Genomic DNA, 81,825 nt, shown 5'->3' with positions numbered 1-81,825 from the left:
CGGGAGGGGACGGGCCGGTGGGGCCGGTTGTGTGGACGTAAAGCGTCAGCAGTCCACACAACCGGCCCCGGAGGTCCGTCACCGCACCCGACACCCACCCAGCCCGCCGCAGGCGCAACGGCGAGACCACCCGCGGCGCAGCAGACAGCTACGTGCGCGGCGCCGCAAAGCGCACCCGCGAGCAAGCCCCGCGGCGGGAAAGACAGCCACGTACGGTGCGCCGCAAAGCGCGAAACGGCGGGATGCCCCGCGGGGGGACAGACTGGTACGTACGGGGGCGCCGCAAAGCGCACCCGCGAGCAAGCCCCGCGGCGGGAAAGCCAGGTACGTGCGGGGGCGCCGCAAAGCGCACCCGCGAGCAGGCCCCGCGGCGGGAAAGCCAGGTACGTACGGGGCGCCGCAAACCGCGCAACGCCGCGCGCAACGCCGAGAAACCACCACGGCGGGACAGCCGAGTACGTGGGGAGGCCGGCCATGGCCGACACCGGTGCCCCCGCCGCACCGCGCGCCCTGGTCACCGGCGCCACCGGCTATCTCGGTGGCCGCCTGGTGCCCGAGCTGCTCGCCGCCGGATACGCCGTCCGGGCGCTGGCCAGGACACCCGAGAAGCTGCGCGACCACCCCTGGGCGGGGGCGGCGGAGATCGTCCGCGGCGACGTCACCGACGCCGGCTCGATGCGCCGTGCGCTGGCCGGCGTCGACGTCGCGTACTACCTCGTGCACGCCCTCGGCACCGGCCGGCGGTTCGAGGAGACCGACCGGCGGGCCGCGCGGATCTTCGCCGAGGAGGCCCGCGCCGCCGGCGTGCACCGCATCGTCTACCTCGGCGGACTCACCCCGCGCGGCATCCCCGAGCGGGACCTCTCACCCCACCTGCGCTCCCGGGCCGAGGTCGCCGACATCCTGCTGGCCTCCGGCGTGCCCACCGCCGTGCTGCGCGCCGCGGTCATCATCGGCTCCGGATCCGCCTCCTTCGAGATGCTGCGCTACCTCACCGAACGGCTGCCGCTCATGATCACGCCGAGCTGGGTGCGCACCCGCATCCAGCCCATCGCCGTCCGTGACGTGCTGCGGTACCTGGTCGGTTGTGCCCGGCTCCCCGCCGACGTCAGCCGCACCTTCGACATCGGCGGCCCGGACGTCCTCACCTACCGCGACATGATGCAGCGCTACGCGCGGGCCTCCGGGCTGCCGGAACGGCTCATCCTGCCCGTCCCGGTGCTCACCCCCGGCCTGTCGAGCCTCTGGATCGGCCTGGTCACCCCCGTCCCGCCGGGCATCGCCCGGCCGCTGGCCGAGTCGCTGCGCCACGAGGTCGTCTGCCACGAAAACGACATCGCCCGCTACGTCCCCGACCCGGACCCGCCGGGCCACCCGCTGCCCTTCGACGAGGCGGTGGACCTTGCGCTGCGCCGGGTGCGGGACGCCCAGGTCGTCACCCGCTGGTCCGGCGCCGCCGTACCGGGCGCGCCCAGCGACCCGCTGCCCACCGACCCCGACTGGGCCGGCGGCAGCCTCTACACCGACCGGCGGGAGGTCACCGTCAACGCCCCGCCGGAGACGCTCTGGCAGGTCGTGGAGGGCATCGGCGGGGAACACGGCTGGTACTCCTTCCCGCTCGCCTGGGCGGTGCGCGGCTGGCTGGACCGGCTGGCCGGCGGGGTGGGACTGCGCCGCGGCAGGCGGGACGCCGGCCGCCTCCGGGTCGGCGACTCGCTCGACTTCTGGCGCGTCGAGGCGGCCGAGCCGGGGCGGCTGCTGCGGCTGCGCGCCGAGATGCGGCTCCCCGGCCTCGCCTGGCTGGAGATGACGGTCGCCCGCGACGCCGAGGGCCGCACCTGTTACGCCCAGCGGGCGCTGTTCCATCCGCACGGGCTGACCGGCCATGCGTACTGGTGGTGCGTCGCGCCCTTCCACGCCGTGGTGTTCGGCGGTATGGCCCGCAACATCGCGGCCGCCGCCGAGGCCGCGGCCGCCACCCGACCGGCGTGAACTCCGCACCCCCGCACGCCGCTTCCGCGTACGCCTTGGCATGCTGACGGGATGACGAAACGGGTGGGACGGGAACGAGACACGGCGGTCGTGGTGGGCGCCGGACCGAACGGGCTGGCCGCGGCGGTCACGCTGGCCCAGGCCGGCCTGAAGGTGACGGTCTTCGAGGCCGCCGACGAGATCGGCGGCGGCGTCCGCAGCGGTGAGCTGTTCGCCCCCGGCCTGCTGTTCGACCACTGCTCCTCGACGCATGTGATGGGCGCCGGCTCGCCCTACCTGAGCACGCTGGACGTCGCGGCGCACGGGCTGGAGTGGTGCCGGCCGGAGATCGACCTCGCCCATCCGGTCGACTCCGGCGGCGCGGGCGCACTGTACCGGTCCCTGGCGCGGACGGCGGACGGGCTCGGCGCCGACGGCCCGGCGTGGCGGCGGCTGTTCGGCCCGCCGGCCGCCGACGCCGAGGTGCTCACCGACGCCGTCATGAAGCCCCTCCTGCGGGTGCCCCGGCATCCGGTCCGGCTCGCCCGCTTCGGGCTGCGGGCCCTGCAGCCCGCCACCGCGCTCGCCGGCCGCTTCCGCACGGAGGAGGCGCGCGGCCTCTACGGCGGGGTGGCGGCGCATCTCTTCGGACCGCTGAACGGGCCCGCCGCCGCATCCGTCGGACTCATGATCATCGCGGCCGGTCACCGGTTCGGCTGGCCGGTCGCGAAGGGCGGCTCCGCCGCCATCGCCCGCGCGCTGGCCGGACTCCTCACCGCCGCCGGCGGCCGGATCGAGACCGGCGTGACCATTCGCTCGCTCGCACAACTCCCGCCTGCCGCAACGGTGTTGCTCGACCTGGCCCCGGCCGCCGCGGCATCCGTGATCGGCGACCGGCTGCCGCCCCGGGTCCGCCGCGCCTACACCCGCTACCGGCACGGCCCCGGCGCCTTCAAGCTCGATCTGGCGGTCGAGGGCGGGGTGCCCTGGCGCGCCGACGCCTGCCGGCGGGCCGGCACCGTCCACCTCGGCGGCAGCTTCGCGCAGATCGCGGACGCCGAGCGGCAGGTCCACCGCGGGCGGATGCCCGAGCGCCCGTTCCTCCTGGTCTCCCAGCAGTACCTCGCCGACCCCGGCCGCTCCGCCGGCGACGTCCACCCGGTCTCCGCGTACGCCCATGTGCCGCACGGCTACCGCGGTGACGCCACCGCCGCGATGCTGGCGCAGTTCGAGCGGTTCGCCCCCGGCACCCGCGAGCGGATCGTCGGCCTCACCGCCACCTCGACCGCCGACCTGGAGCGCGGCAACGCCAACTTCGTGGGCGGCGACATCATCGGCGGCGCCAACACCCCGCTGACCCTGACGATGCGTCCGCGGATCGCGCTGGACCCGTACGCGACGGGTGTGCCGGGGGTGTACCTCTGCTCGGCGTCGACCCCGCCGGGCGCCGGCGCCCACGGGATGTGCGGCCACAACGCGGCACGCTCGGCGCTGCGGGCGCTGGGCATGGGCTGACGGCGGCCGCCGGGCGGGCTGCCGGGACCGCCGTCGGCCGCCGCGCGGTCAGCGGTGGGTGACCACGCCGGGCGCCATCCGGCCGCAGTTGGAGCCCGAAACGCTGACGCTCACCGTCTCGATCGCGCCGCCCCAGTCCACGCACCGGCCCTTTGCCGGGAGATACACCGGACCGGCGTAGGTGGTGTATTGGCCGCTGTCGTAAACCCACTCGGAACTGCCGTCGGTGGCCGTGAGATACGTGTAGACGTACACCGGCTTTCCGGGGCTGTTCCGCACCGTCACGACACAGTTCTTTCCGGTCTTCGCGCTGTACGTCAGGTACACGGTCCCCTTTCCGGTGACCGGTACGGAATTCACCACACGGTAGCCGCTGCCGCAGGCCCCGTTGTACGCGGCGGCGGTCGGTGCGGCGGTTGCGGTGGTCGCCGTGGCCATCGTGGCGAGTCCTGCCACGGCGAGTACGGCGGATCCTGCGATGGCACGTGAACGCTTCATGGGAATACCCCCGTCGGGTGGGTGCGTCGCGTGGTCATTTCGCAGTGTTGGACCCGGATCGGCACGGAAAGGTTGTAGCGCCACGGGAATTGCCCGTTGTTCGAATCGAGTTGTCGATACCCGGTGCCGGTGCCGGTGCCGGTGCCGGTGCCGGTGCGGCGGTGCGTGCCAGGCAGGGCGCCGGACGGCGAGACGGCCGGTCCCCGGCGCCCGATGACGGGGCGCCGGGGACCGGCCGGAAGCGGAGCGGTGGGTGGGCCGCCGGTCAGTCGTCGTCGTCCTCGCCGTACGCGAGGACCTTCAGCCGGCTGTAGCTGCCGTTGAAGCGGTTGCGGTCACCGACCGGGTGGCCGTGGGAGGTGTGCTGCCAGATGCTGTGGTATCGCCAGCCGCCCGGCAGCGCGCCGACGGACGAGCCGTAGCGCGGGATCCACAGCGGATTGTTGCGGCCGAACTTCCCGGAGTTTCCGGTGCACCGCTTCCACCAGTTCGTGGACGTGTAGATGACCGGGTCGCGCCCGGCCTCCTCCCGGTAGGTGCGCACGAAGTCGTGGATCCAGCTGATCATCCCCTTGGCGCTCTTGCCGTAGCAGGTCGCGCCGTAGGGGTTGTACTCCATGTCGAGCGCGCCGGGCAGCGTCCTGCCGTCCCGGGACCAGTCGCCGCCGTGGTTGGCGAAGAAGCGCGCCTGGGTGGCGCCGCTGGAGTGGTCGGGCAGCGCGAAGTGGTAGGCGCCGTGGATCATTCCGGCGTTGTACGAGCCCCGGTACTGCTGGGTGAAGTACGGGTTGGTGTAGTTGGTCCCCTCGGTGGCCTTGACGTACGCGAAGCGCACCCCCGACCTGCGCAGTGACCACCAGCCGACCTTGTGGTTGTGGCTGGAGACGTCGACCCCGGCCACCCCCCTCCTGCCGTACGAAGCCCGCGGCTCGATGCCGCCGGCCCGGTCGACGCCCTCGTGGAGCGCGATGGTGGAACCCATCCAGTCCGCGTCGGGGTGGGCGGGTCTCTTCGCCGCGTCGGTCGCCGTGGCCGATCCGGGCAGTGCGAGGGGCAGAGCGAGCACGGAGAGGAGAGAAACGAGCGTTCCGGCCGTGGCGACTTTACGGCGGGCCGGACCGGATCTGCGCAAGGGCATCGCATGCCTCCGAGGCCTTCGGTTGAGTCAGGTACGGCAGGATTTGAGCAGAATTCTGCCGATAAGAGACTTATACGCAGAGCTGCCTGACTCTATGACCCAACAGGCCGTCGGTCCGCCGACCGGCCCCGCATCTCACCCGTCCGGCGGGCAGGGACGGTCACCCCCCGTCGGCCGGGCCGGCCCCCGGACCGAACAGAGCGGGCCCCGGCTGTGCCGGGGCCCGCTCCGCGCGCAGCGGCGAACGCGCCATTCCGCCGCTTCGCAAGCTGCTCCTCATGGCGGGCCGGTCGGGCCCGCGTTTGTGATCCGTCTCTCCCGTGACCTGGTGGTCCGGTGACGCCGGCGGGATCGCCGGCGACGGCTCCTCGCCGTCGGCTCAGTAGGCCGAGTTGACGTTGTCGATCGAGCCGTAGCGGTCGGCCGCGTAGTTGGCGGCGGCGGTGATGTTGGCCACCGGGTCGGTCAGCTTGTTGGCCGTGCCGGAGACGTGGTAGCGGTCGAAGGTGGGCTGGATCACCTGCAGGAGGCCCTTGGACGGGATGCCGTTGATGGCGTTGATGTCCCAGTCGTTGACGGCGTTGGGGTTGCCGCTGGACTCGCGCATGATGTTGCGGTGCAGGCCCTCGTAGCTGCCCGGGATGCCCTTGGCGTGCATGATGTCGAGCGCCTCGCGGATCCAGCCGTCGAGGTTGTTCGGGTAGTTCTTCACGGCCTTGCGCTCGGCGGAGCGGTTGGCGGCCTGCTGGGCGGTGTGCTGCTTGGCGACCGCGGTCACCTTGATGTGGTCGGCGACCGAGGCGGTCACCGGGCGGCCGGTCTGGGCGTCGTCGGCCTTCTTGGCCGGCAGGCCGTTGGCGCTGACGGGCTTGACCGCGGCCGGAGCGTGCTCAGACGCAGCCTGTGCGGTGTCCGGGGCGGAGGTGAGCGCCAGACCCGAGGTGGCACCCGCGGCGGCCAGAACGGCCACGGCGACCTTGTGGGTACGGGTGATGCGGGTCATACGGACAGCGCGGGGCAGGGTGAAGCTGGGCATGCAGAGGGACCTCTTCCAGGTACGGGATCGGGGAGCGGCCTTTGGCGGCGCGTTGCGTACCGGAGGTCTTTGCCGCGTTCGCCCTTGGGGCGTTCACCGCGACTCGCTCTCGGCGCGTCGGAATCCATGTTTAGCGACGGTCCGGAATCGAGGCAATGGTGCTCTGTACTACCCATCTTCGTGAGAAAACCCGCTCCCTGAAGTAATGAGCGTTTCCCACCGCGTTGACCTGGAAAAGCGGCGGCTTCCATCGACTAGGCGTGGTCGTAAGTGACGTACATCGCGTGCCGCGGGTCACCTGGAAGCGGCCGGAAAGCCCGCGTTATCGGGGTGCTTAAGTTGCCTGGCTCACACCGCAATTACCGCCCGGCCGCACCGTTTCATGCACCGGCCGCGGCCGATTCATCCGCCCGGCTGCCCGTTGTGGGCCAGCAGGATTCGATAAATGTGGTGCGGGGCACTGATGCTGAGCCCAAAAGGGCGGCATTTGTGCGCCAATTCACGTGCGGCAAGACCGCTGTGCCTTTCCGGCCGGTGCGCCCTGGGGCACGGCGCGGGCTCGGCCGTTGGGGACGCCGCCGCTACGGCAATACGGCGGTGCTGCTGGTCCGTTCGCAGCAGCGCCCCGGACTGTCGCATGACGGCGCGGCCCCGACTCCCTGACAGTGACACCCACACAGTCGTCACTCACCGTAGGGAAGTGCTCATGCTCCGTCGTATTGGGGTTGTTGTCACCGGTCTTCTCGTGACCGGCGTCCTTGCCGCGGGGTCCGCGGCCGCGGCGCCCGTCGACGACCACCACCACCTCTCTCCCAGGGAAGAGGCGGGACTTCGCTTCGCCGGCGACGTGCTCGACGCGCTCTTCGGTGGTGGCCCGGCCCGGCACGGCCGCTACTGACGGCCCGCCCGAAGGCCGGAGAACGGCAGTGGCCCCACCCGCGCGATGCGGGCAGGGCCACTGGACGTGGAGGTGCTACTGGCGGCTCAGTAGGCCGAGTTGACGTTGTCGATCGAGCCGTAGCGGTGCGCCGCGTAGTTGGCGGCGGCGGTGATGTTGGCCACCGGGTCGACCAGGTTGTTGGCCGTGCCGGAGACGTGGTAGCGGTCGAACGTGGGCTGGATCACCTGGAGCAGGCCCTTGGACGGGATGCCGTTGATGGCGTTGATGTCCCAGTCGTTGACGGCGTTGGGGTTGCCGCTGGACTCACGCATGATGTTGCGGTGCAGGCCCTCGTAGGAGCCCGGTATGCCCTTGGCGTGCATGATGTCGAGCGACTGGCGGATCCAGCCGTCGAGGTTGTTCGCGTAGCGCTTGGGAGCGGCCTTCGGCTTGGCCTTGGGGGCGGCCTTCGGTGCCTGGGTCAGCGCCTTGCGCTCGACGGAACGGCTGGCGGCGTCCTTGGCCGTGCGGCCCTGCTTCTCGACGGCGGTGACCTTCAGGCCGTCGGCGACGGACGACGCCACGACCCGGTCCTTCTTGCCGTCGTCGGCACGGTCCTTGGCGGTCAGCGGCATGCCGTCGGCGCTGACCGGCTTGACCGCGGCCGGTGCGTGCGCGGACGGCGTCGCGGCATCGCTCGGCGCGGCGGTGAACGCCAGCGCGGCGGCGCAGCTCGCGGTGGCCACCAGGGCCGCGGAGGCCTTGTGGGCGCGGGTGATGCGGACGTTCCGGGCGGCGCGGGGCAGGGCGAAGCGGGGCATGCGGATGTGACCTCTTCCAGAGCTTGGTGGCGGGGGAGGCGGCCTTCGGTTGGCGCGTGAGGACCGAGGGTCGTTTCCGCGCTCGCCGCTCCGGCGGAGTTCGCAGACGTTCTCGGTGCTACCCGGAACATGGTTAGCGCCCGCCCTGGAGGGTGGCAAAGAGGTGTTGTACTACCTCTCTTCGTGACTTGAGGAGAGATGTCCGATATAAATTCCTGATTTTCCCCGAAATGCAGGCGTCACTTCCCTGCGGCCCTCGACTAGGAATGGCCGTACGTGACGTACGTCGCGTGCCCGGCATCACCCGGAACCGCCCCCGCGCCCCGCTCGGGACCCCCGCCGGAGTTACCCCGCTCACACCCCGCGGCCCGGCCCGCAGGCCCCGCGCGCAAAGGAAAAGCGGCCCCTGCGAAGTCCGCAGGGGCCGCTTTCCTCTAATCGCCGGGGACAAACCCGGGGAATCTCGCGGTCTCGGTCCGGGCCTACCCCACCGCAACGGAAGGAAGCTCCGGGAAAGCGCCGCCACGAGCCGGTGGCGGCGTCGGGCGCGGCACCGGGGCCAGCGCGGGGGCGCACTCCAGCGGTCCGTCGTGAAGAACCGCGCCGCCAACTCCGCGACGTCCTCGGCCCGTTCGAGCACCACCCGGTGCTCCGTGTCGGGGACGGTCAGCAAGCGGCTGCCGGGAATCCGCGCGGCGAAGGCCCGCTGCCGCTCCGCGGACGTCATCGTGTCGTGCTCACCGCTGAAGACCAGCGTGTGCACCTCGGGCGGCACACCGGAGAAGTCCGGGCGGTCGGTGAGCGCGCGGCCCAGCGCATCCGCCGCATGGGGCGAATGCCGTGCCGCGTGCAGCAGCGTCCGCCGGACGCACCGCCGCGCCGGCGCCCGCCGGGTGACGTACCGGTCCTCGTCGAGGCGCATCAGGGCTTCGGTGACCCTCGTCGCGAAGGTGCCGGCATCACCGTGCGCGAGGTGGCCGGCGGCCCCGCCGCCACAGCGCCGGCTGCCCGCCGGTCAGGGGCGCGGGCATACCGCCGAGGGCCGGCCGCGCGATCCGCCCGGGCACCCGCCGGGCGCACCCGTACGCGAGGCCCGCCCCGTAGGAGAAGCCGAAGAGGTTGATCCGCGGCATGTCCAGGTCGTCGATGATCCGCTCCAGGGCGGCGCACAGCAGACCGTGGGCCGGCCCCGGCGGCAGCGGATCGGCGGTTCCCATTCCGGGCAGATCGGCGGTCACCACGTCCGGCACCGGGCCCAGCCGGTCCTCCATCTGCCGCCGGCCGAACATGCCCCGCAGCGCGCCGCCCAGCACCACGACCGGTTCGGTGACCGGCGCCGGGGCGCGCAGCGGCCGGTTGGCGAAGCCCGCCCCGTGCACCGACAGTGACCGGGCCGTCTCGTCGTGCAGGGCCGCCGCCTAGCGGGTCAGCACGAGGGCGGCGTTGTGCCCGCCGAAGCCGAGCGACGTCTTGACCGCACAGTCGAAGGACGCCCGCCGCGGCTGCTGCCGCACGATCTCCAGCGGCAGCTGCGGATCGGGCACGTCGAGGTTCGCGGTCGGCGGCACCAGCTGCTCCTCCAGCGCCAGCACGGTGAGCGCGGTCTCGATGCCGCCGGCCGCGCCCAGCGTGTGGCCGGTCATCGCCTTCGTGGACGTGACCAGCGGATGCTCGCCGATCACCCGCCGCAGCATGGTGGCCTCGATCAGGTCGTTGACCACCGTCGACGTGCCGTGCGCATTGACGTGTCCGACGTCGCCGGGCCGCACCCCGGCGTCGGCCATCGCGGTGCGCAGCGCCTGCTCGATGCCCTTGCCCTCGGGATCCGGGGCGACCGCGGCATAGGCGTCGCTGGAGGCCCCGTAACCGCTGACGTGCGCCCGGACCGGCGCCCGGCGGGCCGCCGCGTGCTCGGGTCGCTCCAGTACGAGCAGACCGGCGCCCTCACCGACCACGAAACCGTCCCGGGCGGCGTCGAACGGCCGGCAGGCCGCGGCCGGGTCCTCCCGCCGGGTGGAGACCGCCTTCATCCGGCAGGCGCTGGCGATCAGCAGCCGGGAGATCGGCGACTCGGCACCGCCGGCGATGGCGATGTCGCAGGCCCCGGTGCGCAGCAGCTGGTGGGCGGTGCCCAGGGCGACGGTCCCGGAGGAGCAGGCCGTCGCCACGCCCAGGCTGGGGCCGCGTACCCCGAGGTCCATGCAGACGCTGCTGGCGGCGCCGTTGACGACGGTCAGCGGGGCGAGCTTGGGGGAGACCCGGCGGGCGCCGCGCTCGGCCATCGCCGTGCTCTGCTGGTCGTAGAAGGGCAGCCCGCCGTGTGCGGAGCCGATGACCACCGCGACCCGGGAGCCGTCCCAGGTCTCCGGGTCCAGGCGGGCGTCCGCGATCGCCTCGCGGGCCGCGATCACCGCGAGCTGCGAGAAGCGGTCCATCAGCCGCTGGGCCGCCACACCGAGCTGCTCGGTGGTGTCCAGGTCGGAGGTGTACATGAAGTCACAGGGCAGATCGGCGAGTTCGGGGTGCGGACGCACCCCGCCGGGCCGGGTGTCCTGGGTGACCGAGTGCCAGGTGGCCTTGGCGGTGGCGCCCGCCGCGGTCACCATGCCCAGTCCCGTCACCGCCGCGGAGAACGGCTGCCGGCGGGCCGTCACGCCGTGACCGGAAATCGCTGGGCGGGGCATTCCTGGACCGGCGGGGCGTGGACAACTTCTGCCGCATTCACGTGGCGTTCCTCCGCTTGTTGGCGTGCCGCCCACCGCGTCATGGACGGGTCTCGCCGGTGGCCCGGCGGTTTGGCCACTCTTTATACGCCTTCGTCCTGTTGAGCCCCCAACCGTGGTAACTCAATGGGGTGATGGGGGCGGCGGGAAGCCGGGCACGCCATCCGGCCGGCCGTGGCGCGCGGGGGTCTCAGGACGCGTCGAGGGCGCCGGTCACCCGCCCCAACAGGCCCCGCAGCGTGCGCAGTTCCTCAAGGGTCAGGCCGGTGGCGGCCAGGATCCGGCGGGGGACCGGCAGGGCCGCCTCGCGCAGCCCGTCGCCCGCCGGGGTCAGGTGGACGGTGACCGACCGCTCGTCCTCGGTGCTGCGCTCGCGGTGCACCAGGCCGGCCGTCTCCAGGCGCTTGAGCAGCGGGGAGAGGGTGCCGGAGTCCAGCCGGAGCCGCTCGCCGATGGCCTTGACCGGCTGGGCGCCGTGCTCCCACAGGACCAGCATGACCAGGTACTGGGGGTAGGTGAGGCCCAGGTCCTTCAGGGCGTCCCGGTAGACGCCGCCGAACGCCCGGGAGGCGGCGTGCAGGGAGAAGCAGACCTGGTGGTCGAGGCGGAGCAGTTCGGCGTCCGGCGGAAGCGTGGTCATGGCTCCAGGTTAGCCGGGCAGGCATTTAAGTTGTGCACAATCTAGTTGCGCGCAATGTAAATCTCTGCGACAGTGGGACCCGTCGGGCGGCCGGGAAGCGGCCGCCCCACAGGTGAAGGGACACACCATGGACGCGCTGTACACCGCCGCCGCCACCGCCAACGGCCGCGAGGGCCGGGCCGTCAGCTCCGACGGCACGATCGACCTCGCCCTGGCCCTGCCGCCCGAGCTCGGCGGCAACGGCGCCGGCACCAACCCGGAGCAGCTCTTCGCCGCCGGCTACGCGGCCTGCTTCGCCAGCGCGATGAGCAACGTCGCCCGCCGCATGAAGCTCGACACCAAGGACGTGTCGGTCACCGCCGAGGTCTCCCTCGGCAAGGACGGCGAGGGCTTCGGCCTCGGCGTCGTCATGCGGGTGGAGCTGCCGGACACCCTGGCGGGCGAGACCGGCCGCCGGCTGGTCGAGGCCACCCACGAGTTCTGCCCCTACTCCAAGGCCACCCGCGGCAACATCCCGGTCGAGCTGGTCATCGAGTAGGACGGTGCCGGCGGATCAGCCCCGCGTAGTGCCGTCCGCCGGCCTTCAGGGTGCGGGCCCGGGGCGCGTGGCCGACGTGCAACAGGCCGAACCGCTTGCCGTGGCCGTGGGCCCACCCGAAGGTGTCGATCAGGGACCAGGCGAAGTGCCCGGCGAGCGGCGCACCCCGCCGGGCCGCCCGGCGCAGGCCCTCGACCGCCCCTCGATCCGATGGGCCGACGTGGCCACGCCCCGGACGAAGCCGTCCGGCAGGGCGGCGACATCGATCCGTCCGGTCACGGCGTTCCTCTCCGCCAAGCGCCTCTCGGCACACGTCATTTGACGGCACCGGCGGTCAGCCCGGCGACCAGAAAGCGCTGCAACAGCAGGAAACCGGCCACCACCGGCACGCTGACCACCAGGGACGCGGCCATGACCTGGTTCCAGTACACGTCGTTCTGCGTGGCGTAACCCTGCAGCCCGACCGACAGCGTGCGGGTGGTGTCATTGGTCATCACCGAGGCGAACAGCACCTCGCCCCACGCCGTCATGAACGCGTACACCGCGACCGCCACGATCCCCGGCAGCGCGGCCGGCACCACCACCCGGAGCAGCGCCCCCGGCGCCCCGCAGCCGTCCACGTACGCCGCCTCGTCCAGCTCCCGCGGCACCGACGCGAAGTACCCGGTCAGCATCCAGATCGAGAACGGCAGCGAGAACGTCAGATACGTCAGCACCAGACCGCCCCGGGAACCGTAGAGCGCCACACCGGTGGCGTTCCCGATGTTGACGTAGAGCAGGAACAACGGCAGCAGGAAGAGGATGCCCGGAAACATCTGCGTGGACAGCACCGTCACCGTGAACACCCGCCGGCCGCGGAACCGGTACCGGCTGACCGCGTACGCCGCGCACACCGCGATCACCACCGAACAGACCGTCGCCGACCCCGCCACGATCAGCGAATTCACGAAGTAGTGCGCCAGCGGCACGGTCCGCCAGATGTCGAGGTACGGCCGGACGGTCAGCTCGCTCGGCAGCCACCGGAACCCGCCCGAGACGTCCCGCAGCGGCTTCAGCGAACTGCTCAGCATGACGTACACCGGCAGCAGCACGAAGCCGGTCAGCGCGGTCAGGAAGATCCGGCGCGCCCAGCGGAACGACCGGGACGGCGCGGTGGGCGAGGCCCCGCGCCGGGCCCGGGGGCATCCGCGGACCGGCGGGCGCGGCGCACGGACAGCCGGGCGGGCAGCGGTGTCAGCCATCGGCGTGCTTCCTTCCGCGGGACGTCACCAGCAGGTAGCCGGCCGTCACCACCAGCAGGAACAGCAGCAACAGCACGGACATCGCCGACCCGGTGCCGAAGTTCCAGGTGGCGAACGACGCCTGGTAGATGTGGACGGACAGCAGATCGGCGGACTTCGGCGCGGCCTTCCCGAACAGCACGTACGGCGTGTTGAAGTCGTTGAACGTCCACAGGAACAGCACCAGCACCAGCACCTGGTTAACCGGCCGCAGCGACGGCAGCGTGATCCGCCACAGCTGCCGCAGCATCCCCGCCCCGTCCAGCGCCGCCGCCTCGTACAGCTCCTTCGGGATGCTCTGCAACGCGGCCATCACCACCAGGAACGCGAACGGCCAGGTCTTCCACACGGCCACCACCAGCAGCGCCACGAAGCTGTTGTCGCCCAGCAGCCAGAACGGCCGGCCGCCGGTCAGGTGCAACTGGTCGTGCAGCACATGATCGACCAGCCCGCCGTCCCGCTGGAACATGAACGCCCAGGTGATCACCGCGGCATAGACCGGCAGCGCGTACGGGACGAGGAACACCGCCCGCAGCAGACCCCGGCCGCGGAAACCCTCCTGCAGGAAGACCGCCGCCGCCGTACCGAGCAGCCAGCACAGCCCGACCACCAGCACACTGAACACACACGTCACCCAGAACGAGTGCAGCAACGCGGCACCCACCGGAGCGTCCACGCCCACGACCACCCGGTAGTTGCCCAGCCCCTTCCAGGGCGCCGCACCCCAGTTGCCGAGGAAGAACTGGGTCAGCCCCCGGAAACTCATCACGACGCCGATCACCATCGGCACGAGATGGACCAGCACCTCCACGACCAGCGCCGGCAGCAACAGCACATACGGCAGGCCGGCACGACGCAGCCGGGCGAAACGCACCACAGCGGACCCGCTCACTTCGCCATCTGCTGCTCGGCCTCGGCCAGCCGGGCCCGCACCGACGCCGTGGTCACCGGATGCCCGGCCGCCGCATCGGCGAACAGGTCCTTGATCGCAGTGCCCACCGACGTCTCGAACTGCGCCTCATCGGGGATCTGCGGCAGCGGCGCGGCACTCCTGGTGAGCGTCTCCCGCAGCACCCTGGTGTCCTTCCGGTCGAACGCCGGGTCCCGCTGGGCGGCCTTGACCGGCGGTATCGAACCGTACGTCCTGTTCAGCAGCCGCTGCTCGGCGTCGCCCGTCAGGAACTTCACGAACTTCCGGGCGCCGTCGAGGTTGTGGGTGTTCTTGAAGACCGCGACGTTGATGCCGGCGAGCATCGAGTTGGTCCGCCGGCCGGCTCCCGGGCGGCCGGACGGCACCGGCACCGGCACGACGCCCCAGTCCGACGGCTTCATCCCGTCCGCCGCGAACGTCGTCGCAGCGGCCTGCCACAGCACCATCGCGGTCCGGCCGGTCGCGAAGTCCCGCAACGACTGGTTCTGGCCGTACTCGGCGTTCCCCGGCGCGATGATCTTGTCCTTGGCCATGAAATCGACGTACTGCTCGACCGCCGCGACCACCCCGTCCGAGGTGAACGCCGGCTTGCCGGCCGCGTCGAAGAAGTTGGCACCGTGCTGCTTGCCGAGCACGAACGCCTGATGGACGTTGTTGGCCAGCTGCCCGCCCTCGGCCCCCAGCCCCCACCTGCCGCCCTTCGCCACCTTCTTGCCCGCCGCGACCAACTCGCCCCAGGTCGCCGGGGGTTTGCCGATCCCGGCCTCCTTGAACATTCGCTTGTTGTAGTAGAGCGCGTACGTCAGCGAATACAGCGGCACCGCGGCCGGGTCCTTGCCCGCCGCCCCCGTCGCGGCCAACGCCGGCGCCGCGAACCGGTCCCGCCCGCCGATCGCCGCGAAGTTCTCCTTGTCCCACGGCAGCAGCGCGCCGGTGGCCTGCAACGACGCCGACCAGGTGTTGCCGATGTTGAGCACGTCCGGGCCCTGGCCCGACGTGGTGGCCGCCAGGACCCGGTTCAGCAGATCGGGCCAGGGAATGACCTCCAGCTTCACCTTGATCCCCGTCCGCCGCTCGAACTTCTTCAACTCGGGGCCCAGGAGCTTCTTGTCCGCCTCGACGTTCGGCCCCTGATTGGACGCCCAGTACGTCAACGTCCTTGGGGAATCGTTACTGCCCCCGCCCACTGGGCTCGTCCCGCCACCGCAGCCCGACGCCGCCGCGGCGAGCGCGGCGACGAGGGCGGAGACGGTCGCGACTCGGAGTATGCGCATGACGGATACGCCTCTCTCTGAGGAGTCCGAGGGCCGGCCATGTTCAGGTCCTGAACGGCCTCAAGGCTTAACTTCCGGTGTGAGTTAAAGCCTGAGAGGCGGAGGCGTCAAGGGAACGCACGGCGGGGAGGGGTGGGCCGGCTGCTGTCAATCTGCTCCCGCCGACGGTGAGTTGACGGCGGACACCGCGCCGCAGGTACTACGAGGACCGGCCGGTGCGCTCCCGCTCCGCCTCCACCGGCGCCGGCGGAACGCCCACGGCCCCGGCGGGCAACGGACCGAACCACCGCCCCCGTACGAACAGCAGGGCCACCGCACACGCCACCGGCCCCGCCCCGCAGCTCAGCCCGAACGCGGCCCGGTACCCGTACGCCTCGGCCAGCGGACCGGCCACCACCGCCGCCACGCACTGCCCGATGATCAGCCCGGCCCCCAACAGGCCCATCGCCTCGCCCATCCGCGCGGCCGGCGCGATGCGCTCCCCGAGCCCGAACACCGCGATCAGATGCGGCGCCACCGCCACCCCGATACCCGCGATCACCAGCGACGCCCCGACGAACCCGTCCACCGCCGGCAGCGGCAACACCAGCAGCGTCTGCGCCACGATCGCCCACCGCAGCCGGACCGTCAGATCCCGCTTCACCGGCAACGCCGTCGTCACCAGCCCGGCCAGCGTACTGGTCACCGCCATCCCGCCCCACACGAACCCGGCCATCCCCGCATCCCCCAATTCCTTGCTCAGCGCGCTGACACCGGCGTTCGCGCCACCCCAAATCACCCCCTGCCCCAACGCCATCACCCACAGCACGATCAGCCCGGGCGACACCAGCGGGACCCCGGCGGCCGCCACCCGTCCGGTCCGCACCGGTCCCGGCGCCGTCGGATGCACCGCGAACAGCACCCCGCACACGGCACCGAGCACGGCTGCCAGCAGGAGGCCGGCCGCGGGGTGGCACAGGACCACGACGGTGGCCGCCAGCGCCGGCCCCACCATGAAACTGATCTCGTCGATCGTCGTATCCAGGGACAGCGCACGCCCGGTCAACTCCTTCCCGTCGGGGCCTGTCGGAAGGACGGAGGCGAGCTCAGGGCCATCAAAACCTTCGGCCGGGGCCGAGGCGGGCTCGTGGCGCTCGGGGCCGTCCGCCGGGGCCGAGGCGGGCCCTCGCCGTCCGGGGCCCTCCGCACGGGACGCGGTCAGCACGCTCCACCGCGTCCGGGACAACGGCCCCACCTGCGGCATCGTCGCCCCGGTCAGCCCCGCCAGCACGGCCTGCACCGCCGCCGGCAGACCGACGAGCACCGCCCCTACCAGCGCCACGATCACGCCCGCGTTGACGAGCGAGGCCACCAGGATCACCGGCCGGTGCCCCCGCCGGTCGGCCAGCCGCCCGACCGGCGCCCCGCCCACCGCCTGCCCGAGCCACAGCATCCCCGCCACGACGCCGGCCCGGCCGATCCCGTCCACCTCGGTGAGCAGCAACAGCGTGCCGATCGGACACAGCGCGGCAGGCAACCGCGCCAGGAACGAGAGCACCGGCAGGCCCACCCCGGCGATCCCCACCACCGCCCGCACCCCGGCCCACGCCGACCGGGACCGCGTGGCCTTCACGCCGTCCCCGCCCGTGCCACGCCGGACCGTGCCGGCCCCGCACCCCTGCCCATCTCTCCCCCGTCCGCAGACCTCCCTCAGTAGACCGGAGGCCGACCATCCGGAACCATCCGCACGTCCTCCGAAACCACGCCCGGGAAAGCGGCGCGGGTGTGGAGGAACGCCCAAGTGCGAGGCGGGGGAGGAGAGGAGACCCCGTTGCCTCAGGCGTCGTCGGCCGCGTACACCCGCTGCCCCCCGACGAACGTCTGCAGCACCCGGGTCGCGGCGATCTCCTCCGGCGCTCCGTCGAACGGGTCCCGGTCCAGGACGACCAGGTCGGCCAGCTTGCCCGGCTGGATGCTGCCGGTCTCGTCGAGGTGGTTGGCGTAGGCACTGCCGGCCGTGTAGGCGGCCAGCGCCGACCCCAGGTCGAGCCGCTGCTCCGGCAGGAAGACCGGCACCGAGGGCGACGCCTCCGGGACGCGGCGGTTGACCGCGACGTGCAGCGCGGCCAGCGGATCGGGCGAGCTGACCGGCCAGTCGCTGCCCGCCGCGAGCGTGGCCCCCGACCGCAGCAGATCACCGAACGGGTACTGCCAGGAAGCCCGTTGGCTCCCCAGGAACGGAATCGTCAGCTCGTCCATCTGCGGCTCGTGCGCCGCCCACAGCGCCTGGATGTTCGCCGTCGCCCCGAGCCGACGGAAACGCGGCACGTCATCGGGGTGAACGACCTGGAGATGCGCGAGATGCGGCCGGGTGTCGCGCCACCCGTTCGTCCGCCGGGCCGCCTCGACCGCATCGAGCGCCTCCCGCACGGCCCGGTCGCCCAGGGCATGGAAGTGCACCTGGAACCCTTCCGCATCCAGCAGCGTGACGTACGTCCGCAGCTCCTCGGGGTCGATGAACGAGATCCCGCTGTTGTCGGAGGCACAGCCGCACGCGGTGAGGTAGGGGCCGAGCATGGCCGCCGTGTGATTCTCCGCGATCCCGTCCTGCATGATCTTCACGCTCGTGGCCCGCAACCGCCCGCCGGTCAACTCCTCGCGCTTGGCGATGAGTTCGGGAATCTGCTCCGCGCCCCGCGCCCGGTCCCACCACAGCGCCCCGGTCACCCGCGCGGTCAGCCGGCCCTCGCTCCGGGCGGCCACATAAGCGGGGACGGCGTCGGCGATGCCCGGGGCGCGGCCCAGCATCGCGTCCTGCCAGGCGGTCACGCCGTAACTGTGCAGCAGACGCTGCGCCCTCAGCAGTCCGGCGGTCCGCTCGGCGATCGTCGGCTCCGGGACCAGGTCGGCCACCAGCCGCATCGCCCCCTCCTGCAGCATGCCGGACGGATGACCGTCGGCCTCCCGCTCGATCCGCCCGTCGGACGGGTCCGGCGTACCGGCGGTGACCCCGGCCCGTTCCAGGGCACGGGAGTTGGCCCAGCCACCGTGGTGATCGCGGTTGACGAGGAACACCGGCCGGTCCGGTACGAGGGCGTCCAGGAACTGGCGGGTGGGCATCCCGCCCGGGAAGGCCTCCAGGGACCAGCCACCGCCGGTGATCCACGGCGCCTGTGGATGTGCGGCCGCGTACGAGCCGATCAGCTCCCGGTACGCGTCCGCGGTCTCCGCAGCGCTCAGATCGCACTGCGCCAACTCCATACCGCCGCCCACCGGATGCACGTGCGCGTCCTGGAATCCGGGGATCAGCAGCTTGCCGCGGAGGTCGACGACCTCCGTGCCCGGCCCGATCAACTCCCGTACGTCCGCGTCGTGCCCGACGGCGACGATCCGCTCCCCGCGCACCGCCACCGCCCCGGCCCGGCTGCGCGCGGCGTCAACGGTGTGCACGGGACCGGAGAGAAAGACGAGATCGGCGGGGGAGGCGGAAGCCGTGGTGGTGGAAGAGGTGGGGGAGGTGGGGGAGGTGGGGGCAGGAGTGCGGGGGGCCATCTTGCGGGTGCTCCAGGGGTGTTGGTGGTGGAGGTGGTGTTGGAGTTGTTGGTGATGGTTGTGCTGGTGACCGTGCTGGTTGCTGGTGGCGGCTTACCGCTCACCGCTCACCGCTCACCGCTTACGGCTCACGGCTTGCCGGTTTCGGGCGGCGGGTTGCTGATCATTCTTGTCGCTTCGGCCGTCAGCCGTCCGAAGGTGAGGGCAAGGGGGGAGGCGGCGAGGCCAGGGCGATGGCCCCGCCTCCGTCCCCGTCCATCGGCAAGGTGAGCGCATCCGCGTCCGTCCCCTGCCCGGTACGGAAGTACGGTGCGTGCCGTACCCACTTGGCCCAGGCCGCGGCCGCCAGCCCCAGCAGGATGAAGACGGCCGGCAGCGCCAGCATGAACCAGCCGTTGTCCGGGCTCATCGCGAAGTGGTCGCTCATCGTCGCGTAGTCCCAGACGAGGTAGCCGCCGAGCCCGAACAGCACCAGCGCGCTCGCCGCGGGCACGACCACGTCCCGCAGTGCGCGGACCGCACCCTGGCGCAGGCTGTCGCGGAAGCGCACCGCGCAGGCGAGCGCGGTGAGCCCGTAGTAGAGGGCCACCGTGAGACCGATCGAGTTCACCGCGGTGAGGATCATGTCGTTGAGCTGGGGGATGCCGACGGCGAGGACGGCGATCAGCGCGGCGATCGCCATGATGACCAGCGTGCCGACGGCCGGGGAGCCGTAGCGCGGGTGCAACCGCTGCCACACCGGGCCGAGCGTCCGGTCGCGCGCCATCGCCAGCGCACCGCGGGCGGTGGGGATCACGCTCGACTGCAGCGAGGCGAAGGCGGAACACATCAGCGCCGCCAACGGCAGCGAGGCCCAGGGCTCCGGGGCCAGTTTGGCGCCGAGGAAGGTGAGCGCCTGTGGCCCGTTGTGGACGAGTTCGCCGGTGCTCATCACCCGTTGGAAGGCGACCGCGCCGACGAGGAACAGGCCCGCCATCACCACCAGGGCGATCAGCCCGCCACGGGCCGCGTCCGAGGCGTTACGGGTCTCCTCGTTGACGCTGAACGCCGCGTCCCAGCCCCAGTAGATGAACACCGCGAGCACCATCCCCTGCGCCAGCGCCTGGGGTGAGCCGATGTCGAACGGGTTCAGCCAGGACAGCGAGAACGGCTGGTCCCCGACGACCAGGGCGTAGCCGCAGAAGACCAGCAGCACCGCGTACTCGAAGACCAGCAGCCACCACTGCAGCCGGGTCGCGGCACGTACGCCCGTGATGGCGGTCACCGTGACGGCGACCAGCGCGACGAGTCCCACGGCGGTGCTGATGCCGGTCGATCCCGGATCCAGCCGCAGTCCCCACACGCTGTGCAGGCCCGCCTTGTTGAGGAACTGCAGCACCACCGACCCGGTCACCGCGCCCGTGTACGCCATGAAGACCACATTGCCGACCAGCACCACCCACCCGGTGATGAACCCTGGCCAGGGGCCGATCGTCCGGCCGACCCAGGTGTAGCCGCTGCCGCAGTTCGGCTCGGTCCGGTTGAGCCGGGCGTACGAGAGCGCGATGCCGAGGATGGGCAGACACGCCAGCAGCAACAGCGCGGGCGTCTGCCGCCCCGCGTACGCGGCCAACGAGCCCATCCCGATGCCGATGCTGGTGGTGGCCGCGGTACTGGACGCGGCGATCGCCACCCCGTCCTTCACCCCCAGCGCGCGGCGCATACCCACGCGGTTCTCGGGTTCCTGTGGCAGTGCGGAGGACATGGCATCGACTCCTTGGAGGGGGAGGGACGAGGCGGGGGGAGGGGGCGAGGCGGGGTGCGTCCGAGGGAGGGGAGGGGAGGGGCTGCGCCCCAAGGGAGGTGAGGGGCGGCTGTGGGGCGACTTGAGGCGGTGGTGTGGCGAGGTGAGGCGCCAAGGAGGCGGTGGTGGGGCGACAGTCAGGCAGCGGTGAGGCGGTGGTGTGGCGACAGTGAGGCGGCAATGAGGCGGCTCTGCCGGTACGGGTCGCCGGTAGCGGGCCGCGGGGGCGCTGATGTCCGCCGATGAAACAGCCCCCGCAAGCTTGTGTCAACGGTGTTGACGTAACCTGGTGGAGAGCTGGTGATTAACTGGGCCCTGGCCGCCCTGGCCGCCCTGGCCGAGGCGGGACGGCCTTCCATGGGGCACCCTGCTGCGGCCCCAACTGCGGGGCCCGATCAGGGCCTGGACGAGACCACGGAGCCGGACAAGGCACCGACAAGGCACCGGACACTTGGACCTGGACAAGGGCAAGGAGCTTGCCGGCGCAAGGGGTTGAGAATGCGCCGGTAGGGCAGGCATCGGGCGGTAGCGGGGGTGGTGGAGGGTGGCGGGCCGGGCCGAGACCCGGCGACAGATCCCGAGGGGAACAGCGTGTCCCCAGCGGAGCACAGAAAGAGGTTCGGCGTGCCAGACAGTGACCGCGTCCGCGATCGAGGGCAGACCGACCGCGCGCCGACCGACCGCGTCCAGGCCGAGCGGGTCCAGGCCGAGCGGGTCCCGACCGACCGGGTCCCGACTGACCGGGTCCCGACCGACCGGGCCCCCACCGACCGTGTCCCGGCCGAGCGCAAACGGCGCCGGCCGACCAGCTCAGGCGTGGTGCTGTCGGCCGACCTCATCGTCGACACCGCCTGCCGACTGATCGACGCCCACGGTGCGCAGGCGTTCACGGTACGCAAACTGGGCGCCGCACTCGGCGCCGATCCCTCCGCCGTCTACCGCTACTTCCGCAACACCGAGGACCTGCTGCTCGCCCTGGCCGACCGGCTCATCGGCGAATCCATGACGGGCTTCACGCCCAGCGGGGACTGGGCCGCCGACCTGCGCGACTTCGGCCTGCGTGCCTACCGCTCCGCACTGCGCCATCCGCAGATCGCGGTCTTCAGTACCCTCCGCGTCACCGGCCGGCCACATGAGCAACGGGCCGTCGACACCGGCATCGGCCTGCTGCTCCAGGCCGGCTTCGACGAGGCGAGCGCGGTCCGGCACTACCACGCCCTCGTCGACACCGTCCTCGGCCATGCCGCGCTGGACGCCGGCGTACTGCTGCTGGCCCCCGCCCAGCGTGCGGCGGACGAACGGGCCTGGCACGCCGCCTACGGCACCCTGCCCGTCGACGAGGTCCCCAGCCTGCACCGCGTACGCGACCACCTCCCCCTCATGGCCGGCTCCGCCGTCGAACCCGCCCTCGACCTCCTCCTCAAGGCCCTCCGCCACGAAGCGCCCAACAGCACCTCCTGAGTCGCCTCCGCCCCTCCCTCTGCGACTCCGATCTCAACCTCCGATCTCCGATCTTGGCTCTTAGCTCTCCGGTCTTCTGGCCAGGCGATCCGATCCACCCCCAGAGGAAGGCCCGGAGGAACCCCGGGGAACCCCCAGGGGAACTCCCAAAGGAACCCCCAGTGGAACCCTCCGAGGAACGTGATCACGCATATAGGGACAACCCGGGCATTCCTCTCACGTCAGTGCAAACATGAGGCATGTCCTCTAGACGGCTGACGCTCCTCCGGGGACGACGGGAACTGCGTCATCTGCTGGTGCTGCTCCCGATCGGCCTCGTCGCGGCCGTCTGCACGATCGACCTTCTCTCGCCGCCCCATATCCACCTCGGGCCCCTCCTGGTTGCGGCCCCCGCAATCACCGCGGCCTTCGCCGGCCCCTGGCTGACGGCTGCGATCGGGGCGCTCGCGGTCGCCGCCCAGGTGTTCATCGGCGTGGCGCGCCACGTCCTCTCCACGGAGAACCTAGAGGCGCAGATCGCCGCGCTGGTGGTGGTCTCCGCGCTGGTCGTCCTCTTCGCCGTCATCCGGGACCGCAATGAGCGCCGCCTGATCAAGAGCCGTTCGGTCGCCGCGGTGGCGCAGCAGGTCCTGCTGCGCCCGCTGCCCGGACGCAGCGGCCCTCTGGAGATCGCGTCGCTGTACCTGCCGGCCGAGGAGGAGGCGGAAATGGGCGGCGACCTCTTCGCCGCGGCCCGCACCCTCTCCAGCACCCGGCTGATCATCGGCGACGTCCGCGGCAAGGGCCTGCCTGCATACGGCCACGCCGCCCTCCTCCTCGGCGCCTTTCGCGCAGCCGCCCACCGCCAGGCCACCCTGCCCAACCTCGCCCGCCACCTGGACGGAGCCGTCCGCTGGGACAGCAGCCAGTGGTCCACCACCCCCACAGCCGGCCCCCAGGGAGCAGAACGACCGGCCGCCGCCCCGCGAGGCGCGAAACGGCTAGCCGATCCCGAACAGGCGCAACGCACGGCCAGCTCCCAAGGAACGGAACCGGTAGCCGATCCGGGGGGCACGCAACGTGCGGCCGGCTTCCATGGCGCGGAACGGGCAGCCGATCCCGAGGGGGCGCAACGTGCCGCCGGTCCCCAAGGGTCGGAACTGGTAACCGATTCCAAGGGACCGCAACGGGCGGCTGGCCCTCCAGGGGCCGAACGGGTAGCCGATCCCGACGAGGGGCCGCAACGCGCGGCTGGCCCCCAGGGAACGGAACGGGTAGCCGATCCCGAGGGGGCGCAACGCGCGGCTGGTCCCCAAGGATCGGAACAGCTAGCTGATTCCGAGGGACCACAACGGGCGGCAGATCCCCAAGGGGCGGAACGGATGACGGCCAGCCTCCGAGGGGCGGAACGTGCGGCTGGCCCGCAAGGGCCGGCGCAGACGGCCGGCTCACCCCGCCCCCGACAGGCCCCCACACCAGGCACCGACCCTGCCCCTGACTCGACCCCGCCCCCTGCCCCTGCACCGACTCCGACCCCTGCCCCGAGCCCCGCCCCTGCCTCAAGCCCCGCCCCTACCCCTGGCCCGACCCCGACCTCTGCTCCGACACCTACCCCGACCCCCACCCCCGCCCCGAGCCCCACCGCCGCCCCACCCCGGACCCCCACCCCTGCGCCTGATCCCGCCTCTGCAGCGCCGCTCGCCCCCACGCCGATGTCGGAGCTCTCCGCCAGCCCCATCCCCGACTTCGCGCCCGCCGACGCTCCCGGTCCCGACCCGGGCCGGGGCCTCCCCGAGCCCGAAGAGACGTTCGCCACCGTCGCACTGCTGGACATCCCCGACCGCGCGCCCGTACTCCACACCATCACCTGCGGCCATCCCCCCGCCCTGCTCCTACGCGACGGGGCGGCCCTCACCCTCCACCCCGAGCGGCCGGCGCTGCCCATCGGTCTGGGCGGCTTGCCGGGCGCCCCCGCCTACGAGGTCGAGACGTTCCCGTTCGAGCCGGGTGATCTCCTGCTCCTCTACACGGACGGCGTGACAGAGGCCCGGGACGCCCAGGGCGCCTTCTACCCCCTCGCCGAGCGCGCCGGTGCCTGGAGCGGCTGCGGCCCGCACCAGCTTCTACGGCACCTGCGAGCGGATCTCCTGGCGCACACCCGCGGCAAGCTGGGCGACGACGCCGCAGTCGTCGCCGTACGACGTCTCCCCGCACCCCCGCCGGCCGCCCCATGACACCGCCCCACGCCCGCGCCCCCATCGACGGCCGAACGGCACCCATCAGCCCCGAACAGCCCCCGTCCCGGACGCCACGTAACTCCCGTGCCATCTCATCGACGCCCCAACCGGCCCCCCACTCCCGCTTACCCACCCAACCGATACCCCTTCCCACGCCCACCGACCGCCCGCACGCAGGGCCGAAATATGCCCCAAACCACCCCATAAGCACCTACCCCTCCCCCTGACGCTTCCTCAGCGCCGCCCCACTTGATAGACACGTCCGAATCATCCGCAAGTGGTATGGACGCGCACCATGAACGACCGCAACACCCCGGACGACCACATAGCCGAGCCGCCCGAGATCTTCGAGTTCGACCTCACCGCCCACGAAGCCCGACGGAGGGCCGAAGTCGTCGCCGCGCTGGGCGACACCTGGGACCCCCTCACGGTGATGGAGGACGAGGCGGCCGCCCACCGGCTCCTCTACTCGGACCTGGACGCCGACCAGCAGGCCACCTACGACATGCTGGTCGCCGCCAACGTGCTGCCGCCGTCCGAGCAGGGCTGAGCATGCTGCCGCTCGACCCCACCGCCGACATCGGGCGACGCGCCTGGATCCCGTGCCCCCGCTGCGAGGACCACCAGGACTGCGGAACCTGCCTCGACGGCCGCACCTGCACGACCCACTGGCGCTACCTCCTCTCCAACAAGGGCAGCGTGCTCCACCTGCAATGCCCCAACTGCACCCACCTATGGACCTGGCAATCCGGCTTCGGCGCAGCCGGCCACCCCACGCCCTGACACCGGGCCCACCACGGCCGACCGCAGCTCCCTCCAAGCCCCACGAGCCGGATCGCCCGCCCGGCCCCACCCCGCCCCTCCTCTGCGCACCCCCTCCTCCGCGCACCTCCTCTCCGCGCACCTCCTCCAGCTCCCAGCTCTTCAGGATTCCTCCTCCTGCTCCCGCCCCTCCAAGCTCCCCTCCTGCTCCCTCCCAGATACGCCACCCCCCCCCGCGGAGCCCCCCCGCCTAGCCTCCCCATAGGCCGTAGGCCGCGCCGAGCGCCTTCTCCGCCGCAACGGCACGACTCGCCTGCACCCACAACGGCGCGACCCGCTGCGACTTGCCTGCACCCACAACCGCACGACCCCGCTGCGCCCCGCCCCTCTCCATTGGTGCCCGTCACGGCATTGATCGTCCGGGCCGTCGGAACAATCACGGCACCGACCACCACGGCCCGCGCCAGGGCCTGCAGCGTGTACGCCACGTCCTCGCCGCCCAAGAACGTCCTCGCGCCGGCCAGCACGTACACCCGCCGGCCGAGGTAGCGAGGCGCGCGCAGATGCGCCGCGCATTGCCCGCAAGCTGCTCGAAGCGACGGACGCCCTGATTCTCGGCCCGCATCAGCGTGAGAAATACCGCCCGCCCGCATCGTCGTCCCCGGCTCCAGGGGCCAGGGCTCGTCCTGCCGGAGCAGCCGCAGACATTCGGCAGGGCACACCTCCTGCGCCGAGACTCCCTCCTGCACTCGTCGATCTCCTACGGACCTGGAAAGGACCCGTCGGGCGGCCCACGTGTGGCGACGGGCGGCCGAGATCTGTGCGACATGCCCGGCCCACCCGGGGGCGCCCAACGCCACACATCACACGCCCCCACCTGGCACGCCGCCCCCTTATATACGCCCCTACAGCGCACGCCCCACAGTGCGCGCCCACACGCTGCGCCGGATCCCCCGCGGCGGTACCGTGCGAGGCATGGAGCTGCATGCGCGATCGCTTTGGCTGGTGACCGAGCCCCTGCACGCGGTCTGCTATTTCGACGAGAAGTGCCGCGCCCTGGGCAAGGACCTCGGCCTCAGGGGCTTCTGGATGGGCTATTTCGCCTCCCGTACCGCTCCGCTGGGTGCCGTGGAACCCGCCGCCGCCACGGCCGTACTGGGTGTCTTCGCGCCCGGAATGGTGGCCCGGGCGTTGCCCGCCGCCTGGAGCGTGGCCGGTCCGGCGCACATCCTCGACGAACGCGGCAGCCGCGCCGCTCAGGCCCTGCGCAGGATCGACCCCGAGCTGGAACGCCACACCACCGACCTCCTGCCCCCACTCCAGACACTGGTCGACGAGGCACCGGCCACCGCGCGCCCCCTCTTCGCCGCCAACCGTGCCCTCTGTGACCACGCCGATCCCGTCGAGCGGCTCTGGCAACTGGTCACCGCCCTGCGCGAGTTCCGCGGCGACGCCCATCTCGCCGTACTCGCCGACGAGGGACTCGACGGCTGCGAAGCCCTCGTCCTGGCCGCTGCCTCCGGCCGTGTCCCCAAGGACACCATCCAGGAGGACCGAGGCTGGAGCGAGGAGGAATGGGCGGCCGCCTCGGACCGCCTCCGTTCCCGAGACCTCGTCGACGCAGACGGCCACGCCACCGAACACGGCCTGCAAGAACGCGAACGCATCGAGAACGCCACCGACCGGCTGGCCGGCCGCATGCTGCACGCGCTGCCCGAAGCGGAGACCGAAGCGCTGCTGCACGCCCTGGACGCCGTCGCCCGCCGCGTCCTCGCCGCGGACGTGCTGCCCTTCCCCAACCCGATCGGGCTGCCCCACCTCGACGAACCTCTGCCGCACGCCGTGGAAGGCCCCACTGGCCCAGCCGCCGCCCCTCCTGCTCCCTGAGCCCCCGCAGCGTCTGCTCCACACTCTCCGCTTCAGCGGCAGGCGGCGCCTAAGCAGCGACCGGCTGGTTGCACCCGAAAAAGCGTATGGCCACGTCCAGCGACCCCCGGTCCGCCTGGCCACGCTGACGGAGCTTCACCATGCGACCAACGGCCCCGACCCACGCGTCGAGATGCAGAATGCGCACCTCCAACTGCCGAAACCGGTCAACCACCTTCCCGCGACGATCGCCTTTCAGCGCACCCGGCCGCATATCGACGGTCAACGCACCCTGCCGCGCATCAACGGCTCGCACAGCCTTCGAGCGCCTCATCGAGGACCTCTTCGAGTACCTCAGCGAACAACGACTCCTCATGTGTCCCCCTTGAATAGATCACCGCGAGCAACGCACTACACAGAGCAACGCGCTACACGCAGCAACGCACTGCACAGAGCAACGCCTTGCGGGGAACAACGCACCATGCGGCCGCGCCGCCCGCGATGAAAATCTCACTGATCACGACACTAGACCAAGCCACTGACAATCCACGCTGCCCGCGAACTCAACCGCGTGGCCAGGCATTACGCCATCCGGTGCTTTCGCGGGCTCCCCGCCCGGCCCCCTGCAGGGTGATTTTCATCTGGTGGTTCGATGGGTGCTTTGGGGTGCTTTGCTACGGCAGGTCGGGACACCTCTGCCCAAGATGCGTTGAACGGGTATGGATCCTAGAGAGTTGTGGGACCGCAACGCCGTGCTGGCAGAGGCGTTTTGCCTGGGAGACGAACGCGTGCGGGAGGCGCAGGCCCGACTTGACGAGGCCCAGGCCGACCGGTCACGAGTTCTGGCGGCATTCGCGGTCACAGTGGGCAGCACCGGCGCCGTGGCCGGACTTTTCGGACTGAACGAGCGGGAAGTGCGCATCGCCCGGCGGACGGTGGGCAAGGACGACGCACGGGCCGTCGCCGAGGAACTGCTCGCCGCAGCCGTCTCCACCGCGCCACCCCGCGAACCGGAAGAGAGCCCACCGGCCCCAGATAACTCTGCTGAATACTCCCATCACAACCCAACCGCCGCGCCCCGCACCACCGGCCCCACCCGCGAAGCGGGCACCGGTACCGGCAGCGCGTCGGGCCCATCCGACCAGAATTGGTCCCCGGCCATGGACGCGGTCCTCATCGGCAGCTGGCAGACCGGCGTCGACCTCCGCGAACTCGCCGCCGAATTCGGCCTCGACCTCACCCGCCTGGTTACCCGTGCCCAACAGCTCTCCGCCCAGGGGCGGTTCTATCCGGGCCCGACGGAGACCCACGCGGGCCGCCACCGCCGCGGCCCCGGCGACGTCCACGAAAGCGAATACACCATCCCCGCCCAGCAAACGGCCGCCTGGAACGCCACACCTCACGCGCACCCCATGGCCACCGCCTGGCAAACCGGCACGATGCCATCGGCGGAATCCGTCCCCGACGTCACCGCCGCCCTCTCTACCGACTGGGACAACGCCCTCGCCCCCTGGGGCACCCTCGCCCCCACCCACGAGGACCCCACGCAAGCGCCACAGCCCTGGACCCAATACCACCTGAGTTCTTGACCAGTTACGACCAGTTACGACCAGTTATCGTCACCGGCCCATTCCGCCTACAGGCACCACCACCGGCCACGGCCGGCCCGACTGGTTCCCCGCCCTCCCGACGTTGTTTCCGTACGACGACCCCAACCCTGCGATACCGCCGGCCCCCGCCGCCCGCCCGGGCCGGCACTTGTCCCACCGCCACTCCACCCCCCCCACACATCACCCCCACACCACTCCCACCACTCCCCGCCCTCGCCCGTCACCAGCCCCTCAACAGACCACCTCTGACCGCCACTCCCGACCGGGCACTCGCGAACGGGCACTCCTGACCGGGAGACGCCGGGAAGCAGCGCCACGGCCTGACAGGCGCCGTACAAAAGTCCGTCTCGGACACAAAGATCGATGAGCGCCACACACAAACGGTGCTCACCCACACACAAGCGGTGCTCACCCACACAAACGGTGCTCGCCCCACCGCCCTCAGCGCCCGCGCAACGCCTCCCGCTTGCGCCACGCCACCACCAGCGCCCCCAAAGCACTGAGTGCGAGAAAAGCCATCGCCAACAGGAACACAGGCGACGACGGGGTCGCCGCCCGCGCACCGGCCACGGCGTAGGCCGCCGTATTCGGAAGGCTGCCGAGTGCCGTGGCCAGAAGAAAAGGGCACCAGCCCATACGAGAAACCGCAGCACAGTAGTTGGCCGCAGAGAACGGCAGCCCGGGGAACAGCCGGACCGCCAGCATCGAGCGGAAGCCGTGCTCACTCAACTGCCGGTCGGCCGCCGTCAGCCAGCGCGCCCGCAACAACGGCCGCAAGGCCCTCTGGCCCAGCAGGCGGCCCAGTCCGAACGCCAGCCCGGCCCCCAGCACCGTACCGGCGAGCGCCGCAGCCAGCCCCGCCACACTGCCGAACAGCGCTCCCGCAGCAAGATTCAGGACCGGACGCGGAACAAAAACCGTGGTGCACAGGCCGTACGCCACCGCGAACACCACCATCGCGGTCGCCCCGGACAACTGCGCCGGCCAGCCACCCGGCAAAAGACGCTGCGGCTCCCAGCGCAGCATCGCCACCGCACCACCGACCAACAGGACGAACAACAACGCCAGCCGCAACCACGGAGAACACAACACCCGCGCACATCGGGCGGCAAAACCATGGCCAGAAGTGGCAGGGGCGAACATCCGGGGAGCGTAACCGACCGGCAGCTGATAAATCGTTCGACGTCACGGCAACCGCCCGGCACCATATGACGCATGTCCCGGTACGCCTTCCTGTCGCGCACGTCCGCAGTCGCGGACGCGCTGAAGGCTGCCGCCCACTTCCTCGCCGCAGCACCCACCCGGGCCGCTGCACCGATGCCCACCGAGGCCATCGCCGCAGCAACCGCCCTGGCCACCGCTGCCGCCTTCGACGGCGCACGAAGCTGACCCTCTCCGGATCGTCCGGCGGACCCCGCAGGGGGAGGGTCGGCCCGGCCCAGGGGTCCCCACGGCGCCAAGTCGCCGTTCTCACCGCATCCTTGCGAGGAAGAAAACCATGCCGAAGACGGCATACGTGCGCACCAAGCCGCACCTGAACATCGGCACCATGGGCCACGTCGACCACGGCAAGACCACCCTCACCGCGGCCATCACCAAGGTCCTCAGCGACCGCGGCACCGGCACCTTCGTGCCGTTCGACCGGATCGACCGCGCTCCGGAAGAGGCCGCCCGCGGCATCACCATCAACATCTCGCACGTCGAGTACGAGACCGGCACCCGCCACTACGCCCACGTCGACATGCCCGGCCACGCCGACTTCATCAAAAACATGGTCACCGGCGCGGCCCAACTCGACGGCGCCATCCTCGTCGTCTCCGCCATCGACGGCATCATGCCGCAAACCGCCGAGCACCTACTCCTCGCCAAACAGGTCGGTGTGCGCCACATCGTCGTCGCCCTCAACAAGGCCGACGGCGGCGACCCGGAACTCACCGACCTGGTGGAGCTGGAGGCCCGCGAGCTGCTGAGCGCGCACGGCTACGACGGCGAGCACGTACCCGTCGTGCGCGTCTCCGGCCTGCGCGCCCTCGAAGGCGACCCGCGCTGGACGCAGACCATCGAGGCGCTGCTCGACGCCGTCGACACCTACGTGCCGACGCCGGAACGCTATGTCGACGCGCCGTTCCTGCTGCCGGTGGAGAACGTCCTCACCATCACCGGGCGCGGCACGGTCGTCACGGGAGCCATCGAGCGCGGCAGCGTACGGGTCGGCGACCGGGTCACCGTGCTCGGCGCGGACACCGAGACCACGGTCACCGGCCTGGAGACCTTCGGCAAGCCGATGGAATCCGCCGAGGCCGGGGACAATGTCGCGCTGCTGCTCCGCGGGATGCACCGCGACCAGGTACGCCGCGGCCACGTGGTCGCCGCGCCCGGCAGTGTCACACCGCGGCGCCGTTTCACCGCCGAGGTGTACGTGCTCTCCACCGAGGAAGGCGGCCGCCGTACGCCGATCTCCACCGGCTACCGCCCGCAGTTCTACATCCGCACCGCGGACGTGGTCGGCAACCTCGACCTCGGTGAGCGCGGCATCGCGCGCCCGGGGGAGACGGTGACGGTCACGGTCGAACTCGGCCGCGACGTCCCCCTGGAGCCCGGCCTCGGCTTCGCCCTCCGCGAGGGCGGCCGCACCATCGGCGCCGGCACGGTCCGCACCCTCACCCCCTAACCCCCGCCACCCACAGCCGCGCCCCGTACTCCCGACAACCCCACGAGTACGGGGCGCGGCACCCCCACGAACACGGAACACGACCACCCACCCCGGCCACGACCACCCAGCCCGGCCACGACGACCAAGCCGGCACGGCCACCCCAGGCAAATCAAGCCAAACCAGGGCATATCAAGACAAAGCGATCAAGAGCGAGCATGGGGACCCCACCAGCCCAAGCGGCCGTCACAAACCCCCGGCCGTCAGCCCAGCCACCTACCCGCCCGGCACCAACCACTGGCCAGCACACCCACCAGGCACCAGCCGAACACCAGCCGCCGGCCCGGCACAATAGGACGGTGGACGAAGCACCCGAGCCGATACCCGTCACCCGGTCCGTGGATCACGGAACCGCCAAGTTGCTGCCGGACGTGGACCGGCCGCGCGCCTGGCTGCTGACTGTGGACGGCGCCCCGCAGTCGTACGTCGACCTCGACGCGCCCACGCACCTGGAATTCGAGTACGTGCGTCGCCTCGCCCACGTCCTGGACGAGCTCGCCGCCCCCGGGGAGCCGCTCGATGTGCTGCACCTCGGAGGCGGGGCCATGACCTTGCCCCGCTACCTGGCCGCCACCCGTCCGCGCTCCCGCCAAAACGTGATCGAAGCCGACCGAGGCTTGCTCGCCCTGGTGACCGAAGCCCTACCGCTCCCCGATGACAGCGGTGTCGGTGGCGGTATCACGGTACGAGCGCAGGACGCTCGTACGGTGCTGGAGGAGGCCCCCGAAGCGAGCGTCGATGTGATCGTGGCCGATGTCTTCGGCGGCTCGCGGGTGCCGGCGCATCTCACCTCGGTCGAGTACGCACGGGCCGCCGACCGGGTGCTGCGGACTGACGGCCGCTACGTCGCGAACCTCGCCGACAGTGCACCCTTCGACTTTCTCCGCGGTCAACTCGCCAACTTCTCCACGGTCTTCGAGCATCTGACGCTCATCGCTGAGCCCTCAGTGCTCCGAGGTCGCCGGTTCGGCAACGTCGTCCTGGTCGCCTCGCATGCGGAGCTTCCGATTGCGCAGCTGGCCCGGCGCGCGGCCGCGGACGCCTTCCCGGCGCGGGTCGAGCATGGTGCAGCGCTTCGGCGACTGATCGGGGATGCGCCACCGGTACGGGATGCCGAGGCGGTGGCGTCTCCGCTCCCGCCCGCTGGCGCCTTCAGCGTCGGCTAACCGCGGTCCCCCGGCGTCGGCTAACCGCGGTCCTCCGGCGTCGGCTTACCGCGGTCCTTCGGTGTCGGCTTACCGCGGTGGGGCGGGGCATGGCTTTGTTGTGAGTGGGGCAACTGTGGCCTCGGGCGGCGGTGGCCTCGGTGTGCTCTGGGCTCGTTGCGTGGCGCCATTGTGTTGGTTCGGTTGGCGCCTCGATTGCACCTCGCCTTCGGTGGTTGTTCGGTGAGTGGGGCTGGCTGGGGGCTTGGGCTGGGATGGGTGGGGCGTGCGTCTGTGCCTTTCGCCTTGGGGCTGGGCCGTGTGTGCCTCCTCTATCTCCGGCAACGATTACGGAGCGTTGTTAGTTCCCGTGATTTTATCACTTTCAGTGATGGGCGGGGGAGGGATTGGGGAAGGGGCAGGCGTCAGGGGTGGGGTGTTGCGGCGGGTGAGGTGGCGGATGTCGGGGACGCAGAGGACGGCGGCGGTGAGGAGGGCGATCAGGGCTGAGCAGGACCAGAGGGCGGCGGTGCGGCCTATGAGGTTCTGGACAGGGCCGGCCAGGGCGGTGGCGAGGGGGATCAGGGAGACCGAGCCCAGCCAGTCGTAGGAAGAGACTCGGGAGAACTTCTCCTCGGGGATCTCCTGGTGCAGGGCCATCATCCATGTCACCGAGAAGACCTCGATCGCGATGCCGGTGCCGAACATGAGGGCGGTGAGGCCGGCGGCCGGCAGGGGGATGGCGAGTGCGGCGGACGGGAGGGCGAGCGGGAAGACGCACAGTGCGCCGGTCAGGAGGAGGTGGCGCGGTTTGATGCGGGTCATGAGGAGGGCGCCGATCGCGGTGCCCGCGCCGAAGGCGGCCAGTGCCAGGCCCCACGGGCCCGGGCCGCCCAGATGCTCTTCGGCGACCAGTGGTCCGTAGACCGCCTCGGCTGCCGACACCACCGCGTTGACGATGGAGAACTGCACCACCACCGCCCACAACCACGGTCGCGAGGCCACCTCGCGCCAGCCGTCCCGCAGATGTGGAGGATTCCGGCGCCCGCGGCCCGTTCGGGGATGCCGCGGACGTCGAGGAAGGCGCGTAGCGCCCCGGCCAGGGCGAACGCGGCGGAGTCGACGGCCAGTACCCAGCCGGGGCCCGCCGCGGCGACCAGCGCGCCTCCGAGTGCCGCGCCGCCGATGTTCGCGCCGCTCATGCCCATGCGGAACACCGCGAACGCGCGGCCCGCCTGCTCCCCTGAGACGCTGGCGAGCAGCATGCCCTCGGAGGCCGGGGCGAAGAAGGCCTGTCCGGTGCCGCCGAGCGCGGCCAATACGGCCATCTGCCACAGGCGTGGCTGTCCGGTCAGGACGAGCAACGCGAACAGGCCCTGCGAGATGCAGCTGAGGGCGTTCGCGGCGACCATGACGTGATGGCGGGGGAGTCGGTCGGCGACCGCGCCGCCGATCAGCAGGAAGAGGACGAGGGGAATCGTGCGGGCGGCGGCGACCAGTCCCACGTCGGTGGCGGAGCCGCCGGCGGCGAGGACCGCGAAGGCGGTGGCGATCAGCGCGCCCGAGCTGCCGAGGTTCGCGATCACTGTGGCTCCGGTAAGGAGCAGATAGTTACGTCCCGCCCAGCTGGAGCGCGTCCTCGCGTTGTGTAGTTGTCCTGGCCGCATGGGTGTCGACGATATGGGGGCAGGGGGTGGGAGGGGGCGGAATGGCGGTGGATGCGGGCTCTTGCCGGTGCGTGGGGGCGGGCTTGATCGGGGCCTTCACAACTAAGCTACCGCTAGGTAACATTGCTGCATGTCCTCTGAGACCCTGCCGTCGATCGGCGAAATGATGGCGGCCTCCGTGCCGATGGTCCGTACGCTGAACCTTGAGTTCACCGAGACCAGCGCCGAGCGCGCCGTGGTCCGCATGCCCGACCAGTCCGACTTCCACAACCACGTGGGCGGGCCGCACGCCGGAGCGATGTTCACCCTCGCCGAGTCCGCAAGCGGGGCCATCGTGATGACGGCGTTCGGCAGTCAGCTCGGCAGGGCGGTGCCGCTGGCCGTGCGTGCGGAGATCGGCTACAAGAAGCTCGCCATGGGGCCGGTGACCGCGACCGCGGAGCTGGGTCGGCCGGTGGCCGAGGTGATCGCCGAGCTCGACGCCGGGGGGCGCCCGGAGTTCCCCGTCAACGTGGTCATATCGCGCGAGGACGGCGCGGTCACGGGCGAGATGAGCATCGTGTGGACCTTGCGGCCGAATAGCTGACTCGGCATAGCTGGTTCGGCTCCGCCTAGCTGTTTCGGCTCCGCGCAGTTGATTCGGCTCCGCGCTTCACGGGTACCCGCTGCGTCGCATTTCCGTTCTTGGCGGGTACCTGTTTCTTCGCGGGGGCCTGTGTCCTCCGTTTCTTCCGTCACGGGGTTCGCCCTCCTTCGGCTCGCCTTCGTGGGGCTCGGTGCGCCGGGAGCCGGATGTTGCTGACCGCACGCGGATTCGGCCCTCGGACGGTGCGATCGAGTACGCTGCCCGGGCGCCCTGCGGCGCGTCAGGGGATCGACCGGCACCGCTGTCATGGACACGGAGCCACGGCCCACGGGGGCCCTCAAACAGCGGAGGATTTCGGCGGTGCACATCCAGGAGTGGCTCGAGACCGTACCGGCCGTGAGCGTCTATCTCCTGGTGGGGGTGGTCATCGGGCTGGAGAGCCTGGGAATTCCGCTGCCCGGCGAGATCGTCCTGGTCAGCGCCGCGATCCTCGCCGCGACCCAGGACCACATCAATCCGTTCGTGCTCGGCGCCTGCGCCTCTGTCGGCGCGATCGTCGGCGACTCCATCGGCTATCTGATCGGCCGCAAGGGCGGCCAGCCCCTGTTGCAGTGGGCCGGCCGTAAGTTCCCCAAGCACTTCGGCCCGGACCATGTCGCGATGGCGGAGTCGAAGTTCGACAAGTGGGGCATGTGGGCGGTCTTCTTCGGTCGCTTCATCGCGCTGCTGCGCATCTTCGCCGGTCCGCTCGCCGGCGTACTGAAGATGCCGTACTGGAAGTTCCTGATCGCCAACGTGCTCGGCGGCATCATCTGGGCCGGTGGTACGACCGCGCTGATCTACACCGTGGGCATGGTCGCCGAGCCGTGGCTCAAGCGGTTCTCGACCTGGGGGCTGGTGGCCGCGGTGCTGTTCGGCATCGGCTCGTTCCTGCTCATGAAGGTTCGGGCGAAGAAGGCGGCTGCGGCCCGCGAGGCGGAGGAGACGCGGGTTGCCGCAACGGTCGACTGAGCGGCTGCGTGACTGAGCGGCTTCGCTACTGAGTCGCCAGCCAGGCTCGTCATGGCCTCACGACATCAGCCAGATGTCGGGGCCGCCGTCACGCCATTCAAATACTCCGGTGTCGTCCCAGACGAACTTGGTGGTGCAGAAACCCGCGCGGCGCAGTATCGCGGCCACGTCACCCGGGCGCAGCGCCCGTCCTAGATCCTGACCGTAGAGCGTCACGCGGCGGCCGCCGGAGGACGGCGGATGGACGATCACGGGGGCGCGCTTCATGTCCTCAGGATGCGATCGGACCCATCCCTTCGCATCCCGAAAGCGATCGCCGTTTTACTCACCGTGACCATCGTGGCCCCTCGTAATGGGCGCTTCGCCACCGCGCTTACCAGGTTCACCGCCCTTACGAGGTTCACCGCGCATCCGAGGTTCACCGCGTTCGCACCATGCTCGGCACACGCCACACGCCACACCACACCGCACCCCGCGCATCGCCTTCACCCCGCGTAATCTCCGGCCCGGCGTTCCCGGTCGGCGTCCGGGTTCCTGGCCCGTCCCGTGGGGTGGTGGTGCTGCCACCACGGTTCGCCCGTCGTGGGGTCGGGTGGTGCGCTGCCGCTGCGTACCGCGCGGCGCAGGCCGGTGAGCATGTGACGGGTGCCGGTGATGAACAGGGGGTCGCCGACGAGTTTCTTGGCCACCAGGGCCTTGCGGCAGGCTCGTAGTGCTGCCGCTGGATCGCCGTGGGTCCGTTCGGCCAGGGCCTGGGCGTAGAGGATCGTCGAGTAGAGCCAGAAGTCGCCGTCGGAGTGCCGGGCCTCCCAGGCACGGTGAGCCGCCGTCTCGGCGCGCGCCGGGTCGTGCGGTGTCAGGGCGATCGCGAGCAGTGCCCAGCTGTGTGCGGGGCCCGGGCCGAACCACGGGTCCCGGGAGTGGTGCCGGGCGGCCTCCTCCAGACACGCCACGGCCGTCGTGGTGTCCTGGCGGTACAGGGCCAGTACGGCGTGGGCATGTGCGATCCGGGCCAGTCCGTCGGAGTCGGCGTGCATCACGGCCGACCGCCACGCCTGGTCGAGCAGGCTCTCCGCAGTGGCGGTGGCATGTTCCTGCGCCGCCAGATAGCCGGCCAGCCACAGCGCCCGGGCCCGTAGCGCGGTGTCGTCGCGGGAGAGCAGCAGCAGCCGGTCCAGGTGGGCGCGCCCCTCTTGGCGGTAACCGCAGGCCGCCCAGTGGAACCACAGGGAGACCGCGATCTCCAAGGCGCCGAGTGCGTCCTCGGCGTCCTGTGGGGGACGGGTCAGCGCCGCGTCGAGGTTGTGCTGTTCGTCCTCGACGAGCCGTACCGCGACCTGCTGGTTCGGTCCCTGCCAGGTGATCTGGGCCTCGGCTGCCAGGGCCGCGCACGCCTGCCGGAACCGGCGCCGGGCCGCGGCCTCCTCACCGGCCTCGCGCAGCTGTGACCGCCCGAAGTCGCGGGCGGCGCGCGGGAGTCGGTAACGGGGTGGCAGTGCGACTCCGGTGTCCGGATGCGCACCGCCCGCGTCCCGTACGCATTCGACCACCGAGGCCCTGCGCAGCCGCTCCAGCGCGCCGTCGACGGCCGCTGCAGGAACGTCACTGCTGGTACAGACGCAGCCGGCGAGCCACGGGTCGAAGTCCCCGGGGAGGACCGAGAGCCGGGCCCAGACCCGGCGGTCGGTGGGCGGGCAGAGGGCGTAGCCGGCGGCGTGCGCGGCGTAGAGCGAGGTGTGCCGTACGGTCGCCGCCGGCCCCGAGTAGAACAGCGCACCGTCGGCGCCCACCTGGACGGCGAGTTGTGACAGCGGCATCCGGTCGAGTTGGTGCGCGGCCAGGGTGATCGCCAGGGGTGAGCCCTCCAATGCCTGGCATACCGTCACCAGCAGCTCCGGCGCCGCGGGGCCGGTACGGGCGGCCAGGAGCTCGACGGCCGGCCCGGCGATGCCCTCGCCGAGCGTCACCGGCAGCGGTGCGATCGCCGCGACCCGCTCCTCGGGGAGCCCCAGCGGACGGCGCGCGGTCGCCATGATCCGCAGCCCGGGGTCGACCCGCAGCAGCCGGCTGACCAGTTGTGCGCACTCGTCGAGCACCGGGTCGCAGTCGTCCAGCAGCAGGGTCAAGCGGTGCCGCCGGCAGTGCGCGGTGAGGGCCTTGAGGGTCGCATCTGCTGGCGGCGGAGCGGGAGTTGAGGCAACCGACCGCTCTGGCCGTTCTGGCTGCTCCCCCCGATCCGTTCGCCCCGACCGTCCCCCTCGTTCCTCCTGCGTGCCCTGTTCGCCCTGCTCCGTTCGCCCCGGCCGTTCCCCTCGCTCCCCCTGCTCGCCCTGCTCCGTTCGCCCCGGCTGTTCCCCTTGCCCCGTCTGCGGACCGGTTCGTCCGCGTCCCCTGTTGCTGACGCACGGGTGTGCCGTGCGGAGGGCGAGGGCGCGGGCGGCCTCGCGGGCGGTGGCGGCGTCGGGGAGGCCCGCCGCGCGCAACAGGGCGTCGGTGACGCCTCCGTCGGCCAGTCCGTCCCAGCAGCCCACCCGGACCACCGTGCCGTCGTGCCGGGCGGTGTGCTCCTCCAGGACGGCGCGGGCCAGCACGCTCTTGCCCACCCCGGCAGGGCCGGTGAGGGTCACCAGCCCAGCGGTGCCCAGCAGTCCGGACAACTGCTGGTGCTCAACGGCCCGTCCCACTACGCCGGGAAGGGGCGGGCGATCGGGCCACGCGGTCATCGGTCATCCCAACTACGGCGCTGCGTCGCGCCCTTGCTCGGTGCGGCACGGCGGTCGCGCCCGTGCGATCCAGCTCTCCACGATGCCAGAACCGACCGTCCGGTAAACACGGAGCGGCCTTACCGAACGGGGGAAACCAGGGCGGTGGCTTTGACGTGGCGGGCCGTCCCCTGGAGGTGAGAAAGGGAACCCGCAGGTCATATAGGGGCAGGGCGGGCGCCGGGGGTTCGCGGGGCGAACGTAAAATGGTGTCTTTCGACGGGTGGCCGTGGTGTGCCGTGGTGGCGATGTGACCGCCCCCGGCCGGCGCCCAGGACCGAGGAGATCGTCCCGATGAAGCGCGTGTTCCTCAGCGCTGCGACAAGTGTGGTGGCCATGGCGATCCTGGCCGGTTGTGGCGGTGGGGTGGACACCGTCGATGCGTCGGGGGTCCCACGGTTACCGGCCCGTGCCGCGGACGCGATCAACGGGGCGCCCCGGGTGGTGCCGCCACGCGGGCCGCGCTCGGTCTTCACGCCCTTCCGTACGACCGGGGACGACGGCACCCAGGTCGTCAGGACGACGTGGCACGGCCGCAAGTCCGGTTTCACCGGCGACATCTGGGCGTGGCTGCCACCGCAGTACCAGCAGCCCCGGTACGCCAAGAGCGGCTTTCCGGTGCTGATCGCTCTGCCGGGTGCGTACGGCTATCCCTTCAACTACTGGGCGGGGGCGCCGTTCGCACTGGAGGAACGGATCGCGGAGTGGTCGCGGGAGGGCAAGACGCTCCCGTTCATCGTCGTGATGCCGGTGCTCAACCCGGAGCGGAAGTACTACGACGGCAGCGACATCCCGGGGCAGCCGAAGATGGGCACCTGGTTGACCGAGGACGTGCCGGACTTCGCGCGGGCCAATTTCCGTACGTACGGAAGCCGTGACGGCTGGGCCTTCATGGGGTCGTCGTCCGGGGGGTTCGCGGCGCTCAAGGCCGTGCTGAAGCAGCCGCGGACGTTCAAGGCGGCGATCGTCAACGGGCCGGACACCGCCCCCGATTCGCCGATGTGGCAGGGGTATCCGGCGGAGATGCGCGCCAACGACCCCCGCCATCTGGCGCGCGTTCTGGCGGCGCGCCGGGAGCCGGAGGTCTATCTGGCCTTCGAACTCGGCAGCAGGGAGGCCGCGGTTCCCGATGTGAAGCGCTTCATCAGGGACTATACGGGTGGGTCGATCCACTCGACGTTGTTCGAAATACCGGACGGTGTGCACAGTGCGCACACCTACATCCAGCGGATGCCCGAATCGCTGCACTGGATCAGTGAGCAGATGCAGGGACCCGTACCGTCGGCCTGACGTACCGCCGTCCAGCCCTACCGCCGTCCAGCCCTACCGCCGTCCAGTCCTACCGTCGGCCCGACTTCTGCACGGATCGGGTCGGCGCCCGCCCGGGCTCCCTGCCTGCCGCCCCGTCGCCTGGGGGGCCGCACTGGTGGGGGCCCGGTGTTGCCGCGAGCGGCCGGGCGGTGAGAATGGTGCGTGTCCCGGCCGTGGGTGCGGCCGGGTGTCCGCGTGCCCGCTGGAAGGAGAGTCGTGCGGTATCTGCGAGCGGCCGGGCTGCTGCTGGCCGGTTCGGCTCTGCTGGCGGGCAGCTTCGCGGCCGGTGAGCGGTGGCTGGGGGAGCGGGACGCGACCAGCGAGGTGAACGGCGTGACCGATGCCGTACCGCGCGACGAGGTGGCCCGCTCCATCTCGGGCCATCTGTCGCTGCCGGTGATCCTCAAGGGGCCTCGCTCGGTCGACTGCGCGCAGGATCTGCAGGCGGTCGAGGGCGCCCGGACCCACTGCACCGCCCATTACCTGCGCGGGACGGACCGCGGCATGACCGTACGTGTCGTCCGGGTGCGCGGTGGCGAGATCACGTACGTGCATGACGCCCCGCACCGCTGAGTGCGGTCCCTCCCGCCCACGCCACCGGCGGGTGCCAGGGCGGTAGTTGGGCGGCGCCGGCAGCCGGCATGCCCCGTTCCACTGATGCACTTGATGCACTTGATGCCCTTACGCCCGCTGCCGCCTCCGCTGCCTCCGCCGCCTGGAGCCTGCCGCTTCCGCTTCCCGCCTGGCGCCCCCGTCTTCGCTCGCGCTCGTTGCGATCGCTACGGCCGCGGGAGCCGGTGACCTGCTAGCGGTTCGTCAGGAAGTGGCCGAGCGGGTTGCCGTGGGACCGGCAACGGCGCCCAATAGACCCAAAGCGGGCCATTGTTGAATCCCCTTCAGGTGGATAACAGTTCACATCACCGTTGTACGACGGACGTTGACGTGATGCTAAGATCATCGCACTTGCCAACGGGGTAGTCACCTGCTATGGCAAGAAAAGAAATCCGCGCATTGGCCTATGAAAATCGCCACCTCCGGGGAGAACGATGCCATTAGCCGGCCCTTTGATGGCTCTCTGGCAGGCGACTGCGCGCGGCCGTTCACGTATGTCAGGGATGGTGAGTGATGCTGTGCACCGCAGTCCGGCATACGACATCCGGTGGCTCCGTCGTCCGAAGAGAGTCCTATGACGCCATACTTCCAGGATCCAGCGCTGTGGGCATTGGTCGCTGGCACTCCTGTCGCCGCAACCGCGATTGTTCGCGGACGAATGAAGATCGCGCAGCTGAGAAAAGAGAAGGTTGAACTCAAGCAGCACTACGCGAATCTTGAGGACCACTACGCGGAGGCCGTGGAGGAGGCGAAGGACCGGGCCGAAGAGGCCACCAAAACCACTCTGAAGGCCGCCATGCGGACCCTGCAAGGTCTGGCGAGTGAGCAGCAGCTGGCGATTTCCAAGCTGCAGGAGACGTATGGCGAGCACAAGATCCTGCAGGATCTCCTCGACATCGACCACATGAATTCGCAGTTCGCGCGACGGGCCCAGTCCATCGCCGTACTCTGTGACGGCTGGCTCGGCCGGCGCCGCCAGGACGCCTCGCTCTACGACGTGGTCCGCAGCGCGAAGGGGCGTATTCGTCACTTCACGCGCGTCGAAATCCGGTCGCAGAGCCATTTCGGCATCGTGAGCCGTGCCGTGGAACCGGTGGCGCTGGTGCTGGCCGAACTGCTGGACAATGCGACCAGCTATTCGGCGCCCGAGACGGTCATCGAGATCAATATCCGCCCGGTGCCCAAGGGTGTCTGCATCGTCGTCGACGACGCCGGTGTCGGCATGAACGAGGAGGAGAAGGCGCGGGCCGCCCGGCTGCTGTCCAGCGAGAATTCCGCGAGCGTCTCCAGCCTCGGCAATCCGCCGCAGTTCGGTTTCACCGTCATCGGTGTGCTCGCCGCCCGGTACGGCTTCAGCGTCTCGGTCGACTCCACTTCTCCGTACGGCGGCGTGCGCGCGGTCGTCCTGCTCCCCGACGATCTGCTGACGTCCCTGCACGAGCCCGAGGAGAGCCCTGTCGTGGCCGCGTCGCCCCCGTTGCCTCCCGAGAACCGTCCTGGTCAGGCCGCTGATGTCGGCGCACGTGGCTACCGCGGGCCGGCCCCGTCGGCCCCTGCCGCGCCGCCCGCTCCGGCCGCCGCGCCGGCGGAGCCGGAGACCACCGCGGGCGGGCTGCCCAAGCGCCGCCGCCGCGGCGCGATATCCATCGTGCCGGCCGAAGCCGAGAACGACCGGACTCCGGCCCGGGACAGCGCAAAGGCCGCATCCGTGATGGGTGCATTCCAGCGCGGCACCCAATCCGGCCGTCGATCCACCAATGCAAGCAATGAAGGGCATGAGGTTCAGTGAACTACGATCTGTCGTGGATGCTTGACAGTGCTCTGGAATTGCCCGAAGCGCAGCATGCCATTCTCGTCTCCGCCGACGGCCTTCTCATGGCCCGTTCGAAGGACGTCGGCCGGGATCACGCCGACACCGTCGCCGCCGCCATGAGCGGAATGCAGTCACTGAGCCGTACGGTCGCCGACTTCTGCAACGGCGGCGCGCCCACGGTCCGTCCGCAATGGCGTCAGACGCTGGTGGAATTCGACCACGGCTGGGTTTTCCTGATCTCGGCCGGCGAAGGCGCCTATCTTGCGGTTTCGGCATCACCCGACGTCGACATGGCGGAGATCACCTTCCGCATGCAGCAGCTGGTCGGCCAGCTCGGCAAGGCACTGACCAGTCCGCCGCGTGAGAGGGCCGATATCCAGTCATGACGACCGATGACGAGCCGGAGCTGGAACAGGAAGCAGCTGAATTAGTACGGCCGTACGTCATCACCAACGGCCGTGATCTCCTTGATGATCAGGAGTTCTCGCTGATCACCCTGGTCACCGTGCACCCGGAACCGCCCCGCACCAGGCCGCTCGACCCCGAGCGGCTGAGTGTACTCGACCTCTGTTCGGGCGGTTTCCTGTCCATCGCCGAAATTGCCGGGCACACCCGGCTTCCGATGGGCGTCGTCAAGATTATGGTGTCCGACCTCGTACACGAGGGTCACCTTTGTTCCCGGGCGCCCGTACCCAGCGCCCAGCTTGTCGACCGGAAAATTCTTGAGGAGGTGCTGCATGGGCTCCAGGCCCGCTTTGGATGACGGCGTGTACTTGCGCAATTCGGTGCAGACCGCGGCGAAGATCCTGGTGGTGGGGCACTTCGCCGTGGGGAAGACGACGTTCATCGGGACGATGTCGGAGATTCCTCCGCTGCGTACCGAAGAGGTAATGACCCAGGCCGGCCAGGGAATTGACGACCCGAAGGGCGCGCCCGGCAAGACCACGACGACCGTCGCCATGGACTTCGGCCGGCTCACCCTCAGCGACCAGCTGGTCCTGTATCTGTTCGGAACGCCCGGGCAGCAGCGCTTCGTTCAGGTGTGGGAAGACATGACGCGTGGGGCGCTCGGGGCGTTGGTCCTGGTGGACCCCCAGCGTCTTGAGGAGTCCTTCCCTGTCATGGACCTGGTGGAACACTACGGAATCCCGTACGCCATCGCCGTGAACCGCTTCGACGGGACCCCCGCGCATTCGGTCGACGAGATCCGCGAGGCGCTGGACCTGCTTCCCGAGACGCCCGTTGTCCACTGTGACGCGCGGGACCAGCGTTCTTCGGCAGATTCCCTGATCGCGCTCGTCCGCTATCTCCAGTCCCGCCTCAACTAGGAGTTCAGGCATGCATTCTCACTCGGAATTCGAGACTCCGCCGCCGGGCTGCCCGGCCCATGCCGACGGCATGAGAACGTCCCTGTACGGCCCGGAATTCGCCGCGGACCCGCACGCGGTCTACGAGCGGCTGCGGCAGCACGGTCCGGCCGCCCCGGTCGAACTGTCCCCCGGTGTCGAGGCGGAGCTCGTCACGGACTACGCGACCGCGCTGCAGATTCTGCAGAACCCGGATGCCTTCGCCCGCGACCCGCGCCGCTGGCGTGCGCTCAACGAGGGCCGGGTGCCCCTGGACAGCCCCGTGCTGCCCATGCTGATGTACCGCCCGAACAGCATGTTCTCCGACGGTGCCGCACACCTGAGGCTGCGTCAGGCGGTGACCGACAGCCTCTCCCGGCTGGACATGCACCGCGTGGGGCGCCACGTGGACCGGGTGGCCAAGTACCTGATCGAGCAGTTCAGCGGGCACGGGAAGGCCGACCTGGTCGCCGACTACGCCCGCTGGCTGCCGCTGCTGGTCTTCAACGACCTCTTCGGCTGCCCGGCCGAGATCGGTGACCGGCTGGTGTTCGGTTTCTCCGGCATCTTCGACGGCATCGACGCAGAGAAGGCCAACGAGACGCTGACCGAATCGCTGCTGGAGCTGGTCGCCATCAAGCGCGCCAACCCGGGCGACGACGTCACCTCGTGGCTGATGCAGCATCCCTCCCAGCTCTCCGACGAGGAGATGATCCACCAGCTGGTGATGCTGATAGGCGCCGGCGCCGAGCCGATGCAGAACCTCATCTCCAGCGCGCTGCGGCTGATGCTGTGCGACGAGCGGTACGCGGGCGGCCAGCAATCCGCCGGTCTGCCGGTCGACGACGCTCTCCACGACGTGCTGTGGAACAGCCCGCCGATCGCCAACTATGCGACGCACTACCCCGTCCAGGACGTGCAGATATCCGGGAGCAAGCTCCCCGCCGGGAGCCCGGTCCTGATCAGCTTCGCCTCGGCCAACACCGATCCGGGCCTCTCGGTCGGGCGGCAGACGCTGAGCAAGCGCGCGCATCTGGCCTGGGGCGCCGGTCCGCACGCCTGCCCGGCGAAGGACCCGGCTCTGCTGATCTCCGTGCTCGCCATCGAGAAGCTGCTGAACACGCTGCCCGACATCGAACTCGGGGTGCCTGAGGAGAGCTTGACCTGGCGACCGGGCCCCTTCCATCGGGCCCTGAACTCACTGCCGGCCCGCTTCACCCCCGTCCGGGTCGAGGGCCGTGCGGCCGGGCCGATGCCGGGTCCGGTAGGTGCCGGTGCCATCGCAGGCCAGAAGCAGACTCACGACAAATCCCGGAAGAGTAGCTGGTGGAGCGGGTTTTTGTCGTGGTGGAAGATGTGACGTTCACAACGAAGCCGATCGAGGGTGCATCGTATGAATGTTCGCCGTCAAGGGTAGATAGGGGTGTCGCGTCCTACATGATCTTCTGAAGGGGAGTCGTTGTGGAGCCCGCCCTGGCCACTCGGTCCATTGACCGGCGTGCGGTGGTTTCGCTCTTCTCGCGTTTGCGGAAGGGGAGTGGACAAGCGAATCCGTTGCCCATTTACTCGGAACTCAGGGCAATGGGGGACGTGGTTCCTGCCCCATGGGGCGGGTATCTGGTCAACTCCTACGGTTTGTGCGACCGGATTCTCCGGGACCGGACATGGCCGGTCCCTGACAGTGCCTGGCGGGCACGTCAGGGCGGGGGTACCCGCTGGGGCGCGCCCTCGTCGGTGGAGATGGGGAGGACGCTGCCGGCGCTCAATCCGCCGCATCACACGCGGGTGCGGCGGTCATTGGGCAATATGTTCGATCGGAAATGCCTGGCCGGTCTCGCAGGTACGATCGAATGGCATACCGAGCGCCTTCTCGACCGGCTCGCCGATGAACTGCGCAGTGGTGAAGCGGATTTCAGTACCGTGGTGAGCGAGGAGCTCCCCATGAGCTCCATCGGGGGGTGGCTGCAATTGCCGCGAAGTGATTACACGTTTCTCCGCGAGCTGGCCCACGACCAGGTATTCACCCAGGAATTGTTGCCCTCCGCGAGTCAGCTCGCCCTCTCCGATGCCGCAACCGTCCAATTGCAGTCCTATTTCCGGTCGTTGGTGCAGGAACGGCGCAAGTCCCCCGGTGACGACCCGGTTTCTCGCTGGCTGCGCACCTGGGACGAGCTGGAGTCCGACCGGGAGGCGGCCGACGAGGCCGTGTACCTGCTGGCGCTCCTGGTGTTCCTGGCCGCCCCGGAGACCACGGCGACCCTGCTGTCCTCCATGGTGTGGCTGCTCCTGGAGCACCCGCGTCAGCTCGGATGGCTGCGGGCGCATCCGGAGCACATACCCGATGCCATAGAGGAAGTCCTGCGCTACGACTCCCCGAACCACATCATCAGCCGGGTCGCCCCCGAGGACACCACGATCGGCGACGTGACCATCGAGAAGGACCGGATGGTGCACCTGATGGTGGGCGTAGCCAACCACGACCCCGCGCACTTCGCCGATCCGGAGATCTTCGACATCCGCCGCAAGGCGAGCCACCTCAGTTTCAGCGGTGGAATCCACTACTGCCTGGGCGCATCCCTGGCCCGTCTGGAGGCCGGCACCCTGCTCTCCGCGCTGCTCCGCCGCATGCCCGGGCTACGCGTCAGCGCACCCCCGGTCCATGCGCCGCGGGTGGGGTTCCGGCGGATCATGGAGCTGCGGGTGGCGGGCCCCTGACATACCGTCGGACCGCCGCAGGAAAGTCGGAAGCGAGGAAGACAGCACACCGTGAGAGAAGATTTCAAGGCCCTCCGCGTGATAACCGAGGGACCGGTCGTGAAGGTGGAGCTGAACAGCCCGGAGACCGGGAACGCGGTATCCGGACTGGTCCTGGACGAACTGCTCGCCGTACTCGGTGCCCTGCACGACGACCCAGGCGTGCGCGTCATGGTCCTTTCCGGCGCGGGTGACGACTTCTGTCTGGGCGGCGACCGCCGGGAGTTCGGCGATCTCCTCGCCACCGACCCGGCCGGCTCCGATCTGCGGAGCCTCGCCGGCAAGGCCCGCCGGGTCTGTGACGCCCTCGCCACCGCCCCTACGGTCACCATCGCCCGGCTGCACGGCGGGGTCATCGGGGCGGGCCTGGCGCTCGCGCTCTTCTGCGACCTGCGGGCCGGCGCGGAGAACTGCCGATTCCGCATGCCGGAGCTCGCGCTCGGCATGCCGCCGGCCTGGGGCGGTTCGTTGCCGCGGCTGCTGCACGAAGCGGGCGCCGCCAAGGTGCGGGAGCTCATGCTCACCGGCGCCAACTTCGGTGCAGAGAAGGCCGCGGAACTGTCGATACTGCACACGGTCGTCCCCGAAGAGGAACTCGACAGCGCGGTGACACGCTGGACCAAACCGCTCGTTCGTCGGTCGCCCATGGCTCTGCGCACCGCCAAGCTCATGATGAACGCCTACGGGAACGCCCATCGCCTCGCGGACGCCACGCTCTTCGACGCGGAGCTGTTCTCCTCCGCGCTGGGCGCCGCCCACCAGGCCAGGCGGGGCTGAACCCCGGCATGAAGTCGGGGGACGTCGGATCCGTGGTGCGGCCCTGACCAGGCCGCACCGTTGCTCATCGGACCCGTCAGCCCGCGGCCCCCGCCCCGGCGGCCCTCAGTCCTCCGCCGTCGCTTCCCGGTGCGCGGCCGCCAGTTCCAGGTACATCGCCGCGTTGACCCGGATCATCTCGCGCTCCTCGGCGGTCAGTTCCCGCTTGACCTTCGCCGGTACGCCGGCGACGAGGGAGCCGGGCGGCACCTGCATGCCCTGCGGGACCAGTGCCTGGGCGGCGACCAGGGAGCCGGCGCCGATATGGGCGCCGTTCAGGACCGTGGCGCCCATGCCGATCAGGACGTCGTCCTCGACGGTGCAGCCGTGCAGCACCGCGTTGTGGCCGACCGAGACCCGGTCGCCGACGGTCACCGGGAAGCCCGGGTCGACGTGGACCGTGCAGTTGTCCTGGACGTTGCTGTCGGTGCCCAGCACGATCGGGCCGCAGTCGGCCCGCAGCACCGCGTGGTACCAGACGCCGGCGCCCGCGGCGAGGGTGACCTCGCCGAGCACCACGGACGTCGGAGCGGTGAACGCCGTCGGATCCACCTTCGGCTCCTTGCCGCCCACCGCTGAAATCAACGCCCGTTCCGCCATCTTGGATCTCCTCGCCGTTTGTGCGCCGCGCCCCCAGCACCGTAGACGACCCACGGGCCGGTGGGCCGGGCCGTCGGCCGGTGGGGCGAAGATCACAGCCCGGCGCGCGGTCCGGCGCCCGGGGTGCTGAGTACGGTGTGCGGGTGCCGATAAACCAGAACGTGTTCTCGTCCCTGGCGGCCTGGCGGCGCCGGGCCGTGTCGCGCGCCGTCCACCGGGGCGCGCGCTGGGTGCGGGAGGCCGCGGCCGTCACGGCCGGCCGGCCGGGCCCGTACCGCTTCCGCCGGATCGGCACCGGCACCCGGCTCGCGTTCCCGCAGGGCACCGTCTTCGGCGACCCCTGGATCGAGATCGGCGACCACTGCATCATCGCCCAGGACGTGACGCTGACGGCGGGCATGATGCCGGACCTCGACCTCGGCCCGGAGCCGATCCTCACCCTGGGGAACGGCGTGGTCCTCGGCCGCGGCAGCCATGTGATCGCCGATGTCCGGCTGACGATCGGCGACGACTGCTTCTTCGGCCCCGGTGTGTACGTCACCACCACCAACCACAGTTACGACGACCCCGAGGTGCCGGTCGGCAAGCAGTGGCCGCGCACCGACCCGGTCAGCATCGGCCCCGGCAGCTGGATCGGCACCGGTGCGGTCATCCTGCCCGGCGCCCGGCTGGGCCGGAACGTGGTGGTCGCGGCCGGTGCCGTGGTCCGCGGTGAGGTTCCCGACCACGCGGTGGTCGCCGGCGCGCCCGCCAAGATCGTCCGCCGCTGGGACCCGGCTACGGGCTGGCAGCCGCCGCTGCGCACCCCGGCGCCGGTGCCGATCCCGGAGGGCGTCACACCGGAGCAGTTGCTGGCGCTGGGGGAGTGGGCGGCGGAGGAGGCCGCGGCGCCCGCCGGGGAGGCGTAGCGGCCGCGGCCCGACGGGGTGTCAGCCGCCGGAGGCGAGCAGGACCGAGCCGACCAGCGCCAGGGAGGCGCCGGCCGTCTGTACGGCCCGCATCCGCTCCTTGAGGACGCCGAGCGCGGCGAGCGTGGTGACGACGGGGTAGAGGGAGGCGAGCACCGCGGCCATGGTGACCGGGCCGTGCTGGGCGGCGAGGGAGTACGTGCCGTTCGCGGCGACGTCCGCGATGCCCACGAAGGCGAGCATCGGCAGCGAACCCGTCAGGGCCGCGAACCCGCCCTCGGGCAGCGCCGGGGTGCCGCGCCGCACCGCCGCGTACAGGGCGGCCCCGCCGACCGCGACGTTGCACACCCGCTGGACGAAGAGCGCGAGGAACAGCCCGGTCACGGTCGTGGACGCCTCCGATATCAGCGCCATCACCGCGCCGAAACCGAGCGCCGAGACCAGCGTCAGCACGACCGTCTGGCGGGCGATGGACGCGCCGCCGATCTTCGGGCCGCCGGCCAGCAGCACCCCGACGACCGCCACGACCATGCCGGCGGCCTGCAGCAGCCCGGGCCGCTCGCCCGCCACGATGCCGACACCGAGCGGTACGAGCACGGTGCCGAGCGCGGCGAGCGGGGAGACCACGCCCATCGGCCCGAGCGCCAGGGCGCGGTAGAAGCAGAGCATCGCGGCCGGGCCCACGACGCCCGCACCGACCGCGAACCACAGCTGCGGACCGGCCTCCCGCCAGCCGCCGGTCGCCACCACGATGGCGCCCAGGGCCACGGCGGCCAGGGTTTGCGAGACCACCACTACGGTCAGTGCCTGGAATCGTCGGGTGAGCAGTCCGCCCCCGAAGTCGGCGAGCCCCCAGAGGAGGCTGGTGGCCAGGGCGAAGACCGCTGTCATGATGAAACCTCGCAGTACAGTGAACCGGACGCTGAAGTACACCACACCGTAGTCCAACAAAATGAACTGCGGCATCTAATTTATTGGCCTCGACTTGGACGGACCGTGACGGACCTCGACCAGCTCACGCAGTCGCTCGCCCGCAACCTCAAGCACTGGCGCGCCGAGCGCGGCTTCACCCTCGACGCCCTGGCGGCCCGCGCCGGCGTCAGCCGCGGCATGATCATCCAGATCGAGCAGGCCCGTACCAACCCGAGCGTGGGAACCACCGTCAAGATCGCCGACGCGCTCGGCGTCAGCATCACCACCCTCCTCGACTACGAACAGGGCCCCCAGGTCCGGATCGTCGGGCCGGGCGAGGCGGTCCGCCTGTGGTCCACCGAGGCGGGCAGCTTCACCAAGCTCCTCGTCGGCGGCGAGGCACCCGGCCCCTTCGAACTGTGGGACTGGCGGCTGATGCCCGGCGACGGCAGCACCTCCGACCCCCATCCGCCCGGCACCGTCGAACTGCTCCACGTCCGCGCCGGCACCCTCACCCTCGTCGTCGACGGGGTCGACCACACGGTGCCGGCCGGCGCCTCGGCGACGTTCGAGGCCAAGGTCGCGCACGGCTACCGCAACGACGGAACCGAACCGGTCGAGATGACCATGTCCGTGATCATCCAGCCCGCCCGCTGAGACGGTCGTACGGCGGCCGGCCGCGGCTGTTAACTTGGCGCCATGCCCGTCCCGATGGATGCCTTTGACGAGGTCCGGCCCGCCGTCGAGTGCCTGGACCTGCTGACCGAGCCCGTTGCCGCGGCGATCCGCGGCTGGAGCGGCTCCGTGCCGGTCGAGGAACTCCGCTTCGTCGACACCGACCCGGCCATCGCGGACACCGCCCTGCTCGTCGAGCACTACGGCCCCTGGCTGCTGGAGCAGTCGGCGAACTGCGTGGTGGTCGCCGGCAAGCGCGGTGGCGAGACCACCCTGGCCGCCTGCGTCGTCCTCTCCCACACCCGCGTCGACGTCAACGGCGTGGTCCGCCGCCAACTCGGCGCGCGCAAGGCGTCGTTCGCGCCGATGGACCGGGCGGTCGGCGAGAGCGGCATGGAATACGGCGGCATCACCCCCGTCGGCCTGCCCGCCGGCTGGCCGCTGCTCGTCGACGCCGCCGTCGCCGACACCCCCTACGCCCTGCTCGGCAGCGGCAGCCGCCGCGGCAAGCTCATCGTCCCCGGCAAGGCCCTGGCCGAACTCCCCGGCGCCACGGTCCTGGACGGCCTGGGCATCGCCTAGTTGGTCACCGCACCGGCCGCCGGGCCTGGGCCAGTGCTTCGCCGAGACGGGTACGGACAACGTCCAGGGCGGCGATCTTCTCCTCCACGTCGGTGGGCCTCCGAGCGATGACCCGTGCGCTCGCGGGACACCCGGGACCACCGGTGATGTCCTGATCGAGACAGGGAAGCAGGGCACGGACGTCATGGGCGGTGAGGCCGATCGAGAGCAGCAGCCGGATGTTTCCCACCCGGCCGACTGCTCCCTCGTCGTACTCCCGATACCCGTTCGGCGCTCGCCGGGGATGGAGCAGGCCCTGCTGTTCGTAGTACCGCAGTGCCCGGACGGTGGTGCCGGCCTCGTTCGCCAGCTCTCCGATCAGCATCGTTCCCCCTTCACCCGGCCGCGGTGCCTCCGGGCGGGCGGGCCCCCGGCCGGGGCGGGCCGTGTGCCCGCTCAGCCGGCCTTCCGGCGCACGCCCGCGCGCAGGTCCAGCGACAGCGGTGTGGAGTGCTCGTGGAACCCCAGGCTGCGGTACAGCGGTTCGGCGCCGTCCGTGGCGTGCAGGTCGACGCGGCTGACGCCCTGCCCCGCGAACCAGTCGAGCAGGGCCTCGGTGGTGGCACGGGCATAGCCGCGGCCCCGATAGCGCGGGTCCGTACAGACGTTGAAGACGAAGCCGAAGCGACCCGAGGGGTGGCCCGGCGCGGGCAGCCGCTGCTCCACCGTCCCGACCGCACACGCCGCCAGATGCGGCGCACCGGCCGCCTCGTCGCCCGCCACCACGAACGCACCCAGTCGCGGCTTTGGCCCGGACAGCAGCCGGCGCGCCACCGCCTCCGCCTCCTGCTCCCAACCGCCGTGCCCCTCCTCGCCGTTCATCGCCTGGAACATCAGACGGCGCAGCCGGACGAGTTCGGCAGCGTCCCCGGGGGCGGCGGCCCGTATTTCGCTCATGTACGGACGCTAGCGGACGCCCGGCTCAGCCCAAACGCGGTATCTCAATGGCCGGACAACGGTCCATGACCATGGCGAGACCGGCATCGCGCACGCGGTTCCAGGCTCCCTCGTCGACCACGCCGAGCTGGAACCAGACGGCCTTCGCGCCGACCGCCACGGCCTCGTCGGCGACCGGCCCCGCCAACTCGCTGTTGACGAACACATCGACCACGTCGACCGGGAACGGGATCGCGTCGAGCGAGGGGTAGCCCGGCTCGCCGTGCACCGTCTCGGCCTTCGGGTGCACCGGAACGATGCGCTTGCCGTAGCGCTGCAGCACCTCGGCCACGCCGTACGCGGCACGCCGGTCGTTGTTCGACAGGCCCACGACGGCCCAGGTGTCGCCGAGCTCGGTGAGGATCCTGCGGATCGTACTGGGATCGCCGTACACGCACTGCCTCCTGCTCAGGGAAGGTTCTCGTGCGGATCAACGGCCGGCGCCGCCGGAAGATTCCCGCCCGGGCCACGGCGGGCGCGCCTGTGGACGCAGGCGCCCCGCCCGAAGGGGAAGGCGGGCGGGGCGGGTTCTTTAGTGGGGCGGGGCGAAGGCGGTCAGCGGCGGGCGCGGACGACCGTGCCGCCGGCCAGCCCGGCGCCGACGACGGTGCTGCCGGTGGCGGCCCGGGCCGGCTTGCCGATCGCCCGGCCGCCGCCCACCGGTTCGGCGCTGCCGGCCCCGGTGCCGGGCCGCAGCGCCCCGTTCGCGGCCGCGCCCCGGGACTCCTCCGGCGCCTCCGCGGACGTCCCGGCCAGCGCGGCACGCAGTTCCTCGGTGTCGACCAGCATGCTCACCGGCCCGGTCGGGTTCAGGTACAGCGCATGGCCCGGAGGGAGCTGGTCGACGAGGTCGGCCACCGGACGGCGGTCGTACAGCAGCCGGCCCACCGACTCCAGGTAGCCCTCCGAGGTGTAGACCGGGATCACCGGGGTGCCCTCGGGCGAGGCGGCGGCCAGCGGGGTGCCGGTCGCGGTGACCAGGACGGACACCTCGGCCCGCGCCAGCGCCTCGGTGACGTCCTGGCCGGGCCCGTAGCCGGTCGCGGCCAGCTGCACCGCGCGGTCCACCGGGTCGGCCGGCTCCGACCACTCCAGCATCTGCGGCGACGGCCGGTACTCCGGGTTGTCCCGCCACTCCTCGATCTCACCGGTCGGCCCGGACCGCCACTGCCCGATCAGCGCCCAGAGAGGCGGCGGCCCCTCGCCCTGCCACGTCAGGTCCACCAGGGCCAGCCAGTGGTCGGGCGCCTCGCGTGCCGCCTCGACGACCTCCGGCGGGGGCTCGGGCATGTCCTCGCCCGTCAGCGGCTCGCCCGCCGTCATCGCCGACTGTGTGCTCTCTTCCATGCAGCCCTCCGCCAACCCGCCGGTCCGTTCCTGCGCGTACGCGCGGGGCCCCGGAACACGAGGCTCTCGCACTGGCCTCACCCTGCCCACGGCCGGCCCCGACGTCTCCCCGACGCACCGTGCGGACGGGGCGGGTACGCCGCCTGGCCGTGCGGACTGCGCCCGTCCGGCGGACCCCCGCGCCCTTTTGGCGGACCGCCCAGCGCGGCGCGGGCCGCCGGGACCCGGAGCCCGCTGTCACAGGGGCCGCATAGGCTGGAGCGATGCAGGAGCAGTACCGCACGCTCGCGCGCGAGGGTGTCCACGAGATCGAGATCAACAAGTCCCGCTTCCGCTGCGCGCTCGCGCCCGTCGCGGACGAGACCGAGGCGCAGGACTTCATCGCGCGCATCCGCAAGGAGCACCCCACCGCACGCCACAACTGCTGGGCGTACGTCCTCGGCGCCGACGGCGGCGTGCAGAAGGCCAGCGACGACGGCGAGCCGGGCGGCACCGCGGGCGTCCCGATGCTGCAGATGCTGCTCCGCCGCGAGGTGCGCTACGTCGTCGCGGTCGTCACCCGCTACTTCGGCGGCATCAAGCTCGGCGCCGGCGGGCTGATACGCGCCTACGGCGGCGTCGTCGGCGAGGCCCTGGACGTGCTGGGCACGGTCACCCGGCAGCGCTTCCGGCTGGCCACGGTCACCGTCGACCACCAGCGGGCCGGCCGGGTCGAGAACGACCTCCGGACCACCGGCCGCGCGGTGCGGGAGGTGACGTACGGGGCGGAGGTGCGCATCGAGGTCGGGCTGCCGGAGGCCGAGGTGGAGGCGTTCCGCGCCTGGCTCGCGGACGCGACGGCCGGTACGGCCCGGCTGGAGCTCGGCGGCGAGGCGTACGGGGAGGTCTGATCGGGGGCGCGGCCTGCGGGGGAGGCGGCCGGGCGCGGCGGTCGCGGTGACGTCCGGTCCGCGGTCAGGCGGAAAGTCCGGTCCGTGCCGGTGCGCGGCGGTGCCGGGCGTGTCAGCCTGTGGCGCGGCGACCGGTGCCGCACCGGCGAGCGGCGGGGGCCAAAGCTCCGCCGTGCCGGCACGAGAAGGGGGCCGCCGATGCCTGAACTCCTCGACGAACGGGCGGGATTCGTCCGCCGGATCGGCCTGTTCCAGGCCACCGCCATCAACATGAGCCAGATGTGCGGCATCGGTCCGTTCGTCACCATCCCGCTGATGGTGGCCGCCTTCGGCGGACCGCAGGCGGTCATCGGATTCCTCGCCGGCGCCGTGCTGGCGCTCGCGGACGGGCTGGTCTGGGCCGAACTCGGCGCCTCGCTGCCCGGCGCCGGCGGCAGCTACGTCTACCTGCGGCAGGCGTTCCAGTACCGCACCGGCAAGCTGATGCCGTTCCTGTTCGTCTGGACGGCCATGCTGTTCATCCCGCTGGGGATGTCCACCGGCGTGATCGGCTTCGTGCAGTACCTCGGCTATCTGTGGCCGGGGATGAGCCAGGGGCAGGGCGATGCCGTCGGACTCGTGGTCACGGTGGGCATCGTGGTGCTGCTGTGGCGGCGCGTGGAGCGCATCGCCCGGCTCACCGTCGTCCTCTGGGTGGTGATGATCGCCGCTGTCGTCCTCGTCATCGTCGCCGCGTTCACCCACTTCAGCCCGGAGCGCGCCTTCACCTACCCCGCGCATGCCTTCGAGCTGACGGCCGGTCACTTCTGGGTGGGCTTCGCGGCCGGGCTGACCATCGGCATCTACGACTACCTCGGCTACAACACCATCGCCTACATGGGCGCCGAGATCCGCGATCCCGGGCGCACCGTCCCGCGCGCGATCATCGCCGCCATCCTCGGCATCATGGCCATCTACCTGCTGCTGCAGATCGGCACGCTCGGCGTCGTCGACTGGCGGGAGATGCTCGACCCGCACTCCACGGCGTCCTCCTCCGTCGCCTCCGCCGTGCTGGAGCGGGCCTGGGGCCCGGGCGCGGCCGGCGCCGTCACCGTGCTCATCCTCGTCACCGCCGTCGCCTCCGTCCTCACCGGGCTCCTCGGCGGCTCCCGGGTCCCCTACGACGCCGCCCGCGACCGGGTCTTCTTCCGCCCGTTCGGCACCCTCCACCCGCGCCACCGGTTCCCGGTGCTCGGCCTGCTCACCATGGGGACGGTGATGGCGGCCGGCTTCCTCCTGGGCCGGCACACCGACCTCGCCACCATCATCCAGCTGCTCACCACCGTCATGGTGATCGTGCAGTCGCTGGCCCAGGTCGCCGCGGTCACTGTGCTGCGCCGCCGCCGGCCGGCCCTGCACCGCCCCTACCGGATGTGGCTCTACCCGCTCCCCGGGCTCGTCGCGCTCGTCGGCTGGCTGGTGATCTACGGCTACGCGGACCGCAACGCGCCCGGCCGGCACCCGATCGAATGGTCGCTGGCCTGGGTCGCGGCGGGGGGCGTGGCGTTCCTCGGCTGGGCCCGCCGGGAGAAGGAGTGGCCGTTCGGGCCGAAGCGGATCGACGAGCGGTACCCGGACGAGGACGAGCGCTCCCCGGAGGCGGACGGGCCCGGCGACGGGCACCGGGACGGGCGCGGCGACGAGGGCGACCGCCCGGCCGGGGAGGAGACCGGCGCCGCCGGTGCCGGGGGATAACCCCACCCCGGGTCTCGTGGCTGCCGGATGGGAGTCCGGGCGCGTCCCAACCACCCTTGTCCCATGACCAGTTACCCACGACGCGCCCTCCTCCTCAGCCTCTCCGCCACGGCGGTCGCGGCCACCCTGACCGGCTTCGCCCCGCCCGCCCCCGCCGCCACCGGCGCGCCCGCCCCCCTCGCCTGGCGGCCCTGTGCCCAGCCCGGCGGCCCCGCCGGGCAGGAGTGTGCCGACCTGGCCGTCCCGGTCGACTACCGGAACCCGGACGGGCCCCGGCTGACCGTCGCGGTGTCCCGCCTCCGCAGCAACCGGCCCGCCGCCCGGCGCGGGACCCTGCTGCTGATCGCGGGCGGCCCCGGCGGTTCGGGGGTGCAGCAGCTCGCCGAGAAGGGAGAGGCGCTGCGGAAAGCCACGGGCGGGGCGTACGACCTGGTCGGTCTGGACCCGCGCGGGGTGGGCGGCAGCTCCACGGCGAGCTGCGGGCTGGCACCCGCCGACCGCTATCTGGTGCACCTGCGCTCCTGGCCCTCCCCGGACGGCGACATCACCGACAACGTCGCCCGCGCCCGGCGCGTCGCCGATGCCTGCCACCGGCACGGCGGCGCCGTCCTGCGCAGCTTCTCGACCGCCAACGAGGTCCGCGACCTCGACCGCTTCCGGCAGGCGCTCGGCGAGCGGAAACTCTCGGCCTGGGGCGTCTCCTACGGGACGTACGTGGGCGCCGTCTACGCCCAGAAGTACCCGGAGCACACCGACCGTTGGGTACTCGACAGCAACGGCGACCCCGACCCGGCGCGGGTCGAGCGGGGCTGGCTGGCGAACATGTCGACCGGCGCGGACGACCGGTTCCCCGACTTCGCCGCCTGGGCCGCCGACCCGGCCCGCGACAAGGACGGCCTGCGGCTGGCCGCCCGCCCCGAAGACGTCCGCCCGCGCTTCCTCGCGCTGGCCACGAAGCTGGACCGCGCGCCCAAGGCTTCCACCACCCCGTCCGTGCCGCTGACCGGCAACGTGCTGCGGCAGGCACTGCAGAACGCCCTCGAAAGCGACACCTCCTTCGCGCCGCTGGCCCGGCTCGTCCGGCAGGCCCAGGACCCGGCCGCCCGCCCCGTCCTGCCCGCCGAGCTCGCCGGACCGCTGCCCGACGCCGGTGCCGCCGCCATCGCGGCGCCCCTCTGCAACGACGTGCGGTGGCCCGCTTCGGCCCCCGCCCACCGGCGCGCGGTCGCCGCCGACCGCGCCCGCCACCCGCTCACCGCCGGGATGCCCGCGAACATCACCCCCTGTTCCTTCTGGAAGGACGCGCCGGACGCCCGGCCCACCAGGATCACCGACGACGGACCGTCCAACATCCTGATGCTCCAGAACCTCCGGGACCCCTACACCCCCTACTCCGGTGCCCTGAAGATGCGGCAGGCCCTCGGTGCCCGCGCCCGCCTGGTCACCCTCGACCACGGCGGCCACGGCGCCTACCTCGCCAACGGCACCGCCTGCGGCGACCGTACGGTCACCACCTTCCTCACCACCGGCCGCCGCCCGGCACACGACGTGCGCTGCACGGACCGCGCCACACCGCCCGCGGCCGGAGCCCGGTAGCGGACGGCGGGCCGCCGGCGGCTACCCTGGGCACGGCCGGCCGGCGGACACCGGGCGGCGCAACGGACGGCCCGGGAGGGGGAAACGTGCAGGTCGGAGCGGTCGAGTGAGACTTCTGCACACCTCCGACTGGCACCTGGGCCGGTCCTTCCACCGGGTCGGCCTGCTCGCCGCCCAGAGCGCCTTCCTCGATCACCTCGTCGCGACGGTGCGCGACCGGGACATCGACGCCGTACTCGTCGCGGGCGACATCTACGACCGGGCCGTCCCGCCGCTCGCCGCCGTCGAACTCTTCGACGAGGCGCTGCACCGGCTCGCGGAGCTGGGCGTCCCGACCGTGATGATCTCCGGCAACCACGACTCCGCCCGCCGGCTGGGCGTCGGCTCGGGACTCATGGCACGGGCCGGCATGCACCTGCGCACCGACCCGGCCGACTGCGGCACCCCCGTGCTGCTGCACGACGCGCACGGCCCGGTCGCGCTCTACGGCCTGCCCTACCTCGAACCCGCCTTGGTGCGCGACGCCCTCGGCGCGCCCCGGGCCGACCACGCGGCGGTGCTGGGCGCGGCGATGGACACGGTGCGCGCCGACCTCGCCGGCCGGCCGCCGGGGACCCGTTCGGTGGTGCTGGCGCACGCCTTCGTCACCGGCGGCGCGGTCAGCGACAGTGAACGCGACATCACCGTCGGCGGTGTGGCCTCCGTCCCCGCGGCCGTGTTCGACGGCGTGGACTACGCCGCGCTCGGCCATCTGCACGGCTGCCAGACCCTCACCGAACGGGTCCGCTACTCGGGTTCCCCGCTGGCGTACTCGTTCTCCGAGGCCACCCACCGCAAATCGATGTGGCTGGTCGAGCTCGACGCGGACGGGGCGGTGCAGGCGGAGCGGGTGGACTGCCCGGTCCCGCGGCCGCTGGCCCGGATCCGGGGGCCGCTCGCGCACCTGCTCGACGACCCGGCACTGGCCGGGCACGAGGACTCCTGGGTCGAGGCGACGCTCACCGACAGCGCCCGCCCGCACGAACCCATGGCCCGGCTGGCCCGCCGCTTCCCGCACGTGGTCAGCCTGGTCTTCGACCCCGACCAGGGGCCGGACCGTTCGCCGGCCTCGTACGCCCAGCGGCTGCGCGGCCGCAGCGACCAGGAGATCGCCGAGGACTTCGTGGCACACGTACGGTCCGGCCGCGCGGCCGACGCGCAGGAGCGGGCCGAACTGAGCTCCGCGATCGACGAGGTGCGCGCCCAGCAGATGGCGGCCGAGGGGGCACGATGAGGCTGCACCGGCTGGCCGTCACCGCGTTCGGGCCGTTCGGCGACACCCAGACCGTCGACTTCGACCGGCTCACCCGGGACGGCCTGTTCCTGCTGCACGGGCCGACCGGAGCCGGCAAGACCTCCGTCCTCGACGCGGTCTGCTTCGCGCTCTACGGGTCGGTCCCCGGGGCGCGGCAGAGCGGCCAGGCACTGCGCAGCGACCTGGCCGACCCGCTGACCCTCACCGAGGTCGTCCTCGAACTCACCGTCGCGGAACGGCGGTTGGAGATCACCCGGCTGCCCGAGCAGCCACGGCCCAAGAAGCGCGGCAGCGGCACGACCAGGGAGAAGGCGCAGAGCCGGCTGCGGGAGTTCGTACCGGCCGGGCCGCAGGAGCGGGCGGCCGGCGGCGACGGGCACTGGAAGGCGCTGAGCCGCTCGCACCAGGAGATCGGGGAGGAGATCGGGCAGCTCCTCGGCATGAGCAAGGAGCAGTTCTGCCAGGTCGTGCTGTTGCCGCAGGGGGAGTTCGCGCGTTTCCTGCGGGCCGACGCCGAGGCCCGCGCCCGGCTGCTGGGGCGGCTCTTCGACACCCGCCGGTTCGCCGCGCTGGAGGAGCAGCTGACCGCACGCCGCCGGGCCGCCGCCGACGAGGTCGCGGCGGGCGACGAACGGCTGCTGGCGCTGGCGCACCGGATGGCACAGGCGGCCGGCGGGACCGCGGACGCGGAAGCCGGCGACGCCGCCGTCTTCGCGGGACTGCTGCCCGCCGCGGACCCCGGCCGGCGTACCGCCGCCTCGGTCCCGGCGCAGGGCGGCGCCGCCGGACGGCGTACCGCGGGCACGGCCGGGCGGGTCGGCCGCGGCACCGGGGCCGCCCCGGCGGAGTCGGACGTGCCCGGGCCGGGCGAGCCGGGATTCGCGGACGCGGTGCTGGCCGGCGCCGCCGTCGCCCGGGTGACCGCACGGGAGCGGCTGGACATCGCCCGCTGTGCGCTGCACCGGGCCGAGGAGACCGAACGGACCGCGGCCGGCCGGCTGGCGGAGGCCCGCGAACGGCACCGGCTCCAGCAGCGGTACGCGGACGCCCGCCGCCGGGCCGATGCGATCGAGGCCCGGGCCGCCGAACGGGACGAGACCCGCACGAGGCTGGCCCGGGCCCGCGCCGCCGCGGAGGTGGCGCCCGCACTGGCGCTGCGCGACGCCGCCGGACGCGACCTGGACGCCGCCCGGCGCGCCGACGCGGAATGCCGCGGCCTCCTGCCGCCGGAACTCACCGACGCCGCGGGCGACCAACTCGCCTCGAAGGAACGGGCGTTGCGGGAGGAGCTGGGCTCGCTCGGGGCGGCCCGGCGGGCCGAGCGGCGGGCCGCCGAGATCGGCGCGGAACGGGGCGCACTGGACCGCGAGGCGCGCGCCGACGAGCAGACCCTGCTGGACGCCGACGAGTGGCTCGCCCAGTGGGACCGGGCCCGCCGCGCCCACCAGCAGCGCATCGAGACGGCCCAGGAGGCCGCGACCCGCGCCGAGCAGCTCGCCGCCCGCGTGGAACCGGCCGCCGAACGGCTCGCCGCGGCCCGCCGGCGCGACCGGTTCACCGAAGAAGTACGCGCCGCGGAACGGGAGTTGCTGACCGCGCGGGAGCGGTCCGCGGCCGCCCACGAGCACTGGCTCGACCTCAAGGACCGGCGGCTGCGCGGGATCGCCGCCGAGCTCGCGGCGGGGCTGACGGACGGCACGGCCTGCGGGGTGTGCGGTGCCACCGAGCACCCGGCACCGGCCCGGGCCGGCGCCGGTCACGTCGACCGCGCCACCGAGGAAGCCGCACTGGCCGCGTACCGCCGGGCCGAGGACGCCCGCCGGCAGGCGGAGCAGCGCTGCCAGTCGGCCAAGGAGGAACGGGCCGGCGCCGCCGCCACCGCCGGGGACTCCCCGGTGGCCGAACTCACCGCGCAGGTCGAGGAGTTGCGGGCCGAGCTGACCCGCGAGCACGCCCGCGGCGCCGATCTGCACGCCGCCCGCGAGGCGCTCGAACGCGCCGAGCGGGAGCACGAACGGCGCCGCACCGAGCAGCAGCAGGCCGAGCGCCGGGCCGCCGCCCGCACCTCCCGCCGCGAGGCACTGGACGCCGAACGGGCCGCCCTGGAGGAGGAGTCGACCCGGGCCCGCGCGGACTGCGCGAGCGTCGCCGAGCGGGCCGGACACCTGGAGCGGCAGGTGGCCCGGCTGGCCGCCGCGGCCGAGGCGTCCCGTACGGCGCACTCCTGCGCCGAGCGCCTCAAGGAGACCGACGCCGCGCTCTCCGACGCCGCCTACCGCGCCGGGTTCGACACCCCGCAGGAGGCCGCCGGAGCACTGCTGCGCGACGAGGAGTGGCGGGCCCTGCAACAGCGGCTCGACGACTGGCAGCGGGAATCCGCCGCGACCGAGGCGGAACTGGCCGACCCGGAGGTGTCCGCCGCGGCCGCCCTGCCGCCCGCGGACCCGGACGCCGCCCAGGCCGCCCACCAGCAGGCGGCGGCCCGGCTGCGGACCGCCGCCACGGCCCACGCCACCGCCGAGGACCGCGCCGCCGCACTCGACCGGCTCTCCGCGCGCGCCGGGGCCGACGCCCGGGCGCTGGCCCCGGCGCGCGCCGCCCACGACCGCATCGCCCGGCTCGCCGCCCTGGCCGCCGGCACGTCCGGTGAGAACGAGCGGCGGATGCGGCTGGAGTCGTACGTCCTCGCCGCCCGGCTCGAACAGGTCGCGGCCGCCGCCAGCGCCCGGCTGCACCGGATGTCGGCCGGCCGCTACACCCTCGTCCACTCCGACGAGCGGGCCGGCGGCACCCGCCGCTCCGGGCTCGGGCTGCACGTCATCGACGGCTGGACCGGCCGTGAGCGCGACACCGCCAGCCTCTCCGGCGGCGAGACCTTCTTCGCCTCGCTCGCGCTGGCCCTCGGGCTCGCCGACGTCGTCACCGACGAGGCCGGCGGCACCCGGCTGGACACCCTCTTCATCGACGAGGGTTTCGGCAGCCTCGACGAGCAGACCCTCGACGAGGTGCTGGACGTGCTGGACTCCCTGCGCGAACGCGACCGCAGCGTCGGCATCGTCAGCCATGTCGCGGACCTCAAGGCCCGCATCCCCGCCCAGCTGGAGGTCGTCAAGGCCCGCACCGGCTCGGCGGTACGGCACCACGTGCGGCACTGAGCCCGGGGGGAGGGCGGGGCGCCTCGGTCAGTGGCCGACCGGGCGACGCAGCAGCGGCGACGAGTACACCACGCTGGTGGTCACCGCGCCGAGCGCGCCGATCCGCCCGGACACCTCTTCCAGATGCTTCATGGAACGGGCCGCCACCTTGATCACGAAGCAGTCGTCGCCCGTGACGTGGTGCGCCTCCAGGATCTCCGGTGTCGTCTCCAGCAGATCATGGAACGGCTTGTAATTGCCGTTCGGGTAGCGGAGCCGTACGAAGGCCAGCACCGGCAGTCCGATCCGCTCCGGGTCGACCACGGCCGCATATCCCGAGATCACCCCGGCCTCCTCCAGCCGCCGGACCCGCTCGGTGACGGCACTGGCGGACATGTTCACGGCGCGGGCCAGCTCGGCGTAGCCCGCGCGGCCGTTGCGCTGCAGGACGTCGAGGATGCGCCAGTCGGTGGCGTCGGGGGAATATCCGGTCATCTGCGCTGTCTAGCAGTGGAATCCCCGGCTCGGCAAGGTTTCCGCCGGGGATCGTCACTTCTCGGCCGCCGCGGCGGACCATAGATTTACCGCCATGATCACTCAGCAGCCCCGCCCCGCCGGGCAGTCCCCGGCCGCCGCCCCCAGCCCCGTCCTCGCCACCCCGCCGGCCGCCCCGGCGGACGCCGCCGCCTACTTCGCCGCGCGGCTCGCCTTCCACACCGACGTCGCCGATGTGCACACCGCCCTCACGGCCGGCGCCCCGGACTTCGTCGTGATCGACTCCCGCAGCACCGCCGCCTGGGACCAGGGCCACGTCCCCGGCGCCGTCCACCTGCCCACCGCCCGGATCCCCGCGGACGCCCCGCAGCTGCTCGACCCGGCAGTGCCGGTCGTCGTGTACTGCTGGGGCCCCGGCTGCGACGGCGCCACCCGCGCCGCCCTCGCCCTGGCCCGGCTCGGTTACCGCGTCAAGGAGATGCTCGGCGGCATCGAGTACTGGATCCGCGAGGGCTACCCGACCGAGACCTGGCAGGGCACGGAAACCCGGCCGGCCGACCCGCTGACCGCCCCGATCGGCGCGGCGGACTGCGGCTGCTGAGCGGGCCGGGCGCGAGCCGGACGCCGGGACCCGGCGGTCCGGTACGGGCCCGGCACTCCCGTACCGGACCAGGGGGTCGCGTACCGGCCCCCGGCGCCGCGCGAACTCCCCTCAGAGCGCCGAGAGTTCGCTCAGGAGGTCGTCCAGGCCCAGGGAGCCCTGGGAGAGCGCGGCCATGTGCCAGGACTTCAGGTCGAAGTCGGCGCCGTGGCGGGCGCGGGCGGCCTCGCGGCCCTGGAGCCAGATGCGTTCGCCGAGCTTGTAGCCGATCGCCTGGCCGGCCATGCCCTGATAGCGGATGATCTCGCTCTCCACGAAATCGGCCGGGCGGCTGCAGTGGCCCGCCAGGAACTCGTGGGCCAGCTGCGGCGTCCACCGCTCGCCCGGGTGGAACGGCGAGTCCGCCGGGATCTCCAGCTCCAGATGCATGCCGATGTCGATGATGACGCGGATGGCCCGCATCATCTGCGCGTCCAGATAACCCAGCCGGCGCTCCGGGGTCGTCAGGAAGCCCAGCTCGTCCATGAGGCGTTCGGCGTACAGCGCCCAGCCCTCGGCGTTGGCGCTGACGATGCCCACCGTCGTCTGGTAGCGGGAGAGCGAATCGGCGACGTGCGCCCACTGCGCCAGCTGGAGGTGATGGCCGGGCACGCCCTCGTGGTACCACGTCGAGACCAGGTCGTACGCCGGGAAGCGGGTCTCGCCCATGGTCGGGAGCCAGGTGCGGCCGGGGCGGGAGAAGTCCAGCGACGGCTGGGTGTAGTACGGGGCGGCGGCGCTGCCGGGCGGGGCGATCCTGGACTCCACCCGGCGCACCCGCTCGGCGAGCTCGAAGTGCGTGCCGTCCAGGGCGTCGATCGCCTCGTCCATCAGCGACTGCAGCCACTGCCGGGTCTCCTCGACCCCCTCGATCGCCTCGCCGTGCTCGTCGCACCAGGCCAGCGCCTCCCACGGCGTCTTCGCGCCGGGCAGTACCCGCTCCGCCTCCTTGTTCATCTCGGCCAAGAGCCGGTGGAACTCCGACCAGCCGTACGCGTACGCCTCGTCCGCGTCGACGTCGGCGCCGTTGTAGTAGCGGGCGAGACGGGCGTAGCGTTCCCGGCCCACCACGTCCGGTGCGCCGGCGATGGCCGGGGCGTAGACGTCACGGAACCAGTCGCGCAGCTCCACCAGCGCGCCGGTGGCCACCTCGGCGGCCTCGGTCAGCTCGGCGCGCAGGGTCTCCGGGCCCGGCTCGGTGAACTCGGCGAACCAGCTGCGGTCGGTGCCGATCCATTCGCCCAACTGGCCGATGACCGTGGCGACTTGCAGCGGCCCGGCGGGCAGGTCGCGCTTGCGGCCGGCGTCCAGCGCGGCGCGGTAGCCCTCCAGGGCGGCCGGTACCGCCCGCAGCCGCTGGGCGATCGCCGCCCAGTCCTCCTCGGTCTCGGACGGGGTGAGCGTGAACGCCTCGCGGACGTGGTGCAGCGGCGAGCTGAGGTTGCTGACCGCCCGCAGGCCCTCGCCCGCCTCGTGCACCGCCAGCTCGGCGGTCAGCCGCTCGCGCAGCAGCCGCGCGCAGACCTTCTCGGTGGGGTGCTCCGCGCCCGGCCGGGCCTCCGCCTCGCTGAGCTTCTCCAGCGTCGTACGGGCGAGCTGGGCCACCGCTTCCAGGCCCGTCGGTGAGAAGTCGGGGAGCTTGGAGGAGCTCTCGGGAACGCCGAGGTAGGTGCCGATGATGGGGTCCAGCTCGACGAGTGCGTCGACATAGGCGTCGGCGACCTGGCGGGGCAGCGGCCCGCTCGCGGGAGTAGTGGTGTGGGGCATGCGGCCCATCCTCGTACGGATCGACCCGCCGCGTCACCATCAACAGCCCATACGTTCCTGTCGCTTTACGGCGTCATTGCCTTCGCGGGCCCGGCGGACGGCCGGCCGGGTGGTGCGCGCCACCCGGCCGGACCGCGGGGCGTGGCCCCGCCTCAGCGGCGGCCGGTCGCGTCCTGGATGTGCACGGTCTCGCGGGGCTCCCGCCGGGCGGGCGGGCCGGCCGGGCGCGCCGTGATCACCAGCGTGCCCTCCTCGATCTGGTAGTCCAGCGGCAGACCGAGGCCGCGCATCGCGGCCACCATGCCGGTGTTGGACGCCTGGGTGATCGCGTACACGCTCTCGCAGCCGGTCTCGGCCGCCATCGCCACCAGCCGGCGCAGCAGCTCGGCGCCGATGCCGCGCTGCTGCCAGGCGTCCTCGACCAGCAGGGCGACCTCGGTCTCGTCGCCGTCCCAGAGCAGATGGCCGAGCGCCACCAGCCGGCCGGACGCGGTCTCCACCGCCAGGGTGCGGCCGAAGCGCGGGCTGAGCAGATGGGCGAGGTAGCGGTCCGCGTCGCCGACCGGGCCGTGGTAGCGCAGCGCGAGGGTCCGCGTCGAGCAGCGGTCGTGCATCTCCCGGGCCGCGGCCAGATCGGCGGGGCCGGCCCGGCGGACGGTGATCTCGTTGCCCTCGGGCAGGGTCAGCACGTCCCGCCGCGGCGGGACCCGCTGGCCCAGCCGGGCGTCCAGCTCGACCAGTGCCCGCACCCGGGCGAACTCGGTGGGGGTGAACGGCAACTGCGGCCTTTCGATCGTGAGTGAACCCCCCCAGGGGTCACGGAACTTCATCACATGGTCCTCCAGCACGCCCTCCGCGGGCACCTGCTCGGCGAGCGGCTGCCCGGTCAGCGACCGGGCGGGCACCGAGTGGATCGTGCAGCGCCCCAGCAACTGCCGTAGCGACAACGGGAGTTCGGCGGAATCCAGGGCCGTACGGGTCGCCAGCCCGAGCATCCGGGTCGGTGCGTCGACGAGGTCGTGCGCATCGGCCCGCTCCAGCCAGCTCCGGGCACCGCCGGCGCCGGTCACCGTGCGCGTGAGCTCCGCGGGCGTCAGCGGGGCCGGCGCGCGCAGCAGGAACTCGTCGACGGTGCCCTCGGACAGCGGGTGGGTCTGCAGGCTGAGGATGTCCACCTGCCGGGCGGCCAGTGCCGTGCACAGCGCGGCCAGGCTGCCCGGTTCGTCGCGGACCGTGGTCCGCATCCGCCACAGCGTCGTCTCCCGGCCGGCGGCCCGGGGGGCGGCGCCGGCGGGGGACGGCGCCGTGGCGCCGGTATCGGTCGGCGGCGGGGCGTGGTCGTGGCGCCGTGACCACCAGACGTGGAAGCCCGCCGTGGCGAGCAGGGCCACCGCGAAGGCGCACAGCAGCCCCGGGCCGGACGGGCCGTGCGCGACGGTGTTGGCGACCGCGTCGGCCACCGCGACGGCCGTGAACAGCGCCGCCAGCTCGACGAGCTCCCGCCGCCAATGGTGACGGCGGGAGGATGTGGCAGAGGTTGCTTCAGTCATGCACACAAGCCTTGCCGACAGGTGTTGCCTGGTCGCCAACACCTTGTGTCCGACGGGTAAAAGACGCAATCGGGGCATTGGTCCCTACTGCCCTACCCGTCCGGGTTGGAGCACCTTGCTGAACAAGACGTCCCCGCCCTCCTGGCGCAGCCGCACCGTCAGCTCCCCGCTTCCCCCGTCGATGTCGATCTCGCCGAAGTACTGCGGACTCTCCGCCGGGGAGACGTTCGCCCGGTCCGGTGCCTTGATGAACGCCTGCTCCGGCCCGAACGTTCCATCGAGCTTCACGGCCTGGAACCCGCCCGCGTTCAACGGTCCGGACACGAACTCCCAGAACGGCGCGAAATCCTGGAACGCCGCCCGCTCCGGCGCGTAGTGCTGCGCCGAGGTGTAATGCACGTCCGTGGTGATCCACACCGTGCCGGTCACCCGGGCGTGCTTGATGTGCCGCAGCAGCTCCGCCAGCTGCAGCTCCCGCCCCAGCGGAGCGCCCGGATCGCCCTGCGCCACCGCCTCGAAGTTCGTCCTGCCGTCCGGGACGACCAACCCCAGCGGCATGTCCGAGGCGATCACCTTCCACACCGCGCGCGAGCGGGACAGCTCCCGCTTGAGCCAGCGCAGCTGCTCCGCCCCGAGGATGCCCTGCGGATCGTCGGTCTGCCGGTCGGGTGAGTTGGCGTTGCGGTAGCGCCGCATGTCCAGCACGAAGACGTCCAGCAGCGGGCCGTGGTGCACCACCCGGTAGACCCGGCCTCCCCCGCTCTCGGCTTCGCTCGACCGGGAGGTACCCCCGTCGTCCGGCCGCAGCGTGCGGATCGGGAAGTACTCGGCGAAGGCCCGCAGCGACCGGGCGGAGAGCACGTCCGTGCGCTTCTCGGTGTACCGGTCGTCGTCGAGCAGCTGCCCCGGGTACCAGTTGTTGTGCACCTCGTGGTCGTCCCACTGCGTGATCGTCGGGATCTGGGCGTTGAAGCGGCGCAGGTTCTCGTCCAGCAGGTTGTAGCGGAACGCGCCGCGGAACTCCTGGAGCGTCTCGGCGACCTTCGACTTCTCCTCGGTCGTGATGTTCCGCCAGATCCGGCCGTCCGGCAGCGTCACCCGCTCGGTGATCGGGTTGTCGGCGTAGATGTTGTCGCCGCTGCACAGGAAGAAGTCCGGGTTCCGGCGCCGCATGTCCTCGTAGATGCGGTAGCCGCCGCGGTCCGGATTGATGCCCCAGCCCTGGCCGGCCAGATCGCCCGACCAGAGGAACCGCACGTCGGAGCGGCGCCCCTCGGGAGCGGTGCGGAAGGTGCCGGTCACCGGCTCGCCGGTGCGCCGCGGATCGTCCGGGTCGGCCAGCAGCACCCGGTAGTGGATCTGCTCGCCGGGCGGCAGGCCGTGCAGCCCGGCGACGCCGGTGAAGTCCGTGCCCGCGCCGAGGACCGGGCCCCGCCAGCTTCGGGCGTTGCGGAACGATTCGGTCGCCGCGGTCTGCACCACCATCCGGGCCGGCCGGTCGGACCGCACCCACACCAGGCCCGAGGAGGTGGTCACATCGCCGACCTGTACGCCCCAGTCGGCACTCGGCCGGCCGCCGCGGGCCAGTGCGGGCGCGGCCCCGGTGAGCGCGGGCAGCGCCAGCGCCGCGGAACCCGCCGCCGCGCCCCGCAGCACCGCGCGCCGTCCCCAGCCGCCGCCGGATCCCTGCGCCATCTCCAACCTCCATGCCTCGACCGACTCACTGACGACCCGTTCGTATCGCTGTTCGATGCCTCGCAGTCGAACTCCCGGTGAACGCAGAGGGTTTCGCGGGTGGTGTACGGGCCTCCCGGCCGACGGGAGCGGCCGGACCGGGTCATGGTCGCAAGCCGGCGGGGCGATCGCCAGGACTCCGCCACGACGATGACGCTCCCCGTACGCGCCGCCGGCGCGCGCGGCCCGGCCGGCCGGGACAGTGGTGTGCCTCGCACCGGGCCGTTTCCGCTGGACAACGGCCGGATCGCCGGGTGGGATGGGCGGGTGCGAAGCGATACCGCGACCGAGGTCTTCGAGGAACACCGGCCCGTCCTGTTCGGGGTGGCCTACCGGATGCTCGGCCGGGTGGCCGACGCCGAGGACGTGGTGCAGGACGCCTGGCTGCGCTGGGCCGGCGCGGACCGCGCCGAGGTCCGCGAGCCGCGCGCCTTCCTCATCCGGATCACCACCCGGCTGGCCATCGACCGGCTGCGCCAGGTCCAGTCGCGGCGGGAGTCCTACGTGGGGCCCTGGCTGCCCGAGCCGCTGGCGACGGACGCCGCCGGGAGCCCGCCGGACGGCGCGGAGCGGGCGGTGTTCGCCGAGACCGTCACCCTCGCGGTGCTCGTCGTCATGGAAGCGCTCTCCCCCCTGGAACGCGCGGTGTTCGTCCTGCGCGAGGCGTTCGGCTACCCCTACGCGGAGATCGCCGCGGTCCTCGACCGCAGCGAGGCCGCGGTGCGCCAACTGGCGGGCCGGGCCCGGCGCCACGTCGAGGAGGGCCGGCCCCGCTACGAGGTCGACCCGGAGCAGCAGCGCGATCTGACCGAGCGGTTCCTCGCCGCGGCGGCCGGTGACGACCTGGCCGGACTGCTGAGCCTGCTGACGGCGGACGCCCGGCTGGTCGGCGACAGCGGCGGCAAGGCCAAGGCGCCGCTGCGGATCATCGAGTCCGCCGACAAGGTCGCCCGCTTCCTCCTCGGCGTCGCCAAGTCCCAGCCGGCCGGCCTGGATTTCCGCCTGTGCGACCTCAACGGCGGGCTCGCGGTGCTGCTGCACCTGGACGGCGTCCCGGACACGGTCGTCCAGCTCGGCGTCCAGGACGGCCGGATCCGGACCGTGTACATCGTGCGCAATCCCGACAAGCTCGGGGCGCTGGCCACCCATTGAGCCGTGGGTCCCCGTGGTCCCCGTGGCCCGCGGACCGGGCGTCCCGGGGGCCTCCTTCGCGCGCGCCGCTTCGTGAATTCGGTGGCGGGATTGGTCTTGACCAAGGGTGGGGGCGGCCATATCGTCGGGATACTGCAACAACCTTTAATAAAGAAGCGCTCATAAAGGGTGCGCGGACGGGCCGTCGTGCAGGACCCCGTGTGCGGGCCCGGATCCCAGGGGGCGCTGCCCCGCGGGCAGCCGCCAGTGCGGAGGACAGGGTGGGGACCACGCAGCTCGACACGGTGCCGGAGCCGAAGTACTGGCACCTCAAGACCGTGCTCAGCCAGGCGCTGGACTCGGAGTTCGCGGTCGGTGAGGTTCTGCCCAACGAGCGTGATCTGGCGGCCCGGTTCGGGGTCGCCCGGGCCACGCTCCGGCAGGCGCTCGAACAGCTGGAGCTGGAGGGCCGGCTCCAGCGCCGCCGCGGCGTCGGCACCACCGTCGCCCCGCCGCGCGCCGACGTCGCCGTCGACTCCGTCCGGCACACCTGGCCCGGCGCCCCCGGCGACGACTGGCAGCCGGTCGACGCCGCCGAGAGCGACACCGTCCCGGCCGACGTGGCGCGGCTGCTGGAGACCGCCCCCGGCGAGCCGGTCCACGTCGTGCGCCGCAGCCGGGTCACCGACGGCCGCCCGGTCGCCGCCGAGCTGCTGTACGTCCCCGCGGCCGCGGTCCCCGGATACGACGCGGCGGCCGCGCTCAGCGCCCCCGGCCGGGCCCGTGCCGTGCTGCGCGCACTCCAGGAGCGCGAGTTGGAGGGCCAGGACCGCACCGTGGAGCTGGGCTCGGCCCGCGCCGAGGACGCCAAGCAGCTCGACCGCCTCCCCGGCGCGCCCGTTCTGGTCGTCACGACCCGCTATGTCTCCGGGGGACGCCCGACGGCGGTAGCGGTGTCCACGTACCGCGCGGACACCTGCCGGCTGACGTTCGGCGAGCGCGACGCGATGGCTCTGCTCGCGGGCTGACCGTACGCCGGGGGAGGTGACGGCTCACCGACGGGCCGTCACGGTCCCCTCCACCGCGAAGAGTTCCCCCTCGACGTGGTCGAGCGCCAGCCGCAGCGCGCCGGTCGCCACCGCCGCCTCGCCCAGCTGGGACAGGACGACCCGCGGCGGCCGCAGACAGTAACGGGCCAACTCCTCGCGCAGCGGCGTCAGTACACCGGCCAGCCCGGTCGCCCAGCCGCCGATCACCACCAGCTCGGGATCGAGCGCCAGCACCAGCGCGGCGACGTCGTGCACCAACCGCCGGACGAACCGGTCCACCGCGTCCCGGGCCCGCGCATCACCCCGCCCGGCCGCCGCGAACACCGCCGCGACCTGCGCCTCGTCCAGCGGAAGCAGCGGCTTCCCGGTCGTCGACAGCAGCGCCTCCGGGGTCGCCTCCCGCCCGAGCAGATGCAGCGCGCCGATCTCCCCGGCCGCGCCGCCGAACCCGCGGTGCAGCCGCCCGCCGATCAGCGAACCGGCACCCGGACTGAGCCCCGCCAGCACGAAGACGAGGTCGTCCGAACCGGTGGCCGCGCCCTGCCAGTGCTCGGCCACCGCCGCCGCGTTGGCGTCGTTCTCGACCAGCACCGGACAGCGGAACGACCGCCGCAGCCGGTCACCCAGCGGCAGCCCGGTCCACCCGGGCAGCGCGGTGCCCAGCCGTACCGTGCCGTCCGCCTCCACGATGCCGGGGCTGGCCACGCCGACGGCCCGCAGGCCCCGCCGCGGCACGCCGGTGCGCCGCAGCAGATCGATCACCACGGCCCGCACCCGGTCCAGCCGCTCATCGGCCGGGGCGCCCTCCTCGACGGGACGCTGCGCGGTGTCCAGCACCCGGCCGCTCAGATCCGACAGCAGCGCCACGATGCGGTGCGGCCCGATCTCGATGCCCAGCAGATGACCGGCCTCGGTACGGAACCGGAAGCGGCGGGCCGGACGGCCCTGGCGGCGCGCCTCACCCTCCTCGGCGGGCACCTCGACGACCAGGCCGCTCTCGATGAGCCCCTCGACCACGCCCTCGACCGTGGGCCGCGACAGGCCCGTCACCTGGACGAGATGGGTGAGCGTGGCGGCGTCCGCGGCGCGCAGCGCGTCGAGCACCACCGCGGAGTTGATCCGCCGCAGCAGCGAGGGGTCCCCGCCGGTGAGCCGCCCCAACGTCCGTCTCCCTAGCTTTCCGTGTGTGGCGGATCGTAGCCGGTCAGACGGTGTGCGGCGAGCCCCGCCCGGGGCCGCGGCAGGCGCCGGCCCCCGCTACCCGGCCGTCCCCGGTGTCACGAACCCGGACTCGTAGGCGGCGATCACGGCCTGGGTGCGGTCCCGGGCACCCAGCTTGGCCAGCACCCCGCTGACGTGCGTCTTGACCGTCTCGGCCGGCACCACCAGCTCCGCGCCGTGCTCCGCGTTCGACAGGCCACAGCACATACGCGACCAGCCGCACCGCGTGCACGACCTCGGCCGGTTGGACAGGCCGCACACATCAGCCGCAGCACCCCCCGGCTCCCGGCCCGTCGGCGCGGCCCGCTCGAACTCTGCCCGGGCCCGGTCGTTCACCCGCTCCGCCGCGATGGCCCGCAGCGACGCCGGGAACAGCAGCGAGGAACCCTCCGCGACCAGCCGCACCGCGTGCACGACCTAGGCCGGCCGGGACCGCTTGAGCAGAAAACCGTACGCCCCCGCGCGCAGTGCCTCGTAGACGTACTCGTCCGCCTCGAAGGTGGTGATGACGAGGATCCGCGGCGGGTCGGTGACCGTCCGGAGCACCGCGCGGGTCGCCTCGATCCGTCCAGCAGCGGCATCCGCACGTCCATGGCGACCACGTCCGGCCGCAGTTGCCGCACCAGCGGGACCACGGCGGCCCCGTCGGCAGCCTCACCCGTCACCTCGATGTCGGGCTGTGCCTCCAGAATGGCGCGCAACCCGGCGCGCACCAGCGGCTCGTCATCGACCAGGAGTACGGAATCGGCACCGGACCCCCCTACGGGGAGGCGCCGGTCAAGCGGGCAGCGGCAGGCGGACGCCCACCTGCCATGTGCCGCCCGCCGGGCCGGTGCGGGCCTTGCCGCCGAGCAGGGTGGCGCGTTCACGGATGCCGCGCAGGCCACGGCCGCCGCTGCCGGGGCCCGCCGGGGCGGCGGGCAGCGGATTGCGGACGTCCGGTTCCAGCACACCGCCGCCGGCCGCGATCCGTACGGACACCGGCACCGGGCCCGCGTGCCGCAGCACGTTCGTCAGGGCCTCCTGCACCATGCGGTACCCCTCCGGCGGGACCGGCCCGGGCAGGTCCGCCAGCGGGCCGCTGAGCTGGGCGCCAAGACGCTTCCCGGTGCAGGGGGAGGCCGGACGAGGAGGTCGAGGACCGGTGGGAGCCGGCCGCCGCGGAGCGCACGGCCAAATGTCAGACCCCCGCGCTTTACTGACGGTATGACGCTTGACGAGCAGCTGACGACCATCGACCGGCTGCGCCGGCGGGAGTTCCCGGCGCAGCGGGTCCGCTCCGCGCCGGCCGAGAGCGGGCCGGGCTTCCACATCGCGGACCTGCGGGTCAGTGGGGACTTCTGGGACGCGGACCTCACCGAGCTGGCGGAGGCCGAGGAGGAGTTCGAGGCCGCGCTGACCGCACTGGTGCAGGCGCTGTCCTTACGGTGGGGCGAGCCCCAAGTCCTGGACCTGGAAGTCGCGTTGGAGCGGACCGCGCAGGGGTTGCCGGTGCGGCCGCCGCTGGACACCCTCTGCGGTTTCGTGCCGCGGATGTACGGCTGGCGGGTGGCAGGCCGGTGGATAGGCGTCGGCGTCGGACAGGGCGACCGGGAGCTGCCGTTGCAGCTGCTGGTGGCGGTGGGGGAGGAGGAGGTGGCGGGGATGGCCGGCGGTCAGTGAGGGAAGACCGGGGCGAGCGCGGCGGCGGCGAGCCGGTGCGGGGTTCCCGAGCCGTCGGCGGGGACGGTCCACAGATCGGCGCCGTAGTCGCCCGGCAACGCGTAGACCAGCGTGTGGCGGTCCTGCCAGACCGCCTGGTCGTCGATGTTGCGGCGCTCCCCGGTCGCGGTTTCGTGCAGCGTGCGCAGATCGAGCACGTACAGCCGCCAGGGGGCGTCCGGATCGGCGCCGGCGACCCGCTTCTTGTACGCGATGCGGGTGCCGTCGGGCGACAGCGAAGGGCATTCGACGTTGCCGTGCAGCGCGCGCAGGGTACGGGCGGTGCGGTCACCGCGGACGAGGTAGGTCTGCCCGCCGGTGGCGGCGGTGGCGTAGAAGTGGTCGTCGTCGGCGAAGGTGACGCCCCAGATGTTGACGTCGGCCGCGTGCACCCGGTGTCCGCCGACGGACAGCGCATAGGTCTCCAGGTTGACGTCCAGGTGTCCGGTGCGGGTGTCGAGGATCGAGGTCCGGGTGGAGAAGGCGGTGCCCGCGTAGGAGTCGCCGCTGACGAAGACGGTCCAGCCGACGGTGTGGCCGCCGGGGGAGACCCGGGCCCGGGTCGGGGTGCCGGCGAGGTCGTAGTGGCGCCGCTCGTGCAGCCGGTCGTCGAGGACCACCGCCCGGTAGGTGTCGCGGAGTTCGCCGTGCACGGCCCGCAGGCAGATGCCGGTGCCGGCGGCCGCGTGGAAGCGCAGGCAGCGGACGCCGGAGGCGGTGCGCGGGCCGGCGAGTCCGTCGGCCGGGACGGCGGTGATCTCGTCGCGGTGCGGGCCCCAGGCCATGTTGCGGAAGAGCACCCGGTGCGGATCGCTCAGCCGTACCGCCCCGGAGGTGACCGCGGGGCCGCCGGCCTGGGTGCGGTCCTTCTCGGCGGCCCGGCCGGCGGCGTGCAGGGTCGCGCCGACCGCGATCCCGCCGAGGACGAGGACGGTGACGAGCAGGACCAGGAGGCGGGCGGTACGGCTCACGGGGCGGACTCCGAAGGGGTGCGGGTGACATCGGCCGGGGGCGGAGTGGCGTCGGTCCCGGAGGTGGCGCGCAGCAGCCGGGCGCTGAGCGCGGCGGCGAGCGCCAGACCGGCCGCGGCGAGGGCGAGCGCCCAGCGGTCGCCCCAGGCGGTCCAGGCCGCGCCGAAGGCCAGCGAGCAGCCGAAGCGGGCCGCGGCCTGGCCGGTCTGCACCACCGCCAGCCCGCTGCCGCGCCAGGCGTCCGGCACCGCGTCGGCGGTGGCCGCGGCGAGCACACCGTCGGTGGCCGCGTAGAAGCCCCCGTGCAGGACGAGGACCAGGCCGGTCAGCACCGGGGAGGCGGCGAACGGCGCGAGCAGCACCCCGTAGGCGCCGAGCAGCGCGAGATGGCCGAGCAGGAACAGCCGGCGGCGGCCCCACCGGTCCGCGACCGCGCCCAGCGGCACCGCCAGCAGCAGGAAGGCCGCGGCGGTGCCCAGCGGCAGCAGCGGGAACCACGCCCCGGACAGCCCGAGCCGGCGCTGGAGGGTGAGGTAGAGGAAGGAGTCGCTGACCGTGGTCAGACCGAGCAGCACGGCGCAGCAGGTCAGCCGGCGCAGCGCGGGCAGCCGCAGCAACGGCCGCAGCGGCGGGGCGGACGCCGGGGCGCCCGGACGGGCGGAGGCGGGGTCGCGCGGACGGGCGGAGGCGGGGTCGCGCGGCGGGGTGGGCGACGCCGGGCCGGGCGCCGGGGACGGGAACGAGCCGGGCGCCGGGGGCGGGAGCGGGCCGCGCGCCGGCGACGGCCGCCGGCCGGTGGTCTCGGTGGTGTCCGGTGCGGGCGGCCGGATCCGGGCGGGGACGAAGAGCACCAGGACGGCCACACCGAGCGCGGCCACACAGCCGCTGACCGTGAACACCGCGTCGTACCCCCCGGCCGCGGCGCGCAGCACGAGGAAGGCGACCAGCGGGCCGAGCAGCGCGCCCGCGGTGTCCATCGCCCGGTGCACGCCGAACGCCCGGCCGCGGACCGCCGGTTCGCCGGCGAGCGAGATCATCGCGTCGCGCGGTGCGGTGCGCAGCCCCTTGCCGGTGCGGTCGACGGCCAGCACGGCCCCGATCAGCGGCAGCGTGTGCACGAGCAGCAACAGCGGTTTGCACAGGGCCGAGAGACCGTACCCGACCACCGCGACGACCTTGTGGCCGCCGCCCCCGCCGCGGTCCGAGACCCGCCCGCCGACCAGTCGGACGAGCGCGCTGACACCGTTGTACACCCCGTCCAGCAGCCCGAACCCGAGCGGGGACAGGCCGAGTTCGGCGACGAGGTACAGCGGCAGGACGGCGGTGACCATCTCCGAGGAGACGTCGGTGATCAGGCTGACGGTGCCCAGGACGAGGACGGTGCCGGGGACCGCGGCCCGGACCGGCCGGCCCGGGCGTGCGCCCGGGCCGGCCGTCGTGGGGGTGGCGCGGCTGTCCGCGAGGTACACCTCAGTTCGCCCAGACGCCGGTGATGTCCTTGGCGTCGGCGGCCTTCCCGGCGTGCGAGGTGCCGTACATGTCCTCAAGGGTGCGCAGCACGTCGTAGTGGTTGTAGGTGGTGCCCGAGGTGGAGCCGGGCCGCACCGGCTGGCCGTACAGGACGGTCGGGATGCGGTTGCCGCTGAGGCGGTTGTCCTCGTCGAAGGTGACCAGCAGCAGGCTGTTGTGGGACTTGGCCCAGTCCGCGTAGCTCTTGAGGTGGTTCTTCAGCCAGGTGTCACCGGTGGAGACCGAGCAGTCGTGCATGTCGCTGCACAGGTTCGGCACGACGAACGACACGGTCGGCAGGGTGCTGAAGTCCGTGGGGAACGCGTCGAAGGTGTGCGCCGTGTTCGTGGGCACGTTGCTGAAGCCGAACCAGGGGTTGTGCTTCTGCGCGTACTTGCCACTCCGGCAGGTGGTGGAGCCCTCGGCCGGCAGCGACTCGTTGTAGCTGGCCCAGGACTTGCCGGCCGCGGTCACCTCGGAGGCGAGGTTGGCCGCGGAGCTGAAACCGGGGGTGACGCAGCTGTCGTCGGTGACGCCCTGGGTGTCGCCGGAGAACATCGCGTAGTAGTTGGGCTGGCTGGGGTGGGTCTCGGCGTACGAGGCGGTGAGGCTGGCGCCGCCGGCGGCCAGGGAGTTGATGTACGGGGCGCTGGAGCTGCCCAGCACCTGGTGGTAGGCGTGGTTCTCGAAGACCACCACGACCACGTGGTCGGGGCTGGGCACCCCGGCCGCGGCGGCCTCGGCCCCGAAGCCGTTGCCGGCCCAGATGCCGAGTCCGGCGGCGGCGAGGCCGAACGCCCCGGCGAGCGCGGTGAGCTTGTGGCGGCGCGAGCGGCGGCCGCGGTGGTCCGCCGGGGACCCGGCGGCGGAGGGGGAGGGCGAGGAGGACGGAGTGGGCACGACTGCCTCCGTACGGAAGAGTGGGGGCGTGCACGGGCGGCGACAGAGTAGAGCCACCGAGGTGACATGTACACGCCTTCAAGATGACGGTTGGCCGAACGCCCGCCGTCCGCCCGCCACCCGGTCCCGGAAGGCGGGACCGGCTATGCGACCCCGTCCTCCGCGAACGCCGCGGCGCGCAGCCGCCCGTACTCCTCCGCCATCGTCACCGGCGTCCAATGGGCGTTCAGTCCGCTGGGGTTGGGCAGTGCCCAGATCCGCGTTTCCCCCAGCGTACGAGCCTGCGGCCCGACTGTCGCGCGCTTGTCGTCGAAGGCGACGCGGTAGGCCGTGACCCCGGCGACCGCGAGCCAGCGCGGCCGCAGCCGGGCCACCTTCTCCGCCAGCAGCCGGCCGCCCTCGCGGAACTCCTCCGCGGTCAGCTCGTCCGCCCGGGCGGTCGCCCGCGCGACGACATTGGTGATCCCGACCCCGTGCGCGAGCAGCTCCTCCTGCTCATCGGGGCGCAGCCGCCGCGGCGTGAAGCCGGCGGCGTGCAGCACCGGCCAGAACCGGTTACCGGGGCGGGCGAAGTGGTGCCCGGTGGCCGCCGACATCAGCCCGGGGTTGATCCCGCAGAAGAGGACCCGCAGACCGCTCGCCGCCACGTCAGGGACGAGGCGATCACGAGCGGCCTGCAGCTCCTCCGGGGTGAAGCGCACCTCATGACTCCCGGGTCAGAGGATCGCGCCCGGGGTGTAGCCGGCGGCCTCCGGGTGCTGCTTGGCGATCTCCTCGATCCGGGCGACGACCGACGCCACCTGGTCGGCGGCCGCACCGGTGAACGACAGCTTGTCCGCCATCAGCGCGTCCAGCTGCGCCCGGTCCAGCGGAATCCGGGCGTCCGCCGCCAGCTTGTCCAGCAGCTCGTTCCGCTCGGCGCCCTGCTCACGCATGGCCAGCGCCGACGCCACCGCGTTCTCCTTGATCGCCTCGTGGGCCTCCTCACGGCCCACCCCGGCGCGGACCGCCCCCATCAGCACCTTCGTCGTGGCGAGGAACGGCAGGTAACGGTCCAGCTCACGGGCGACGACGGCGGGGAACGCACCGAACTCGTCAAGCACGGTCAGGAACGTCTCCAGCAGCCCGTCCAGCGCGAAGAACGAGTCCGGCAGGGCCACCCGGCGCACCACGGAGCAGGACACGTCGCCCTCGTTCCACTGGTCACCGGAGAGCTCACCGGCCATCGAGGCGTAGCCCCGCAGGATCACCATCAGGCCGTTGACGCGCTCGCAGGAGCGGGTGTTCATCTTGTGCGGCATCGCCGACGAGCCGACCTGGCCGGGCTTGAAGCCCTCGGTGACCAGCTCGTGCCCGGCCATCAGCCGGATCGTCTTCGCCAGCGACGAGGGCGCGGCCGCCAGCTGCACCAGCGAGGTGACCACGTCGTAGTCCAGCGAGCGCGGGTAGACCTGGCCGACGGACGTGAAGGCCTGCCCGAAGCCGAGGTGCGCGGCGATCCGCTGCTCCAGCTCGGCCAGCTTCGCCGCGTCCCCGCCCAGCAGGTCCAGCATGTCCTGCGCGGTCCCCACGGGACCCTTGATGCCGCGCAGCGGGTAACGGGAGAGCAGATCTTCCAGGCGCGCGTACGCCACCAGCAGCTCGTCCGCCGCGGTCGCGAACCGCTTGCCCAGCGTCGTGGTCTGCGCGGCGACGTTGTGCGAGCGGCCCGCCATCACCAGCTCGGCGTGCTGGGCGGCCAGCGAACCCAGGCGCGCCAGCACGGCGACCGTGCGGTCCCGCATCAGCGCCAGCGACAGCCGCACCTGGAGCTGCTCGACGTTCTCGGTCAGGTCACGGGAGGTCATGCCCTTGTGGACCTGCTCGTGCCCGGCCAGCGCGTTGAACTCCTCGATCCGCGCCTTCACGTCGTGCCGGGTGACCTTCTCGCGCTCGGCGATCGACGCCAGGTCGACGTCCTCCAGGACCCGCTCGTAGTCGGCCAGCGCCTCCTCGGGGACCGCCACCCCCAGGTCCTTCTGCGCACGCAGCACGGCGAGCCACAGCTTCCGCTCCAGCTTGACCTTGTACTCGGGGGACCAGAGCACGGCCAGCTCCGCGGAGGCGTAGCGGCCGGCCAGAACATTGGGGATGCGAGGCTTCGCAGACACAGCAGTCACGTGGTCAGAGTCTACTGGCGATTCGCGCAGGCCAGCGCCCCGGTCCCGGCTGTGCGTTCCTACAGGCATCGGCCGGCCCCGCTACCCGCCCCCGTTGACGGCCGCCCGCCCCACCGCACCGTCCTCGACGTACCAGTTCTTGAGGATCTTCGCGTACTCGCCGCTCCTGATCAGCCGGTCGAGGGCTCCGCGCACCGCGTCCCGCAGGCCCGGGCGGTTCTTGGCCACCGCGATGCCGTACGGCAGGGGGTCGATCTGCTCGCCGACGAGGGCGAGGACGCCGCCGCCCGAGAGGGTGGCGGCGGTGTGCGCCGCCACCGGGAAGTCGTCCAGACAGGCCGAGGAACGGCCCTTGGCGACGTCGTCGTAGACCTCCGCCTGCGCCTCGAACTCCCGGATCCGCAGCCCCTTGGCAACCTTCCGGCCGAGCTCGTCCACGTAGTCCGGGCGAGGGAACCACGCTGGACGGCGACCGTCCGGCCGGCCAGGTCCGCGGGTTTCCGGATGCCCTCCGGGTCGCCCTTGCGGACGACGAGCACGAGCCCGGCCCTGAAGTAGTCGACCAGGTCGACGCCGCTGCCGGTCTTCGTTCCGTCCGCGATCCCCTGCTGCCGGTCCTTGGTGTCGGCCAGCGCCGACATGACCAGGTCGAAACGGCCCGCGGCCAGGCCGGCGAGCAGGGAGTCGAAGACGGTGTTCTCGAAGGCGACGCGCACCCCCAGTGCGCGTCCGAGGGCGTTCGCGATCTCGACGTCGACTCCGGCCGGCCTGCCGTCCCGGACGAACTCCATGGGCGCGTAGGCGATGTCCGAGCCGATGGTGATCCTGCCCTTGTCCAGGATCTCCTGCGGCAACCGGCCGGACGGCTCCGCAGAGACGGCGGGCCGGCCCCCGGCGTTCTCCCCACTGGCGCGGTTTCCGCCCTGCGGCCACAGTGCCCAGCCCAGCGCCCCGGTGCCGGCCAGGCCCCCCACCACGGACAGCGCGCCGAGCACCCGGCGCCGGCTCGGCCCCGGGGAGGCGGGCGGCGGGGGCGTGGCGGCGTGCGCGGGCCAGGCCGGCGTTGCGCCGGGCGACGGCGGGGGCGGCGGGCCGTCCGGAGTCGTACGCGTCGGCAGTTGGTCGAACGGGACGCCGGCCGGCGCCTGGACCCCGGGCCGCGGCACGTGGGCGTCCGGGGACCTGGGGTCGGCGAGCTGCGCGGACAGACGGCGGAGCCGGCCGGCGACGGGGGCGGGCAGCCAGTCGCCGTACGGGCCGGCCGGTCCCACCCGCGCCATCAGGGCGGGCAGCGCGGGCCGCCGCTCCGGCTCCTTGGCCAGGCAGGCCGCCGCCACCTCCCGCAGCCCCTCCGGGAGCCCGTCCAGCCGCGGTTCCTCGTGCACGGTGCGGTACATCAGGATCTGCGGCTCGGCGCTCCCGTACGGGCCGCCGCCGGTCGCCGCGAACACGATCACCCCGCCGAGCGCGAACACGTCCGCCGCGCCCGTGACGTTCGGGCCCGTCATGACGAGCTGCTCGGGCGCCATGAACCCCGGCGTGCCGAGGGCGGTGCCGGTCATCGTCAGAGCGGTGTCCGCGGCCGAGTACGCGATGCCGAAGTCGATCACCCGCGGCCCCTCGGCCGTGAGCAGGATGTTCGACGGCTTGAGGTCGCGGTGCACCAGCCCGTGCGCGTGCACCGCCGCCAGGGCCTGCAACAGGCCCGCCGTCAGCAGCCGCACCGCCTGCTCCGGCAGCGGCCCGCCGTCGTGCACGGCATCGGTCAGCGAGACACCCGGCACGTAGTCGGTCGCCATCCACGGCACGTCGTCATGCGGCGCGGCGTCGACCACCGGCGCCACGAACGGCCCGCCCACCCGCCGGGCGGCGGCCACCTCACGGGCGAAACGCGTCCGGAAACCCCGGTCGTCGGCGAGTTCGGACCGCGCGGTCTTCACCGCCACCGTCCGCCCGTCCGCCGCACGGCCGAGATACACCCGGCCCATACCGCCGCCCCCGAGCAGCCCGACGATCGAGAACGGCCCGATCCGCTGCGGATCGCCCTTGGTCAACGGTCGCACCCACTACCCCCACCCCGTGCCCGCACTTGTGCCCGGCAGTATTCCGCAACCGGCCCGCCTCCGGCCCGTGCGGTGGCCGGTCACCGCCCCTGCGTTACGCCCCCACCGGGGCCCAGGCGGTCACCGGGCCGGGGTCCGTGTGGTCCGCCGGACCGACCCAGAAGGCCGTGCCCAGCTCAGGACTCACATGGGCGCCCAGCCGGCCGTCCCCCGAGGAACGGCCGGTCAGCCGCCGCCCTATCCAGGGCCCGAGGTGCTCGCGCGCGAACCGCAGGTCCGCGGCCCGCCGGGCCCGCCAGCCCGGCGGTGCGGCCGCCGGCAGCGGGGCGTCCCAGTCCGACTCGGCGGGCAGCCCGAGCGCCTGCCAGACCGCCTCGGCCACCCGGCGGTGCCCCTCGGCGTTCAGATGCAGCCGGTCGTCCGCCCACATCCGCGGGTCGGCCAGCGCCTTCGACGCGTACAGGTCCACGACCAGCGCCCCGTGCTGCGCCGCGATCTCGTCGATCCGCGCGAAGAGCTGCTCCATCCGCGGCCGGAAGCGCTCCATCACGGGCCCCTGGCGGCCCGGACTGCGCATCAGCACCAGCCGCCCGCCGCCCTTCACCAGCAGCTCGGCCGCGGTCTCCAGCTGCGCGCACACCCGCGCGACGTCGCACTTCGGACGCAGCACGTCGTTGAGCCCGCCCACAAGCGTCACGAGGTCCGCCCCCATCGACGCGGCCGGCCCGCACTGGTCGTCCAGGATCTGCCCGATCAACTTGCCCCGCACCGCGAGGTTGGCATACCGGAAGCCCGGCGTCCGCGCCGCCAGCCGCGCGGCGAGCAGGTCGGCCCACCCACGGTAGGAGCCGTCGGGAAGCCCGTCCGACATTCCTTCGGTGAAGCTGTCACCTATGGCTACGAAACTCGTGTACGACACATGCGGATGTTATATGGCCCCACGTACTTGGCTTTCCCGCCGTGGTTGTTGCTCGCCGTTGCGCGCTTTGCGGCGCCCCGCACGTACCTGTCTTTCGCGCCGCGGGGCTTGCTCACCGTTGCGCGCTTTGCGGCGCCTCCTACGTACCCGTCTTGCCCGTCGCGGGGCTTGTGCGCCGTTGCGCCTTGCGGTGCCCCCGTACGTACTCTGTCCCGTGGCGGGGCGTCTGGCCGTTGCGCCTGCGGCGGGCTGGGTGGTGTCGGGTGCGGTGACGGGCCTGCGGGGCCGGTGTTTGGGACTGCTGACGCTTTACGTCCCAAACACCGGCCCCTCCGGCCCGTCCCCTCCCGTTGGGGGAGTG

General features: G+C 72.4%; 74 protein-coding genes and 5 pseudogenes. 37 read left to right on the top strand and 42 right to left on the bottom strand.

The window, feature by feature from the left end:
* The first annotated feature begins 474 nt into the window (after window positions 1-474).
* Complete coding sequence (locus tag AB0E02_RS28695) at window positions 475-1,992, top strand: SDR family oxidoreductase (protein ID WP_362144213.1); 1,518 nt, start codon at window positions 475-477, stop codon at window positions 1,990-1,992.
* Between the two features lie 51 nt (window positions 1,993-2,043).
* On the top strand, window positions 2,044-3,486 hold the full coding sequence (locus AB0E02_RS28690; RefSeq protein ID WP_362144211.1) for an NAD(P)/FAD-dependent oxidoreductase: 1,443 nt from the start codon (window positions 2,044-2,046) through the stop codon (window positions 3,484-3,486).
* A gap of 48 nt (window positions 3,487-3,534) precedes the next feature.
* On the opposite strand, the gene AB0E02_RS28685 is transcribed toward AB0E02_RS28690, so the two are convergent.
* The 3 genes from AB0E02_RS28685 to AB0E02_RS28675 all read right to left on the bottom strand — a co-directional run bounded on the left by AB0E02_RS28685 (window position 3,535) and on the right by AB0E02_RS28675 (window position 6,158).
* Window positions 3,535-3,984, bottom strand: a complete 450-nt coding sequence (locus AB0E02_RS28685; RefSeq protein ID WP_362144208.1) for a spore-associated protein A — start codon at window positions 3,982-3,984, stop codon at window positions 3,535-3,537.
* 265 nt (window positions 3,985-4,249) lie between these two features.
* Entirely contained in the window at window positions 4,250-5,122 is an 873-nt protein-coding gene (locus AB0E02_RS28680; protein WP_362144205.1) for a lysozyme, read from the bottom strand.
* 379 nt (window positions 5,123-5,501) lie between these two features.
* A complete protein-coding gene (locus AB0E02_RS28675) occupies window positions 5,502-6,158 on the bottom strand; it encodes a transglycosylase SLT domain-containing protein (RefSeq protein ID WP_362144203.1) in 657 nt (218 codons plus the stop codon).
* Between the two features lie 706 nt (window positions 6,159-6,864).
* Between AB0E02_RS28675 and AB0E02_RS28670 the strand changes: the two genes are divergently transcribed.
* The gene (locus AB0E02_RS28670) at window positions 6,865-7,056 is read left to right on the top strand and encodes a hypothetical protein (protein ID WP_362144200.1); all 192 of its coding nucleotides are present in this window, start codon (window positions 6,865-6,867) and stop codon (window positions 7,054-7,056) included.
* Between the two features lie 86 nt (window positions 7,057-7,142).
* Here AB0E02_RS28670 and AB0E02_RS28665 read toward each other — a convergent pair whose 3' ends face one another.
* The 5 genes from AB0E02_RS28665 to AB0E02_RS28645 all read right to left on the bottom strand — a co-directional run bounded on the left by AB0E02_RS28665 (window position 7,143) and on the right by AB0E02_RS28645 (window position 11,222).
* A complete protein-coding gene (locus tag AB0E02_RS28665) occupies window positions 7,143-7,859 on the bottom strand; it encodes a transglycosylase SLT domain-containing protein (protein WP_362144197.1) in 717 nt (238 codons plus the stop codon).
* Window positions 7,860-7,992: 133 nt separating this feature from the next.
* The gene (locus AB0E02_RS28660) at window positions 7,993-8,586 is read right to left on the bottom strand and encodes a hypothetical protein (RefSeq protein WP_362144222.1); all 594 of its coding nucleotides are present in this window, start codon (window positions 8,584-8,586) and stop codon (window positions 7,993-7,995) included.
* 232 nt (window positions 8,587-8,818) lie between these two features.
* Window positions 8,819-9,238: an alpha/beta hydrolase gene (locus AB0E02_RS28655; protein ID WP_362144194.1), complete on the bottom strand. Its 420-nt coding sequence runs from the start codon at window positions 9,236-9,238 to the stop codon at window positions 8,819-8,821.
* A 39-nt stretch (window positions 9,239-9,277) separates the two neighbouring features.
* Window positions 9,278-10,543, bottom strand: coding sequence for a beta-ketoacyl-[acyl-carrier-protein] synthase family protein (locus AB0E02_RS28650; protein WP_362144191.1), 1,266 nt, complete (start codon window positions 10,541-10,543; stop codon window positions 9,278-9,280).
* A 229-nt stretch (window positions 10,544-10,772) separates the two neighbouring features.
* Window positions 10,773-11,222 carry a MarR family transcriptional regulator gene (locus tag AB0E02_RS28645; RefSeq protein WP_201810913.1) on the bottom strand — a complete coding sequence of 150 codons (450 nt, stop codon included), beginning with the start codon at window positions 11,220-11,222 and terminating at the stop codon, window positions 10,773-10,775.
* 127 nt (window positions 11,223-11,349) lie between these two features.
* Between AB0E02_RS28645 and AB0E02_RS28640 the strand changes: the two genes are divergently transcribed.
* Window positions 11,350-11,760, top strand: a complete 411-nt coding sequence (locus AB0E02_RS28640; RefSeq protein WP_030416450.1) for an organic hydroperoxide resistance protein — start codon at window positions 11,350-11,352, stop codon at window positions 11,758-11,760.
* On the opposite strand, the gene AB0E02_RS28635 is transcribed toward AB0E02_RS28640, so the two are convergent.
* From AB0E02_RS28635 to AB0E02_RS28605, 7 genes are all read right to left on the bottom strand, one after another.
* Window positions 11,750-12,073, bottom strand: coding sequence for a family 1 glycosylhydrolase (locus AB0E02_RS28635; RefSeq protein ID WP_362144187.1), 324 nt, complete (start codon window positions 12,071-12,073; stop codon window positions 11,750-11,752). The genes AB0E02_RS28640 and AB0E02_RS28635 overlap by 11 nt on opposite strands.
* A 1-nt stretch (window position 12,074) precedes the next feature.
* Complete coding sequence (locus AB0E02_RS28630; RefSeq protein ID WP_362144184.1) at window positions 12,075-13,001, bottom strand: carbohydrate ABC transporter permease; 927 nt, start codon at window positions 12,999-13,001, stop codon at window positions 12,075-12,077.
* Complete coding sequence (locus AB0E02_RS28625; RefSeq protein WP_362144181.1) at window positions 12,994-13,932, bottom strand: sugar ABC transporter permease; 939 nt, start codon at window positions 13,930-13,932, stop codon at window positions 12,994-12,996. Before AB0E02_RS28625 ends, AB0E02_RS28630 begins: the two co-directional genes overlap by 8 nt.
* Complete coding sequence (locus tag AB0E02_RS28620; protein WP_362144178.1) at window positions 13,929-15,245, bottom strand: sugar ABC transporter substrate-binding protein; 1,317 nt, start codon at window positions 15,243-15,245, stop codon at window positions 13,929-13,931. The genes AB0E02_RS28625 and AB0E02_RS28620 overlap by 4 nt, the downstream gene beginning before the upstream one ends.
* A 199-nt stretch (window positions 15,246-15,444) precedes the next feature.
* The gene (locus AB0E02_RS28615; RefSeq protein ID WP_362144174.1) at window positions 15,445-16,857 is read right to left on the bottom strand and encodes an MFS transporter; all 1,413 of its coding nucleotides are present in this window, start codon (window positions 16,855-16,857) and stop codon (window positions 15,445-15,447) included.
* 203 nt (window positions 16,858-17,060) lie between these two features.
* A complete protein-coding gene (locus AB0E02_RS28610; RefSeq protein ID WP_362144171.1) occupies window positions 17,061-18,776 on the bottom strand; it encodes an amidohydrolase in 1,716 nt (571 codons plus the stop codon).
* Between the two features lie 184 nt (window positions 18,777-18,960).
* Entirely contained in the window at window positions 18,961-20,520 is a 1,560-nt protein-coding gene (locus tag AB0E02_RS28605; RefSeq protein WP_362144168.1) for an APC family permease, read from the bottom strand.
* 663 nt (window positions 20,521-21,183) lie between these two features.
* Here AB0E02_RS28605 and AB0E02_RS28600 point away from each other — a divergent pair.
* Entirely contained in the window at window positions 21,184-22,020 is an 837-nt protein-coding gene (locus AB0E02_RS28600; protein WP_362144165.1) for a TetR family transcriptional regulator, read from the top strand.
* A gap of 221 nt (window positions 22,021-22,241) precedes the next feature.
* On the opposite strand, the gene AB0E02_RS28595 is transcribed toward AB0E02_RS28600, so the two are convergent.
* Entirely contained in the window at window positions 22,242-22,505 is a 264-nt protein-coding gene (locus tag AB0E02_RS28595) for a hypothetical protein (RefSeq protein WP_362144226.1), read from the bottom strand.
* An 18-nt stretch (window positions 22,506-22,523) separates the two neighbouring features.
* Window positions 22,524-22,823, bottom strand: coding sequence for a hypothetical protein (locus AB0E02_RS28590; protein ID WP_362144224.1), 300 nt, complete (start codon window positions 22,821-22,823; stop codon window positions 22,524-22,526).
* Here AB0E02_RS28590 and AB0E02_RS28585 point away from each other — a divergent pair.
* The 6 genes and pseudogenes from AB0E02_RS28585 to AB0E02_RS28560 form a co-directional block, all read left to right on the top strand.
* Window positions 22,806-22,853: pseudogene (locus tag AB0E02_RS28585) on the top strand (hypothetical protein); the annotation flags it as partial. The gene AB0E02_RS28590 and the pseudogene AB0E02_RS28585 sit on opposite strands and share 18 nt — an antisense overlap.
* 858 nt (window positions 22,854-23,711) lie before the next feature.
* A complete protein-coding gene (locus tag AB0E02_RS28580) occupies window positions 23,712-24,233 on the top strand; it encodes a PP2C family protein-serine/threonine phosphatase (RefSeq protein WP_362144219.1) in 522 nt (173 codons plus the stop codon).
* Between the two features lie 298 nt (window positions 24,234-24,531).
* Window positions 24,532-24,786: a DUF6400 family protein gene (locus AB0E02_RS28575; RefSeq protein ID WP_030417345.1), complete on the top strand. Its 255-nt coding sequence runs from the start codon at window positions 24,532-24,534 to the stop codon at window positions 24,784-24,786.
* 2 nt (window positions 24,787-24,788) lie between these two features.
* Window positions 24,789-25,019 (top strand): hypothetical protein, encoded by a 231-nt coding sequence (locus AB0E02_RS28570; RefSeq protein WP_362144162.1) that lies wholly within the window; start codon window positions 24,789-24,791, stop codon window positions 25,017-25,019.
* A gap of 954 nt (window positions 25,020-25,973) precedes the next feature.
* On the top strand, window positions 25,974-26,885 hold the full coding sequence (locus AB0E02_RS28565; RefSeq protein WP_362144159.1) for a hypothetical protein: 912 nt from the start codon (window positions 25,974-25,976) through the stop codon (window positions 26,883-26,885).
* A 713-nt stretch (window positions 26,886-27,598) separates the two neighbouring features.
* Entirely contained in the window at window positions 27,599-28,453 is an 855-nt protein-coding gene (locus tag AB0E02_RS28560) for a hypothetical protein (RefSeq protein WP_362144156.1), read from the top strand.
* Between the two features lie 462 nt (window positions 28,454-28,915).
* Here the strand turns inward: AB0E02_RS28560 and AB0E02_RS28555 are convergent, their stop codons facing one another.
* The gene (locus AB0E02_RS28555) at window positions 28,916-29,617 is read right to left on the bottom strand and encodes a VTT domain-containing protein (RefSeq protein ID WP_362144153.1); all 702 of its coding nucleotides are present in this window, start codon (window positions 29,615-29,617) and stop codon (window positions 28,916-28,918) included.
* A 72-nt stretch (window positions 29,618-29,689) separates the two neighbouring features.
* On the opposite strand from AB0E02_RS28555, the gene AB0E02_RS28550 reads away from it, so the two are divergent.
* The 3 genes from AB0E02_RS28550 (at window position 29,690) to AB0E02_RS28540 (ending at window position 32,351) form a co-directional block, all read left to right on the top strand.
* Window positions 29,690-29,863 (top strand): hypothetical protein, encoded by a 174-nt coding sequence (locus tag AB0E02_RS28550; RefSeq protein ID WP_362144150.1) that lies wholly within the window; start codon window positions 29,690-29,692, stop codon window positions 29,861-29,863.
* Between the two features lie 109 nt (window positions 29,864-29,972).
* Window positions 29,973-31,145, top strand: a complete 1,173-nt coding sequence (gene tuf, locus AB0E02_RS28545) for an elongation factor Tu (RefSeq protein WP_362144148.1) — start codon at window positions 29,973-29,975, stop codon at window positions 31,143-31,145.
* A gap of 339 nt (window positions 31,146-31,484) precedes the next feature.
* Entirely contained in the window at window positions 31,485-32,351 is an 867-nt protein-coding gene (locus AB0E02_RS28540) for a fused MFS/spermidine synthase (RefSeq protein WP_362144145.1), read from the top strand.
* 327 nt (window positions 32,352-32,678) lie between these two features.
* Here the strand turns inward: AB0E02_RS28540 and AB0E02_RS28535 are convergent.
* Window positions 32,679-33,883 (bottom strand): annotated as a pseudogene (locus tag AB0E02_RS28535) (MFS transporter).
* Between the two features lie 244 nt (window positions 33,884-34,127).
* Between AB0E02_RS28535 and AB0E02_RS28530 the strand changes: the two are divergent.
* Both AB0E02_RS28530 and AB0E02_RS28525 read left to right on the top strand, forming a co-directional pair.
* Complete coding sequence (locus AB0E02_RS28530) at window positions 34,128-34,583, top strand: DUF4442 domain-containing protein (RefSeq protein ID WP_030413576.1); 456 nt, start codon at window positions 34,128-34,130, stop codon at window positions 34,581-34,583.
* 360 nt (window positions 34,584-34,943) lie between these two features.
* The gene (locus tag AB0E02_RS28525; protein ID WP_030413577.1) at window positions 34,944-35,594 is read left to right on the top strand and encodes a DedA family protein; all 651 of its coding nucleotides are present in this window, start codon (window positions 34,944-34,946) and stop codon (window positions 35,592-35,594) included.
* A gap of 57 nt (window positions 35,595-35,651) precedes the next feature.
* Here the strand turns inward: AB0E02_RS28525 and AB0E02_RS28520 are convergent, their stop codons facing one another.
* Complete coding sequence (locus AB0E02_RS28520; RefSeq protein ID WP_362144142.1) at window positions 35,652-35,861, bottom strand: hypothetical protein; 210 nt, start codon at window positions 35,859-35,861, stop codon at window positions 35,652-35,654.
* Window positions 35,862-36,079: 218 nt separating this feature from the next.
* Entirely contained in the window at window positions 36,080-38,317 is a 2,238-nt protein-coding gene (locus AB0E02_RS28515) for an AAA family ATPase (protein WP_362144140.1), read from the bottom strand.
* Window positions 38,318-38,650: 333 nt separating this feature from the next.
* Between AB0E02_RS28515 and AB0E02_RS28510 the strand changes: the two genes are divergently transcribed.
* The 9 genes from AB0E02_RS28510 (at window position 38,651) to AB0E02_RS28470 (ending at window position 46,969) form a co-directional block, all read left to right on the top strand.
* Window positions 38,651-39,646, top strand: coding sequence for an alpha/beta hydrolase-fold protein (locus AB0E02_RS28510; protein WP_362144138.1), 996 nt, complete (start codon window positions 38,651-38,653; stop codon window positions 39,644-39,646).
* Window positions 39,647-39,883: 237 nt separating this feature from the next.
* Window positions 39,884-40,240: a DUF4333 domain-containing protein gene (locus tag AB0E02_RS28505; RefSeq protein ID WP_362144134.1), complete on the top strand. Its 357-nt coding sequence runs from the start codon at window positions 39,884-39,886 to the stop codon at window positions 40,238-40,240.
* A 613-nt stretch (window positions 40,241-40,853) separates the two neighbouring features.
* Complete coding sequence (locus tag AB0E02_RS28500; protein ID WP_362144132.1) at window positions 40,854-42,068, top strand: ATP-binding protein; 1,215 nt, start codon at window positions 40,854-40,856, stop codon at window positions 42,066-42,068.
* Window positions 42,065-42,478 carry a roadblock/LC7 domain-containing protein gene (locus AB0E02_RS28495; RefSeq protein ID WP_362144129.1) on the top strand — a complete coding sequence of 138 codons (414 nt, stop codon included), beginning with the start codon at window positions 42,065-42,067 and terminating at the stop codon, window positions 42,476-42,478. Before AB0E02_RS28500 ends, AB0E02_RS28495 begins: the two co-directional genes overlap by 4 nt.
* Window positions 42,475-42,855, top strand: a complete 381-nt coding sequence (locus AB0E02_RS28490) for a DUF742 domain-containing protein (protein WP_362144126.1) — start codon at window positions 42,475-42,477, stop codon at window positions 42,853-42,855. The genes AB0E02_RS28495 and AB0E02_RS28490 overlap by 4 nt, the downstream gene beginning before the upstream one ends.
* Window positions 42,830-43,420, top strand: coding sequence for an ATP/GTP-binding protein (locus AB0E02_RS28485; protein ID WP_030413585.1), 591 nt, complete (start codon window positions 42,830-42,832; stop codon window positions 43,418-43,420). Before AB0E02_RS28490 ends, AB0E02_RS28485 begins: the two co-directional genes overlap by 26 nt.
* Window positions 43,421-43,430: 10 nt before the next feature.
* The gene (locus AB0E02_RS28480) at window positions 43,431-44,798 is read left to right on the top strand and encodes a cytochrome P450 (RefSeq protein ID WP_362144122.1); all 1,368 of its coding nucleotides are present in this window, start codon (window positions 43,431-43,433) and stop codon (window positions 44,796-44,798) included.
* A gap of 581 nt (window positions 44,799-45,379) precedes the next feature.
* Window positions 45,380-46,153, top strand: coding sequence for a cytochrome P450 (locus tag AB0E02_RS28475; protein WP_362144120.1), 774 nt, complete (start codon window positions 45,380-45,382; stop codon window positions 46,151-46,153).
* A 51-nt stretch (window positions 46,154-46,204) separates the two neighbouring features.
* Window positions 46,205-46,969: an enoyl-CoA hydratase/isomerase family protein gene (locus AB0E02_RS28470; protein WP_362144118.1), complete on the top strand. Its 765-nt coding sequence runs from the start codon at window positions 46,205-46,207 to the stop codon at window positions 46,967-46,969.
* A 105-nt stretch (window positions 46,970-47,074) separates the two neighbouring features.
* Here the strand turns inward: AB0E02_RS28470 and AB0E02_RS28465 are convergent, their stop codons facing one another.
* The gene (locus AB0E02_RS28465; RefSeq protein WP_362144116.1) at window positions 47,075-47,608 is read right to left on the bottom strand and encodes a gamma carbonic anhydrase family protein; all 534 of its coding nucleotides are present in this window, start codon (window positions 47,606-47,608) and stop codon (window positions 47,075-47,077) included.
* Between the two features lie 137 nt (window positions 47,609-47,745).
* Between AB0E02_RS28465 and AB0E02_RS28460 the strand changes: the two genes are divergently transcribed.
* Entirely contained in the window at window positions 47,746-48,516 is a 771-nt protein-coding gene (locus tag AB0E02_RS28460; protein WP_362144114.1) for an acyltransferase, read from the top strand.
* A 21-nt stretch (window positions 48,517-48,537) separates the two neighbouring features.
* Here AB0E02_RS28460 and AB0E02_RS28455 read toward each other — a convergent pair whose 3' ends face one another.
* Complete coding sequence (locus tag AB0E02_RS28455; protein WP_362144111.1) at window positions 48,538-49,407, bottom strand: DMT family transporter; 870 nt, start codon at window positions 49,405-49,407, stop codon at window positions 48,538-48,540.
* Window positions 49,408-49,512: 105 nt separating this feature from the next.
* On the opposite strand from AB0E02_RS28455, the gene AB0E02_RS28450 reads away from it, so the two are divergent.
* Window positions 49,513-50,085 carry an XRE family transcriptional regulator gene (locus AB0E02_RS28450; protein ID WP_030413592.1) on the top strand — a complete coding sequence of 191 codons (573 nt, stop codon included), beginning with the start codon at window positions 49,513-49,515 and terminating at the stop codon, window positions 50,083-50,085.
* A 42-nt stretch (window positions 50,086-50,127) separates the two neighbouring features.
* Window positions 50,128-50,685: a YbaK/EbsC family protein gene (locus AB0E02_RS28445; protein ID WP_362144108.1), complete on the top strand. Its 558-nt coding sequence runs from the start codon at window positions 50,128-50,130 to the stop codon at window positions 50,683-50,685.
* A gap of 4 nt (window positions 50,686-50,689) precedes the next feature.
* Here the strand turns inward: AB0E02_RS28445 and AB0E02_RS28440 are convergent, their stop codons facing one another.
* The 4 genes from AB0E02_RS28440 to AB0E02_RS28425 all read right to left on the bottom strand — a co-directional run bounded on the left by AB0E02_RS28440 (window position 50,690) and on the right by AB0E02_RS28425 (window position 53,007).
* Complete coding sequence (locus tag AB0E02_RS28440; protein WP_362144105.1) at window positions 50,690-51,049, bottom strand: MerR family transcriptional regulator; 360 nt, start codon at window positions 51,047-51,049, stop codon at window positions 50,690-50,692.
* Between the two features lie 71 nt (window positions 51,050-51,120).
* Window positions 51,121-51,621, bottom strand: a complete 501-nt coding sequence (locus AB0E02_RS28435) for a GNAT family N-acetyltransferase (protein WP_362144102.1) — start codon at window positions 51,619-51,621, stop codon at window positions 51,121-51,123.
* Between the two features lie 25 nt (window positions 51,622-51,646).
* On the bottom strand, window positions 51,647-52,054 hold the full coding sequence (locus AB0E02_RS28430) for a CoA-binding protein (RefSeq protein ID WP_362144099.1): 408 nt from the start codon (window positions 52,052-52,054) through the stop codon (window positions 51,647-51,649).
* Window positions 52,055-52,215: 161 nt separating this feature from the next.
* A complete protein-coding gene (locus tag AB0E02_RS28425; RefSeq protein ID WP_362144096.1) occupies window positions 52,216-53,007 on the bottom strand; it encodes a type VII secretion system-associated protein in 792 nt (263 codons plus the stop codon).
* Window positions 53,008-53,270: 263 nt separating this feature from the next.
* On the opposite strand from AB0E02_RS28425, the gene AB0E02_RS28420 reads away from it, so the two are divergent.
* From AB0E02_RS28420 to AB0E02_RS28400, 5 genes are all read left to right on the top strand, one after another.
* On the top strand, window positions 53,271-53,897 hold the full coding sequence (locus tag AB0E02_RS28420; RefSeq protein WP_362144093.1) for a YigZ family protein: 627 nt from the start codon (window positions 53,271-53,273) through the stop codon (window positions 53,895-53,897).
* A 198-nt stretch (window positions 53,898-54,095) separates the two neighbouring features.
* Entirely contained in the window at window positions 54,096-55,631 is a 1,536-nt protein-coding gene (locus AB0E02_RS28415; protein WP_362144091.1) for an APC family permease, read from the top strand.
* Between the two features lie 63 nt (window positions 55,632-55,694).
* Window positions 55,695-57,227 (top strand): alpha/beta hydrolase, encoded by a 1,533-nt coding sequence (locus tag AB0E02_RS28410; protein ID WP_362144088.1) that lies wholly within the window; start codon window positions 55,695-55,697, stop codon window positions 57,225-57,227.
* A 106-nt stretch (window positions 57,228-57,333) separates the two neighbouring features.
* Window positions 57,334-58,500, top strand: a complete 1,167-nt coding sequence (locus AB0E02_RS28405; protein ID WP_362144086.1) for an exonuclease SbcCD subunit D — start codon at window positions 57,334-57,336, stop codon at window positions 58,498-58,500.
* Window positions 58,497-61,676, top strand: a complete 3,180-nt coding sequence (locus tag AB0E02_RS28400; protein ID WP_362144084.1) for an SMC family ATPase — start codon at window positions 58,497-58,499, stop codon at window positions 61,674-61,676. The genes AB0E02_RS28405 and AB0E02_RS28400 overlap by 4 nt, the downstream gene beginning before the upstream one ends.
* Before the next feature lie 27 nt (window positions 61,677-61,703).
* Here AB0E02_RS28400 and AB0E02_RS28395 read toward each other — a convergent pair whose 3' ends face one another.
* Window positions 61,704-62,150: an Lrp/AsnC family transcriptional regulator gene (locus AB0E02_RS28395; RefSeq protein ID WP_201810976.1), complete on the bottom strand. Its 447-nt coding sequence runs from the start codon at window positions 62,148-62,150 to the stop codon at window positions 61,704-61,706.
* Window positions 62,151-62,244: 94 nt separating this feature from the next.
* Here AB0E02_RS28395 and AB0E02_RS28390 point away from each other — a divergent pair, with 94 nt between their 5' ends.
* On the top strand, window positions 62,245-62,751 hold the full coding sequence (locus tag AB0E02_RS28390) for a rhodanese-like domain-containing protein (protein WP_362144079.1): 507 nt from the start codon (window positions 62,245-62,247) through the stop codon (window positions 62,749-62,751).
* A gap of 111 nt (window positions 62,752-62,862) precedes the next feature.
* Here AB0E02_RS28390 and AB0E02_RS28385 read toward each other — a convergent pair whose 3' ends face one another.
* The 3 genes from AB0E02_RS28385 to AB0E02_RS28375 form a co-directional block, all read right to left on the bottom strand.
* Window positions 62,863-64,557, bottom strand: a complete 1,695-nt coding sequence (locus AB0E02_RS28385) for a DUF885 domain-containing protein (RefSeq protein ID WP_362144076.1) — start codon at window positions 64,555-64,557, stop codon at window positions 62,863-62,865.
* 152 nt (window positions 64,558-64,709) lie between these two features.
* Window positions 64,710-66,107 (bottom strand): GNAT family N-acetyltransferase, encoded by a 1,398-nt coding sequence (locus tag AB0E02_RS28380; RefSeq protein WP_362144074.1) that lies wholly within the window; start codon window positions 66,105-66,107, stop codon window positions 64,710-64,712.
* Between the two features lie 84 nt (window positions 66,108-66,191).
* Window positions 66,192-67,802, bottom strand: a complete 1,611-nt coding sequence (locus AB0E02_RS28375) for an alkaline phosphatase D family protein (protein WP_362144071.1) — start codon at window positions 67,800-67,802, stop codon at window positions 66,192-66,194.
* Between the two features lie 306 nt (window positions 67,803-68,108).
* Between AB0E02_RS28375 and AB0E02_RS28370 the strand changes: the two genes are divergently transcribed.
* Window positions 68,109-68,993 carry an RNA polymerase sigma-70 factor gene (locus tag AB0E02_RS28370; protein WP_362144068.1) on the top strand — a complete coding sequence of 295 codons (885 nt, stop codon included), beginning with the start codon at window positions 68,109-68,111 and terminating at the stop codon, window positions 68,991-68,993.
* A gap of 260 nt (window positions 68,994-69,253) precedes the next feature.
* Window positions 69,254-70,000, top strand: coding sequence for a GntR family transcriptional regulator (locus AB0E02_RS28365; RefSeq protein ID WP_362144065.1), 747 nt, complete (start codon window positions 69,254-69,256; stop codon window positions 69,998-70,000).
* A 24-nt stretch (window positions 70,001-70,024) separates the two neighbouring features.
* On the opposite strand, the gene AB0E02_RS28360 is transcribed toward AB0E02_RS28365, so the two are convergent.
* The 3 genes and pseudogenes from AB0E02_RS28360 to AB0E02_RS28350 all read right to left on the bottom strand — a co-directional run.
* Window positions 70,025-71,182 carry an ROK family protein gene (locus AB0E02_RS28360; RefSeq protein WP_362144062.1) on the bottom strand — a complete coding sequence of 386 codons (1,158 nt, stop codon included), beginning with the start codon at window positions 71,180-71,182 and terminating at the stop codon, window positions 70,025-70,027.
* Window positions 71,183-71,278: 96 nt separating this feature from the next.
* Window positions 71,279-71,976 (bottom strand): annotated as a pseudogene (locus tag AB0E02_RS28355) (response regulator transcription factor).
* 43 nt (window positions 71,977-72,019) lie between these two features.
* A pseudogene (locus tag AB0E02_RS28350) lies at window positions 72,020-72,340 on the bottom strand (two-component sensor histidine kinase); the annotation flags it as partial.
* Window positions 72,341-72,448: 108 nt separating this feature from the next.
* On the opposite strand from AB0E02_RS28350, the gene AB0E02_RS28345 reads away from it, so the two are divergent.
* Complete coding sequence (locus tag AB0E02_RS28345; RefSeq protein WP_362144059.1) at window positions 72,449-72,904, top strand: hypothetical protein; 456 nt, start codon at window positions 72,449-72,451, stop codon at window positions 72,902-72,904.
* On the opposite strand, the gene AB0E02_RS28340 is transcribed toward AB0E02_RS28345, so the two are convergent.
* The 8 genes and pseudogenes from AB0E02_RS28340 to AB0E02_RS28305 form a co-directional block, all read right to left on the bottom strand.
* Window positions 72,898-73,914, bottom strand: a complete 1,017-nt coding sequence (locus AB0E02_RS28340; RefSeq protein WP_362144056.1) for a TolB-like translocation protein — start codon at window positions 73,912-73,914, stop codon at window positions 72,898-72,900. The genes AB0E02_RS28345 and AB0E02_RS28340 overlap by 7 nt on opposite strands.
* Entirely contained in the window at window positions 73,911-75,383 is a 1,473-nt protein-coding gene (locus tag AB0E02_RS28335; RefSeq protein WP_362144053.1) for an MFS transporter, read from the bottom strand. The genes AB0E02_RS28340 and AB0E02_RS28335 overlap by 4 nt, the downstream gene beginning before the upstream one ends.
* 1 nt (window position 75,384) lies before the next feature.
* Window positions 75,385-76,323, bottom strand: coding sequence for an alkaline phosphatase family protein (locus tag AB0E02_RS28330; protein WP_362144050.1), 939 nt, complete (start codon window positions 76,321-76,323; stop codon window positions 75,385-75,387).
* Between the two features lie 143 nt (window positions 76,324-76,466).
* Window positions 76,467-77,024, bottom strand: a complete 558-nt coding sequence (mug, locus tag AB0E02_RS28325; RefSeq protein ID WP_362144047.1) for a G/U mismatch-specific DNA glycosylase — start codon at window positions 77,022-77,024, stop codon at window positions 76,467-76,469.
* A 15-nt stretch (window positions 77,025-77,039) separates the two neighbouring features.
* On the bottom strand, window positions 77,040-78,473 hold the full coding sequence (purB, locus tag AB0E02_RS28320) for an adenylosuccinate lyase (RefSeq protein ID WP_362144216.1): 1,434 nt from the start codon (window positions 78,471-78,473) through the stop codon (window positions 77,040-77,042).
* A 90-nt stretch (window positions 78,474-78,563) separates the two neighbouring features.
* Window positions 78,564-78,920 carry a transporter substrate-binding domain-containing protein gene (locus tag AB0E02_RS28315; RefSeq protein WP_362144044.1) on the bottom strand — a complete coding sequence of 119 codons (357 nt, stop codon included), beginning with the start codon at window positions 78,918-78,920 and terminating at the stop codon, window positions 78,564-78,566.
* A gap of 8 nt (window positions 78,921-78,928) precedes the next feature.
* Window positions 78,929-80,545 (bottom strand): annotated as a pseudogene (locus tag AB0E02_RS28310) (serine/threonine-protein kinase); the annotation flags it as partial.
* 94 nt (window positions 80,546-80,639) lie between these two features.
* Window positions 80,640-81,464 (bottom strand): SGNH/GDSL hydrolase family protein, encoded by an 825-nt coding sequence (locus AB0E02_RS28305; protein WP_362144041.1) that lies wholly within the window; start codon window positions 81,462-81,464, stop codon window positions 80,640-80,642.
* Window positions 81,465-81,825: the final 361 nt, after the last annotated feature.

The sequence above is a fragment of the Streptomyces sp. NPDC048196 genome (assembly GCF_040652715.1).
GTDB classification, from domain to species: Bacteria; Actinomycetota; Actinomycetes; order Streptomycetales; family Streptomycetaceae; genus Streptomyces; species Streptomyces siderophoricus.
This window is presented reverse-complemented; position numbering and strand designations above follow the sequence as displayed.

Bases quoted from the DNA above. Each gene is read 5' to 3' on its own strand.
- AB0E02_RS28645 (WP_201810913.1), bottom strand. From the start codon at position 11,222: ATGACCACGCTTCCGCCGGACGCCGAACTGCTCCGCCTCGACCACCAG.
- AB0E02_RS28465 (WP_362144116.1), bottom strand. From the start codon at position 47,608: ATGGCGGAACGGGCGTTGATTTCAGCGGTGGGCGGCAAGGAGCCGAAG.
- AB0E02_RS28455 (WP_362144111.1), bottom strand. From the start codon at position 49,407: ATGACAGCGGTCTTCGCCCTGGCCACCAGCCTCCTCTGGGGGCTCGCC.
- AB0E02_RS28385 (WP_362144076.1), bottom strand. From the start codon at position 64,557: ATGCCCCACACCACTACTCCCGCGAGCGGGCCGCTGCCCCGCCAGGTC.
- AB0E02_RS28420 (WP_362144093.1), top strand. From the start codon at position 53,271: ATGCAGGAGCAGTACCGCACGCTCGCGCGCGAGGGTGTCCACGAGATC.
- AB0E02_RS28640 (WP_030416450.1), top strand. From the start codon at position 11,350: ATGGACGCGCTGTACACCGCCGCCGCCACCGCCAACGGCCGCGAGGGC.
- AB0E02_RS28630 (WP_362144184.1), bottom strand. From the start codon at position 13,001: ATGGCTGACACCGCTGCCCGCCCGGCTGTCCGTGCGCCGCGCCCGCCG.
- AB0E02_RS28555 (WP_362144153.1), bottom strand. From the start codon at position 29,617: ATGTTCGCCCCTGCCACTTCTGGCCATGGTTTTGCCGCCCGATGTGCG.
- AB0E02_RS28575 (WP_030417345.1), top strand. From the start codon at position 24,532: ATGAACGACCGCAACACCCCGGACGACCACATAGCCGAGCCGCCCGAG.
- AB0E02_RS28375 (WP_362144071.1), bottom strand. From the start codon at position 67,802: ATGGCGCAGGGATCCGGCGGCGGCTGGGGACGGCGCGCGGTGCTGCGG.
- AB0E02_RS28435 (WP_362144102.1), bottom strand. From the start codon at position 51,621: ATGAGCGAAATACGGGCCGCCGCCCCCGGGGACGCTGCCGAACTCGTC.
- AB0E02_RS28390 (WP_362144079.1), top strand. From the start codon at position 62,245: ATGATCACTCAGCAGCCCCGCCCCGCCGGGCAGTCCCCGGCCGCCGCC.
- AB0E02_RS28475 (WP_362144120.1), top strand. From the start codon at position 45,380: ATGAGCTCCATCGGGGGGTGGCTGCAATTGCCGCGAAGTGATTACACG.
- AB0E02_RS28485 (WP_030413585.1), top strand. From the start codon at position 42,830: ATGGGCTCCAGGCCCGCTTTGGATGACGGCGTGTACTTGCGCAATTCG.
- AB0E02_RS28500 (WP_362144132.1), top strand. From the start codon at position 40,854: ATGACGCCATACTTCCAGGATCCAGCGCTGTGGGCATTGGTCGCTGGC.
- AB0E02_RS28490 (WP_362144126.1), top strand. From the start codon at position 42,475: ATGACGACCGATGACGAGCCGGAGCTGGAACAGGAAGCAGCTGAATTA.
- AB0E02_RS28675 (WP_362144203.1), bottom strand. From the start codon at position 6,158: ATGCCCAGCTTCACCCTGCCCCGCGCTGTCCGTATGACCCGCATCACC.
- AB0E02_RS28550 (WP_362144150.1), top strand. From the start codon at position 29,690: ATGTCCCGGTACGCCTTCCTGTCGCGCACGTCCGCAGTCGCGGACGCG.
- AB0E02_RS28395 (WP_201810976.1), bottom strand. From the start codon at position 62,150: ATGACCGGATATTCCCCCGACGCCACCGACTGGCGCATCCTCGACGTC.
- AB0E02_RS28580 (WP_362144219.1), top strand. From the start codon at position 23,712: ATGTCGGAGCTCTCCGCCAGCCCCATCCCCGACTTCGCGCCCGCCGAC.
- AB0E02_RS28685 (WP_362144208.1), bottom strand. From the start codon at position 3,984: ATGAAGCGTTCACGTGCCATCGCAGGATCCGCCGTACTCGCCGTGGCA.
- AB0E02_RS28440 (WP_362144105.1), bottom strand. From the start codon at position 51,049: ATGCTGATCGGAGAGCTGGCGAACGAGGCCGGCACCACCGTCCGGGCA.
- AB0E02_RS28380 (WP_362144074.1), bottom strand. From the start codon at position 66,107: ATGACTGAAGCAACCTCTGCCACATCCTCCCGCCGTCACCATTGGCGG.
- AB0E02_RS28610 (WP_362144171.1), bottom strand. From the start codon at position 18,776: ATGGCCCCCCGCACTCCTGCCCCCACCTCCCCCACCTCCCCCACCTCT.
- AB0E02_RS28510 (WP_362144138.1), top strand. From the start codon at position 38,651: ATGAAGCGCGTGTTCCTCAGCGCTGCGACAAGTGTGGTGGCCATGGCG.
- AB0E02_RS28410 (WP_362144088.1), top strand. From the start codon at position 55,695: ATGACCAGTTACCCACGACGCGCCCTCCTCCTCAGCCTCTCCGCCACG.
- AB0E02_RS28400 (WP_362144084.1), top strand. From the start codon at position 58,497: ATGAGGCTGCACCGGCTGGCCGTCACCGCGTTCGGGCCGTTCGGCGAC.
- AB0E02_RS28620 (WP_362144178.1), bottom strand. From the start codon at position 15,245: ATGCGCATACTCCGAGTCGCGACCGTCTCCGCCCTCGTCGCCGCGCTC.
- AB0E02_RS28515 (WP_362144140.1), bottom strand. From the start codon at position 38,317: ATGACCGCGTGGCCCGATCGCCCGCCCCTTCCCGGCGTAGTGGGACGG.
- AB0E02_RS28345 (WP_362144059.1), top strand. From the start codon at position 72,449: ATGACGCTTGACGAGCAGCTGACGACCATCGACCGGCTGCGCCGGCGG.
- AB0E02_RS28425 (WP_362144096.1), bottom strand. From the start codon at position 53,007: ATGGAAGAGAGCACACAGTCGGCGATGACGGCGGGCGAGCCGCTGACG.
- AB0E02_RS28680 (WP_362144205.1), bottom strand. From the start codon at position 5,122: ATGCCCTTGCGCAGATCCGGTCCGGCCCGCCGTAAAGTCGCCACGGCC.
- AB0E02_RS28570 (WP_362144162.1), top strand. From the start codon at position 24,789: ATGCTGCCGCTCGACCCCACCGCCGACATCGGGCGACGCGCCTGGATC.
- tuf (WP_362144148.1), top strand. From the start codon at position 29,973: ATGCCGAAGACGGCATACGTGCGCACCAAGCCGCACCTGAACATCGGC.
- AB0E02_RS28665 (WP_362144197.1), bottom strand. From the start codon at position 7,859: ATGCCCCGCTTCGCCCTGCCCCGCGCCGCCCGGAACGTCCGCATCACC.
- AB0E02_RS28650 (WP_362144191.1), bottom strand. From the start codon at position 10,543: ATGCCCCGCCCAGCGATTTCCGGTCACGGCGTGACGGCCCGCCGGCAG.
- AB0E02_RS28530 (WP_030413576.1), top strand. From the start codon at position 34,128: ATGTCCTCTGAGACCCTGCCGTCGATCGGCGAAATGATGGCGGCCTCC.
- AB0E02_RS28480 (WP_362144122.1), top strand. From the start codon at position 43,431: ATGCATTCTCACTCGGAATTCGAGACTCCGCCGCCGGGCTGCCCGGCC.
- AB0E02_RS28445 (WP_362144108.1), top strand. From the start codon at position 50,128: ATGCCCGTCCCGATGGATGCCTTTGACGAGGTCCGGCCCGCCGTCGAG.
- AB0E02_RS28670 (WP_362144200.1), top strand. From the start codon at position 6,865: ATGCTCCGTCGTATTGGGGTTGTTGTCACCGGTCTTCTCGTGACCGGC.
- AB0E02_RS28520 (WP_362144142.1), bottom strand. From the start codon at position 35,861: ATGAAGCGCGCCCCCGTGATCGTCCATCCGCCGTCCTCCGGCGGCCGC.
- AB0E02_RS28565 (WP_362144159.1), top strand. From the start codon at position 25,974: ATGGAGCTGCATGCGCGATCGCTTTGGCTGGTGACCGAGCCCCTGCAC.
- AB0E02_RS28690 (WP_362144211.1), top strand. From the start codon at position 2,044: ATGACGAAACGGGTGGGACGGGAACGAGACACGGCGGTCGTGGTGGGC.
- AB0E02_RS28660 (WP_362144222.1), bottom strand. From the start codon at position 8,586: ATGACGTCCGCGGAGCGGCAGCGGGCCTTCGCCGCGCGGATTCCCGGC.
- AB0E02_RS28605 (WP_362144168.1), bottom strand. From the start codon at position 20,520: ATGTCCTCCGCACTGCCACAGGAACCCGAGAACCGCGTGGGTATGCGC.
- AB0E02_RS28415 (WP_362144091.1), top strand. From the start codon at position 54,096: ATGCCTGAACTCCTCGACGAACGGGCGGGATTCGTCCGCCGGATCGGC.
- AB0E02_RS28695 (WP_362144213.1), top strand. From the start codon at position 475: ATGGCCGACACCGGTGCCCCCGCCGCACCGCGCGCCCTGGTCACCGGC.